Source organism: Virgibacillus alimentarius, from assembly GCF_017874635.1.
GTDB lineage: Bacteria > Bacillota > Bacilli > Bacillales > Amphibacillaceae > Virgibacillus_B > Virgibacillus_B alimentarius.
Genome location: NZ_JAGIKX010000002.1, coordinates 1 through 115343, shown reverse-complemented (window position 1 = coordinate 115343; position 115343 = coordinate 1). Strand labels below are relative to the sequence as shown.

The 115343-nt window shown below is 34.3% G+C and carries 123 protein-coding genes, 6 tRNA genes, 1 other RNA gene, 1 riboswitch and 2 other annotated features (1 of these 133 running past the window's edge); of the genes, 99 read left to right on the top strand and 31 right to left on the bottom strand.

Annotated elements, in window-relative coordinates:
• Nucleotides 1-1637, top strand: the 3' portion of a protein-coding gene (gene aspS / locus J2Z81_RS02725; protein WP_226370658.1) for an aspartate--tRNA ligase. Its footprint begins 148 nt before the window's first position; 1637 of the gene's 1785 nt are visible here — the last part of the coding sequence; the start codon falls outside the window, past its left edge; its stop codon occupies nt 1635-1637.
• A gap of 92 nt (nt 1638-1729) precedes the next feature.
• Nucleotides 1730-1914, top strand: a non-coding RNA gene (ssrS, locus tag J2Z81_RS02720) — 6S RNA.
• Between the two features lie 63 nt (nt 1915-1977).
• Here the strand turns inward: ssrS and J2Z81_RS02715 are convergent.
• Together J2Z81_RS02715 and J2Z81_RS02710 are read right to left on the bottom strand one after the other, a co-directional pair.
• Nucleotides 1978-2643: an RsfA family transcriptional regulator gene (locus tag J2Z81_RS02715; protein ID WP_029269199.1), complete on the bottom strand. Its 666-nt coding sequence runs from the start codon at nt 2641-2643 to the stop codon at nt 1978-1980.
• A gap of 139 nt (nt 2644-2782) precedes the next feature.
• Nucleotides 2783-4069: a replication-associated recombination protein A gene (locus J2Z81_RS02710; protein WP_226370657.1), complete on the bottom strand. Its 1287-nt coding sequence runs from the start codon at nt 4067-4069 to the stop codon at nt 2783-2785.
• A gap of 162 nt (nt 4070-4231) precedes the next feature.
• Between J2Z81_RS02710 and cymR the strand changes: the two genes are divergently transcribed.
• The 17 genes from cymR (at nt 4232) to mtnN (ending at nt 20523) form a co-directional block, all read left to right on the top strand.
• Nucleotides 4232-4651, top strand: coding sequence for a cysteine metabolism transcriptional regulator CymR (cymR, locus tag J2Z81_RS02705; protein WP_029269203.1), 420 nt, complete (start codon nt 4232-4234; stop codon nt 4649-4651).
• 38 nt (nt 4652-4689) lie between these two features.
• Nucleotides 4690-5832: a cysteine desulfurase family protein gene (locus J2Z81_RS02700; protein WP_029269205.1), complete on the top strand. Its 1143-nt coding sequence runs from the start codon at nt 4690-4692 to the stop codon at nt 5830-5832.
• 15 nt (nt 5833-5847) lie between these two features.
• Complete coding sequence (gene mnmA / locus J2Z81_RS02695; RefSeq protein WP_226370656.1) at nt 5848-6960, top strand: tRNA 2-thiouridine(34) synthase MnmA; 1113 nt, start codon at nt 5848-5850, stop codon at nt 6958-6960.
• 72 nt (nt 6961-7032) lie between these two features.
• On the top strand, nt 7033-7701 hold the full coding sequence (locus J2Z81_RS02690; protein WP_029269209.1) for a tetratricopeptide repeat protein: 669 nt from the start codon (nt 7033-7035) through the stop codon (nt 7699-7701).
• 17 nt (nt 7702-7718) lie between these two features.
• Nucleotides 7719-10049, top strand: coding sequence for an SF1B family DNA helicase RecD2 (recD2, locus tag J2Z81_RS02685; protein ID WP_051681459.1), 2331 nt, complete (start codon nt 7719-7721; stop codon nt 10047-10049).
• Nucleotides 10050-10133: 84 nt separating this feature from the next.
• A complete protein-coding gene (locus J2Z81_RS02680) occupies nt 10134-10322 on the top strand; it encodes a hypothetical protein (RefSeq protein ID WP_029269213.1) in 189 nt (62 codons plus the stop codon).
• A gap of 47 nt (nt 10323-10369) precedes the next feature.
• Nucleotides 10370-11437, top strand: coding sequence for an AI-2E family transporter (locus J2Z81_RS02675; protein WP_029269215.1), 1068 nt, complete (start codon nt 10370-10372; stop codon nt 11435-11437).
• 72 nt (nt 11438-11509) lie between these two features.
• Nucleotides 11510-11726, top strand: a binding site (T-box leader).
• Between the two features lie 72 nt (nt 11727-11798).
• Nucleotides 11799-14432 (top strand): alanine--tRNA ligase, encoded by a 2634-nt coding sequence (alaS, locus tag J2Z81_RS02670; protein WP_226370655.1) that lies wholly within the window; start codon nt 11799-11801, stop codon nt 14430-14432.
• Between the two features lie 133 nt (nt 14433-14565).
• Nucleotides 14566-14832: an IreB family regulatory phosphoprotein gene (locus J2Z81_RS02665; protein WP_226370654.1), complete on the top strand. Its 267-nt coding sequence runs from the start codon at nt 14566-14568 to the stop codon at nt 14830-14832.
• On the top strand, nt 14833-15249 hold the full coding sequence (ruvX, locus tag J2Z81_RS02660) for a Holliday junction resolvase RuvX (RefSeq protein ID WP_029269221.1): 417 nt from the start codon (nt 14833-14835) through the stop codon (nt 15247-15249). It abuts the gene before it with no gap.
• Nucleotides 15250-15261: 12 nt separating this feature from the next.
• Nucleotides 15262-15549 carry a DUF1292 domain-containing protein gene (locus tag J2Z81_RS02655; RefSeq protein ID WP_029269223.1) on the top strand — a complete coding sequence of 96 codons (288 nt, stop codon included), beginning with the start codon at nt 15262-15264 and terminating at the stop codon, nt 15547-15549.
• Between the two features lie 190 nt (nt 15550-15739).
• A complete protein-coding gene (mltG, locus tag J2Z81_RS02650; RefSeq protein ID WP_226370653.1) occupies nt 15740-16858 on the top strand; it encodes an endolytic transglycosylase MltG in 1119 nt (372 codons plus the stop codon).
• A gap of 112 nt (nt 16859-16970) precedes the next feature.
• Nucleotides 16971-17609 carry an O-methyltransferase gene (locus J2Z81_RS02645; protein ID WP_226370652.1) on the top strand — a complete coding sequence of 213 codons (639 nt, stop codon included), beginning with the start codon at nt 16971-16973 and terminating at the stop codon, nt 17607-17609.
• A 16-nt stretch (nt 17610-17625) separates the two neighbouring features.
• The gene (gene udk, locus J2Z81_RS02640) at nt 17626-18261 is read left to right on the top strand and encodes a uridine kinase (protein ID WP_226370651.1); all 636 of its coding nucleotides are present in this window, start codon (nt 17626-17628) and stop codon (nt 18259-18261) included.
• Nucleotides 18262-18459: 198 nt separating this feature from the next.
• Nucleotides 18460-18936 (top strand): transcription elongation factor GreA, encoded by a 477-nt coding sequence (greA, locus tag J2Z81_RS02635; protein ID WP_029269229.1) that lies wholly within the window; start codon nt 18460-18462, stop codon nt 18934-18936.
• Between the two features lie 154 nt (nt 18937-19090).
• Nucleotides 19091-19810 carry a YrrS family protein gene (locus tag J2Z81_RS02630; protein WP_226370650.1) on the top strand — a complete coding sequence of 240 codons (720 nt, stop codon included), beginning with the start codon at nt 19091-19093 and terminating at the stop codon, nt 19808-19810.
• Between the two features lie 23 nt (nt 19811-19833).
• Nucleotides 19834-20523, top strand: a complete 690-nt coding sequence (mtnN, locus tag J2Z81_RS02625) for a 5'-methylthioadenosine/S-adenosylhomocysteine nucleosidase (protein ID WP_029269233.1) — start codon at nt 19834-19836, stop codon at nt 20521-20523.
• A gap of 130 nt (nt 20524-20653) precedes the next feature.
• On the opposite strand, the gene sigK is transcribed toward mtnN, so the two are convergent.
• The 8 genes from sigK to sda all read right to left on the bottom strand — a co-directional run bounded on the left by sigK (nt 20654) and on the right by sda (nt 27230).
• Nucleotides 20654-21358 (bottom strand): RNA polymerase sporulation sigma factor SigK, encoded by a 705-nt coding sequence (sigK, locus tag J2Z81_RS02620; RefSeq protein ID WP_029269235.1) that lies wholly within the window; start codon nt 21356-21358, stop codon nt 20654-20656.
• A 127-nt stretch (nt 21359-21485) separates the two neighbouring features.
• Nucleotides 21486-21857, bottom strand: coding sequence for a monovalent cation/H(+) antiporter subunit G (gene mnhG, locus J2Z81_RS02615; RefSeq protein WP_226370649.1), 372 nt, complete (start codon nt 21855-21857; stop codon nt 21486-21488).
• A complete protein-coding gene (locus J2Z81_RS02610) occupies nt 21838-22146 on the bottom strand; it encodes a Na(+)/H(+) antiporter subunit F1 (protein WP_029270376.1) in 309 nt (102 codons plus the stop codon). Before J2Z81_RS02610 ends, mnhG begins: the two co-directional genes overlap by 20 nt.
• Nucleotides 22146-22622, bottom strand: a complete 477-nt coding sequence (locus J2Z81_RS02605) for a Na+/H+ antiporter subunit E (RefSeq protein ID WP_029270375.1) — start codon at nt 22620-22622, stop codon at nt 22146-22148. The genes J2Z81_RS02610 and J2Z81_RS02605 overlap by 1 nt, the downstream gene beginning before the upstream one ends.
• A gap of 7 nt (nt 22623-22629) precedes the next feature.
• Nucleotides 22630-24111 (bottom strand): Na+/H+ antiporter subunit D, encoded by a 1482-nt coding sequence (locus J2Z81_RS02600; RefSeq protein WP_029270374.1) that lies wholly within the window; start codon nt 24109-24111, stop codon nt 22630-22632.
• Complete coding sequence (locus tag J2Z81_RS02595) at nt 24104-24442, bottom strand: Na(+)/H(+) antiporter subunit C (protein ID WP_029270373.1); 339 nt, start codon at nt 24440-24442, stop codon at nt 24104-24106. Before J2Z81_RS02595 ends, J2Z81_RS02600 begins: the two co-directional genes overlap by 8 nt.
• Nucleotides 24443-26776 carry a Na+/H+ antiporter subunit A gene (locus J2Z81_RS02590; RefSeq protein WP_029270372.1) on the bottom strand — a complete coding sequence of 778 codons (2334 nt, stop codon included), beginning with the start codon at nt 26774-26776 and terminating at the stop codon, nt 24443-24445.
• Between the two features lie 304 nt (nt 26777-27080).
• Nucleotides 27081-27230: a sporulation histidine kinase inhibitor Sda gene (sda, locus tag J2Z81_RS02585; protein WP_029270371.1), complete on the bottom strand. Its 150-nt coding sequence runs from the start codon at nt 27228-27230 to the stop codon at nt 27081-27083.
• Nucleotides 27231-27613: 383 nt separating this feature from the next.
• On the opposite strand from sda, the gene J2Z81_RS02580 reads away from it, so the two are divergent.
• From J2Z81_RS02580 to J2Z81_RS02530, 11 genes are all read left to right on the top strand, one after another.
• Nucleotides 27614-28129 carry a YqeG family HAD IIIA-type phosphatase gene (locus tag J2Z81_RS02580; protein ID WP_029270370.1) on the top strand — a complete coding sequence of 172 codons (516 nt, stop codon included), beginning with the start codon at nt 27614-27616 and terminating at the stop codon, nt 28127-28129.
• 3 nt (nt 28130-28132) lie between these two features.
• Nucleotides 28133-29236, top strand: a complete 1104-nt coding sequence (gene yqeH, locus J2Z81_RS02575) for a ribosome biogenesis GTPase YqeH (RefSeq protein WP_029270369.1) — start codon at nt 28133-28135, stop codon at nt 29234-29236.
• A 12-nt stretch (nt 29237-29248) separates the two neighbouring features.
• On the top strand, nt 29249-30088 hold the full coding sequence (gene aroE, locus J2Z81_RS02570) for a shikimate dehydrogenase (RefSeq protein ID WP_029270368.1): 840 nt from the start codon (nt 29249-29251) through the stop codon (nt 30086-30088).
• A 1-nt stretch (nt 30089) separates the two neighbouring features.
• Nucleotides 30090-30380, top strand: a complete 291-nt coding sequence (gene yhbY, locus J2Z81_RS02565; RefSeq protein WP_029270365.1) for a ribosome assembly RNA-binding protein YhbY — start codon at nt 30090-30092, stop codon at nt 30378-30380.
• A gap of 32 nt (nt 30381-30412) precedes the next feature.
• Nucleotides 30413-30979 (top strand): nicotinate-nucleotide adenylyltransferase, encoded by a 567-nt coding sequence (locus J2Z81_RS02560; protein ID WP_226370648.1) that lies wholly within the window; start codon nt 30413-30415, stop codon nt 30977-30979.
• The gene (gene yqeK / locus J2Z81_RS02555) at nt 30969-31544 is read left to right on the top strand and encodes a bis(5'-nucleosyl)-tetraphosphatase (symmetrical) YqeK (protein ID WP_029270362.1); all 576 of its coding nucleotides are present in this window, start codon (nt 30969-30971) and stop codon (nt 31542-31544) included. Before J2Z81_RS02560 ends, yqeK begins: the two co-directional genes overlap by 11 nt.
• Nucleotides 31545-31904: a ribosome silencing factor gene (gene rsfS / locus J2Z81_RS02550; protein WP_029270359.1), complete on the top strand. Its 360-nt coding sequence runs from the start codon at nt 31545-31547 to the stop codon at nt 31902-31904.
• Between the two features lie 2 nt (nt 31905-31906).
• A complete protein-coding gene (locus tag J2Z81_RS02545) occupies nt 31907-32659 on the top strand; it encodes a class I SAM-dependent DNA methyltransferase (RefSeq protein ID WP_029270357.1) in 753 nt (250 codons plus the stop codon).
• 250 nt (nt 32660-32909) lie between these two features.
• The gene (locus J2Z81_RS16040) at nt 32910-33431 is read left to right on the top strand and encodes a helix-hairpin-helix domain-containing protein (protein WP_226370695.1); all 522 of its coding nucleotides are present in this window, start codon (nt 32910-32912) and stop codon (nt 33429-33431) included.
• Nucleotides 33432-33488: 57 nt separating this feature from the next.
• On the top strand, nt 33489-34064 hold the full coding sequence (locus J2Z81_RS02535; RefSeq protein ID WP_029266835.1) for a ComE operon protein 2: 576 nt from the start codon (nt 33489-33491) through the stop codon (nt 34062-34064).
• 91 nt (nt 34065-34155) lie between these two features.
• The gene (locus tag J2Z81_RS02530) at nt 34156-36444 is read left to right on the top strand and encodes a DNA internalization-related competence protein ComEC/Rec2 (RefSeq protein WP_226370647.1); all 2289 of its coding nucleotides are present in this window, start codon (nt 34156-34158) and stop codon (nt 36442-36444) included.
• A gap of 95 nt (nt 36445-36539) precedes the next feature.
• On the opposite strand, the gene J2Z81_RS02525 is transcribed toward J2Z81_RS02530, so the two are convergent.
• Complete coding sequence (locus J2Z81_RS02525; protein WP_029266831.1) at nt 36540-36671, bottom strand: YqzM family protein; 132 nt, start codon at nt 36669-36671, stop codon at nt 36540-36542.
• 320 nt (nt 36672-36991) lie between these two features.
• Here J2Z81_RS02525 and holA point away from each other — a divergent pair, with 320 nt between their 5' ends.
• On the top strand, nt 36992-38008 hold the full coding sequence (gene holA, locus J2Z81_RS02520; protein WP_226370646.1) for a DNA polymerase III subunit delta: 1017 nt from the start codon (nt 36992-36994) through the stop codon (nt 38006-38008).
• A gap of 203 nt (nt 38009-38211) precedes the next feature.
• On the opposite strand, the gene rpsT is transcribed toward holA, so the two are convergent.
• Nucleotides 38212-38478, bottom strand: coding sequence for a 30S ribosomal protein S20 (gene rpsT, locus J2Z81_RS02515; protein WP_029266827.1), 267 nt, complete (start codon nt 38476-38478; stop codon nt 38212-38214).
• Nucleotides 38479-38678: 200 nt separating this feature from the next.
• On the opposite strand from rpsT, the gene gpr reads away from it, so the two are divergent.
• The 37 genes from gpr (at nt 38679) to J2Z81_RS02330 (ending at nt 77363) form a co-directional block, all read left to right on the top strand.
• Nucleotides 38679-39779, top strand: a complete 1101-nt coding sequence (gene gpr / locus J2Z81_RS02510) for a GPR endopeptidase (RefSeq protein ID WP_029266825.1) — start codon at nt 38679-38681, stop codon at nt 39777-39779.
• Between the two features lie 103 nt (nt 39780-39882).
• The gene (gene spoIIP / locus J2Z81_RS02505) at nt 39883-41058 is read left to right on the top strand and encodes a stage II sporulation protein P (protein WP_051681370.1); all 1176 of its coding nucleotides are present in this window, start codon (nt 39883-39885) and stop codon (nt 41056-41058) included.
• 15 nt (nt 41059-41073) lie between these two features.
• Nucleotides 41074-41406, top strand: a complete 333-nt coding sequence (locus tag J2Z81_RS02500) for a hypothetical protein (protein ID WP_226370645.1) — start codon at nt 41074-41076, stop codon at nt 41404-41406.
• A 230-nt stretch (nt 41407-41636) separates the two neighbouring features.
• Complete coding sequence (gene lepA / locus J2Z81_RS02495) at nt 41637-43445, top strand: translation elongation factor 4 (protein WP_029266819.1); 1809 nt, start codon at nt 41637-41639, stop codon at nt 43443-43445.
• Between the two features lie 196 nt (nt 43446-43641).
• The gene (gene hrcA, locus J2Z81_RS02490; RefSeq protein ID WP_226370644.1) at nt 43642-44673 is read left to right on the top strand and encodes a heat-inducible transcriptional repressor HrcA; all 1032 of its coding nucleotides are present in this window, start codon (nt 43642-43644) and stop codon (nt 44671-44673) included.
• 72 nt (nt 44674-44745) lie between these two features.
• Entirely contained in the window at nt 44746-45324 is a 579-nt protein-coding gene (gene grpE / locus J2Z81_RS02485) for a nucleotide exchange factor GrpE (RefSeq protein WP_084178938.1), read from the top strand.
• A gap of 34 nt (nt 45325-45358) precedes the next feature.
• Nucleotides 45359-47188 carry a molecular chaperone DnaK gene (gene dnaK / locus J2Z81_RS02480; protein ID WP_226370643.1) on the top strand — a complete coding sequence of 610 codons (1830 nt, stop codon included), beginning with the start codon at nt 45359-45361 and terminating at the stop codon, nt 47186-47188.
• Nucleotides 47189-47346: 158 nt separating this feature from the next.
• On the top strand, nt 47347-48468 hold the full coding sequence (gene dnaJ, locus J2Z81_RS02475) for a molecular chaperone DnaJ (RefSeq protein WP_029266812.1): 1122 nt from the start codon (nt 47347-47349) through the stop codon (nt 48466-48468).
• A 60-nt stretch (nt 48469-48528) separates the two neighbouring features.
• Nucleotides 48529-49470 carry a 50S ribosomal protein L11 methyltransferase gene (prmA, locus tag J2Z81_RS02470; protein WP_029266811.1) on the top strand — a complete coding sequence of 314 codons (942 nt, stop codon included), beginning with the start codon at nt 48529-48531 and terminating at the stop codon, nt 49468-49470.
• Between the two features lie 17 nt (nt 49471-49487).
• Nucleotides 49488-50243, top strand: coding sequence for a 16S rRNA (uracil(1498)-N(3))-methyltransferase (locus tag J2Z81_RS02465; RefSeq protein ID WP_226370642.1), 756 nt, complete (start codon nt 49488-49490; stop codon nt 50241-50243).
• 2 nt (nt 50244-50245) lie between these two features.
• Nucleotides 50246-51604, top strand: a complete 1359-nt coding sequence (mtaB, locus tag J2Z81_RS02460) for a tRNA (N(6)-L-threonylcarbamoyladenosine(37)-C(2))-methylthiotransferase MtaB (RefSeq protein WP_029266809.1) — start codon at nt 50246-50248, stop codon at nt 51602-51604.
• 116 nt (nt 51605-51720) lie between these two features.
• Complete coding sequence (deoC, locus tag J2Z81_RS02455) at nt 51721-52392, top strand: deoxyribose-phosphate aldolase (RefSeq protein ID WP_226370641.1); 672 nt, start codon at nt 51721-51723, stop codon at nt 52390-52392.
• 122 nt (nt 52393-52514) lie between these two features.
• Complete coding sequence (gene rpsU, locus J2Z81_RS02450; RefSeq protein ID WP_029266806.1) at nt 52515-52691, top strand: 30S ribosomal protein S21; 177 nt, start codon at nt 52515-52517, stop codon at nt 52689-52691.
• Between the two features lie 15 nt (nt 52692-52706).
• Nucleotides 52707-53153, top strand: a complete 447-nt coding sequence (locus J2Z81_RS02445) for a GatB/YqeY domain-containing protein (RefSeq protein WP_029266805.1) — start codon at nt 52707-52709, stop codon at nt 53151-53153.
• 145 nt (nt 53154-53298) lie between these two features.
• Complete coding sequence (locus J2Z81_RS02440) at nt 53299-54633, top strand: NfeD family protein (RefSeq protein WP_029266800.1); 1335 nt, start codon at nt 53299-53301, stop codon at nt 54631-54633.
• Between the two features lie 37 nt (nt 54634-54670).
• Entirely contained in the window at nt 54671-55669 is a 999-nt protein-coding gene (gene floA / locus J2Z81_RS02435) for a flotillin-like protein FloA (RefSeq protein WP_029266788.1), read from the top strand.
• 33 nt (nt 55670-55702) lie between these two features.
• Complete coding sequence (locus J2Z81_RS02430; RefSeq protein ID WP_226370640.1) at nt 55703-56236, top strand: hypothetical protein; 534 nt, start codon at nt 55703-55705, stop codon at nt 56234-56236.
• A gap of 154 nt (nt 56237-56390) precedes the next feature.
• Nucleotides 56391-56675: a sporulation protein YqfC gene (gene yqfC / locus J2Z81_RS02425; RefSeq protein ID WP_198020898.1), complete on the top strand. Its 285-nt coding sequence runs from the start codon at nt 56391-56393 to the stop codon at nt 56673-56675.
• 26 nt (nt 56676-56701) lie between these two features.
• On the top strand, nt 56702-57916 hold the full coding sequence (gene yqfD, locus J2Z81_RS02420; protein ID WP_226370639.1) for a sporulation protein YqfD: 1215 nt from the start codon (nt 56702-56704) through the stop codon (nt 57914-57916).
• Between the two features lie 54 nt (nt 57917-57970).
• A complete protein-coding gene (locus J2Z81_RS02415) occupies nt 57971-58930 on the top strand; it encodes a PhoH family protein (protein WP_029266784.1) in 960 nt (319 codons plus the stop codon).
• 118 nt (nt 58931-59048) lie between these two features.
• On the top strand, nt 59049-61178 hold the full coding sequence (locus J2Z81_RS02410; protein WP_318842351.1) for an HD family phosphohydrolase: 2130 nt from the start codon (nt 59049-59051) through the stop codon (nt 61176-61178).
• Nucleotides 61179-61181: 3 nt separating this feature from the next.
• Nucleotides 61182-61652, top strand: coding sequence for an rRNA maturation RNase YbeY (gene ybeY, locus J2Z81_RS02405; RefSeq protein ID WP_029266778.1), 471 nt, complete (start codon nt 61182-61184; stop codon nt 61650-61652).
• On the top strand, nt 61642-62013 hold the full coding sequence (locus J2Z81_RS02400; protein ID WP_029266777.1) for a diacylglycerol kinase family protein: 372 nt from the start codon (nt 61642-61644) through the stop codon (nt 62011-62013). Before ybeY ends, J2Z81_RS02400 begins: the two co-directional genes overlap by 11 nt.
• 142 nt (nt 62014-62155) lie before the next feature.
• Entirely contained in the window at nt 62156-63058 is a 903-nt protein-coding gene (gene era / locus J2Z81_RS02395) for a GTPase Era (RefSeq protein ID WP_029266775.1), read from the top strand.
• 97 nt (nt 63059-63155) lie between these two features.
• The gene (locus J2Z81_RS02390) at nt 63156-63293 is read left to right on the top strand and encodes a YqzL family protein (RefSeq protein WP_084178935.1); all 138 of its coding nucleotides are present in this window, start codon (nt 63156-63158) and stop codon (nt 63291-63293) included.
• A gap of 46 nt (nt 63294-63339) precedes the next feature.
• A complete protein-coding gene (gene recO / locus J2Z81_RS02385; RefSeq protein ID WP_226370638.1) occupies nt 63340-64083 on the top strand; it encodes a DNA repair protein RecO in 744 nt (247 codons plus the stop codon).
• Between the two features lie 57 nt (nt 64084-64140).
• Nucleotides 64141-64315, top strand: a binding site (T-box leader).
• 61 nt (nt 64316-64376) lie between these two features.
• Nucleotides 64377-65258 carry a glycine--tRNA ligase subunit alpha gene (glyQ, locus tag J2Z81_RS02380; protein WP_029266768.1) on the top strand — a complete coding sequence of 294 codons (882 nt, stop codon included), beginning with the start codon at nt 64377-64379 and terminating at the stop codon, nt 65256-65258.
• On the top strand, nt 65258-67342 hold the full coding sequence (glyS, locus tag J2Z81_RS02375) for a glycine--tRNA ligase subunit beta (RefSeq protein ID WP_226370637.1): 2085 nt from the start codon (nt 65258-65260) through the stop codon (nt 67340-67342). The genes glyQ and glyS overlap by 1 nt, the downstream gene beginning before the upstream one ends.
• 136 nt (nt 67343-67478) lie before the next feature.
• The gene (locus J2Z81_RS02370; protein ID WP_029266766.1) at nt 67479-68108 is read left to right on the top strand and encodes a helix-turn-helix transcriptional regulator; all 630 of its coding nucleotides are present in this window, start codon (nt 67479-67481) and stop codon (nt 68106-68108) included.
• 28 nt (nt 68109-68136) lie between these two features.
• Entirely contained in the window at nt 68137-68940 is an 804-nt protein-coding gene (locus J2Z81_RS02365; protein WP_029266761.1) for a pyruvate, water dikinase regulatory protein, read from the top strand.
• A 424-nt stretch (nt 68941-69364) separates the two neighbouring features.
• On the top strand, nt 69365-71179 hold the full coding sequence (dnaG, locus tag J2Z81_RS02360; RefSeq protein WP_226370694.1) for a DNA primase: 1815 nt from the start codon (nt 69365-69367) through the stop codon (nt 71177-71179).
• 31 nt (nt 71180-71210) lie between these two features.
• The gene (gene rpoD / locus J2Z81_RS02355) at nt 71211-72335 is read left to right on the top strand and encodes an RNA polymerase sigma factor RpoD (RefSeq protein ID WP_029266756.1); all 1125 of its coding nucleotides are present in this window, start codon (nt 71211-71213) and stop codon (nt 72333-72335) included.
• A gap of 451 nt (nt 72336-72786) precedes the next feature.
• Nucleotides 72787-73164 carry a cytochrome c550 gene (gene cccA, locus J2Z81_RS02350; protein WP_029266754.1) on the top strand — a complete coding sequence of 126 codons (378 nt, stop codon included), beginning with the start codon at nt 72787-72789 and terminating at the stop codon, nt 73162-73164.
• A gap of 84 nt (nt 73165-73248) precedes the next feature.
• The gene (locus tag J2Z81_RS02345) at nt 73249-73974 is read left to right on the top strand and encodes a tRNA (adenine(22)-N(1))-methyltransferase (RefSeq protein WP_226370636.1); all 726 of its coding nucleotides are present in this window, start codon (nt 73249-73251) and stop codon (nt 73972-73974) included.
• Nucleotides 73955-75070 (top strand): Nif3-like dinuclear metal center hexameric protein, encoded by a 1116-nt coding sequence (locus J2Z81_RS02340; RefSeq protein ID WP_226370635.1) that lies wholly within the window; start codon nt 73955-73957, stop codon nt 75068-75070. The genes J2Z81_RS02345 and J2Z81_RS02340 overlap by 20 nt, the downstream gene beginning before the upstream one ends.
• A gap of 43 nt (nt 75071-75113) precedes the next feature.
• Complete coding sequence (locus J2Z81_RS02335; RefSeq protein ID WP_226370634.1) at nt 75114-76433, top strand: DEAD/DEAH box helicase; 1320 nt, start codon at nt 75114-75116, stop codon at nt 76431-76433.
• Nucleotides 76434-76469: 36 nt separating this feature from the next.
• A complete protein-coding gene (locus J2Z81_RS02330; RefSeq protein WP_226370633.1) occupies nt 76470-77363 on the top strand; it encodes a deoxyribonuclease IV in 894 nt (297 codons plus the stop codon).
• A 52-nt stretch (nt 77364-77415) separates the two neighbouring features.
• Here the strand turns inward: J2Z81_RS02330 and J2Z81_RS02325 are convergent, their stop codons facing one another.
• The gene (locus J2Z81_RS02325; protein WP_029266744.1) at nt 77416-77700 is read right to left on the bottom strand and encodes a DUF2624 domain-containing protein; all 285 of its coding nucleotides are present in this window, start codon (nt 77698-77700) and stop codon (nt 77416-77418) included.
• Between the two features lie 180 nt (nt 77701-77880).
• Between J2Z81_RS02325 and J2Z81_RS02320 the strand changes: the two genes are divergently transcribed.
• Nucleotides 77881-78264: an MATE family efflux transporter gene (locus J2Z81_RS02320; protein WP_226370632.1), complete on the top strand. Its 384-nt coding sequence runs from the start codon at nt 77881-77883 to the stop codon at nt 78262-78264.
• Nucleotides 78265-78298: 34 nt separating this feature from the next.
• On the opposite strand, the gene J2Z81_RS02315 is transcribed toward J2Z81_RS02320, so the two are convergent.
• Nucleotides 78299-78637, bottom strand: coding sequence for a hypothetical protein (locus J2Z81_RS02315; protein WP_226370631.1), 339 nt, complete (start codon nt 78635-78637; stop codon nt 78299-78301).
• 57 nt (nt 78638-78694) lie between these two features.
• Between J2Z81_RS02315 and J2Z81_RS02310 the strand changes: the two genes are divergently transcribed.
• The 11 genes from J2Z81_RS02310 (at nt 78695) to J2Z81_RS02260 (ending at nt 86536) form a co-directional block, all read left to right on the top strand.
• A complete protein-coding gene (locus J2Z81_RS02310) occupies nt 78695-79324 on the top strand; it encodes an NfeD family protein (RefSeq protein ID WP_029266738.1) in 630 nt (209 codons plus the stop codon).
• Between the two features lie 226 nt (nt 79325-79550).
• Complete coding sequence (locus tag J2Z81_RS02305; protein ID WP_226370630.1) at nt 79551-81173, top strand: Na/Pi cotransporter family protein; 1623 nt, start codon at nt 79551-79553, stop codon at nt 81171-81173.
• 369 nt (nt 81174-81542) lie between these two features.
• A tRNA-Asn gene (locus tag J2Z81_RS02300) sits at nt 81543-81614 on the top strand.
• An 8-nt stretch (nt 81615-81622) separates the two neighbouring features.
• A tRNA-Met gene (locus J2Z81_RS02295) sits at nt 81623-81699 on the top strand.
• A 14-nt stretch (nt 81700-81713) separates the two neighbouring features.
• Nucleotides 81714-81789: transfer RNA gene (locus J2Z81_RS02290), tRNA-His, on the top strand.
• A 25-nt stretch (nt 81790-81814) separates the two neighbouring features.
• A tRNA-Ile gene (locus tag J2Z81_RS02285) sits at nt 81815-81891 on the top strand.
• A 6-nt stretch (nt 81892-81897) separates the two neighbouring features.
• Nucleotides 81898-81990 (top strand) — tRNA-Ser (locus tag J2Z81_RS02280).
• Nucleotides 81991-82022: 32 nt separating this feature from the next.
• Nucleotides 82023-82098, top strand: a tRNA-Phe gene (locus J2Z81_RS02275).
• A 249-nt stretch (nt 82099-82347) separates the two neighbouring features.
• Entirely contained in the window at nt 82348-82959 is a 612-nt protein-coding gene (locus tag J2Z81_RS02270; RefSeq protein ID WP_029266736.1) for a superoxide dismutase, read from the top strand.
• A gap of 150 nt (nt 82960-83109) precedes the next feature.
• Nucleotides 83110-84381: an MFS transporter gene (locus tag J2Z81_RS02265; RefSeq protein WP_029266734.1), complete on the top strand. Its 1272-nt coding sequence runs from the start codon at nt 83110-83112 to the stop codon at nt 84379-84381.
• Between the two features lie 79 nt (nt 84382-84460).
• Nucleotides 84461-86536 (top strand): peptidoglycan D,D-transpeptidase FtsI family protein, encoded by a 2076-nt coding sequence (locus J2Z81_RS02260; protein ID WP_318842350.1) that lies wholly within the window; start codon nt 84461-84463, stop codon nt 86534-86536.
• Nucleotides 86537-86582: 46 nt separating this feature from the next.
• On the opposite strand, the gene J2Z81_RS15740 is transcribed toward J2Z81_RS02260, so the two are convergent.
• Both J2Z81_RS15740 and J2Z81_RS02250 read right to left on the bottom strand, forming a co-directional pair.
• On the bottom strand, nt 86583-87107 hold the full coding sequence (locus J2Z81_RS15740) for an endolytic transglycosylase MltG (protein ID WP_038221300.1): 525 nt from the start codon (nt 87105-87107) through the stop codon (nt 86583-86585).
• Nucleotides 87108-87154: 47 nt separating this feature from the next.
• On the bottom strand, nt 87155-87373 hold the full coding sequence (locus J2Z81_RS02250; protein WP_029271010.1) for a hypothetical protein: 219 nt from the start codon (nt 87371-87373) through the stop codon (nt 87155-87157).
• Between the two features lie 347 nt (nt 87374-87720).
• Between J2Z81_RS02250 and J2Z81_RS02245 the strand changes: the two genes are divergently transcribed.
• The 6 genes from J2Z81_RS02245 (at nt 87721) to J2Z81_RS02220 (ending at nt 92292) form a co-directional block, all read left to right on the top strand.
• The gene (locus J2Z81_RS02245) at nt 87721-88761 is read left to right on the top strand and encodes a coiled-coil domain-containing protein (RefSeq protein ID WP_226370629.1); all 1041 of its coding nucleotides are present in this window, start codon (nt 87721-87723) and stop codon (nt 88759-88761) included.
• 168 nt (nt 88762-88929) lie between these two features.
• A complete protein-coding gene (gene rpmG, locus J2Z81_RS02240; protein WP_029271012.1) occupies nt 88930-89079 on the top strand; it encodes a 50S ribosomal protein L33 in 150 nt (49 codons plus the stop codon).
• A gap of 103 nt (nt 89080-89182) precedes the next feature.
• Nucleotides 89183-89740, top strand: a complete 558-nt coding sequence (locus J2Z81_RS02235) for a 5-formyltetrahydrofolate cyclo-ligase (protein ID WP_029271013.1) — start codon at nt 89183-89185, stop codon at nt 89738-89740.
• Between the two features lie 11 nt (nt 89741-89751).
• A complete protein-coding gene (locus J2Z81_RS02230; protein WP_226370628.1) occupies nt 89752-90765 on the top strand; it encodes a ThiF family adenylyltransferase in 1014 nt (337 codons plus the stop codon).
• Between the two features lie 72 nt (nt 90766-90837).
• The gene (locus J2Z81_RS02225; protein ID WP_029271015.1) at nt 90838-91038 is read left to right on the top strand and encodes a hypothetical protein; all 201 of its coding nucleotides are present in this window, start codon (nt 90838-90840) and stop codon (nt 91036-91038) included.
• 90 nt (nt 91039-91128) lie between these two features.
• On the top strand, nt 91129-92292 hold the full coding sequence (locus J2Z81_RS02220; protein WP_226370627.1) for a rhomboid family intramembrane serine protease: 1164 nt from the start codon (nt 91129-91131) through the stop codon (nt 92290-92292).
• A gap of 114 nt (nt 92293-92406) precedes the next feature.
• Here J2Z81_RS02220 and J2Z81_RS02215 read toward each other — a convergent pair whose 3' ends face one another.
• Nucleotides 92407-93261, bottom strand: a complete 855-nt coding sequence (locus tag J2Z81_RS02215) for a hypothetical protein (RefSeq protein ID WP_226370626.1) — start codon at nt 93259-93261, stop codon at nt 92407-92409.
• Between the two features lie 119 nt (nt 93262-93380).
• On the opposite strand from J2Z81_RS02215, the gene J2Z81_RS02210 reads away from it, so the two are divergent.
• Nucleotides 93381-93593: a YqgQ family protein gene (locus J2Z81_RS02210; RefSeq protein ID WP_029271018.1), complete on the top strand. Its 213-nt coding sequence runs from the start codon at nt 93381-93383 to the stop codon at nt 93591-93593.
• A gap of 70 nt (nt 93594-93663) precedes the next feature.
• Here the strand turns inward: J2Z81_RS02210 and J2Z81_RS02205 are convergent, their stop codons facing one another.
• On the bottom strand, nt 93664-93828 hold the full coding sequence (locus J2Z81_RS02205) for a DUF2759 family protein (protein WP_084179324.1): 165 nt from the start codon (nt 93826-93828) through the stop codon (nt 93664-93666).
• A gap of 177 nt (nt 93829-94005) precedes the next feature.
• Between J2Z81_RS02205 and J2Z81_RS02200 the strand changes: the two genes are divergently transcribed.
• Nucleotides 94006-94629: an MBL fold metallo-hydrolase gene (locus tag J2Z81_RS02200; RefSeq protein ID WP_226370625.1), complete on the top strand. Its 624-nt coding sequence runs from the start codon at nt 94006-94008 to the stop codon at nt 94627-94629.
• Between the two features lie 97 nt (nt 94630-94726).
• On the opposite strand, the gene J2Z81_RS02195 is transcribed toward J2Z81_RS02200, so the two are convergent.
• The 8 genes from J2Z81_RS02195 to comGA all read right to left on the bottom strand — a co-directional run bounded on the left by J2Z81_RS02195 (nt 94727) and on the right by comGA (nt 98982).
• A complete protein-coding gene (locus J2Z81_RS02195) occupies nt 94727-94969 on the bottom strand; it encodes a DUF2626 domain-containing protein (protein ID WP_029271020.1) in 243 nt (80 codons plus the stop codon).
• 159 nt (nt 94970-95128) lie between these two features.
• The gene (locus tag J2Z81_RS02190; RefSeq protein ID WP_226370624.1) at nt 95129-95509 is read right to left on the bottom strand and encodes a competence type IV pilus minor pilin ComGG; all 381 of its coding nucleotides are present in this window, start codon (nt 95507-95509) and stop codon (nt 95129-95131) included.
• The gene (locus J2Z81_RS02185) at nt 95481-95924 is read right to left on the bottom strand and encodes a ComGF family competence protein (RefSeq protein WP_226370623.1); all 444 of its coding nucleotides are present in this window, start codon (nt 95922-95924) and stop codon (nt 95481-95483) included. The genes J2Z81_RS02190 and J2Z81_RS02185 overlap by 29 nt, the downstream gene beginning before the upstream one ends.
• Nucleotides 95887-96228 carry a prepilin-type N-terminal cleavage/methylation domain-containing protein gene (locus J2Z81_RS02180; protein ID WP_226370622.1) on the bottom strand — a complete coding sequence of 114 codons (342 nt, stop codon included), beginning with the start codon at nt 96226-96228 and terminating at the stop codon, nt 95887-95889. The genes J2Z81_RS02185 and J2Z81_RS02180 overlap by 38 nt, the downstream gene beginning before the upstream one ends.
• Entirely contained in the window at nt 96215-96658 is a 444-nt protein-coding gene (gene comGD, locus J2Z81_RS02175; RefSeq protein ID WP_226370621.1) for a competence type IV pilus minor pilin ComGD, read from the bottom strand. The genes J2Z81_RS02180 and comGD overlap by 14 nt, the downstream gene beginning before the upstream one ends.
• Nucleotides 96636-96938, bottom strand: a complete 303-nt coding sequence (gene comGC, locus J2Z81_RS02170) for a competence type IV pilus major pilin ComGC (protein WP_029271025.1) — start codon at nt 96936-96938, stop codon at nt 96636-96638. Before comGC ends, comGD begins: the two co-directional genes overlap by 23 nt.
• 12 nt (nt 96939-96950) lie before the next feature.
• A complete protein-coding gene (gene comGB, locus J2Z81_RS02165) occupies nt 96951-97958 on the bottom strand; it encodes a competence type IV pilus assembly protein ComGB (RefSeq protein WP_226981198.1) in 1008 nt (335 codons plus the stop codon).
• Nucleotides 97959-97968: 10 nt separating this feature from the next.
• The gene (comGA, locus tag J2Z81_RS02160) at nt 97969-98982 is read right to left on the bottom strand and encodes a competence type IV pilus ATPase ComGA (RefSeq protein WP_029271027.1); all 1014 of its coding nucleotides are present in this window, start codon (nt 98980-98982) and stop codon (nt 97969-97971) included.
• Between the two features lie 157 nt (nt 98983-99139).
• Here comGA and J2Z81_RS02155 point away from each other — a divergent pair, with 157 nt between their 5' ends.
• Complete coding sequence (locus J2Z81_RS02155) at nt 99140-99631, top strand: shikimate kinase (RefSeq protein ID WP_226370620.1); 492 nt, start codon at nt 99140-99142, stop codon at nt 99629-99631.
• A 32-nt stretch (nt 99632-99663) separates the two neighbouring features.
• Complete coding sequence (locus J2Z81_RS02150) at nt 99664-99873, top strand: YqzE family protein (protein ID WP_226981197.1); 210 nt, start codon at nt 99664-99666, stop codon at nt 99871-99873.
• Nucleotides 99874-99905: 32 nt separating this feature from the next.
• Here the strand turns inward: J2Z81_RS02150 and J2Z81_RS02145 are convergent, their stop codons facing one another.
• Nucleotides 99906-100694 (bottom strand): YqhG family protein, encoded by a 789-nt coding sequence (locus J2Z81_RS02145; RefSeq protein WP_029266868.1) that lies wholly within the window; start codon nt 100692-100694, stop codon nt 99906-99908.
• Nucleotides 100681-102342, bottom strand: coding sequence for a DEAD/DEAH box helicase (locus tag J2Z81_RS02140; protein WP_226370619.1), 1662 nt, complete (start codon nt 102340-102342; stop codon nt 100681-100683). The genes J2Z81_RS02145 and J2Z81_RS02140 overlap by 14 nt, the downstream gene beginning before the upstream one ends.
• Before the next feature lie 167 nt (nt 102343-102509).
• Nucleotides 102510-102629, top strand: a riboswitch (glycine riboswitch).
• A gap of 166 nt (nt 102630-102795) precedes the next feature.
• Here J2Z81_RS02140 and gcvT point away from each other — a divergent pair.
• From gcvT to gcvPB, 3 genes are read left to right on the top strand one after another with little or no spacing between them, the layout of a single operon-like run.
• Entirely contained in the window at nt 102796-103905 is a 1110-nt protein-coding gene (gene gcvT / locus J2Z81_RS02135) for a glycine cleavage system aminomethyltransferase GcvT (RefSeq protein WP_226370618.1), read from the top strand.
• 15 nt (nt 103906-103920) lie between these two features.
• Nucleotides 103921-105270: an aminomethyl-transferring glycine dehydrogenase subunit GcvPA gene (gcvPA, locus tag J2Z81_RS02130; RefSeq protein ID WP_029266861.1), complete on the top strand. Its 1350-nt coding sequence runs from the start codon at nt 103921-103923 to the stop codon at nt 105268-105270.
• Entirely contained in the window at nt 105263-106723 is a 1461-nt protein-coding gene (gene gcvPB, locus J2Z81_RS02125; RefSeq protein ID WP_029266858.1) for an aminomethyl-transferring glycine dehydrogenase subunit GcvPB, read from the top strand. Before gcvPA ends, gcvPB begins: the two co-directional genes overlap by 8 nt.
• 77 nt (nt 106724-106800) lie before the next feature.
• Here gcvPB and J2Z81_RS02120 read toward each other — a convergent pair whose 3' ends face one another.
• Nucleotides 106801-107169, bottom strand: a complete 369-nt coding sequence (locus tag J2Z81_RS02120; protein ID WP_029266856.1) for a rhodanese-like domain-containing protein — start codon at nt 107167-107169, stop codon at nt 106801-106803.
• A gap of 324 nt (nt 107170-107493) precedes the next feature.
• Between J2Z81_RS02120 and J2Z81_RS02115 the strand changes: the two genes are divergently transcribed.
• Nucleotides 107494-110043 (top strand): vitamin B12-dependent ribonucleotide reductase, encoded by a 2550-nt coding sequence (locus J2Z81_RS02115; protein ID WP_226370691.1) that lies wholly within the window; start codon nt 107494-107496, stop codon nt 110041-110043.
• A gap of 109 nt (nt 110044-110152) precedes the next feature.
• On the opposite strand, the gene mntR is transcribed toward J2Z81_RS02115, so the two are convergent.
• Entirely contained in the window at nt 110153-110584 is a 432-nt protein-coding gene (mntR, locus tag J2Z81_RS02110; protein WP_029266852.1) for a transcriptional regulator MntR, read from the bottom strand.
• 203 nt (nt 110585-110787) lie between these two features.
• Here mntR and J2Z81_RS02105 point away from each other — a divergent pair, with 203 nt between their 5' ends.
• On the top strand, nt 110788-111678 hold the full coding sequence (locus J2Z81_RS02105; RefSeq protein ID WP_029266850.1) for a patatin-like phospholipase family protein: 891 nt from the start codon (nt 110788-110790) through the stop codon (nt 111676-111678).
• 44 nt (nt 111679-111722) lie between these two features.
• On the opposite strand, the gene J2Z81_RS02100 is transcribed toward J2Z81_RS02105, so the two are convergent.
• Nucleotides 111723-112103: an SA1362 family protein gene (locus J2Z81_RS02100; RefSeq protein WP_226370617.1), complete on the bottom strand. Its 381-nt coding sequence runs from the start codon at nt 112101-112103 to the stop codon at nt 111723-111725.
• Between the two features lie 367 nt (nt 112104-112470).
• Between J2Z81_RS02100 and J2Z81_RS02095 the strand changes: the two genes are divergently transcribed.
• From J2Z81_RS02095 to efp, 4 genes are all read left to right on the top strand, one after another.
• Nucleotides 112471-112980: a YqhR family membrane protein gene (locus tag J2Z81_RS02095; protein WP_226370616.1), complete on the top strand. Its 510-nt coding sequence runs from the start codon at nt 112471-112473 to the stop codon at nt 112978-112980.
• Between the two features lie 94 nt (nt 112981-113074).
• The gene (aroQ, locus tag J2Z81_RS02090; RefSeq protein ID WP_226370615.1) at nt 113075-113509 is read left to right on the top strand and encodes a type II 3-dehydroquinate dehydratase; all 435 of its coding nucleotides are present in this window, start codon (nt 113075-113077) and stop codon (nt 113507-113509) included.
• Nucleotides 113510-113548: 39 nt separating this feature from the next.
• Complete coding sequence (locus J2Z81_RS02085) at nt 113549-114610, top strand: M24 family metallopeptidase (protein ID WP_029270018.1); 1062 nt, start codon at nt 113549-113551, stop codon at nt 114608-114610.
• A gap of 22 nt (nt 114611-114632) precedes the next feature.
• Entirely contained in the window at nt 114633-115190 is a 558-nt protein-coding gene (gene efp, locus J2Z81_RS02080; RefSeq protein ID WP_029270019.1) for an elongation factor P, read from the top strand.
• Nucleotides 115191-115343 lie beyond the last annotated feature (153 nt).

Below are 115343 nucleotides of genomic sequence, written 5' to 3'. Positions count from 1 at the left end.
TTAATCCGGAAATTTCCTCTGAAGCTTTAGAAATAGCTGAAACACTTAGAAGTGAATATGTAATTGAAGTAAGGGGAACAGTTGTTAAAAGAGAAGAAATAACTGTAAACCCACTAATGGAAACGGGCAATATCGAAGTTATGGTTTCAAGTGTTGATATTTTAAATAAGGCAAAAAATCCACCTTTCCTTATTGAGGATGAAACAGATGTGGCAGAAGATTTACGTTTGAAATATCGCTATATGGATTTGCGTCGTTCATCATTACAGGAAACTTTTAAGCTTAGACACCATACAACGCAAGTAATCCGTAACTTTCTAAATGATGATGGTTTCTTAGAAATGGAAACGCCTATCTTAACAAAAAGTACACCAGAAGGAGCAAGAGACTATCTAGTTCCAAGTCGGGTGCACCCGGGAGAATTCTATGCTCTGCCACAATCTCCGCAACTTTTTAAACAGTTAATTATGATGAGCGGCTTTGAAAAGTATTACCAAATCGCCAGATGTTTCCGCGATGAAGATTTACGTGCTGATCGCCAACCTGAATTTACGCAAATTGATATTGAAACATCCTTTTTATCAAGTGATGAAATCATGGACATGACTGAAAAAATGATGCAAAAAGTCATGAAAGAAGTAAAAGGTCAAGATCTCCGTTTACCTTTGCCACGAATAACCTATAAGGATGCTATGGAACGATTTGGGTCGGATAAACCAGATACACGATTTGGAATGGAATTAATTCACGTATCGGATATTGTTAAAAATTCTAGTTTTAAAGTGTTTCAAAGTGCTATTGAAAATGAAGGTAAGGTTTGTTTGCTTAATGTGAAACAGCAAGCAAATCAGTTCTCTCGTAAGGATATTGATAAATTAACAGAGGATGTAAAGATTTATGGAGCGAAAGGGTTAGCTTGGTTAAAAATTGAAAGTGATGATATGAAAGGTCCAATAGCTAAATTTTTATCTCAAGAAGAAAAAAATGCAATTGCAGAAAAAGCTGAGGCTCAAGAGGGAGACTTATTACTATTTGTAGCCGATAATACAGCAATTGTTTATAATAGCTTAGGTGCACTTCGTTTAAAATTAGGAAAAAAACTAAACTTGATCGATGATTCAAAATTTAATTTCCTATGGGTAACAGATTGGCCACTGCTTGAATATGATGAGATCTTGGGCAGATTTTTTGCTGCTCATCATCCATTCACAAGGCCGGTGGAAGAAGACCTGGATAAATTAGATTCAGATCCTGCAAGTGTTCGTGCAAATGCTTATGACCTTGTTTTAAATGGATATGAACTTGGTGGGGGCTCGCTAAGGAATTATAAACGGAATCAGCAAGACAAAATGTTTGATGTTTTAGGATTTACGAAAGAATCTGCAAATGAACAGTTCGGATTTTTATTAGAAGCTTTAGAATACGGAGCGCCTCCACATGGCGGAATTGCATTAGGATTAGATCGAATTATTATGTTGCTTGCCGGAAGATCAAATTTACGTGATACGATTCTTTTCCCTAAAACCGCATCTGCTTCTGATCTGTTAACAGATGCACCAAGTGAAGTAAGTAAAGAGCAATTAAAAGAACTGTATATCCAGAAAAATGAAAACAAAGTGATAAAAGATAATGAATAAGCCACAATGATTGGACTTTTCTAAAAATTAAACTCGATTATATTGAAAATAACATCGGTGTATGATAAACTTTATTTATAATAAAAGAAAAATTAGTCCTGATGTGTTCGTCTATTCAAATCGTTTTGACCGAACACCTAAAAATAAGGGAGCTTGACCGTCTCTATGTTGCGTGCACGCCTTTAGTCAGAGGAAGCATAAAAAATATAGATCAGGGCACCCACCTGCCGAGAGCGGGTTCAAAGCTGGATACATAGACGGCACAATCGGGATCAATACATAATTAAAAAGCGAACGAAGTTGGCAGTACAGCTAACTTCGTTCGCTTTATTTATTTGATTTATGAACTAGACTCATGCGCTAACTGTTCAAGATTGCCGTTTTTGTCCATCCTAAATGCGGGTGCTTTCATTGCCCCTTGATCATCCAGTACAGTCATTTTTCTAGCTCTATCCATGATTTGTACGAAGGTTTGATAATCTTCTTGGATAGTCGCTAACTTTTCCTCTGTTTTCTCCAATTGTTTTTCTAGGTCACTTATATGATCCTTCAAAAGGGCATTTTCTTTTTGAGCTTCTTCCAATGTCAATTTAGATTGATTTGAATCATTATAATCTTTTTTTAGATCCTTTAAATAATGAATAACTCTATCTAATGTGATAGGTGAGTTTTCTATTAATGCAGATCTATTTTCGCTATCGTTTCCCTTTGTATCATAAACAGATGATAATGATATAACCGGTTGTTTTCTATTTTTTGTTTGTGCAGCCAGTGCGCGTTTTTTCTCCTTACGCTGTCTTTTTGCCAAATCTATAGCACTATCATACTTCCTTCGGACTTCAGCGTTCCAGCGGAAGCCACAAGCTGCGGAAGTTCGGTTTAACTTATCACCAACTTCATCAAAAGCATTTAACTGTGTACTACCTTCTCTAACATGACGTAAGACAGTTTCTGCTAGTAATAAATCATCCTCATGTGACCAAGCGTCTTGTCTAACTTTAACCAATGTACTTCAACTCCTTCTTCTATAGGCGGTAATATAATTAGATAGTTTCAAACTTTAATTCTTGTTTATTATGAATAAAAATCTCTAGTTAATTAATATCTATTATGACCGCTGAAAAAAGAATTATACATTTAGTCTTTTAGTTCTTTTGTTTCTCTTTTTGTTTTTGAATATTATCATAAACTTGTTTAATAGCTTGCTCAAACTTCCCAGTGGCTTTTGGAGAATAATATTTTTTATTTTTTATAGGATCAGGTAAATATTGTTGATCAATCCATCCATTTTCATAATTATGCGGATATTTATAATCAATTCCACGCCCTAATGTTTTTGCTCCATAATAATGACTATCTTTAAGATGTACTGGTATATCACCACTTATACCGTTACGTATATCATGCAATGCTGCATCAAGTGCTTTATAAGCAGTATTTGATTTTGGAGATAAACACAGCTCAATAATAGCTACACTGAGCGGGATGCGTGCTTCAGGAAACCCTAGACGTTCGGCTGCGTCAGCAGCAGCCATTGCTCGTGGCCCCGCTTGAGGATTCGCAAGTCCAATATCTTCATAAGCAATGACAATCATCCGTCGAATAATACTATCTAAATCACCAGCCTCAATTAATCTTCCCAGGTAATGAAGTGCTGCATTCACATCACTGCCACGTATGGATTTTTGAAAAGCTGATAAAACATCATAATGTGCATCACCGTCTTTATCGTGCGAAAAGCTTTTCTTTTGCATACATTCTTCCGCTATTTTAAGATGAATCATAATTTGATTATTTTCGGAAACTGGTGTGGAAGACACTGCAAGTTCTAAACCATTTAAAGCAGCGCGCATATCCCCGGCTGCGCTATGGGAAAAATGATTTAATGCTTCTTCTGTAATAGATATATCTTTCGTACCTAGTCCCTTTGTTTTATCCTTTATGGCACGATCCAAAGCTATTGCAATATCTGCAGCAGTTAATGCATGAAGTTCAAAAAGGTGGCATCTGCTACGAATTGCCGGATTGATAGAATGATATGGATTGCTAGTCGTACAACCAATAAGCGTTATTAAGTTATTTTCTATATGGGGGAGTAAGAAATCCTGTTTCGCCTTATCTAAACGATGAACCTCATCAAGCACCAATACGACTTGTCCAATCATTTTTGCTTCCTCTACGACGATTTCCATATCTTTCTTTTTATCAGTAACTGCATTTAGTATTTTCACAGGAATCTCTAAGCTTTTAGCTAAAGCGATTGCCATCGAAGTTTTTCCAGTTCCGGGCGGCCCAAACAGGATCATGGAAGCTAAACGTTCTGCTTTGACCATTCGGTAAATAATTTTTCCCTCTCCAACTAAATGGGGTTGGCCAATAATTTCATTAACATGCTCAGGTCTCATTCGATAGGCAAGGGGTTTTTGTTTCATGTAAATCGTCCTTTATTTCATTATAGTTTACAATTTAAGCGTACTGATGGAACGGATAAAATGCAAGAAGCATCCTCTTCATGCTATAATATCATGGATTATAGAATAACTGGTAACGATCAATTACAACAATTGATGTATCTAAGATAGAGGTGTTAATATATGAAGATTTCTACTAAAGGACGGTACGGATTAACAATTATGATTGAGCTGGCCAGAAAGTTCGGTGATGGGCCAACATCATTAAAATCAATTGCAAAAGACAATGATTTGTCCGAGCATTATTTGGAGCAGTTAGCAGCACCCTTAAGAAATGCAGGATTAATTAAAAGTATACGCGGAGCTTATGGGGGCTATATTTTAGCAAAAGAGCCTAAAAATATTACAGCTGGTGATATTATTCGTGTATTAGAGGGGCCTATTACCCCGGTTGAAGGTATAGAGAATGAGGAACCTGCCAAACAGGCTTTATGGATGCGAATTCGTGAAGCAGTTAAAGATGTTCTGGATACGACGACATTAAATGATTTAAAACATTATGATGACGCTGAGCCACAAGAAGCTTATATGTTTTATATTTAGACTTTTAATTAAGTAAGGAAAAGGAAGGAAAGGTATTAATGGAACAGATTTATCTTGATCACGCCGCAACAACTCCTATTGACAAGCAAGTTCTTGATGTGATGTATCCTTTATATACAAATGTTTTTGGCAATCCATCCAGTGTTCACTCATTCGGTCGGAAAGCCCGCCAGTATTTGGATGAAGCAAGACGTAATATAGCAAAAAGCATGCATGCTGATGAAAAGGAAATTATTTTTACAAGTGGTGGCACGGAAGCAGATAACCTAGCAATTATAGGTACAGCATTGGCTAACCAACAAAAAGGAAATCATATCATTACAACAACTCAAGAACACCATGCAGCACTTTATACTTCAGAAGCTTTAGAAGAAAAGGGATTTGAAGTAACTTATTTACCTGTAAATAAAGATGGTCAAATTAATATAGAAGATTTGAAAGATGCTCTAACTTCAAATACAATTCTTGTTTCAATTATGTCTGTTAATAATGAAACAGGCATCATTCAACCTATTCAGGAAATTGGAGACCTTTTGCGTGAACATCAAGCATATTTTCATACAGATGCTGTTCAAGCATTTGGTTTATTAGATATGAATATAAAGCAATTAGGTATTGATCTTCTAAGTGCATCATCACATAAAATGAATGGGCCTAAAGGAATAGGATTATTATATGCTAATGAAGATGTAAAATTAAATCCACTACAATATGGAGGAGAGCAAGAAAGAAAACGCCGACCTGGAACTGAAAATGTTATTAGCGCTGTCGGTTTTCAAAAAGCAGTAGAATTGGCAATGAAAAACAAAGAAGAACGTATCCGGAAATATAATCAGTATAAAAATCAATTTCTTTCCATTTTAACGGAAAATGGCGTGAACTATAAAATAAATGGGGCATCAGAAGCAGCGATCGCTTCCATTGTTAATATTAGCTTTCCTGGAACGAATGTAGAGAAACTTCTAACTAACTTTGATTTAGCTGGTATTGCAGCTTCAAGTGGAAGTGCATGTACTGCTGGATCTGTTGAACCCTCTCACGTTTTAACGGCCTTGTATGGCAAAGAAAATGAAAGAACGAGAAATTCAATTCGTTTTAGTTTTGGCATGGCAAATACAACAGAAAATGTAGAGGATGCAGCAAACCGTATAGCAAAAATTATTAAACGATTAACAACATAAAGTGGTGATGATAACATGAAAGCAAAAGAAGATACTCGAGTCGTAGTCGGTATGAGTGGCGGTGTAGATTCATCTGTAGCCGCTTTACTATTAAAGGAGCAAGGCTATGACGTTGTTGGAATTTTTATGAAAAACTGGGATGATACAGATGATCGTGGAATATGTACTGCCACAGAAGATTTTGATGACGTAGTACGTGTTTGCAACCAATTAGAGATCCCTTATTATGCTGTTAATTTTGAAGAACAGTATTGGCATAAGGTATTTACGTATTTTTTAAATGAATATAAAGCTGGCAGAACACCAAACCCTGATGTAATGTGTAATAAAGAGATTAAATTTAAAGCATTTTTAGATCATGCCCTTTCACTTGGGGCTGATTATTTAGCAACAGGGCACTACGCTCAGGTAAGAAATCGTAACGATAAATTTGAAATGCTTCGGGGTGTGGATAGGAATAAAGATCAAACCTATTTTTTAAATCAATTAACAGAAGACGTGTTATCAAAAGTAATGTTCCCACTCGGGCATATGAAAAAGTTAGAGGTAAGAGAAATAGCCAAACGTTACGAACTCGTTACGGCTACTAAAAAAGATAGTACAGGAATATGTTTTATTGGTGAACGTAATTTTAAGGAGTTTTTAGGTGAATATTTACCTGCACAGCCTGGAAAAATGCAAACTTTATCAGGAATTGAAAAAGGCACACATGATGGGTTAATGTACTATACGATTGGACAACGGCAAGGTCTCGGAATTGGCGGATCAGGTGATCCATGGTTTGTTGTCGGAAAAAACGTAAAAGAAAACATCCTATATGTCGAACAAGGTTATACAAATGAAAAATTATATTCTGACGGGTTAGTTGCTTCAGACGTCAATTGGATAAATCAGGAGTCAGTTCAATCCATGTTTCATTGCACTGCAAAATTTCGATATCGTCAAGAAGACTGTGCAGTTACAGTCAATTTGCTTGAAAACGGCAATGTGCGTGTCACTTTCGCTGAGCAACAACGGGCGATTACTCCCGGACAAGCTGTTGTTTTTTATGACGGAGAGGTTTGTTTAGGCGGGGGTACGATTGATCACATCATAAAAGGTGATCAGTATCTTGACTATGTTGGCTAATTTATCAAGATAGAACTATGAACCGCTGATGGCTCTTGCGGTCGTAGTTCTGTAGATGTAAGGGGAATTGAAATGGATAAAAATACAAAAGCGATTCAATTAATGAAAGAGCACAAATATGACGAGGCAGCAAAAATCTTTACAGAAATTATTGATGAAAATCCTCAAGACCCTATAGGCTATATTAATTTTGGAAACTTATTAGTACATGTTCATGATTTTAGTAGGGCAGAGTTATTTTTTGAACGTGCCATTAAATTGGATAAGAATATGGCAACAGCATATTATGGTTTGGGAAATTTATACTTGGAGCAATCTAATTATTCGAAGGCGATTGAAAACCTTCAAGAAGCTATCAAATTAGGGTTAAAAGAATGTGACGTGTATTTTATGTTGGGGATAGCATTCCAGAAACAAGAGCATTATAAACTTGCTCTGCCGTACTTGCTTCGTGCAGTAGAATTAAATCCTGATGATGAGGAAATACTTTTCCAATATGGGCTATCTCTCGCGCAAAGTGAGCATATTTCAGATGCTGCTTCAACTTTTAAAAACGTACTCAAAATAAACCAAGAACATAGCGATGCTCATTATAATTTAGGTGTAATAGCTATTTACAATGATAATCCAACACAAGCACTACATCATTTCGATCGGGCTTTAATTAACCAACCTGATCATGTACTAGCAGCTAATGGAAAAAAACAAGTAAAAGAATTGCTTGATTCGAATGAAAAGTAAGATAGTGAGGTTTTTTCATGGTACTAAATGGAGAATCCACAAAAAGAATGGATGACGATTATATAAAAGGAGAACTTCTTCATACCATCTTCCATAACGAAAACGAGCATTTTTCAATTGCGAAAATTAGAATACTAGAAACAAATGAGGACTACCAAGAAAAAGAAATAGTTATCAAAGGATATTTCTCCAATTTGCAAATAGGGACGCCATATATATTTTATGGTCAAATTGAAAAACATCCTAAATTTGGTTTGCAATATCATATAGACTCCTATCAAACTTTTATACCAAACACTTCTGATGGATTGGTTGCCTATTTATCAAGTGATTTGTTCTATGGTATAGGTAAAAAAACAGCCGAAAGGATTATAGAAAAATTAGGAGAAAGTGCGATCAGTAAAATATTAAAAAATCCTAATGTATTAGAAGATATTAAAGGCTTAAAAAAAGAAGCAGCAAAAAATTTATCGAAAACGTTACAGGAAAACCAAGGTTTTGAACATGTAGTTGTTCATTTAGCAAAATACGGAGTAGGCCTAAAAATGGCACAAAAAATTTACCAAGAATATAAAGAAGAGGCAATATCTGTGCTAGAAGAAGATCCATATCAATATGTTTTTGATATTGAAGGTTTTGGATTTCAAACAGCTGATAGCATTGCCAAACAAAATGGGCTATCTCTGACACATCCCAACCGAATTGGTGCCGGTTGTATATATATTCTTCAAAAAAGTGTTCAAGATGGGCATGTTTATTTACCGATGGATAACTGTCTGAGCAAAGTCAGGAACTTACTAGTTAATTCTGAGCATGCATTAACAGAAGATGTTATTATTAACCGGTTAAAAGAATTAAATAAAACTAAAACAGTAATTATTTATGAGGAAAAGGTTTATTTGCCATCTCTCTATTATGCAGAGGATGGCTTTGCTTCACACTTAAAACGGATTATTTCAAAACCGATAGAACATGAAACGACTTTAGCTGAATTAATGAAGATAACTGGTGATATTGAAGAAAAAGAGATTTTAAGTTATGGTAATGAGCAATTTACTGCAATTAATAAAGCGCTGCATTCCAAAATTATGATTGTAACAGGTGGTCCGGGAACAGGAAAAACAACAGTCGTTAATGGAATTTTAAAGGCATATAGTGTGATTCATGATATTCCAATCGATATGACTACTTATGAAAAGAAGGAAGATTATCCATTCATCTTAACTGCCCCAACTGGGCGTGCTGCAAAACGCTTACATGAGTCAACAGGTATACCATCGGTTACCATTCATCGTTTACTAGGTTGGGATGGGAAAAATGCATTTGAAAAAAATCAAGAAGAACCACTCTCGGGTAAATTTTTAATTGTCGACGAGTTTTCGATGGTAGATATTTGGCTAGCTAACAACTTATTTAAAGCAATACCTGATGATATGCAAGTATTATTAGTTGGAGATGAAGACCAATTACCATCTGTTGGACCAGGTCAGGTACTTTCTGACTTACTTCGAAGTGAATTATTACCTTCTGTCCGTTTAAATGAGGTATACCGTCAACAGGAAGGATCGAAGATAATACAACTCGCTCATCATATTAAAAATGATACTTGCAATCGATCTGAATTAAAAAATGATCAAGATTTCAGTTTTATTCCTTGCCAAGAGCACCATATGATTGATGTTATAACAAAAATATATATAAAAGCTAAAGATAAGGGTATTGATTTAAAAAATATTCAAGTACTTGCACCAATGTATCGTTCACAAGCCGGAATTACAATCATTAATAAATCTTTACAACAATTAATTAACCCTAAAAATTCCAGAAAAAGAGAGAAGAAATTTAATGATGTCACATATCGAGTAGGCGATAAGGTAATTCAATTAGTAAACCAACCTGAAGATGGGGTTTTTAATGGCGATATTGGAGAAATCGTAGCGATATTTGAAGAAGATGAGAATAAAGATCACAAAGAGCAACTGGTTATTTTGTTTGAGGATAAAGAAGTAGCCTATGAACGCAAAGACTACGTGAACTTTATGCATGCCTATTGTATTTCCATCCATAAATCTCAAGGAAGTGAATTTCCAATCGTAATACTGCCTGTTGTAGCAGGCTATAACCGGATGTTAAGAAAGAATTTACTTTATACGGCTATTACAAGAGGAAAACGCTCGTTGATTATTTGTGGTCAGCCAGAAGCCTTCTTACGCGGGGTTCAAACGAAGGATACAAATATAAGGTATACTTCATTGAAACACTTATTAATAGAAAGATTTGATTATCCTGATCAAACACCTAGAATGGATCCGGGTGAAGAGGATATTAGTCCATATGATTTCATGTAAGAATTTTTCCCCATTATGATGTATATTTTTTAAAATTTGGGTAAAACTAGCATAATAATTTAACTTGTATTAGGAGTTGTTATTATGTTGCAATGCCCAAATTGTAAAAGTAAGGATATAGGAAAAATTGGTTCACAACAATTTTATTGTTGGTCTTGTTTCATTGAAATGACAGTGATGGGCAATAAACTAACAGTCCATCAAGTGGAAGCAGACGGCTCTTTGAGTTCATTAAATGATTTATTCACTGAGGATCAAAGAAAAATTAATTAATCCTTAGCAATAAAAACAGATACGATTTTTGCTAAGGAGAGAGAGAGATGTTTAGCAATAACAAAGCAATTAATTTTCTAATATGGAACCTCACTGGAATATTTACGTTTTTATTTATCTATTTGCTCGTAAAACTGTTCCCTTTCTACGGAACTGTTTTTTCATTTTTATGGCATTTGTTTTTACCCTTTATTATCGCTTGTTTAATTGCCTATTTACTTTATCCGGTAATTCAGAAAATACATCAGTACAATATACCAAAGGGGTTAGCCATCCTTTTTATTTATATAATATTTTTTGGTGGGTTAGCAGGCATTATTTATAGTGTATATCCAGCTGTTATTCATGAATTAAAAGATCTTAACAAGCATTTACCACATTTAATTCAAATGTATGAGGATTTGATCTATCAATTGTATGAATCTACATCTTTCTTGCCCGAGACGGTTCACAATAAGTTAGATAATCTAATTATTAAACTTGAAACATCTTTAGAAAATTTATTAGAAAAGTTATTAGGTGGCGTTACGAAGATATTTGATCTGATTGTATTTCTTACCGTTATACCTGTCTTAGTATTTTATATTCTTAAAGACTATAATCAAATAAGAAATTTTTTAAAAAACTTTATACCAAAAAAATACCGAAATCAATCAAATAAAGTATTACATGCAATTAATCAAAACTTAGGAAATTATATACGGGGGCAATTGCTTGTTTCTTCATTTGTAAGCTTAGCTACTCTAATAGCATTTCACTTATTGAACATTAAGTATGCTTTATTGTTAGCAATAATCATGGGACTTACAAATATAATACCTTATTTCGGGCCAATAATTGGAGCGATACCCGCAGTTGCCATTACATTGACAATGTCCGGGAAATTAATTATATTAGTTTTACTAGCTATTTTTGTCATTCAGTTAATAGAGAGTAATTTACTGTCACCATATATTGTAGGAAAAAGTATAAATATCCATCCGATTGCGATTATCTTTGCATTATTATTAGGCGGGCAATTAAGTGGAGTAATTGGTATGATATTAGCTGTGCCAATACTAACCATCTTAAATGTCTTGACTAAACACATATGGCAATTTAGACGTGAGCATTGACTTTTTTTTGAAATTTACCTACAATGTTTCATATCTAAAAGGAGATATATATTAAGAAAACCTTTGTATAATTTTAAAACGTTGAAAGTTCTAAGTACATAGATGAATTATTATTTAAAGAGAGGGATTTTCTAAGGCTGCGAAAAATCCTAAATAAGGTTCTATGGAAAGCTAAACTGAAGTACGGCTAATCCCCGTCGGTGTCACACCGTTACGATGCTCAAAGTGATGAACGCATGTAGTTTCGTTCATAAATAGGGTGGTACCGCGACCAAATCTCGTCCCTGCAAGTATATTCGCAGAGAGGAGATTTTTTATTTTTATTAACTAACATATATGTGATTTTATGGAGGTAAAGGAAATGAAAACATTAACATCTTCACAAATTAGGCAGATGTTTTTAGACTTTTTTAAAGAAAAAGGACATCAGATTGAACCAAGTGCATCCCTAGTACCAAAAGAGGACCCTACTTTATTATGGATCAATAGTGGCGTGGCTACACTAAAAAAGTATTTTGATGGTCGAATAATACCAGAGAATCCCCGCATCGTAAATGTACAAAAATCGATTCGGACGAATGATATTGAGAATGTCGGATATACCGCAAGGCACCACACTTTTTTTGAAATGCTAGGTAATTTTTCTATTGGTAACTATTTTAAAAAAGAAGCAATAGAGTGGGCATGGGAATTTCTAACTAGTGATAAATGGATAGGATTTGATCCGGAATTACTTTCCGTAACGGTACATCCTGAAGATGATGAGGCATTTGATATCTGGCTTAAAGATATTCAATTGCCTGAAGAACGCATTATACGATTAGAAGAAAATTTTTGGGATATTGGCGAGGGACCAAGTGGCCCAAACACTGAAATATTCTATGATCGCGGGGAAGTTTATGGAAATGATAAAGGGAATCCGGAATTATATCCTGGCGGGGAAAATGAACGATACTTAGAAATTTGGAATTTAGTTTTTTCTCAATATAATCATAATCCGGATGATACATATACTCCCCTACCAAAAAAGAATATAGATACAGGTATGGGACTTGAGCGAATTGTATCTGTTATTCAAGATGTACCTACTAATTTTGAAACAGACTTATTTTTGCCAATTATTCATCAAACCGAGAAGCTAGCCCAAAAAAAATATGGCAAAGATCGCCAAGATGATACAGCCTATAAAGTTATTGCTGATCATATAAGAACAGTAACTTTTGCGATTGGTGACAGTGCGCTTCCATCCAATGAAGGAAGGGGCTATGTATTAAGGAGATTAATTCGACGTGCGGTGCGTTTTGCTAAGCAGATCGGAATTGACAAACCATTTATGTATAAGCTAGTAGCTACTGTGGGAGAAATAATGAAGGATCCCTATCCGGAAATCAGCAAGAAAAAAGAATATATTGAAAATATTATTAAACATGAGGAAGAACGATTTCATGAAACACTACATGCTGGATTAGAAATATTAGAATCCATCTTAGAAAGAGAAAAAAAGAACGGGAAAACTATTTTTCCTGGCGTGGAAGTGTTCCGACTCTATGATACGTATGGATTTCCGAAAGAGCTGACAGAGGAGTATGTCGCTGAACATGGTTTTTCCATCGATAAGGCAGGTTTCCAGGAAGAAATGGAAAAACAGCGGGAGCGAGCAAGGAATGCACGCCAGCAAGTTGATTCCATGCACGTACAAGATGAACTGTTAGGTGATCTTGAAGTAGAAAGTAAGTTTATTGGGTATAGTCAACAAGAAACAAACACGGTTATATCGACAATTATTACCAATCAACAAATTACAAATTCTGCTGATGAGGAAGAAGAAGCATACATTATATTACAAGAAACTCCTTTCTATGCAGAGAGTGGTGGACAAATTGGCGATCAAGGATGGATTTATACTGATCATGCTGCTGCTTATGTAAAAGATGTGCAAATAGCACCAGAAGGACAACATATTCATCGTGTAAAAATAACAGAAGGAAGATTGCAAACAGATGATAAAGTAACCGCAATTGTAGAGAAAGAATTTCGAAATGGAGTGGTGAAAAATCATACAGCAACACATCTACTTCATCAAGCGCTCAAAGATGTATTAGGAGAGCATGTAAATCAAGCAGGTTCGCTTGTAAGACCTGATCGCCTACGATTTGATTTTACTCATTTTGGAACGGTTCAAACAGATGAATTAGAACGTATTGAGCAAATCGTTAATGGGAAAATTTGGGATTCGTTGTCACTTATTATTGATCGAAAACAGATAGAAGAAGCTAAAGCGATGGGAGCAATGGCTTTATTCGGAGAAAAATATGACAGTATTGTCCGCGTTGTTCAAATTGGTGATTACAGTATTGAATTATGTGGAGGATGTCACGTACAAAACACTGCTGAAATAGGGTTATTTAAGATTATCAGTGAAAGTGGAATTGGAGCTGGGACAAGAAGAATTGAGGCTGTTACAAGTAAGAATGCATATAAGTATGTTAATGAAAAGTTACATTTGCTACAAACATCTGCGCAACTTTTAAAAGTAAAAGAAGAAAATATTCCAGATCGGCTTCATAGTCTGTTTATCGAAATGAAAGAGGGACAAAAAGAAAATGAATCTTTAAATTCAAAATTAGCTAATATGGAAGCCTCTACAATATTAGATCAAACAAAAACAATAAACGATGTACAAGTACTAGCACAAAAAGTTCAAGCAAAAGACATGAATCAACTCCGTAAGATGGTAGACGATTTAAAACAAAAGATGGGTTCAGGCGTTATCTTACTAGCGGCTGAAAACAATCAAAAAGTACAGTTGGCTTCTGGTATATCCAAAGACTTAATTGACCGCGGATTTCATGCTGGTAAACTCATTAAACATGCAGCACAAGTTTGCGGCGGGGGTGGCGGAGGCCGTCCAGACATGGCACAGGCAGGAGGAAAAAATCCTCAAAAAATTAATGAGGCATTAAATGCAGTTAAAGAATATGTGGAAAATAAATAACCTTCTTCAGTGAGTAGCTTAATTACTTGGTTTAATAGGAAAAGTTTGTATTCTATTCTTCAAATATATATATTAATTCGCGTAAACATGTTAGAATAATGGGAGAATGCAAAGCTTGAAATGAGGTGTCACTATGGGATCTATTGATAAAACGATGAAATTTAATTTTTCAGAAGACCCGTTTGATGAAGATATTAAAGAGATTCTTTTTACTGTCCATGAAGCATTGAAAGAAAAAGGGTATAATCCCATTAATCAGATTGTAGGTTACTTATTATCAGGCGACCCTGCTTATATCCCAAGGTATAGAGATGCTCGTAATTTAATCCGTAAAGTCGAACGTGATGAAGTGATTGAAGAATTAGTGAAATTTTATTTAGAACAGCAAAAGGTAAAATAAATGAAAATAATTGGGTTAGATGTTGGATCAAAAACAATTGGAGTAGCTATAAGCGATGCACTTGGCTGGACTGCCCAAGGGCTTACAACGATCAAATGGGATGAGAATGATATACATTCAGCAGATGAAACATTAAAGAAAATCATATTGGAACATGAAATTGGGAAAGCTGTTATAGGGTTGCCTAAAAATATGAATGGCACAATTGGAGAACGCGGCACAGCTTCACAACTCTATGCAGAACATGTGAAAAACACGCATCACATCCCAGTCGTGCTATGGGACGAGCGGTTATCAACAATAGCTGCTGAGAGAGTATTATTAGAAGCAGACATGAGTAGAAATAAAAGAAAAAAAGTGATTGATAAAGTTGCTGCGGCTGTAATATTACAAGGGTATCTCGATCAAAAAGGATAAAGGGGTGAAATGATGTCACTTGAAGAAAAAGAACGAATTATCATTCCGGATGAAAATGGTGAAGAACATTTATTTGAAGTATTATTTACATTTGATGTGGATGAAACCAAACAATCGTATATTGCATTAGTTCCCGCTGAGCAACAAGATGATGAAGAAGTAGAAGTTTATGCTTTCAGGTACGAAGAAAAGGATAATGATGATAATGATTTATCACTTCTTCCTATAGAATCTGATGAAGAGTGGGATATAGTTGAAGAAATGCTTCACACATTAGCAGAAGAACAAGATATAGAGTAATATGGAATATTACTTGAATGAATAAATAGGTTTAGCTGATGTCAGCAAAAGGCATCAGCCTTTTCCTTATCTTACATATGTACAGCTATTAAATAAATAATGATTACCCCTTCAAACATCGTGATTTTATTCTGGCTTATCTTTTCCTTTTTTAGTATAATAGACCAGATGATAGAGGGGGGGATGCTGTTTGTCGAAGAAAAAAAAGACAAACATTGATAAAAACAGCCTAATCACTCGAATAGAAGAAATTAAAACAGTACGTAAAATAGTAGGTATTATTATTATAGCTTTGGTTGTAATACTTACTATTGGAAGTATATCAGGTTTTCTATATGTAAAATCTGCCTTAAAACCTGTAGACCCGGATAGTACAAAAAAGATCAAAGTTGAAATACCAATGGGATCATCAACTTCTGATATTGCTAAAATTTTAGAGGATAAAGGCATTATAAAAGATAGTCGTGTTTTCCGCTTTTATATAAAATTTAAAAATGAATCAGAATTTCAAGCTGGAAATTATACACTTACACAAGATTTATCAATCGATGAAGTTATAAAGTCTCTTAAAAGCGGTAAGGTTAAAAAAGAACCTATTTATACCGTAACAATACCAGAAGGTAAATCAATCGAACAAATGGCTAAGATTTTTTCCAGTAAATTAGGATTTAAAAAGAAAGCGTTTATAGATAAAATGAAAGATCAAGCTTATATAGAGAAGTTAATGGATCGTTATCCAAAACTTTTAACGGAAGACATTTTAAATCCTGATATTAGATTTCCTTTAGAAGGTTATTTATTTGCTGCAACTTATAACTTTTATGAAGAGGAACCGACAGTCGAAGCTGTTATAGACAAAATGCTTAAAAAATCGAATGAAGTAATAACGCCACATCTTAATGATATTAAAAAGCAAAATCTTACTGTTCATGAGGCAGTTACAATGGCTTCATTGATTGAAAATGAATCAGCAACAAAAAAACAACGAAAAAAAATAGCTGGAGTATTTTATAACCGTTTGGAGGATGAAATGAAACTGCAAACAGACCCGACGGTTCTCTATGCGTTAGGGAAGCATAAAGACAAGGTTTTATTAAAAGATTTAGAAGTTGATTCACCTTATAATACGTACCAGATAAAAAATCTTCCAATTGGACCAATATCAAATTTCTCAGAAAACTCATTTGAAGCGACAATACATCCGGAAGATACAGATTATAAGTATTTTTTGCATGATGAAAATGGAAACATTCATTATTCTAAAACACATAAAGAACATGTAAAATTAAAAGAAAAATATATTAAATAAGCATTTCAGGAAGTGTGATTCTCTTTTCACATTTCCCGTTTTTTTGAACATATTTAAAATATGAGTCAGTAGGAAATTAACGGAATATAGTATAAATGAGGCTAAGAGTGAGATGGATGAATATTTATTACACTATATAAGTAAAACTTTGCCCGCAAAAGCAGAGTGGGTAAAGGAAATTGAAAAAAAGGCAAAAGAAGATAACGTACCAATAATGGACGAAATCAGTATTGAATTTCTTATGCAATTAATAAGATTATCGAAACCAAATAAAATACTGGAAATAGGATCAGCGATCGGTTATTCAGCATTACGCATGCAAGAAGCATATCCAAAAACTAAAATAACTACGATTGAACGAGATGAGAATCGTGTGCAGCAGGCAATTAAAAATATTGAAAAAAGCCATCAGTCAGACAACATACATGTCATACATGGTGATGCATTAAATGAAATAAATAATTTGGCGGCGAGAAATGAACAATTTGATGTGATTTTCATTGATGCTGCTAAAGGACAATATAAACGTTTTTTTGAGCTATCTAGTTCACTTATAAAGCCAACAGGACTCATTATAACAGACAATGTATTGTTTAAAGGTCTAGTAGCTAATCCAAATAGGGGATCATCAAGACTAGATAAAATTGCAAAAAAAATTCATGCTTATAACGAATGGCTTGTAAACCATCATAATTTCACAACTTCTATTGTTCCGATCGGAGATGGCGTTGCTATTAGTATTAAAAAATAGAGGGGGATCCGGCATCATGCAGAAAAAGCCAGTCGTTATTGGTGTTGCAGGTGGAAGTGGAAGTGGTAAGACATCTGTTACACGCTCTATATGCCGACGTTTTTCCGATAAGACAATTCTTGTAATTGAACAGGATTATTATTATAAAAATCAAAGTCATCTGCCGTTTGAGGAAAGATTAAACACGAATTATGATCACCCACTAGCATTTGATAATGATTTATTAATACAACATATTCATGCATTATTGAATCAAGAACCTGTAGAAAAACCCGTATACGACTATAAGACCCATACACGCTCCAATAAAGTCATTCCAGTGGAGCCAAAAGAAGTTATCATCTTAGAAGGAATACTTATATTAGAAGATCCACGTTTGGTTGATTTAATGGATATCAAAGTGTTTGTTGATACGGATGCAGATTTAAGGATTATAAGACGTCTGGAAAGGGATATAAAAGAACGTGGTAGAAATTTAGATTCCGTTATCGACCAATATATAAACAGTGTCAGACCGATGCATCTACAATTTGTAGAGCCAACTAAACGTTATGCTGATATCATTATTCCCGAAGGCGGACAAAATCAGGTTGCGATTGACATTATGGCAACCAAAATAGAAACAATCTTATTAAAAAATCGCACAAAATAGCAATTTGAAAAAAGGGATTGAAAATTTTAAAAAAATCTGCCATAGTAATGGTTAGCGAATTTGAATGATATATTATAGACAACAATACTTTTTCTCAGCAAACATTCATTGGTTGCTATATAGTCTATTGGAGAGAATTTTTACTTAAATGTTTTAAAATTGGTTTATTATACTATATAACTAAAGGAGTTGTTTTCGATGGCAATAGAAAAAAGTTATTATATGACACAAGAGGGGAAAGAAAAATTAGAGGAAGAGCTACATTACTTGAAAACTGAAAAACGACAAGAAGTTGTTGAACGCATAAAAATAGCTCGTGACTTTGGAGATCTATCGGAAAACTCTGAGTATGATGCAGCAAAAGATGAACAAGCTTTTGTGGAAACCCGCATCTCTCAAGTAGAAAAAATGATCCGTAACGCAGTAATCATAGAGAATGATAATGAGAATCCTGACATTGTCTCTTTAGGAAAATCGGTAACATTTACAGAATTACCAAACGGAGAAGAGGAAACATATACAATTGTAGGAAGTGCGGAAGCAGATCCTTTTTCAGGTAAGATATCAAATGATTCACCAATGGCAAAAAGCTTGCTTGGCCAAGGAAAAGGGGACGAAGTAACTGTTTCTACTCCTGGTGGAGAAATTCAAGTGAAAATTATAAGTGTTAATTAAGCTGAAAGTATACAGCAAAAGGGCAGAGAAAGTTTCTTCTGCCTTTTTTTATGTAACTTTAACATGTAGGTTAGGTATTTTATGAAAGAATTAAGCTTTAAATTTACAAATAAGCCCAGTTCATATAATATAGTAAACGGAGGTGGAGAAAATAGTGAATGCTGAAAGAAAAGATTCTCGTATCGATAAATTTGAGAAACGCAGAAAAACTACTAAATCAATTACATTATTGATCATAATAGGGGCTGCTCTTATTATTCTTTTACTGTTCATATGGATTTTTGGGGGAAGCGATAAAGAATCGGAAGTCCTTGATGAAGCATCTAATGAAATTCAACGTAATGATAATGAATCAAACGATTTAATAATTGAAGATGACACAGATGAGGACGTTAAAGAGGAAAAAGATACAAATAATAATGAAAAAGAAGCAATAAATGAAGATAAAGATAAAGAAAAAGATAGCGAAGAAAAGAATAAAGATAAAAAGGAAGAAGAGGAAGAAGATAAGGATGCAGAAAAAAACCATGAAGTAGAAACGGAACAGGTAGAGTCACCAGATGATAATGTATCGAAAGCCTATAAAGGTGACTGGAAACCTATTGAAACAGAGCAATCAGGCCAGCATACGACAAATTACGATGATGAAAGTCAGGACCGGAAAGAAATGGAAAAAGCGATTAAATCAGTAACAGGCTTGGATGATGATATGATTTTATGGTGGGTCGGAAATGACGGCGATCAACAAAAAGTGGTTGCTACAGTATCCCCTTCTGATAATTCCAAAACCTATCGCGTCTACCTATCTTGGATTGATAATAATGGCTGGAAGCCAACAAAGGTTGAGGAATTAAAAGTAAATGATAAAAGATAACAAAGCAACTGGAGGGAAAAATAGTGACCATTGGGATTATTGGTGCAATGGATGAAGAAATTGCACTCTTATTAGAAAATATGGAAAATCAAAAAGAGATTTCCGTAGCTAATTGTTTATTTGTTCAAGGTACAATGTTTAATAAGGATATTGTGTTATTAAAATCAGGTATTGGCAAAGTAAATGCTGCTATGTCTACAACAATTATGCATGAGCGTTTCACGCCTTCGCATGTTATCAACACTGGATCAGCTGGAGGTTTTGCAGAACAGCTAGAAGTCGGCGATGTTGTCATTTCTAGTCAAGTAGTTCATCATGATGTTGATGCTACTGCATTTAATTATAAATATGGACAAGTACCTGGTATGCCGGAAACGTACACGGCAGATGCAACATTAATTACGAAAGCCAAAAACGCCGTAGAAGAAATGGGAATTAATTTTTCCGAGGGCATGATTGCCACAGGAGATTCGTTTATGGAAGATCCTGCACGCGTAGCTTTGATAAATAGTAAATTTCCCACAATGATTGCTGCTGAAATGGAAGCTGCAGCAATAGCACAAGTTTGTTACCAATTTGACAAACCATTTGTTGTTATACGTGCGCTATCCGATATTGCAGGTAAACAATCTTCTATCACATTTGATGAATTTTTGGACGAAGCAGCTGCAAATGCGGCAAAAATCATCATATCTATGATCAAATATTTGTGATATAAATTTCCGTGCGTTGCTTTATTCAAAGTATATGATTCAAAGAGAATTTAGCTAATGAGAAAATTAAAATGTTCATTAAAAAAATGAGCGGGGAATATATCATACAACCCACGCTCATTTTTATGTTCTATTCTTTATGCTCATCTCGATAATAGGCACGAAATACCTTCATTAAAGCTCTCTTTTCAATACGTGATACATAACTTCTAGATATATTTAACTTTTTAGATATCTCACGTTGCGTCATTTCTTTAGAATCATTCAAACCATAACGATAAATAATAACTTCTCTTTCCCGATCATCAAGAATTGAAAAATAATCACTCATTTTTTCTATTTCAATATTTAATTGAATATATTCGATAATGTCTTCATTCTCTGCCTCTAAAATATCAATTAAGCTAATTTCATTTCCTTCTTTATCTTGCCCAATTGGATCATGTAAGGAAACATCTTTTTTTACTTTCTTTAACGCGCGTAAATGCATTAAAATTTCATTCTCAATACACCGGGCAGCATAAGTAGCAAGTTTTGTTCCTTTACCAGCTTTAAAACTTTCTACTCCTTTAATTAAACCAATTGTTCCGATGGAAATCAAATCCTCTACATCTTCTCCTGTGTTTTCGAACTTTTTTACAATATGCGCTACTAATCGTAAATTATGTTCAATTAGCTTATTCCGTGCGTCTGCATCACCACCCTGCATTTGACTAATGTATTTTGCTTCATCCTCTTTAGAAAGTGGTTGTGGAAATGCGTGGTTTTTCACGTAGGACACAAAAAAAAGTGCCTCTTTTATTAATAAACCAAGAACAGTTAAAATTCCGGACAAACACATACACCTCCTCAAATGCTGGTTAGACTTTTGCCTATACAACATTTCTATGAGTATATAGTGTAAATTGTGTCTGTCCCTAACTTTTTAATGAAAAAAGTGACTTCTTTAAAAGTCACTTTATTTACTTCTTATTATATTGTTGAATAGCTTCTTCATATGCATCTTTTTGATGTTTGGTTACTGGTTTAACACCTGCTTTATGTGCTGCTCTGGAAATCATATGACCAGATACTGGGTTTGTAAGAAGTATAAACAAGATGGCTAATAAAAGTTTTCCACTGATAATCGATTCAGATACATACAAGAATAAAAATGCTCCAATTAATATCCCTGCAATACCTAATGTAGATGCTTTTGTCGCTGCATGTAGCCTGGTATAAACATCTGGAAAACGATTAATTCCAATGGAACTTGATAAAATAAAGAAAGTTCCTGCCAATAAAAGTAGAACAATGATTAAGTTTACAATAATATCAATCCATGTCTCTATCAATAATAACACCCTTTTCCAGATATTTTGCAATACCAAGTGTTCCAATAAATGAAAGAATGCCTATTAACAATACGACGTCATTCAATTTTGTTGTTGTTAAAAAAACCGCTGTAAGGGCTGCTAAAGCCATTAAACTAATACCAACAAGATCCAATGCTATTGCCCGGTCGGGATTTGTTGGTCCTATAAGAATACGGTATAAAAGTAAAAAAAACGATATAGATATACCAATGAAAGATATGAAAACTGTTATTTGTAGTAATTGCTCTGTAAATTGCAGGATATTCATTATCTGGTTACCTCCATAATCGCTTTTTCAAATGTATTTTTTATATCGTGAATGGACTCATCTACTGTATCAATATCCATTGCATGAATATATAATTCTGTCTGATCATTTGATACAGCGATTGTTAACGTACCAGGCGTTAAACTAATTAAATTTGCTAGTAGAGTTATTTCCCAATCACTTTTTAAATCGGTTGGCATAACAAATATACCCGGTTCAAATTCTAACTTTGGTGTATATACAAGTTTTACAATATCAATATTCGATGAAATAAGCTCTTTAATAAACAAAAGAATTAGCTTCAATATACTAATTACTCGCTTTATATAAAAATCCCCTGGTATAAACCGTTTCAATAAAAGCAATAGAAGCATTCCAAGTATGTATCCACCAATAAAGCTAGGGGCAGTATAGGTTTCACTCAAGAACATCCACATGAAAGCGATAATTAAATTTATAACAATTTGAAAGGCCATTAGTCAATTACTCCTTTAAAACAGAATCAATATATTGTTCTGGATCAAGTAGATATGCCGAAATAGTGTCAATTGATGGATAAATATATTCTGCACCAATTCCTAGAACAACAGAAAATGTAAGTAAAAATACAATGGGTCCTATAAATCCCTTCATGGATCTTTTACCCAATTCCATCGTAGTATTTTTTTCTCCCCAAAATCCTCGGATAAATATTTTCATGATCGAATAAAGAATTAACAAACTTGTAAGGAGTGCGATAATCACAATTGCTATTTTTTCGTCTGTAAGGGCACCCTTTAATAATAACAGTTTTCCTATGAACCCACTAAAAGGTGGAATACCCGCAAGTACAAATGCAGATACAAAAAGAAGCCAGCCTAATAATGGATAATGATGCATTAAACCACTCATTTTCCTTAAATCCGATGTTCCAGCCACATATGCGATTACACCTACAATTAAAAACAATGCCGATTTAATAATCATATCATGGATTAAGTAGTATACTGACCCACTTATTGCGTCTTGGTTAAAAATCCCAATACCCATGATAATAAAGCCGATTGCAGGAATCACATTATACGCAACAATTAATTTAATGTTATTTGTTGATAAGGCACCTATAATTCCAAAAACCATAGAGAGTCCAGCTATCCAAATGAACATTTCATGTGTTAAATTAATTTCATGAATAAAGATTAACGTAAACACTCTAAGTATCGAGTAAATTCCAACTTTTGTTAGTAATGCACCAAATAGGGCAGAAATAACAGGATTAGGGACAATATACGATTTCGGCATCCAGTAATATAAAGGAAATAGAGCTGCTTTTGTACCAAAAACAAAGAACAAAAGAATTCCAATCGCAGTTAAGACTCCTTTTTGTTCAACTTCCTGCACCCGCTCAGCGATTTGTGCCATGTTTACAGTACCAACTACACCATATAAAAAAGCTACAACAGTAACAAATAAAATCGAGGAAAAAAGATTTATTAATACATATTTGATGGACTCCCTTAATTGAACTTTATCTCCACCAAGAACGATAAGTGCATAGGAAGCCATCAAAAGAACCTCGAAAAACACAAATAAGTTAAATAAATCTCCAGTTAAAAATGCTCCTGAAACTCCTGAGATTAAAAAGAAATAAAAAGCATAAAAATAGTGTTGTTCTTTTTTTAGTGAAAGAGAATATGGCGCATAGAAAGCACAGGCTGCTGCGACAATATTCGTGGTCAAAACAAGAACAATAGATAATGGATCAGCTACAAGAATAATCCCATATGGAGCGACCCAAGATCCGGTTTCAAGAATGATGGATCCACTATTGAAAACAATCCATGTCATATATGATACGATCGCCAGGTTTGCTATTATGAATATCTTTGTTAACCCTCGGGTAATCACAACTTTTTTATTTAAAAAAACTGCGATGATCCCCGCTATTAAAGGAATGATGATTGGCAAAATAACTAAATTACTCATTTTCGTTACCCCTTAATTGTTCCATATTATCTGTCTTATTTTCATTAGCGGTTCGGTATGCTAGTACAAGTATAAGACTAGTCACTCCGAAACTAATAACAATGGATGTTAATATTAATGCTTGTGGCAAAGGATCTGTATAATTGGTTATATTATCCTCTAACACTGGGGGTTGTCCACGTTTGAGTTTACCCATTGTTAAAATAAACAAGTGTGCTCCGTGTGACAGCAGTCCTGTACCAATAACGATTCTTAATAGTTGTTTTTGTAATAGGTTATAAACACCTGTAGCAATTAGAATCCCCGCTAAAATGGAGATAATGATTTCCATTTAATCTGCCTCCTCATTCTTTTTTAACTTTATGAGGCTATAGATAGCAAGAGCTGCGATACCTAAAACAGTTATCTCAAATAATGTATCCAGTCCTCGCATATCAACGAGAATAACGTTGACAACATTAGTCCCGCCTCCAATAGATAGAGCGGTTTCTAAAAAATAGTCGGAAATGGTATCAAACCAGTTACTGCTATGGGCCGATATAGCGATTAAGCTCATTAATGCTCCAAATCCAATTGCCACTGACGCATTAATGCTTTTTGTACGAATCGATTCTGTCCGTTTTCTAAGCTGTGGTAAATGATAAAAACATAACAAAAACAATGCTACTGTTACTGTTTCAATGACTAATTGTGTTAATGCTAAATCAGGTGCCCGATAAATAACAAACAGTATAGCTACACCATAGCCAACTACACCAAGTATTAAAATAGCAGCAAGTTTATTATTAGAAAAAATTGTTCCTAAAGCAGCTATTGTGATAATGAGAACAACGGATATTTCGAGTATCGTAATATCAGCAAGATTATCATAGTTGATTGTAACTCCATCGGTAACAAGTAAAAATACCAATGTAACGATGAACGTTGTACCAAGAATAATAGCCATATACGTACGAACAGAACCATTCATATAAGCGTTGGTAACTTTATTAGAATAAGTATCTATCGTTTGCAAAATAACATTATATACCTTATTAAAGCTCCAATTTCCAGGTAGAAGGCGGTAAACAGCATCCCATTTTGTTCTTGTAAGATATAAAATAACACCAATGCCAACTACTATAAGTGACATTAGTAGTGGTGTTGTAAAACCATGCCAAAACTGAATATTTTTGTATTCAAAAGCATGATTGACTGATTGGGCTGCATGTGCAAGAAATGAACCATTCACGAGATTGGGAAACAACCCAATAGTAATAACACCTAATACTAAAACGATTGGTGATAGCAGCATTCCAACCGGTGCTTCATGTGGTTTCTTAGGAAGTTTATCTAAATTCTTTTTTCCTGTAAATACACCAAAGAAAAAGTAAACTGAATAAACAAAGGTAAATATACTACCAAATACCGCTAGATATGGTACGATTTGCACAAGAAAATTTGTGACCCCATTCATACCTTCATTTAAGTTAAGTGTTGACTCAAAGAATAATTCTTTACTATAAAAACCATTTAAAAATGGCAGGGGAACGCCGGCCATGGAAAATGTTCCTAAAAGGGCGAGCGTTGCTGTGATAGGCATAAAGGAAATCAAACCACCAAGTTTACGAATGTCTCTTGTTCCTGTTTCGTGATCAATAATTCCAGCGACCATAAATAAGCTTCCTTTAAATGTAGCATGGTTTAAGATATGAAATACAGCAGCAAACACTGCTACTTTTGTTCCAAACCCTAACATGGCCATGATCATACCTAGTTGACTTATTGTAGAGAATGCCAGAATTGCTTTTAGATCTGTTTGCCTAACAGCCATATAAGATCCCCAGCACAGTGTAACAATCCCAAAACTACTTACCACAATAAAGAACCATTCATATCCGGAAAATACTGGTGAAAAACGTGCTACTAAAAATAACCCTGCTTTCACCATTGTTGCAGAATGGAGGTAAGCACTTACAGGAGTAGGTGCTTCCATGGCATCAGGTAACCAGATATGGAACGGGAATTGAGCAGACTTTGTAAATGCCCCTAACAAGATAAAACCTAATGCTAGCGGTAAATATGTACTGTCTAAAATAATATCTTTTTGTTCGATCATTCCTTGTATGCTGGTAGTTCCGGTTATAACTGTTAAGAGTATAAAACCTGCAAACATACTTAATCCGCCAAAAATCGTAATCAGCATCGATTTTAAAGCGCCATATCTAGAACGTTCATTAAAATGCCAATACCCAATTAACAAGAATGATGAGATAGACGTAAGCTCCCAGAACACATAAAGAACAAATACATTATCAGATAACACAACACCAAGCATTGCAGTCATAAACATAAGCAAGTAAACATAAAACTGTCCTAATCTTTCGCTAGTGTCTAAATAATATACGGAGTATAGAACTACAAGCGTTCCGATACCGCTTATTAATAACACAAATAATAAACTTAATCCGTCTAAGTAAAAATCAAAATTGATTCCCAAAGATGGAATCCAGTTATATGTATCTCTAATAGGTGAAAAACCTGTACCAACAAATCGAATAAAATAAAGGAAAATCATGAAAGGTATAACAAAAACAAAAAAGCCAGTATGTACTTTATGCTTTATTTTGCTGATTATAGGAACAAAACAAGCAAAAAGTAGTGGTATTAATACTGCGAAAATCATTTACTTGGTATCCTCCTTAAAATATAAAATTGCCTATTGAATGTTCGACACTTTACTATCTTATCAATAAATAGAATGAAGTTCCATTCTATTTTAAACGATATAATCGATTTATTGTTTGCAAGGAAAATGAAATTAGAGAGAAGGAAGTGAATAAGACAGGAAAATCAAACCGTGGAATTCCTGAATTTCAAGCTAGAAATTAGCAAATCCAAAAATTAGTTTAACATATTATAGAGCCAGGAAAAATAAAAAACTCCTATCATTGTTTTAATGACAAGAGCTATTTCCATTTGCATAGATTTTATGATTGATAATTTGCACACTTTATCTTATGCATCAGACATCGTCTTTGAATTTCTTCTTTAATCAGCAATATAAAATCTGGGCTTAAATTTAATTCATTTGCTTTATGATATGATTCCAGCAACAATTCATCTGACAAATGTTCCATAAATAGAGCCCCCTTTAAAGTTTGCTTTCGTCTCTATTGATGTACTACTAATTTAGCATGATTCATAACGTAGAACAAGACTCAAGTTATCTACAAACGCCTGTAGATAACTTGTTAATAAAGGAATAATTTGTTGTAAAAGTACTATTTTATAAGGCTGTATAATGTGGGTAAAGTTATCCACAATGCGAAATATGACATAATTTGTCGAACGTTTTTTTGTTAAAGTCCCTCGAAAAAGCACATTTTTCAACTAAATAAGCATATATACACAAAGTTTGATATTCACTTATCGTTAAAGATATTATAGGATTAATACTGTATTGTCATATAAAATAGTTTTATACTAATGAAATAGAGATTGTACAATGAGGTGTTGTAAATTGTTAAAGAATTTTTTACCGAATGAATACGTAAAAAGTGTGTTTGATATTAAACCTGAGGTTTTACATCAAAAAGGAATAAAAGGAATAATTACCGATTTAGATAATACGCTTGTAGCTTGGGATGTGAAAGACGCAACACCGGAAATCATCGAATGGTTTAAACGAATGGAAGAACATGATATTAAGATTACAATCATTTCAAATAATAAATTAGAACGTGTTAAAATATTTTCAGAACCATTAGGTACCCCGTATGTATATAGTGCGAGGAAACCTTTAACACGTGCTTTTAAATCGGTAGCCAAACAGATGCATTTGAAAAAGGAGGAAATTGTTGTAATTGGAGATCAGTTATTAACTGATGTTCTTGGTGGTAATCGTGCTGGATTTTATACAGTATTAGTTGTTCCTATTGTACAAACTGACGAAAAAATTACAAGGATAAACCGAATAATCGAAAGAAAAATCCTGCGTTATATGCAAAAACAGGGTAAGATAAGCTGGGAGGAATGAGGTTTGAATACAAAACTAAATTGTCAGGGCTGTGGCGTTCATCTCCAAACGGAAGACAAGGAAGGTATAGGATATGCCCCTAAATCCGCCTTAAAAAGAGAAGAAGTTTTATGTAAGAGATGTTTCCGTCTAAAACATTATAATGAAATTCAAGACGTTTCCCTAACGGATGATGATTTTTTGAACATGGTAAGTGCAATAAGAGATACGAATGCTTTAGTGGTACATCTTATTGATATATTTGACGTAGAAGGAACCTTGATAAAAAGCTTGCCAAGGATAATAGGCGATAATCCAATCATTCTTGTAGGAAATAAAGTTGATTTATTACCAAAATCTACCAACAAGAGAAAACTCGTTCAATGGCTACAATCTACTGCAAAGGATGCTGGGCTTCATGTTAAAGAAACATTTTTAATATCTTCTAAAAAAGGACAAGGAATCGATGAATTAACATTTCAAATGGAAAATCATCGGAAAAATGGGGATGTCTACATTGTTGGAACGACGAACGTTGGGAAATCTACATTTATTAATCGCCTAATTAAACAATCTACTGGAGAAAATAATGTTATTACAACATCCTATTTTCCTGGTACTACGCTTGGCTTTATTAGCATTCCATTAAATAATAAATCTTCATTAATTGATACACCGGGAATTGTTAACCGGCAGCAAATGGCTCATTATGTTTCAGAACATGATTTAAAAATCATAACGCCGGACAAAGAAATTAAACCAAGAACCTATCAGCTTAATAGTCAGCAGACACTTTTTTTGGGGGGCTTGGCTAGACTCGATTTTATAAAAGGTGAAAAACAGCCTTTTGTATGTTATTTCTCAAACCATTTAAAAATTCATCGTACGAAATTAGAAAATGCAGATCAACTCTACAAAAATCAAATTGGTGACCTTTTGTTTCCACCTGATTTAGAAACATTGGAAATTCTTCCACCTCTGACAGAAAGCACCTATCGTATTACTGAAAAAAAGAAAGATATTATTTTTCCTGGGCTTGGATGGGTAAGTATTCCAGAAGGGAATGTAACAGTAGCAGTTCATACCCCAAAGGGTCTAGCTGCATCCCTCAGAAAATCATTATTGTAAGGAGGATAAATGATGAGTTTTCAATTGGGACTAATTGGATATCCAATAAAACATTCATTATCACCATGGATTCACAAAAAGTTTTTACGAGCTTCCAATTTAGAAGGTGAATATTCAATTATAGAGATAGATCCCGGTCTGAACTTTGCAGATCAAATGGAGAAATTCAAGCAAAATAGGATAGATGGATTTAATGTTACCGTTCCGTATAAACAAAAGATTATTTCTTACTTAGACCATGTGGATGAAGAAGCACAAAATATTGGTGCCGTAAATACAGTTGTAAACCGTAACGGGAAATGGACTGGTTACAATACAGATAGTATTGGTTATGTTCGGTCATTAGAGGCAAAATATCCTGAAGCGTTCACGCAAAAATCAACTCGCATCTTACTTATTGGCGCTGGAGGAGCTGCCAGGGGGATTTATTACTCGCTTGTTTCCTCGGGATTTAAACAAATAGACATAGCAAATAGAACAACTGAAAGTGCAGAGAAAATAGCAAAACATTCATACGTGAACACGAATGTTTTGACATTGACTTCAGCTGAACGGCGACTTGGCAGGTACGATATCATCATTCAGACGACATCTGTAGGTATGAAGCCTAACGAAGATAGAAGCATTATCTCGCTGGAAAATTTAAAAGAGAGCAGTATCGTCAGCGATATTATTTATCAGCCAATAAAAACAAAAATACTTTCAGCCGCTGAATCTAAAGGAGCATCCATCCATTTCGGACATACCATGCTCTTATATCAGGCTCAGTATGCATTCGAAATATGGACGAATCAAAAAATGCCGGTCAATGATATGGATGACCAATTAAAAAATATTTTGGAAGGAAGATAATATGTTAACAGGAAAACAAAAACGATATCTCCGTGCAGAGGCAAATCAATTAAAGCCTATTTTTCAAGTTGGTAAAGCAGGTGTAAATGAAAACATGATTCAACAGATCCAGGAGGCCTTAGAAAAACGTGAATTAATAAAAGTAAGTATATTACAAAATTGCTTAGATGATAGAGGTACGGTAGCTAATCAATTGGTTGAACACACTGGAGCAGAACTAGTGCAGGTAATTGGAAACAGTATTGTACTTTATAAAGAATCACAAGAAAATAAGCAAATACAATTACCTTAAACTACTATAAGTAGATAAAAAAGGAGCATAACATGAAGCGCATTGGTATTTTAGGCGGAACTTTTGATCCACCTCATTTAGGACACTTGCTTATAGCGGAGGAAGCTCGTATTGCGCTCGAACTAGAAGAAGTTTGGTTTATTCCCACTTATGAACCTCCTCATAAGCATGAAGCATCTACAAAAGGAACAGACCGTGTTCAAATGGTCGAGCAAGCGATTTATAATAATAAGAACTTTAAAGTAAGTACAATTGAAATAGATCGTTTAGGAAAATCATATACGTTTGATACAATGAGTACATTAAAAGAAGAGGCTAATGAAGCGAAATTCTTTTTTATTATTGGTGCTGACATGGTTGAATACTTACCACATTGGCATAATATTGATCGCCTAGTCGACATGGTAACATTTGTTGGAGTGAAAAGATCAGGATTTCGCCTGAACTCTAAATATCCAATTATAAAAATAGATATTCCATTGATAGAAATATCCTCTACTTTTATTCGAGAGCGATTAAAAGCTAATAAAACTGTAAAGTATCTTATACCTGATTCAGTGTATACATACATAAAGGAGAAGCGATTGTATGAAGATTGATGATGCTATAGCACATGTAGAACCTCATCTGACGAAAGATCGATTTGAACATACGCTGCGTGTAGCAGAAACAGCAGTTGAGCTAGCGAAATTTTATCACGAAACCTATGAAAAGGCCGAACTCGCTGCCATTTTTCATGATTATGCAAAGTATCGGCCGAAGGAAGAATTAAAAAGATGGATCAAAATGAGTCATCTCCCAAAAGACTTATTAGATTATCATCATGAATTATGGCATGGACCTGTTGGGGCTTTACTCATTGAAAGGGAATACGGAATAACTGATCCCGCTATACAAAGCGCTATTCGATATCATACAACTGGTAAAGCAAATATGAACAAATTGGACATGATTCTTTTTTTAGCAGATTATATTGAACCAGGGAGAAGTTTTCCAGGACTTGATGAAGTTAGAGAAACAGCCTACAATAATTTAAATTATGCCTGCTGGCTAGTATCTCGGAATACAATCCAGTTTTTAATGAAAAAAAATGCGCTTATTTATCCAGATTCATTTCATGCCTATAATTTTTTCACAAAACAAATAAACGGAGGGAATAACTAAATGGATAATAAGGAAATTCTAGAAATCGCTGCTGAAGCATGTGATAATGTAAGAGCAGAGGAAATTGTCGCATTAAATATGAATCAGGTATCACTTGTTGCAGATTATTTTTTAATTTGTGAAGGCAATACAGAGCGACAAGTACAGGCCATTGCTCGATCAATTAAAGACTCCGTTGAAGAACGAGAGATAGCATCTATTAAAAGAATGGAAGGGTTCGAACAAGCACGCTGGGTTTTAGTTGATCTTGGTGATGTTGTTTGTCATATATTTCATAAGGATGAACGGTCTTATTATAATTTAGAGCGGTTATGGGGAGATGCATCACAAATACCTTTACAGATAGGTCAAGAAAGATAAATATGGTCTATCAAAAGATGGCTTACGTCTATGATCAGCTTATGATGGATGCACCTTATGATCAGTGGCTGCAATTTACAGAAGAAGTCTTTAGACAATCTGGGAAAAAGATTAAAAATGTAGCTGATTTAGGGTGTGGCACAGGTGAAATAACAGCTTTATTGGCTGATGAAGGCTACAATATGATTGGAATTGATTATTCATCAGACATGCTCGCATATGCAGAACAGAAAGCACATGATAAAAAACTCCCAATCCACTGGTTGCATCAAGATCTCCGGGAACTGAAGGGATTATCAAATCTAGATGCAGCTGTTAGCTATTGTGATGTGATAAATTATATAACAGAAGACAAGGATCTAGAAATTGTCTTTCAGCGAGTAGCAGATTCATTAAGTAATGGCGGCCTGTTTCTTTTTGATATCCATTCACTGCACCATGTTGAAATTAATTGCATCAATCAAACTTTTGCTGATGTTAATGATGATGTTTCATACATATGGTTTTGTACAGAAGGAGACACACCTGGAGAAATGCATCATGATTTAACATTTTTCACGTTTGATGGCAATTCTTACGAGCGGTTTGATGAATATCACCATCAAAAAACATATCAAATTGATTTTTACAAAAAACTATTAGTGAAAGCAGGATTTGAAAACTTAAAAATAGGCTATGATTTTTCGTTAAATCATCATGAAAATATCCAAGAGGCAGAGAGAATTTTCTTTATAGCGGAAAAAAGGTCGGGATAATACAAATTTCCCGATCCTTTTTTTTAAAAAAGGAAATAAACAAGCTACGTCGAATAAATATAAATATAGAAGCTGCTGCACGATCCCCTTGAAGCGTGCTTCTTACCTATCTCACCCACCCTTATGATATTTTCTTCAAAAGGATGTGTCCCTCATTGAATAGACCACTCAAAAAAGGATTATTTTTATTAATAATAATAGTTTCAATTGTTACATTCCTCATTCTGACAAATGATAGTGATATAGTGATATAAAGAAAGAGGATGAGGATTTTAACGCAGTAATTGCTAAAGACGCTACGGATCAAGATGATCAGGATGTTGTAATTGGCGATAAACAATCGAATTTAGCTATTGTTGATGTAAAAGGAGAAATAAAAAAGCCTGGTATATATGAAGTAGATGTAAATGCAAGAGTTAATGATGTGATTCAAATGGCGGGCGGATTTACAAAAAAAGCCGATGAATCCATTGTCAATTTGGCTCAAAAGGTTCAAGATGAGATGGTGATTCAAGTTCCCGCAAAAGGAGTCGATAGTGGTCACCTCGCTGACGCTAGTCAAAAAACTAAAGAGAGCAATAAAATAAAGATAAATGAAGCTACACAAGAAGAAATAGAAAGTTTATCCGGGATAGGACCAGCTAAGGCCCAAGCAATTATACAACATAGAGAGGAAAACGGATTCTTCCAAACAACAGAAGACTTGCTAGAAGTAAGCGGGATTGGAGAGAAAACCCTGGAAAATCTGCAGGATGAACTGCAAATCCCATAGTTTTTGACGAATTAGAATAAAGAGTTGTAAACTATATAGGTATAGGGGGAGTGAGGCATGGAACGAATTTCATGGGATCAGTATTTTATGGCTCAAAGTCATTTATTAGCACTAAGAAGCACATGCACAAGGCTGATGGTCGGTGCAACGATTGTCAGAGATAAGCGCATCATAGCAGGTGGTTATAATGGAAGTGTTTCTGGAAGTGTTCATTGTAACGATGAAGGTTGTTATGTGATTGATGGACACTGTGTAAGAACTGTACATGCGGAAGCAAATGCATTATTGCAATGTGCTAAATTTGGAGTTCCAACAGATAATGCAGATATTTATGTTACACATTATCCATGTCTGCAATGCTGTAAGCAACTAATTCAAAGTGGGATCAAAACGGTATACTATGCGGAAGATTACCGAAATCATCCATATGCAATTGAATTATTTCAGGAAGCAGGTGTGGAAACGAAAAAAGTAGAGCTGAATTATTTGGCAGTTGATACAAAATATAAAGAAAAATCAGCATATGTACAACATTTACTTGAAAAACTTGAATTAAATACAAATGAGCAGGAATTAAGCGTGTTAAAAAAACAGGCGAAACAGCTTTTCACACCATATAGTCAATCAAAATAGGACGAGATCCTTCGCTTAAAAAAGTGAAGGGCCTCTGCTAAGAACTTCATAAAATATTTGTAGAAGAACGATTAATGCAGGTGAGTAATGTATGAGAGGATACTGGCATTTTGCAGCATTTTCAGTAGTTGTAAGTATTTTAACAATATATTTTAAAACTAATTGGTTTATTGTTGGATTTTTTTTATGGTTATTGTATTTGTATTATTATCGAAAATTAGGATCAATCCCAATAATTATGTCCATTATTTCCTTTCTCTTTTATTGGGTATATATACCCAATATTGATGTGGATATGCCCCGAAATGATATGATCTCCAAAGAGACCTCCCATAGTGGTAAAATTACCAGTCCCATATCGTTAACTTCTAATAAAGTTGAATTTCTATTTCAAGAAAGACAAACCCAAAACAAAGTCTCCGTCATTTTCTTTCCGGATGAAAAAAGTTCTTCTAAAAGCTTTTTAAAGCATACCTCGATAAAACATGGTGCAAAATGTATCGTTCACGGTGAATTAGAGCTTCCAGAACAAACCACTAATCCTGGTCAATTTGATTTTCATACTTATTTACTAAAACAAGGAATCACTCATCAAATTATTCTTCAATCTTTCGATGATATTGAATGCCATGGAGGGTCAAGACTTAACCAAATTTTTACTCTGAGAGACAATTTATTAAATTATGTAAATGATAAGTATAGTAAAAAAACGAGCAGTTGGCTAAACGCTCTCGTATTAGGAGACGATTCGTTTATAAGTGAGCAGACTGTAGATTTATTTCAAAGGTGGAATCTCTCACATATACTTGCTATTTCCGGTCTGCACGTTGGATTAGTAGTAGCTCTCTTGTATTTTTTGCTTATCAAGTTAAATATACTGACAAAGGAAAAAGCTAAATTAATCATGATTTTTTTCTTACCTCTTTATGCATTACTTGCTGGGGGAGAACCATCCGTTTGGCGTGCCAGTTTATCCATCATGATTTTTATTATTCTAAACAAAGCTAAATTAAAATTTAATTATACTGACGTTTTAAGCATTGTCTTTCTTTTATTTATTCTTTTTGATAAATATATCGTTTATCATGTAGGCTTTCAATTATCTTTTATCGTTACATTTGGATTGATTTTATCAAAAAACTGGATTGCACAATCTAATTCATCCATATTTCAATTATTACAGATAAGTTTTGTATCCCAGATGATGATTTTACCGCTGCAACTTTCTTATTTTTCCACTTTTCAACCACTATCAATTTTATTAAATGTCATCGTAGTTCCTTATTTTTCAATATTTGTTATTCCTTTAATGTTTATTTTTTTGTTTCTCTCACCGTTTCCAGTATCAATCGTTAAATTTTTAGACTATTTTTTTGTTCACATCCATTCGATATTTATACATTTGGTCACACTTATTGATAAGCATGCAGATTATCCATGGATTATTGGCAATATGCCAATCGTAGCTACAGTCTTATATTATGTTTTATTTTTTATGCTTATGAAGTATCTTCAAAGTGCTAATCATCCTAAAGCTTTTACCTATGGATGCAGTATAAGCTTATTGATTGTATGTTTGGCTTTTCGTCCATATTTATCTCCAATTGGAACTGTAACAATGCTAGATATCGGACAAGGTGATGCATTTGTTATCGAATTGCCCTATCGAAAAGGAGTAATTTTTGTTGATGCAGGAGCGAATTTTACCTTTAACGATTTTGGGTCATCTGACAAAGTATATAAACAAATAATTAAACCATACTTATATTCCAGAGGAATTAATTATATTGATGCTATTTTTTTGAGCCATGAAGATATTGATCATATGGGAAGTGTTGAATATATACTTAGAGATATGAAAGTAAAGGAAGTCATTATTAGTGATTACTATGAGCTCGATCGTCAAACAGTAAAATTATGGAAGGAGTACGGGACACATATTAGGAGATTGAACGATAAAATTGATATAAATGGGCAAGTTTTTCAAACGATTGGTCCAACGAAAGATATGAAATCTCCAAATGAGAATTCTTTAATTTTATATACAAAGTTTGGTGGTATGAGTTGGCTTTTTACTGGGGATAGCGGAAAAGATTCAGAAAACGAAATAATAGATCGATACCAAAATCTAGCCATTGATGTTTTAAAAGTCGGCCATCACGGAAGCAGAACCTCAACAAGTAAAATATTTGTCAATCAATTAGATCCAAGCTATGCACTTATATCAGTTGGAAAAAAAAACACCTATGGACATCCAAGTGCAGATGTATTGGAAATACTTGAAAAAGAAAAGGTACAACTATTTCGAACTGATTTAGATGGTGCAGTTCAATTTCGATATAAAAATACGGAAGGAACATTTTATAAGTTTTTACCATAAGATGGGAGTGCAGGGGCTGACGGTTAATACAAAAACAATAAACAAAGAGACTGTCTCATGATCAGTCTCTTTGTTATAGAAGATATTTTTGTAAGTTAAGCCACCACATTGATAATAGCACCAATAGCAAAAAGTACAACAAAGAATACAAATGAAGTAACAAACCCGATAATGGAATCGCTGACGTCATTATTTTTCGATTGGACATCGTTTTCAAATTCGTTCATATCTATCCCTCCTATACCATTTCAAGTATAAAATAAAACGGAAATAAAATCTACTTTTGGTCTTAAATTTCTTCAAGAACTACGTCCTTATGCATCGTTATTTTTAGAAAGAGTTAACAGCTATACTTTTATTAAAAATGGTCAATCTATAACTAATAATCAAATACCGTTTAAGATTTAGTATCCCGGGGCTGAATTTTAAGCGTTTATATAGATTATAGAGGGAAATGAATGAGGTGCGCGTTTCCCTCTAAATTATTACTTGCTATTCTCATCTTTCCGTTTTACCATTGTTATAGCTAAACAATGGAGTGAATATCATGTCGTATTTAGAGGTCTTTAAACAGGTTAAAAATAAAGAAATAAGTCCGATTTTTCTATTATATGGATCTGAGACTTATTTCATACAAAACCTAAAAAAACATATCAGTAACACAGTAATAGGGCACAAAGAGAATGAAAATTTATCTACATACGATTTAGAGGAGGTACCCATTCAGGAAGTAATCTCAGACGTTGAGACGTATCCCTTCTTCGGCGATCGGAAGCTAATCATCGCATCAAATCCCGTTTTTTTAAAAGCAAAACCAGATAAATTACCCTTTGAGCATGATTTAGATGCTTTACAGCAATACGTAAATAATCCTGTTGACTACTCGGTTCTTATATTAACTGCTCCATACGAGAAGATTGATGAAAGGAAAAAAATAAGTAAATTCTTAAGGAAAAAAGCAGCAGTTGTTGAATGTAATCCACTCAAAGATCATGAATTAAATAAGTGGATAACAAACATTGCAAACAGTTTAAAAATCACCATTAATCACGATGTTTATGAAATTTTTGATGCGGAACTGGCCTCTGACCTTAATCTGATGCAAAACGAACTAAACAAACTGGCAATGTATGTTGGGGAAGGAGGAACAGTTACTAAAGAAATAGCCGAGGACTTAATCGCACCTACAGCGAATAGCACCTCTCTCAGACTGGTTGATGCGGTTATTGAACGTAATTTACATAAAGCAATTACCATTTTTAAAGATCTTGAAAAAATGAAAGAAGAGCCAATTGCTCTTATTGCTTTGCTGGCTTTTCAATTTCGCATGATCTTTCGAGTAAAACTTTTAAAACAAAAAGGATATAGTCAATTTCAAATGCAAAAACAGATAGGGGCCCATCCTTATGTTATCAAAATTGCACTCAGTCGGGAAAAACAATTCTCAAAACAAAAGCTCGAGCATATCATGGACCAATTGGCAGATGCAGATTCCGCGATGAAGCGTGGGCAAATGGAAAAAGATTTAGTTTTTGAATTACTATTGTATGAATTAGTTAAATAAATATAAAGAAAAAACGATCCTACCTAGGGATCGTTTTTTAGTGCCCCCAGCATGCGCGAACTCTAACGCCATGTAGTGGTAAGCACATAATTAAAAGCAAGGGTATCTACAGTGATGTAGAATCTGATGGAAGCTCAAGACAAACCTCCGGTCTGACGAACAGAAATCATATAAGAGGCAGTCGCTCCTCCTAATCGTTTATTTTAAGCACCCAGTTGATTGATTTTTTGCTTTAGACGTGATTTTTGACGATTTCCATTGTTAGGGTGGACTACACCTTTTTGTATCGCCTTGTCAATTTGTTTGATTGTATTTTCTAATGCTGCTTTTGCATTTTCAGCATCATTTTCTTCAATTAAGTTTTCAACATGTTTGATCTGTGTACGCATTGCTGATTTGAACACCCGATTATTTTCACGTTTCGTTTCGTTTGTTTTAACACGTTTAATAGCTGATTTAATATTAGCCATCGTTTCACCTCCTCAAAGTTCACCATATAGGATACTTTATCAAAGGATTCGATTCTTTTCAATTTTAATTCACCCGCCAACGCCACTGAAAAACTGTTTTTCATCTACATATATTTTTCTGCTATCTTATACATAAATTTCCATTAATTTGTGAACGCTATTATAAAGTGTAGTAATACGCATGAAAGGAAGAATGAGGAATGAAAAAACGTGAACATATGCACAAACAAGTACGAACGGATTTAGCTGTTGAAGCTAAGAATATGTATGTTGAAAATGAGCACACAGATAACAAGCAGATACAAGGTGTTACTGTAAAAGAGCAAGTAAAAGAGAATATTAACATTTCTTATGTAGAGATAAATGAAAAAGGAGCCAAATTGCTCGAAAAAAAACCTGGTTCCTACGTAACCATTTATGCGGATGGTGTAAAAAAACAAGATACGAAGCTACAGGAGAAGGCAGCTAAAGTGTTAGCTGGAGAGTTAGAACAGTTGTTAAAAAAGAATAATATAAGTTCAGGTAGTACTGGATTAATCGTCGGACTTGGCAACTGGAATGTGACACCTGACGCACTTGGGCCAATGACAATAGAAAAAATTCTCGTAACAAGCCATTTATTTAAATTGGAACATGAAACAGTTGCGGAGGGTTATCGTTCCGTTTCTGCAGTGACTCCGGGGGTAATGGGTGTTACCGGAATTGAAACAAGTGATATTATCTTTGGGATCGTAGAGAAGGTAAAACCGGATTTTGTTATTGCTGTTGATGCTCTTGCTTCAAGGTCAATAGAACGTATAAATGAAACAATACAATTATCTGATTCTGGGATACACCCAGGTTCAGGTGTGGGTAATAAACGCAAAGAACTAAGTCAGGATACACTAGGTATTCCAGTCATTGCAATTGGCGTACCAACAGTTGTAGATGCAGTCACGATTACTAGTGATACAATCGATTTCTTGTTAAAGCATTTTGGCAGAGAATGGAATGAAAGAGACCAGCCATCAAAGGCTTTAGCACCCGCTTCCTTATCCTTTGGTCACAAAAAGCTAAAAGAAGAGGACCTTCCCGATGAAGAACAACGAAAAGCCTTTCTTGGGATCGTAGGAGGCTTATCCGAAGAGGAAAAAAGATCATTGATTACTGAAGTATTAAGTCCCATTGGTTATAATATGATGGTTACTCCAAAAGAAGTGGATGGTTTTATGGTCGACATGGCTAATGTGGTTGCTAATGGTATTAATGCTGCATTACATGAAAAGGTGGATGTTGATAATTTCGCATCTTATACTAGATAATTAACGTAATCTTCTATTAAAAAAGAAAGATTTTGTTCTACCATCTAAAGTTTAGACATAGATTTTACTATAGAATCAAACTAGCTTTAGAAAGGGTGGAACGATGTCTGTAAAATATAATAAAAAATATAGAATGACGCGGTTTAATCCTTTTTATAAAAAAGGCGGATTGTATCTGATAAGCATCATCGTTTTATTTATTTCAATTGGTATATTAACAACAATTAAACCAGCTTATCGTTTTTCATCCGACACCATTACTAGATGGACAAGTGATATAGATAGTTCCACGTTTCTGTATTTGATGGGGACAGAGAATAGAATTTTTAAGGAAGCTTTTCCAAAAGATAAAAAACTTCCAAAGTTATCTACTACTTTATTTCAAATAGCTACGAACATAAAGCCTTCTGATCCCAGCAGTTTGCTAGGGCAGGAGTTACCAGGTTTCTCATCTTTCGGAAGTAAGGTTATTGTTGCTGGTGAAGGAACAGATTACACAAATCTGGCTATGGAATCCTCTCCACCTTTAGAAGATGTATTAGAAGATAGAGAAGCTGTATTGGATGAACCATCTGAAGAAGAGTCTGATAGAGAAGATGAAAATAAAGAAGCAAACCAAAGCACAGGAGAAAAAGACACTGTTTTTATATACAATACGCATACACGGGAATCTTTTTTACCACACTTGCCAAATGTAACGGATCCGAATCAAGCGCATCATGATGAGGTGAATATTACAAAGGTTAGTGATAGGATTGCCAAAAAGTTAAAGTCGAACGGGATTGGAACGAATGTAAATAATACAGATGTAATGAATATTTTAAAAGAAAAAGAATGGGAATACGGACAGTCCTATGATGCTTCAAGAAGTATAGTAGAAGAAGCTGTAGCTTCAAACAAGCATCTTCAATATGTATTTGATATACACCGAGACAGCTTGCCACGAGATAAGACAACAAAGAAAATCAATGGTGAATCTTATGCACAGATTTTATTTGTTGTTGGAGCTGACTATGACGATTATGAGAAAAACCTAGCGGTAGCTACTGAGTTGAATTCACTTATAGAAGCAAAGTACCCCGGTCTGAGTAAAGGAGTAATTACAAAAGAAGGTGCTGGTACAAACGGCATCTTTAACCAGGATTTGTCTGAAAATGCTCTGTTAATTGAATTTGGTGGTTATGAAAATACTTTTGAAGAATTATACCGTACAGCAGATGTTGTTGCAGAAGTGTTTAGTGACTATTATTGGGACGCTGAAAAAGTAGACGCAGACTAAACGGAGGTATAGCTTATGGTACGTTCATTTATCGTTTTTCTAATGTTAATCGTTGTTTTCTTAGCGGGTATGTTGTTTGGAATAGACCGGGGACAAATCGCTTCAAAACCTGTGGAGACGGATACAGAGAGAATAGTGAATCATGAAGAAGAGAAGATGGATGAAGGTGAAATTATAGAAAAAGAGCGAATTCTACAGATCGAAGAGGCGGATGAAACAACTACGGCTGACGTAGAGCCAGATAACCATTTGACTCAAAAAACGGCATCTGTTTTAGAAGCAGGGGTCAAAGGATTTTATGAAATAATCGTACAAATATTATACCAGATATCACAGTTGTTTATTTAGCAAATAATCCTTTTCCCGCCATAGATCATTTGGGAGAAGGATTACTTTATATATGTTCTAAATCTTGAAACTAAATAGTTCAATTGCTATAATCAACCTAGTTGTTAGTAGCTTTTTATGTTGATAAATAGACTGCAAAAACTAATTTCAAACATACAAAGGGACCATTTGTTATAGGTACCTTAGCTTAGTCTTTATCCTTATTAGATATATAGGAGTGAACGACACGAATGGAAAACAAACAAAAACATGTACGTAATTTTTCGATCATAGCCCATATTGACCATGGGAAATCCACTTTAGCTGATCGAATTTTAGAGAATACGAAAGCGTTATCGAAGCGAGAGATGAAAGATCAATTCCTTGATGGAATGGATTTAGAAAGAGAGCGGGGTATTACTATTAAATTAAATGCCGTTCAACTTCATTACCAAAGTAAGAACGGTGAAGAATATATATTCCATCTGATCGATACACCTGGACATGTAGATTTTACATATGAGGTCTCACGAAGTCTTGCTGCCTGTGAAGGTGCAATTTTAGTTGTTGATGCAGCCCAAGGCATTGAAGCACAAACCTTGGCGAATGTGTATCTTGCGCTAGATAACGAACTAGAAATTATTCCTGTTATTAATAAAATTGATCTTCCAAACGCAGATGTTGATGCTGTAACAAAAGAGTTAGAAGATGTAATCGGTGTTGACAAAAGTGATATTTTGCTAGCTTCAGCAAAAGCTAATATAGGCATCGAAGACATCTTGGAACGCATTGTAGAGGCAGTCCCTCCACCGGTTGGGGAAATAGAACAACCATTAAAAGCGCTTATTTTCGATTCGCTATATGATCCTTACCGCGGAGTGATTGCCTACATATGTATTAAAGAAGGATCTGTAAAAGTTGGCGACAAAATCATGTTAATGGCCAACGGGAAGGAATTCGAAGTAAATGAACTAGGTGTTTTTACACCAACGCCCGAAAAGAAAGATGAATTAGTTGTAGGCGATGTAGGATATTTAACAGCATCAATTAAAACAGTCGGTGATACTCAAGTCGGTGATACGATCACATTAGCTGACAATCCAGCGGAAATGCCTTTGCCAGGATACCGACCATTAAATCCAATGGTATTCTGCGGTTTATTTCCAATTGATTCAAATAATTACAATGACTTAAGGGAAGCTCTTGAACGATTAGAATTAAACGACTCAGCTTTGCAATATGAACCAGAAACATCCCAAGCTCTCGGTTTTGGATTTCGTTGTGGGTTTTTAGGTCTTTTACATATGGAGATTGTTCAAGAAAGAATTGAACGGGAATTTAACATTGAGCTGATCACTACTGCCCCTAGTGTAGTTTACGAAGTAGAGAAGGCTGAAGACGAATTAATAGAGGTGGATAATCCATCATTTATGCCAGACCCACAACAGATAAAAGAAATCCGGGAACCATTTGTAGAAGCCACCATTATGGTTCCAAAAGATTATGTGGGAGCTGTTATGGAGCTATCACAAAAAAAACGAGGGCAGTTTGTTGATATGAAATACTTGGATGATATCCGTGTCAACATTATTTATAAGATTCCACTTTCTGAAATCGTTTATGACTTTTTTGATCAACTAAAATCACAAACGAAAGGATATGCTTCTTTCGATTATGAACTGATTGGTTATCAGCCGTCTGACCTGGTTAAAATGGATATCTTACTTAACTCTGAAAAGATTGATGCATTGTCCTTCATTGTTCATCGTGATTTCGCACATGAGCGTGGTAAGCACATTGTTGAAAAATTAAAAGATCTAATTCCAAGACAGCAATTTGAGGTTCCCGTACAGGCAGCTATAGGAAACAAAATCGCTGCTCGATCTAACATTAAGGCAGTACGAAAAGATGTAACCGCAAAACTATATGGTGGGGATGTTACACGTAAACGCAAACTATTAGAAAAACAAAAAGAGGGTAAAAAACGGATGAAAACCGTCGGTTCAGTTGAAGTTCCTCAAGAAGCCTTTATGGCTGTGCTAAAAATGGATGATGATTAAAGCTGCAAATATCGAAGCCTTGCTACAAACATTTGAAGCAAGGTTTCTTTTCTATATAAACGGCATATTTTTCATAGTGTTTATACAGGTTATCGTATACTAAAAACGGATAAATCATGTCCGTTGACAAAAAAAACATCATTTGATAATTTATTATTAGCACTCAGTACAAAAGAGTGCTAACAGAGGTGATTATATGTTAACAGAAAGGCAGTTATTGATTCTACAGGTTATTATTGATGATTTTATCGCATCTGCACAACCTGTCGGTTCACGTGCGATTTCTAAAAAAACTAACATAAATTATAGTGCAGCCACGATTAGAAATGAAATGGCGGATTTGGAAGATATGGGATTCTTGGAAAAGACGCACTTGTCTTCAGGCAGAGTTCCTTCCGAAAAAGGATATCGTTATTATGTAGATCATTTAATAACTCCAACTGTTAAACACAAAGACGTGAGCTTGATTAAACATATTTTTAAGGAAGACTTTTTAGAATTTGAACAAATCGTTCAGATGTCGGCTGAAGTGTTGTCAGATTTAACAAACTACACGTCCATTATTTTAGGACCTGAAATTTATGAAACCAGATTAAAAAAAATTCAAATCTTTACATTATCACCACATGTAGCCGTAGCTATTTTAATAACAAACACAGGTCATGTAGAGCATCGATCATTTTCCCTTCCGGCTGCGATCCATGCAACAGATATGGAGAAAATGGTTAACATACTTAATGAACGGCTATATGACGTACCAATTGTTCATTTGCCTGAAATGATAAACACCGAAATAGTTTTCTTAATGCAACAGTATTTAGATGACTTTGAAACCTCTTATGACTATTTAAAAGCTGTGTTCTTCTATGAACAGCCAGTCAAACTATATATAGGCGGAAAATCTAATATTTTAATGCAGCCTGAGTTTAACGATGTTGATAAAATTCGTTCTTTTTATACAATGATGGAAAAAGAAGAGGAGATAGCGAATCTATTAAAAAATGCGACAGATGGTTTGAAAGTTACTATTGGGAATGAAAACAAAATAGATGCAATTAAAGATTTTAGTCTAATTACTGCATCCTATCAAATAGGTGATGATCAATTGGGAACAATAGGATTACTTGGACCAACAAGAATGGAATATCAAAAAGTAATTACATTGTTAAATGTTCTATCGAATGAAATGACTGAAGCTCTATATTTGTGGTTTAGACAAAACAAATGAAGATTTTAGTTTATTTCAATTACAATTCGTGATATAGTCTAACGTGGTTATTTTGTATATTGGAGGTGTTTAATGATGAATGAAAAAGCAAATGAAGCAATAACTGATAAAGACGAAGATTTAAATATAGATGCTGCCGAAAAAGAAGAAACTGAAGTAGTTGATTCAGGGGAAAAGGAAAATGTAGAATCAGCAGAAGATTTAAAAAAAGAAATCGCTCGTTTGCAAAAGGAAAACGAAGATATTTATGGTCAGATGCTTCGTGTGCAAGCCGAATTTGATAATTTTAAGAAACGCTCCCAAAAAGAAAAGGAAGCAAGCCTTAAATATAAATCTCAGGATATAGTAAATGAATTATTGCCCGCAATTGATAACTTTGAAAGAGCCTTACAAGTGGAGGTTACTGATGCTACAGCAAGTTTAATTGAAGGTATAACAATGGTTTATAATCAACTGAAAGAAGCCTTGAAATCGCAAGGAGTAGAAGAAATAGAAGCTGTTGGAAAAGAATTTGATCCTAATTTACATCATGGTGTCATGCAAGTAGAAGAGGAAGAATTTGAATCTAATATTATTGTTGAAGAATTGCAAAAAGGCTATATCCTTAAAGATCGCGTTATTCGACCTGCTATGGTTAAAGTAAATAAATAAACATCTTGTTGAAGTAATGAAGGAGGAAATGATTATGAGCAAAATAATCGGTATTGACTTAGGAACAACAAATTCATGTGTGTCCGTAATGGAAGGTGGGGAAGCTGTTGTAATTCCCAACCCAGAAGGAAACCGCACAACTCCATCTGTTGTTGCTTTTAAAAATGGAGAAAGGCAAGTTGGAGAAGTAGCTAAACGTCAAGCTATCACTAATCCAAATACAGTTCAGTCTGTTAAGCGTCATATGGGAACAGATTATAAAATAAAAATTGAAGATAAAGAGTATACACCGCAAGAAATATCAGCTATTATACTTCAGCACCTTAAATCATATGCAGAAGAATATATTGGAGAAAGTGTTGAAAAAGCAGTAATAACTGTTCCGGCATATTTTAATGATGCAGAGCGCCAAGCTACTAAAGACGCAGGTACAATTGCCGGGCTTGAAGTAGAACGTATCATTAATGAACCTACTGCCGCTGCATTAGCATATGGAATTGACAAAGATGATCAGGATCAAACTATTCTAGTATATGACTTAGGTGGAGGTACTTTTGACGTCTCTATTCTAGATATTGGTGATGGAACATTTGAAGTTGTTTCAACAGCAGGTGACAACCGCTTAGGTGGGGATGATTTTGACCAAGTAATCATTGATTATATGGTTCAAGAGTTCAAAAAAGAAAATGGTATAGACCTTTCCCAAGATAAAATGGCTACACAACGACTGAAAGATGCTGCTGAAAAAGCGAAAAAGGAATTGTCCGGTGTGTCACAAACCCAAATTTCATTGCCATTTATCACTGCTGGAGAAGCTGGACCGCTACATTTGGAAATGAGTTTAACACGTGCAAAATTTGAAGAATTATCTTCTGATTTGGTAGAGCGTACAATGACACCTGTTCGTAAATCATTATCTGACGCAGATTTAGCTGCTAATGAAATTGACAAAGTTATTTTAGTAGGTGGTTCTACTCGTATACCTGCAGTACAAGATGCTATTAAACGTGAAATAAATCAAGATCCATCTAAAGGAGTTAACCCAGATGAAGTTGTCGCTTTAGGTGCTGCAATACAAGGCGGAGTGCTTCAAGGTGATGTAAAAGATGTCGTTTTACTAGATGTTACGCCACTTTCATTAGGTATTGAAACAATGGGCGGTGTTACTACGAAATTAATTGAACGTAACACAACGATCCCAACAAGTGAATCTCAAGTATTTTCAACTGCTGCTGATAACCAGACTGCGGTTGATATCCATGTGCTTCAGGGCGAACGTGAAATGGCTGCCGATAATAAAACCTTAGGTCGCTTTCAATTAACGGATATTCCACCAGCACCAAGAGGTGTGCCACAAATCGAGGTTACTTTCGATATTGATGCAAACGGTATTGTAAGTGTAAGAGCTAAGGATATGGGCACCAATAAAGAACAATCCATAACAATTAAGTCATCTTCTGGTCTATCAGATGAAGAAGTAGACCAAATGGTAAAAGATGCGGAGGAAAACGCTGAAGCAGATAAAAAACGCCGTGAAGAAATCGATCTTCGCAATGAGGCGGATCAGCTAATCTTTACAACTGATAAAACAATTAAAGACCTTGGAGATAAAGTTTCAGATGAAGAGAAACAAAAAGCTGAAGACGCTAAAGAGGCTTTAAAATCTGCTCTGGAATCTGATGATATGGATCAAATCAAAGAGAAAAAAGAAGCCTTACAAGAGCAGGTACAACAGTTGTCAGTGAAACTATATGAACAAATGGCACAAGATACTCAAGCAAATCAAGGTGAAGGAAACCAAGAGAATAACGACGATGTAGTTGATGCAGATTATAAAGAAGTCAACGATGATGAAAATAAGTAACAATTAAACATTGTTTAAGATAATGAAGTCAAAGTCAGGATTTCCTTGGCTTTGACTTTTTTACAGCCTAGAATATTTTAAAGTTCATTTGCTATCAAAGGTTTAAAAATGATAAGATAACATTTATGTAATAGTGTGTCGGGGAGAGTGATTTACAAGTGAGTAAGCGTGATTATTATGATATCCTTGGAGTTGGCAAAGATGCTTCAAAGGATGAAATTAAAAAAGCTTATCGAAAGCTAGCTAGAAAATACCATCCTGATGTGAATAAAGAAGAGGATGCTGCAGATAAATTTAAGGAAGCAAAAGAAGCCTATGAAGTATTAAAAGATGATCAAAAACGATCTCAATATGACCAGTTTGGTCATGCGGGTGCTCAAGGACAAGGTTTTGGCGGTTTTGGCGGTGCACAGGATTTTGGCGGCTTTGGTGATATATTCGATATGTTCTTTGGTGGTGGTCGTAGACGTGACCCAAACGCACCACAACAAGGAGCCGATTTACAGTACACAATGGTGCTTGATTTTGAAGAAGCCATTTTTGGAAAAGAAGTAGATATTACTCTTCCAAAAGAAGAAAATTGTGAAAGCTGTAATGGTTCAGGAGCAAAACCTGGTTCGAAAGTGAAAACTTGTACGCATTGTAATGGTTCAGGACAGTTAAACGTAGAACAAAATACGCCGTTTGGAAAGGTTGTAAATCGTCGCGTCTGTCACCACTGTAATGGATCAGGTAAAATTATTCCGGAAAAATGTAAAAAATGCAGTGGTACAGGAAAAGTGAAGAAAAACAAAAAAATTCATATTTCTATCCCTGCAGGAATCGATGAAGGGCAGCAAATTCGTGTTACTGGAAAAGGGGAGCCCGGAAAAAATGGCGGCCCTGCCGGAGATTTATTTGTAGTAGTTCAAGTAAGAGCCCATGAATTTTTTGAGCGTGATGGGGACCATATTCATTGTGAACTACCTTTGACATTCACCCAAGTGGCGTTAGGCGATGAAGTAGAAGTTCCAACTGTACACGGTAAAGTAATGCTGAAAATCCCTGCTGGAACGCAAACAGGTAAAGTGTTCCGTCTAAAAGGAAAAGGAGCTCCAAATGTTCGAGGATATGGGCACGGGGATCAACATATTCAAGTGAAGGTAATCACACCAACCAAATTAAATAAACGACAAAAAGAGCTTTTAAAAGAGTTTAATGCAATTGGCGGTAATCAATCAACGGACGATCATAGCAGCTCTCTTTTCAAGCGATTTAAAGAGGCATTTAAAGGGGAGTAATCAAAGTGTTTCCAAGCTCCCCCTACTATCATTAATTCATATAGAAGAGAGTGGTTCCTATTGAAATGGTCGGAAATGTGTATTCATACAACCAATGAAGCTGTCGAACCAATTTCAAATATACTGCATAACAATGGAGCAAACGGGATTGTAATAGAGGATCCATTGGATTTAGTCAAAGAACGAGACACTTTTTTTGGCGAAGTTTATGAGCTAAATCCTGCTGAGTACCCTGAAGATGGAATTTTCATAAAAGCTTATTTACCTATAGACGAGTTTCTAAATAAAATAATTGGAGTAATAAAGGATTCTATTAATGAGCTACCTTCCTACAATATAGATATTGGACAAAACAATATTACTTTTAGTGAAGTTTCTGAGATAGATTGGGCAACAGCTTGGAAAAGATATTATAAACCTGTAAAAATCTCAGAGAAGGTTACAATAGCCCCGACGTGGGAAAAATATGAACCTAAATCAGAAGATGAACTTATTATTGAGCTTGACCCTGGCATGGCATTTGGTACAGGTACACATCCGACAACGATGTTAAGCATTCAGGCATTGGAACAATATATAAACAAAAAGGACACAATTATAGATGTCGGTTGTGGTTCTGGTGTATTAAGTATAGCCTCTGTCTTACTCGGTGCAAGTAAAGTTTATGCTTATGATTTAGATGACGTTGCGGTGAAAAGCACGCAAATTAATATGAAGATTAATAAACTAGAAGATAAAATAATAGCCAAGCAAAATGATTTGCTTCATAATGTAACAGTTCAGGCGGATATAATCGTTTCCAATATATTAGCTGAGATCATTGTACGATTTGTTGAGGATGCCTGGAATAACTTAAAGCAAGGTGGTTTATTTGTTACTTCAGGAATAATTCAAACGAAAGAGCAGGATGTTCAATTAGAAATGGAAAAACATGGGTTTAGCATTTTAGAAACATTTCATATGGGTGAATGGGTATGTATGATAGCCAGAAAAAATGAATAAAATTAGAGGTGCATGTCTTGCAACGTTATTTTGTTCCTAGAGATAATTGGGAGAATGATCAGGTTTATATACATGGAGATGATGCTCACCATATATCGAAAGTCATGCGATTTAAGATAAACGACAAAGTGATCTGTAATCATCCTAATGGACAAGCTGCGATTTGTACGATTACATCGTTTGATACAAACCTTATTAAATTAGCGGTGATAGAATGGTTAAACGAACAAGTAGAACTTCCTTTTCAAATTACAATAGCTCAAGGGTTACCAAAAGGAGATAAACTTGACTTTATCCTTCAAAAAGGTACAGAGCTTGGTGCACACTCCTTTATTCCATTCCAAGCTCAACGTTCCATTGTTAAGTGGGATAAAAAAAAGACTGAGAAAAAATTAAATCGTTTTGATAAAATAGTTAAAGAAGCAAGTGAACAGAGTCATCGGAATAAAATACCGATCATTCAAGATATAATGGCAATTTCTGATCTCGTTCATGAAAGTAGAAATTACGATGTAAAGTTATTTGCCTATGAAGAAGAAGCAAAAGTGGATCATGAACATTCATTCGGAACGCTAGTGTCGAACTTAAAAGAAGGGCAGCGTGTTTTAGTTTGTATTGGACCCGAAGGAGGGTTCTCAACAAACGAAGTTGATCTGCTGAAAAAGAATAACTTTACGGCAGTCCGGCTTGGTCCTCGTATATTGCGGACAGAAACTGCAGCTCTATATGTATTAGCAAGCATATCTTATCATTTTGAAGAATTGAGGTGTTAATGGTGCCAACAGTAGCGTTTCATACATTAGGCTGTAAGGTAAATCATTACGAAACTGAGGGTATATGGCAAATGTTTATGAATCAAGGCTATGAACGTGTTGATTTTAATCGGCAAGCAGATGTCTATGTCATCAATACATGTACCGTTACAAATACAGGAGATAAAAAGAGCAGGCAAACGATTCGTAAAGCTGTTCGACAAAATCCGGAAAGTGTAGTTTGTGTTACTGGCTGCTATGCGCAAACATCACCAGGTGAAATCATGGAAATCCCCGGTGTAGATGTTATTGTTGGAACACAAAACCGGAGCAAAATGATCGAATATATTGAAGAACATATACAAACACGTAAACCAGTCAATGGTGTAACAAACATTATGAAGAGTCGAGTATTTGAAGAAATGGATGTCCCTGAATTTACAGATCGTACACGTGCTTCATTGAAAATTCAAGAAGGCTGTAATAATTTTTGTACCTTTTGTATTATTCCGTGGTCACGCGGGCTGCTAAGATCGCGAGGCCCAGAAAACGTAATAAATCAAGCACAACAACTTGTTGATGCAGGGTATAAAGAAATTGTACTAACAGGTATCCATACAGCAGGTTATGGAGAGGATATGAACGATTATAACTTCGCTATGTTACTTCATGACCTTGAAACAAAGGTAGAAGGTTTAAAACGAGTTCGTATTTCTTCTATTGAAGCTAGTCAAATTACGGATGAAGTTATAGAGGTGCTTGATAAATCAGAGAAGATTGTTAGGCATTTACACATCCCGCTTCAATCCGGATCAAATACCGTCCTGGCAAGAATGCGTAGAAAATATACAACAAATTATTATAAGCAAAAGGTAGATAAAATACGAAAAGCGCTTCCTAATCTTGCAATTACTTCAGATGTTATTGTAGGTTTTCCAGGTGAAACTGATGAAGAATTTAAAGAAACATATGATTTTGTTAAGGAAATAGGATATTCAGAACTACACGTATTTCCTTTTTCTAGACGTACTGGTACACCTGCTGCAAGAATGAAAGATCAAGTGGAAGATGAGCTTAAAAATGACCGTGTTCATCAGATGATCGAATTATCCAATCAACTTGCAAAAGAATATGCTTCAAAATACCAAGATGAGGTATTAGAAGTGATTCCAGAAGAACGAGTTCATGATGAGGAACATCCTGAATTATTAGTTGGATACACCGACAACTATTTAAAAGTACAATTTGAAGGAACACCAGATTTAATAGGTAAAATTGTAAGAGTTAAAATTACAAAATCAGGTTACCCATTAAATAAAGGTAAGTTTGTCCGCATAATGGACAATGCTACACACAGTCAGTACCAACAAACAGCACAGTAAACAAAAGGTCTGCTCCTTAACGACATACTGTAATTTTTCTATATTATTCCATGTGGAAAAATAAGGAGTGGACTGTGTTTTAATATAGTACGTGCAAATTTGGAAGGGAGTTTATCATGAGTAAAGAATATGCAAAGTATATTGATCATACTCAATTAAAACCAGAGACAACACGCGATAAAATAAATCAAATCATCCAAGAAGCAATAGAATATGAATTTGCATCCGTATGTGTTAATCCCCATTGGGTATCTCATTGTTATCAACAATTAAAAGACACCTCTGTAAAGGTATGTACAGTAATTGGATTTCCGCTTGGTGCTACAACCACTGCAACAAAAGTTTTCGAGGCAAAACAAGCAATTAAAGATGGCGCGACAGAAATTGATATGGTTATCAATATAGGAGAATTAAAGTCAAATAACGATTCTTTTGTAAGAGAAGAAATAGAAGCAATTGTCCAAGCAGCAGATAAACAAGCATTAGTTAAAGTAATCATAGAAACTTCATTATTAAACAAAGATGAAAAGGTTCGTGCATGTTTGTTAGCTAAAGAAGCTAATGCGGATTTTGTTAAAACATCAACAGGTTTTTCCGGTGGCGGCGCTTCACTAGAAAATATAAAATTAATGCGACAGACAGTTGGTCCAGAAATGGGTGTAAAGGCTTCAGGCGGGGTACGTGACTTATCATTTACAAAAGCATTAATTGAAGCAGGTGCTACAAGGATTGGAGCAAGCAGCGGGAAAGATATAGTAAAGGATAATCAAGGAACATCAGATTATTGAAATGTCCTTGAAAATCTGCAGTTGACCTAAAACGGTAGATATATTATAATAAACCAAGGCGTATAAATGTTTACATATGTCTGTCTAACTTTGTTCTATGCTTCGGAGGGAGGGAAAATAGCATGTCAAATACAACTCGCATTCGTAAAAACGAGTCCCTTGAGGATGCTCTTCGTCGCTTTAAACGTAATGTTTCAAAAAGCGGTACATTATCCGAATATCGCAAGCGTGAATATTATGAAAAACCTAGCGTTCGCCGTAAAAAGAAATCGGAAGCTGCTAGAAAACGCAGATACTAAAGAGGTGCTCAGGACATGTCATTGTTAGAACAGCTGAATAACGATATGAAGCAGGCAATGAAGAATAAAGAAAAAGAAAAATTAAGCATAATTCGTATGGTGAAAGCTTCCTTACAAAATGAAATGATCAAGCTTGGTAAAGATAAACTTTCTGAGGACGAAGAATTAACAATACTGTCCAGGGAGTTAAAGCAGAGGAAAGATTCCCTCCCAGAATATAAATCAGCTGGTCGAAATGATATTGTTGAGAAACTTGAATATGAAATACTAATTATCCAAAAATATATGCCTGAACAGTTATCAAACGAAAAATTAGAGGCACTTATTCAAGAAACAATACAGGAAGTAAATGCTATATCTAAAAAAGATATGGGAAAAGTAATGAGTGCCATTATGCCAAAGGTTAAAGGAAAAGCTGATGGCTCACAAATAAATAAAATTGTTCAAAAATATTTGAATTAATGTTAAAAAAGTCCTTGTCATTTGTGGCAAGGACTTTTTTAAAGCTTGATTTACATCCCAATACATTTGTAATATATGTTACTATTTATTTATCCGAGTAAAAAGGCATACTAAAAATGAAAAAATTGATAAGGGGGTGATTTATATTGTCAGGAAAAAGCCCATCATTTACATAGTAATTGCATTATTAGTAACCTTTTTTATTCTCCCATTTCTTCCTGAATCATCAATAGAAGCTAAAGAGAATGGAGAAGGAAAATTAGTATATGTTATACCAGTAAAAAAAGAAGTTGAAAGAGGATTAGAGGCTTTTCTAAAGCGTACAACAAAAGAAGCAATCGAAGAGAACGCTGATCATATTGTATTTGAGATTGATACTCCCGGAGGAAGAGTTGATTCTGCGGGACAAATTGCTAATCTTTTGCAAGACTTAAAAATTCCAACCACTTCTTTTATTGTTAATGAGGCATTGTCCGCTGGCTCTTATATTGCGTTAAATACAGATACGATTTATATGAAACCCCATGCAACAATGGGGGCAAGCGGAGTAATTAATCAAGACGGTACGGCAGCAGATAAGAAAGCACAATCTGCATGGTTGGCCGCAATGAAAAGTGCTGCCGAATCTAAAGATAGAGATCCCCTTTATGCTGCAGCCATGGCTGATTCAAGTATTGATTTACCAGAGTATAATGCTGGTAAAGGAGAATTTTTAACCTTAGATCCTAAGTCCGCATTAGAGGTTGATTACGCTGAAGGTATAGTGAATCATCGTACTAAATTATTACATGATATAGGACTAGAAAATGCAAAGATTGTAGAAACAGAACCCACATTTGCGGAAGAAATTGCAAGATTTTTAACAAATCCTGTAGTTGTTCCAATTCTTTTATCGGTAGCAAGTCTTGGACTGATTGTTGAGCTATATTCACCAGGTTTTGGTGTTCCAGGAACCATGGGATTATTAGCCTTAATACTATTTTTCTATGGACACATTATTGCCGGTTTGGCAGGCATGGAAGCTATCATATTGCTTGTGTTAGGAATCGTTCTTATTATAGCGGAATTTTTTGTGCCCGGAGGAATTATGGGTTTACTCGGAATTGGTTCAATAATTGGATCGTTACTTATGTCTGGATATGATTTAAAACATATGTCACTTAGTATTAGCATAGCCTTTGTGGTAGCAGTAATTGCTTCCATCATATTATTTAAATGGGTTGGTATGGAGAAAGGCTTCTTCCGCCATATAATATTAAAAGATCGGACTACAACAGATTTAGGATATGTATCTTCTGACAATCGTACTGAACTTGTTGGGTTAGAAGGGCTAACTTCAACACCACTTCGTCCATCTGGAACGGCTGTATTTAACGATGAACGTATCGATGTCGTTTCAGAAGGTAGTTTTATCGATAAGAATAAGTCTGTAAAGATCATTAAAGTTGAAGGAATGCGAGTTGTTGTTCGCGAACTATAACGCGAGCTATAAATAAAAAATTTGAGGAGGAATAAAAATGGAATTTGTAGATATTGCACCAATCATTATAATTGCAGTTATCTTAATTGCAATTGCTGTATTGTTTACATTCGTTCCAGTGATGCTTTGGATTAGCGCCTTAGCAGCTGGTGTAAAAGTTGGATTGTTTACTTTGGTAGGTATGCGTTTGCGTCGAGTGGTACCAGCTCGAGTAATTAACCCTTTAATAAAGGCATATAAAGCTGGGTTGGATGTTAAAACGAATCAATTAGAAAGTCATTACTTAGCAGGTGGTAATGTTGACAGGGTAGTTAATGCCTTAATTGCAGCACAACGAGCTAATATTACTTTATCATTTGAACGTGCTGCAGCAATTGACCTTGCTGGACGTAATGTGTTGGAAGCTGTACAAATGAGTGTTAACCCTAAAGTAATTGAAACGCCTTTTATTGCAGGTATTGCAATGGATGGGATTGAAGTAAAAGCATTAGCGAGGGTTACAGTGCGTGCTAACATAGACCGACTTGTTGGTGGAGCAAGTGAAGAAACTGTTATTGCACGTGTAGGTGAAGGTGTTGTTAGTACAATAGGTAGTTCAAAGACACACAAAGAGGTTTTGGAAGATCCTGACTCAATCTCTCATACTGTACTGGCGAAAGGATTAGATGCAGGTACTGCCTTTGAAATTTTATCCATTGATATTGCTGATGTTGATATCGGTAAAAATATTGGTGCGATATTACAATCGGATCAAGCTGAAGCTGACAAGAACATTGCTCAGGCAAAAGCAGAAGAACGTCGCGCAATGGCTGTTGCACAAGAACAAGAAATGGTTGCCAGAGTACAAGAAATGCGTGCACAAGTGGTGGAAGCTGAAGCTGAAGTTCCAAAAGCACTTGCTGAAGCATTACGATCTGGAAATCTTGGTGTTATGGATTATATGAATTACAAGAATATAAATGCTGATACGGATATGCGAGATACCATCGGTAAATTATCAGAAGATGATCATCATGATGATCATAAAAATCAATAACCTTTTGAGGTGTAAACTGGAAGGAGGCCTATCATGGAAGCCTTATTAGAAGCTATTTTTGGTAACTTCATGATAATATTAATCATTATTGGTGGAATTATAGGCTTTGTGAAAGATAAGTTAGAGAAAGAAAAACATTCAAGACAGCAAACTGAGAAGTCTAATAAGAAACCATACACAGCATCCGCTCCTCCTACCGGGGATCATCAAACAAATAAACAAGCTAAACCTCTCAGGCAACTGAAACCAAGGCCAGAAAGTAAAACAGTTTCTACTGAGGAACAACGAGAGGAACAATTAAAACGTTTGACTGGAAATATAAATATGAGAACAAAAGAAGCGTTAGAAGACTTTCAACATTCGGCAATGAAAAAAAATACAGAAGAAAAATTAGACTCAAAACCCAAAAAATCACAATTACAACATAAACCTATGAAAGAAAGAATGAAAAGAAATCTATCTCGTGATGGTTTAGTTGACAGTATCATTATGTCCGAAGTACTTGATTCCCCTAGGGCTATTAGGCCATATAAAAGTGTTATTCAATCCCGAAAAATGAATAGATAATAAAGCAACCTCAACTGGTAAGCTGAAGCATATCCGGTTGAGGTTTTTTTATATGCTATAATATTTAAATTTTCTTACAAAGGTAAGTTTTAATTTTTTGTTCTTATCCATTCTCCTATTTCATAAATATAATGTTGAGAGGGGGATGCCATTAGTGAAGAAATGGAATCAACGAATTCGTCCATGGTTAATTAAATATTTAGCTCTTCCTTCTGATGTCATTCTCGAACTTCCCAGAATTACGATGATTGGGCAAATTCATGCATATATCGAAAACCATCAGGGGATTGTTACATACTCTGATACAGAACTTAAATTAAAAACAAATAAGGGGTTTGTGCAGATTACAGGTTCTGCTTTTATTATAAAAATGATGTTACCTGAAGAAATATTATTAGAAGGAACAATATCCGAGGTGAAATTTATCCCTCAAAATTAACATTGGATATGATACAGGAGGAGGAAATGAAACATATACAAGGAGCTTTTATTACTGGATATATTACTGTTGTTGTGAAAGGGAATACGCCAGAATTATTTTTTCAGGCATGTATGAAACACAAAATACCGGTATGGAATATAAAAAAGATCGGTAAAGATACGTGTGAAGGCAATATTAAATTACAGCATGTAAAGTATATAAAAAAGATAAAAAAAGAAACAGACTATAAAATATCATTTATTAATAAAAAGGGATATCCCTTTTTATTTAAACGTTTTATTCGAAAAAAAGAACTCCTTATTGCCCTTTTTCTATGTTTCTTTTTAATTATAGCATTATCCAATATCGTATGGAAAGTGCAGATTACCGGTGTTCCTAAAGATATAGAGGAAAAAATAAATAAACAATTAGACAGTTATGGCATTCGCCCTGGAACGTTAAGTTTTTCTCTAGATTCAGCCAGTTCTATTCAACAAAAATTAATGAATGATATACCTGAGTTACTATGGGTAGGTGTGCATAAAAAAGGGACAACCTTTTTTCTAGAAGGCGTTGAGAAGATTATAGTGGAAGAAGAAGAGAATGCAGGTCCACAAAATTTAGTAGCTACGAAAAAGGGAGTGATTAAAAATATCTATGTTTCTAAAGGACTTCCTAAAGTTAAGGTAAATGACTATGTGAAACCTGGAGATATCTTAGTGTCAGGAGATATTACTGAGGACAATGAAGAGAATGAAGAAGAGGATAAGGAAGAAAAAAAGAAATCAAAATTAGTAGCTGCTGAAGGCGATATTACTGCTAAAACATGGTATGAGATGACAGTTACTGTTCCTTTGCAAACTAAAAATGAAGTATTAACGGGAAATAACGAGAAAAAGCATTATATACAATTAGGCGGTTTTAAAATTCCGATTTGGGGATTTGAAGATCCGGATTATCAAGCAATCCATACAGATACAACCAAAAATTCTGTATATTTTTTTAAATGGAAGTTACCTATAAAAATTGTTCAGTCGACATTAAGTGAAAAGAAGTACAATAAACTATCTCGAACAAAAGAAGAAGCGATAAAAACTGGAATCAAACAAGCAAGGAAGGAACTTCAATTACAATTAGGTCCTGATGCAAAAATTTTGACTGAAAAAGTTTTGCATGAAACTACGGAGAGTGGTAAAGTTAAATTAAACTTATACATTGCTGTAGAAGAAGATATAGCTCAAGCAGAACCAATAAAATAAAAAACAAAATATGCCACTACAATGTAGTAACTTTCTAAATCAAGGAGATTGATTATGTCGGAGAATCTGAATGTAATTGACTTACAAGTGACAAACCCCAGTGAAGCGTTAGCCTTATTTGGCACAAACGATAAACATTTAAAACAAATTGAGGAAAAGCTCAATGTATCCATTGTCACTAGGGGAGAACAAGTCAGCGTTTCTGGAGAAGATAAAAATATATTTCTTGTTGAAGAGGTGCTTTTAACACTTTTATCTGTGATCCGAAAAGGGCTGCCGTTATCAGAAAGGGATGTAGTCTATGCAGTTGATTTAGCGAAGGAAGGCAAGATTAATAAGTTTGAAGCACTTCTCCAAGATGTTATAACCAAAAATACGAAAGGCAAACCTATACGGGTAAAAACGTTAGGACAAAAAGGATATGTAGATGCGATAAGATCACATGATTTAGTTTTTGGAATTGGGCCAGCAGGAACTGGAAAGACATATTTAGCTGTAGTTACAGCTGTTCAAGCATTAAAAAACGGACTAGTCGAAAAAATCATCTTAACCCGTCCAGCAGTTGAGGCAGGAGAGAGCCTTGGCTTTTTACCAGGTGATTTAAAAGAAAAGGTGGACCCGTATCTGCGCCCTTTATATGACGCTTTAAATGATGTTCTAGGAGCAGAGCATACCATGAGGCTAGTTGAGCGTGAGGTTATAGAAATCGCACCACTAGCCTACATGCGTGGAAGAACTTTGGATGATGCTTTCGCTATCCTAGATGAAGCACAAAATACGACACCTGAGCAAATGAAAATGTTTTTAACGAGACTGGGATTTGGTTCAAAAATGGTAGTCACGGGGGATATAACACAAGTTGATTTACCTAAAGGGGTTAAATCAGGTTTACAAGTAGCAAATGACACCTTATCGGCTGTAAAAGGTATTTCTTTTAAGTATCTTGATCAAACAGACGTAGTAAGACATCCCCTGGTGCAACGGATTATTGACGCCTATGAAAAAACAAATTAGTTTCTTTTAAGTATAGTAAGACCCCCGATTTAGTGGGTCTTATTTCTGTATTACAATTCACAACCTGAATAAACACTGTTAACTGCTGTTATTTAATTTCTAACATGAGGTGAAACAAGTGAAAAAGAAAATAGCAGTATTTATAAAATCCATTTTAGGCATTAATAATAAATGGGTTACCATGATTATTCCCCTTCTTATTTTGGGTATATTTTTCTTTCTGATAACAATAAATAATGTGTATACAGAAACATATGATATCGAACGGTTTAACCGTGCTAAAGAAACGATCCGTTCTCCAGTAACAATCGAGGATGAGAAAGAAACAGACCGGAAAATGAGGGAAACCGTTCAATCAGTTAAAGACAGATACAATATATCTAAAGAAATTACAAATGAACAAATAAAATATGTTGAAGAAGTATTTGAGGCTCTCTCAAAAGTAGAAGAGGATGAAAATAAGTCAAAGAAGAAAACGAAGGATCAGTTGATGAATCAAGAAAAGGTAGATCAACTAAAACAAATCTTGTCCTCTGATATTACCGATGATGTAAACGAAAATGTTTTTAATCAACTGATCAAAACTGATCCAGATGAGCGTGAAGAAGGAAAAAAGTTATTAATTTCTTCACTTACAGATGTGATGGATGATGGAGTTCGGGCAGAAAATATCCAAAGTGCAAAAACAGAAGTTAAGCAACACATAAAATATTCCAATCTAGATGAAAATATAAAAAAGCCATTATTGAAGCTTAGTGAGTTTTCCGTAGTTGAAAATTCTTTCTTTGATGCTGAAAAAACAATGGAGGCACGAAAAAAAGCTGCAAGCAGTGTTGAGCCTGTTATCATTCGAGCAGGTGAAATTATCGTAAGAGAAGGCCAAACGATAACAAATGAAACGTATGAAGAACTAAAATTAACTGGATTGCTTAACAAAGAAAGAAATGTTTATCCAATAATCGGGTTAGGGTTATTAATAATTTTAATTATTAGTGTTATCGGGTATGAAATGTTTTTGATTGCAAAACAATCAAAATTAGACAAAGGTAAAATTGCTACCATTTTATTAAACAGTTTTATAGTTATTTTTTTAATGAAAATTGTAAGCTTATATACCACACAAACGAATCAGTTATACCTTATTGTACCTGTAGCTACAGGAGTATTGATGTTAAAACAATTAATACATGAACGTTTAGCTATTGTCTCTGCATGCTTATACGCAATTATAGGAAGTATTATATTTAACGGGGAAATACCGGGCTCTCTAAACATGGAAGCAGGTATATATTTTTTCTTCTCGCAAATGGCTGGGATCATCTTCTTAGTTCATGTGAAAGATCGACTAGCCATTATGAGAGCAGGTTTAGGTGTTACCATCATAAATATCATTACCGTACTGTTATTTATATTACTATCTTTTGAAAAGTATTCATTAAGTGACTTATTTGTGCAATCTGGCTATGGTCTTGCATCAGCATTTATTTCCGTTGTGTTGACAATTGGGCTATTACCATTTTTCGAGACAGGATTAGGCATTTTATCTGACGCAAAATTATTATCCCTATCAAGTCCAAATCAGCCTTTGCTGAAAAAAATCTTAACGGAAGCACCTGGTACTTATCATCACTCTATAATGGTTGCCAATTTGAGTGAAGCTGCATGTGAAGCTATTGGTGCAAATGGTCTTTTAGCCAGGGTTGGCGCGTATTATCATGATCTAGGTAAAACGATAAGACCACATTATTTTATTGAAAATCAATTAGCAGTTAAAAATCCACACGATGACATAGATCCGAAAAAAAGTGCAGAGATTATTATTTGTCATCCGTATGATGGAGCAGAAATGTTAAAAAAGCATCGATACCCTAAGGAAATTATTGACATCGCCAAGCAGCATCATGGTACAACCCTATTAAAGTATTTTTATTTAAAAGAAAAAGAGATAAATGAACATGCTAAGGAGAGTAATTACCGTTACCCTGGGCCAAAACCACAAACAAAAGAAGCAGCTATCATCTCAATATGTGATTCTGTAGAAGCAGCAGTTCGCTCCTTAAAAGAGCCTACTGAAGAAAAGATAGAAGAAATTGTTACATCGATCATCAATGACCGTATAATCGATGGGCAATTAGATGAAAGTCCCATAACCATTCAAGAGTTAAATCAAATTCACATAACCGTTTGTAAAGCTTTAAAAGGGATCTTTCATTCAAGAATACAATATCCTAAGGAGGAGGAAAAATAAAACATGCATATTGACTTTCACGATCAAACTCGAACTGTTCCAACAGAATATATCGATTTACTGCAGCGATTAATTTTATTTAGTGCTGAAAAAGAAGGGGTTTCCAGAGAAGCTGAAATTTCTATCAGTTTTGTAGATAACAAGGACATCCAAGAACTTAATCGAAACTATAGACAGCAGGATAAGATAACCGATGTTATCTCGTTTGCATTACAAGAAACAGTAGATGGGGAAATGGATATTTGCAGCGAGGATGATGATTTTCCATTAGTACTTGGTGATATTGTAATATCTATCGATAGAGCGAAAGAGCAAGCAAAAGCATATAATCATTCATTAGAACGAGAACTTGGTTTTCTAACAGTTCATGGTTTTCTTCATTTATTGGGGTACGATCATATGAACACAGATGAAGAAAAAATAATGTTTCAGAAACAAGAAAGAATTTTAGAGGAGTTTGGTCTTGAGAGATAAAAAACGTTCAATTGGTCTTTCTTTTGCTTGGAATGGATTATTAGAGGTTATCAAAACGGAACGAAATTTTCAAATCCATTTATTTTCTGCGTTGACAGTTATATTAGCAAGTATGCTTTTGTCTCTATCTCAAATGGAATGGATCATAATAGTTCTCGTTATCGGATTCGTCTTTGTTGCAGAAATTATAAATAGTGCTATAGAAAGAATCATTGATTACCTTAGACCGGAAATCCATCCAGCAGCAAAAGTGATAAAAGATATTGCAGCAGCCAATGTTTTAGTAGCCTCTTTTATAGCAACTGTGGTTGGCTTCCTTTTATACATTCCAAAGATATTGGCATTATTTAAAGTCCATTAAGGGCTTTTTATTTTTATTTAAAGTAGCAAATTATGACTTGTTTTCATGAAAAAGAAAATGTTTTGTCGTTTGCATGAAAGTGAAATCTATTTATAGTATTATTATGGTACATACAATGAAATGATACTTCGGAGGAAATAAAATGGAAAATAATTATAAATCAGGATTTATGGCAATTATAGGCAGACCCAATGTAGGTAAATCGACGTTTATGAATAATGTTATCGGACAAAAAATTGCAATCATGAGTGATAAGCCACAAACAACACGAAATAAAATACAGGGTGTGTATACTCAACAAGATGCTCAAATTATTTTTATTGATACACCTGGTATTCATAAACCGAAACATCGGCTAGGGGATTTTATGGTAAAAACTGCAGAAACAACTTTGAATGAAGTTGATGCTATATTATTTATGATTGATGCGAAAGAAGGTTATGGAAAAGGCGATCAGTATATTTTAGATCGCTTACAAAACATCAAGCGTCCCGTCTTTCTAATAATAAATAAAGTTGATTTAATTCACCCTGACGATTTGTTTCCTTTAATCGAATTATACAGAAACAAATGTAAATTTGAGGAAATTGTCCCCATTTCGGCACTACAAGGAAATAATGTTAACCACTTACTTGATATGTTAAAACAACATTTACCAGAGGGGCCGCAATACTATCCAGAAGATCAAATTACCGATCATCCTGAACGATTTATTATTAGTGAATTAATTAGAGAGAAAGTTTTATTATTAACAAGAGAAGAAATTCCCCATTCGATCGCTGTAGTGATTGAAGATATAGAGAATAAAAATGCTAACAAAGTATTTATTCAAGCTGTTATTATTACAGAACGTCAAACTCAAAAAGGAATCCTAATAGGTAAAAATGGCAGTATGTTGAAAAGCATTGGAAAGAAGGCACGAAAAGACATCGAAGCATTGCTTGGAACAAAAGTATATCTGGAGCTATGGGTTAAGGTGCAAAAAGATTGGAGAAATAGACAGAGTCATCTACGCACATATGGATTTAATAGTGATGAATATTAAACATGGAAAATTTTAATACTTATTTTTTTAAAAAATATGGTCAATCTAAGATATACACAGTTACCAAAAATCATGTTTAAGAAAGGTGGGGTTTCTTGTGTTAGACTTAACTTGGAAGCTATTTAGTCAAACAGGAAACATTGAAACCTATTTATTATTAAAAGAAATTGAGCATGAATTAAATGCTCAACATACCGATGGTAAAAAAATCACTTCATTTGATTCAAAATGGTAGTTTTTACACAGCATTATTTGATTGATAAACAAGAAAGGTGAACTGTGTGCTAGAAAAAATAGCAGGTATTATTGTTAAAACACAAGATTATGGAGAAACACATAAAATTGTTACGATTTTCAGCAAAAAGATAGGTAAATTTGCCGCTATTGCAAGGGGCGCTAAAAAACCAAAAAGTCGAATGGCTGCTGTTACGCAGCCATTCATATATGGTGAGTTTTTAGTTTATGTTAATAAAGGATTAAGTACGATACAGCAGGGGGAGATAATTGATTCTCTAAGAGCGATTCGCGAAGATATTATAAAAACCTCCTATGCTGCCTATTTGATGGAATTAACAGATAAGATGATGGATAATCATCTGCCTGATCCTTATTTATTTGACCAATTATACTTAACGATGCAATGGGTTGCAGATAATGATAGTGTAGACATTCCAATGATGATGTATGAAATGAAGTTATTTGCAATAGGCGGATTTGCTCCCACAGTTGATCAGTGTGTTCGTTGCGGTCGCAAGGAACTTCCTTTTTCCTTTTCGATAGCAGAAGGCGGATTACTTTGTAAACAGTGTAAGTATATCGATGGCTCTAGGGTAGATCTGCCCGATTCGATAGCAAAGCTACTGCATTTGTTTATGGCAGTAGGGCTAGAACGTATTGGAACTATTTCAGTTAAAGCGAAAAACAGACAACTGTTACGCGAAATTTTAGACGCATATTATGATCAATATGGTGGTTATTATTTAAAAACAAAAAGATTTTTAAAACAAATGGATCGTCTCCATTAGCTTGATCATTGACAAATGAACGTTTTTAACGTAATATTTTGTACATAATTAAAAACTAATTTTGCTAGGAAAGAGAATAGTACTTATTAACTTCTATCTATAGCGAATCCAGAATAGTGAGAGCTGGATATAGAATAATAAGGAATGGCACTCTGGAGCAATCCATATAAAGTGGCTCTTTTAAATAGGATGAGCAAATAGGGTGGAACCGCGGAAAAACTCCGTCCCTATGTCTTAAGGTCAGACATAGGGACGGAGTTTTCATTATTTTAAAAACGGAGGTTAATTGTAAAGTGAATATTCAAGAAATGATTTTAGCGCTACAAAAGCATTGGTCAGATCAAAATTGTTTATTAATGCAAGCTTATGATGTTGAGAAGGGTGCAGGTACGATGTCTCCAATGACCTTATTACGCAGTTTAGGACCCGAACCTTGGAATGTTGCTTATGTTGAACCATCAAGAAGGCCTGCGGATGGCCGATATGGAAAAAATCCTAATCGATTATACCAACATCATCAATTTCAAGTTATCATGAAACCTTCTCCGGCTAATATCCAAGAATTATACCTAGAATCTTTAAGAAAACTTGGAATTAATCCGCTTGAACATGATATCCGGTTCGTTGAGGATAACTGGGAGAACCCAACACTTGGCGCTTCTGGATTAGGCTGGGAAGTATGGTTAGACGGAATGGAAATTACACAATTTACTTATTTTCAACAAATTGGCGGCCTAGAGGCAAATCCAGTGTCTGTCGAATTAACATATGGAATTGAACGTCTAGCCTCATTTATTCAAGACAAAGAAAATGTATTTGAACTAGAATGGACAAAGGGAGTTACGATAGGAGATATTTTTTACCAGCCAGAATATGAGCACTCTGTGTATACGTTCGAAGAATCAAATACAGATATGTTATTTAATCTATTTTCCATGTATGAACAGGAAGCAAAAGCTGCAATGGAAAAAGAATTAGTATTTCCTTCCTATGATTATGTATTAAAATGTTCACATACATTCAACTTACTTGATGCACGAGGTGTCATTTCTGTTACAGAGAGAACCGGTTATATTGCAAGAGTTCGTACATTAGCTCGAAATATAGCTAAAGCATATGTTGCTCAAAGAGAAAGGCTCGGATTCCCAATGTTAAAAAAGGAGGGGGAGTATTGATGACGAAAGGTATATTATTCGAAATAGGGTTAGAAGAATTACCAGCACGTTTTATTTATAATGCAGAAAAGCAACTTGCGACTAAAACTAAAAATTGGTTAGAAAAATTGAGGATATCCTTTGAATCGATTACTACGTATTCAACGCCGAGAAGATTAGCAGTTTTAATTAAAAAAGCAGCGGAAGAACAGACAACAATCGAAGAAGAAGCGAAAGGACCAGCAGAAAAAATTGCAAAAGACGAGCATGGGGATTGGACAAAAGCTGCTATTGGCTTTACTAAGGGGCAAGGTAAAACAACGGACGACATTTATACAAAAGAGGTCAAGGGTACGAACTATATCTTTGTAAAAAAACATATTATTGGAAAACGAACAAAAGATTTACTTCCATCTTTTCAATCTATTATCGAATCGATCCAATTCGCTAATAACATGCGTTGGGCTGAAGAAACAATAAGGTATGCCCGCCCTATTAGGTGGCTAGTTGCTTTATACGGTGAACATGTTATACCTTTTGAAATTGCCCATGTAAAAACAAGTAATATTACATATGGGCACAGATATTTAGGTAAAACCATTCAGCTGCAAAGCCCAGATGAGTATGAAACGAAATTAAAAGATAATTTTGTAATTGCAAATCCACAAGATCGGAAACAATTGATCTTGGATGGTATACAATCATTGGAAAGAAAAGAAAGTTTTCAAGTTCCAGTCGAGCAAGATTTACTTAATGAAGTATGCAACTTAGTAGAATATCCTTCTGTTTTTCAAGGTTCCTTCGATCCGGATTTTTTACAGCTTCCTTCTGAGGTGTTAGTTACGTCTATGAAGGAACACCAAAGATATTTTCCTGTAAAATCAAATGAAGGAAAGTTATTACCTTATTTTATAGGTGTTAGAAATGGGGATTATCATGCGATTCATACTGTTATAAAAGGAAATGAAAAGGTTCTTAAAGCACGTCTTTCAGATGCTCAATTTTTCTACGAAGAAGATCGAAAACAGTCTATTTCTTTTTTTCAGAAAAAATTGGAACGTGTTGTTTTTCAAGATAAATTAGGAACTTTAAAGGATAAAGTGGATCGAATTGTTGAGATTAGCGAACAATTGGGAAAGTTGCTAAACTTAGATAAAAATACTTTAACGAAGGTGAAAAGAGCGGCAGAAATTTGTAAATTCGACTTAACAACAAATATGGTTAATGAGTTTACGGAGCTACAGGGAATAATGGGGGAAACGTACGCACTTCATTTTAATGAGGATGCGGAAGTAGCCAAAGGGCTAAGAGAACATTATCTGCCAGATCATGCAAATGGAGAATTGCCCGTTACCATACTAGGATCCATTGTAAGTGTAGCTGATAAATTAGATACCATCGTCGGCTGTATAGCTGCTGGCCTAGTCCCATCAGGTTCACAAGATCCATATGGATTACGCCGTCAAGCTGTTGCTATCTTAAGAATTATGGAAAGTAACAGCTGGAACATATCCTTGGAAAGCTTAATTAATATCACACTAAACCGGTATCAAGCTCTACCTGTTGACCTGAAAATTAATAATGATGTTAAAAATGAACTAAACAAGTTTTTCCGTCTACGTGCAACATTTCTCTTTAAAGAAATGGGAATTGAGCAAGATGTTATTCAAGCTGTATTACACAACGAAATTGGAGTTTTTGGATATACAGTTGACAAAGCAAGTGTTTTATCTGAAAAACGGAATGATGATTCATTTAAAAATGTGCAGGAAGCATTAGTACGTATTTTAAACCTATCCAAACATTCCCATCGAGATGAAGTAAATCCAGCTATTTTTGAAACTTCTTCAGAACAAATGTTATTTGATAAATATCAAGAAACTCATCAAGCATATAAAACAGCAAATAAAGACCGCAATGCGGATGAGGCTTTAAAACAATTAGGAAAATTAGCTGAACCAATTCATCACTTTTTTGAGCATAACATGGTTATGTCTGACGATGAAAAAATTCGAAACAATCGACTTTCCCTTGTAAATCATATTGCAATGTTAATTAATGACTTTGCAGACTTATCTGCTGTAGAATGGAAACAGCATTTTTAGGACTACCTGTCAGACTTTCTCATAGCTTGCCAGCTAAACAATAACTTAGATTTACAAATGATTTTTTCCTTTTTACTATATTTAGTATATAATAATAGGAGAATAGTATGTCATATTGTCTTTAGGTGGTGACAAAGTGGAATTATCAGACCGGCAGGAAAAAATTATAGAAATTGTAAAAGAAAACGGTCCTATTACCGGTGAAAAAATAGCAGAAAAGTTAGGGTTGACAAGGGCAACATTACGCCCTGATTTAGCTATATTAACAATGGCTGGATTTCTAGATGCAAGACCCCGCGTTGGATATTTTTTCACTGGAAAAACAGGAGCGGAATTGCTAACAGAAAAAATTAAGAAGTTTAAAGTGAAAGAGTTTCAATCTATTCCAATAGTTGTTAAAGAGGATGACTCCGTATATAATGCTATATCTACTATGTTTTTAGAAGATGTTGGAACATTATTTGTAATAAATAATCATTCCTGTTTAATTGGTGTCCTGTCAAGAAAAGATTTATTAAGAGCTAGTATTGGTAACCAAGATTTAGATGCAGTGCCAGTACACATCATTATGACCAGGATGCCTAATATAACGATATGCCAAAAAGAGGATTTGTTAATAGATGCAGCCAACAAATTAATTAATAAACAGATTGATGGTTTACCAGTTGTTAAAGAAACGCAAAATGGTTTAGAGATTGTAGGTCGTATTACAAAAACAACGATAACAAAAGCATTTGTTGAGCTAATTATGAATGAACATTTATAATGCTAAAGCAGAAAGGAGTAGTTTAAACATGAGTGCTGAGCCCACTATTTATGTTTTATCTGACTCCGTGGGAGAGACAGCAGAATTAGTAATAAAAGCTGGTTTAAGCCAATTTAATAATGGTGAATATAAAATACAGCGAATTCCTTATATTGAAGATAAAAGTACAATTGATGAAGCGCTGCAACTTGCAAAAGAAAAGGAGGATATGATTGGGTTTACTTTAGTAGATCCAACACTTAGAAACTATTTGAATGCGCGCGCTGCCGAAATGGATATTGAAGCTATAGATATAATGGGACCGATGCTTAAAGCAATGAAACGTGTCTACGGGAAACCACCCCGCCTGGAACCAGGTTTAGTTCACAAGCTTGACGAAGATTACTTTAAACGTGTAGAAGCTATTGAATTTGCGGTTAAATATGATGATGGGCGAGATTCAAGAGGAATCGCAAGAGCTGATATAATATTAATCGGTGTTTCCCGGACATCAAAAACACCATTATCACAGTATTTAGCACATAAACAACTAAAGGTGGCAAACGTACCGATCGTACCTGAAGTAGATCCTCCAGAAGAATTATTTGACGTAGATCCATCAAAATGTATTGGCTTATTGATCAGTCCAGAAAAATTAAATGAAATTAGAAAAGAACGACTCAAGGCTTTAGGACTTGGTGATCAAGCAACTTATGCTAATATGAAAAGAATCCACCAAGAACTTAACTATTTTAATGAGTTAGTGAACAAGATAGGCTGTAAAGTAGTAGATGTTTCTAACAAAGCCGTCGAGGAAACTGCTAATACTATATTACATATGATGCTAAAATAAAATGGATTGGATTATATATACACCCTATCATCTTTTCAAAGAAAGCATTCAGATTGAAATAAGAATGCTTTCTTTTTAACTTATTTTTTAAGTAATTTTTCTAGTAAATTCATTAAAATTGTATTATAATTACTACTTGTGTAATGATAGAAGTAATTATTTAAACTCTATATTGCATATGATTAACTAATAATAGTTCTGTGCAGATATTCTGAAAAGTTAAACATTCCAAAATGAGAAGGATTCTTTACAATGCACATAGAATACTATATTTAAGACAAAAAAATCGACAAATTTTTGAGCTAAATTACAGATATGCGTTGTATTACAAAGAATCCCCTTTTGTTTTTCTGAAAAATTGTCGAATCTTGAAGGATATTATTTGTTAATCACGAATAAGTAATAAGCAGGCATGGTGATGTGTATGCTCAATCGTATTCCTGAGGAAACAATTGAAAGTATTCGCAAAGCTAACGACATCGTTGATCTTATAGGAGAGTACGTCCAACTTAAAAAACAAGGAAAAAACTTTGTAGGTTTATGCCCATTTCATAGTGAAAAAACCCCATCCTTCACTGTTACACAAGAAAAGCAAATTTTTCATTGCTTTGGATGTGGCAAAGGAGGAAATATAGTCACATTTTTAATGGAAATGGAAAGTTATTCATTTTATGAAGCTTTAGAGCTACTTTCTAATAGAAGTGGGATTCACTTACCAGATACAGGCATAAAAAAAGAATCATCACTTTCTCAAGAAAACCAAAGCATATTATCAGCATATAAGTGGTTAACGAAACTGTATAATCATTTATTAAGATATACAAAGGACGGTAAAGAAGGTTATCAATATTTTAAAGACAGAGGTATTAGTGATGAAAGCATTGAGGCCTTTCAACTTGGTTTTTCCCCGCGTGTGAAAGACTTCACGGCTGAATTTCTTGAAAAAAAGGGGTTTCACCAGCAGTTGCTTATAAAAGCAGGATTACTTTCCCTTCAAGATGATCAGGTAACTGACCGATTTATGGGTAAAATTATTTTTCCCATACGTAATCATCTGGGAAAAACGATTGCATTCGGCGGACGCAACATCTCGAATCAAGATGGACCTAAGTATTTAAACAGCTCTGAAAGTGATCTTTTTCAAAAAGGCAAGCTTTTTTATAATTTCGATTTAGCAAAAAGGCATATTCGCAGAGAAGGTGAAGCTGTTTTATTTGAAGGTTACATGGATGTAATTTCCGCTTACCAAGCTGGAGTGAAAAACGTCATTGCAACTCTAGGAACCTCTTTAACACAATACCAGGCTAAACTGTTAAAAAGATATGTTGATACAGTGATCCTTTGTTATGATGCTGATAATGCCGGAATGGAAGCAACTTATAAAGCATCTATCCTATTACGTGAAGCTGGCTGTACTGTGAAGGTGGCAAAACTTCAGGAAAATCAGGATCCAGACAGTTTCATCCAAGCTCATGGTGCTGAAGCTTTTAAAAACGAGGTAATCCAAGCAAGTGATACATTTATAAACTTTTACATGCGTTATTTAAAAAAGGAATATAATATGAGCCTGGAAGGAGATCGTATCCATTATATAGAAGAAGTTCTTAAACAAATTGCGATGATTAGCAGTTCGGTTGAACGGGAATATTATTTGAAAGAACTAAGTAATGAATACGATCTGTCATTGAATTCACTAAAAGATGACATTCAAAAAAACCGGCAAAAAGGAATTCAAAGGGATAAGAGAGAAAAGAACAGATATACTACTAACAGTAAGCAAAATTTTTATCAATCGAAAAAACTGCTTCCTGCTTTTCAAAATGCAGAAAGACAACTTTTGGCATATATGTTGCAAGATCTGTCTATTACTAATAAAGTACAGAAAGAATTAGGTGCTAGCTTTAACATTGAAGCACATAAGATTATTGTGACACATTTATACGCTTTTTACGAAGAAGGTAATCCAGCAGATGTTAGTTTATTTATAGAAAGACTAACAGATCAAAATTTAAAACAATTCGTATCGGAAATAGCTATGCTGCCTGTAAATAAAAATATCGATGATCAAGAAATCGACGACTACCTTAGAACGATTCGAACTCAAACAAACGATGTTCCAAGCATAAAAACATTAAAACAACAGCAAAAACAGGCAGAACAACATAACAACCCGATCAAAGCGGCGCAGATAGCCATGGAAATCATCAAGATACAAAAACAACTAAAAAATACGAATTGAATCTTTATATAGTTTGAAAGGAGGGGCACTCATGGCTGAAAACAAAACTTCACAAACAATGGAAAATGAACCAGAGCAAACACTTGAACAAGCAAAAGAACAATTGCTTGAGATGGGGAAAAAACGTGGTGTTTTAGCTTATGAGGAAGTAGCAGATCGCTTGTCCAACTTTGTTATAGAATCAGACCAAATGGACGAGTTTTATGAGTACCTTGGAGAACAAGGAGTCGAAATTATAGGTGATTCCGAAGACGATCCTAAAATGAAAGAAATTGCTAAGGAAGAAGAAGCGAATATAGAAGAGGATCTTAGTGTTCCGCTTGGCATAAAAATAAATGATCCGGTCCGAATGTATTTAAAGGAAATCGGTCGAGTAGATCTGCTATCTGCAGCAGAGGAAATTGATCTGGCTGTTCGAATAGAACAAGGGGATGAAGAAGCAAAAAGAAGACTGGCGGAAGCGAATTTACGTCTGGTTGTAAGTATTGCAAAACGGTATGTCGGAAGAGGTATGTTATTTCTCGATCTAATCCAGGAAGGAAATATGGGTTTGATCAAAGCAGTAGAGAAGTTTGATTATCAGAAGGGCTTTAAATTTAGTACGTATGCAACATGGTGGATTCGACAGGCTATTACACGAGCTATTGCGGACCAAGCAAGAACCATTCGAATTCCTGTACACATGGTAGAAACAATTAACAAACTGATCCGGGTACAGCGTCAACTGCTACAAGACTTTGGACGTGAACCAACGCCAGAAGAAATTGGTAAAGAGATGGATTTATCACCAGATAAAGTTCGTGATATACTAAAAATTGCACAAGAACCTGTTTCACTAGAAACTCCGATAGGTGAAGAAGATGATTCCCACTTAGGCGACTTTATTGAAGATCAAGAAGCAGTTTCTCCTTCCGATCACGCAGCATATGAACTTTTAAAAGAACAATTAGAAGATGTGTTAGACACACTTACGGATCGTGAAGAAAATGTATTACGTTTACGTTTCGGACTTGATGACGGGCGAACTAGGACCTTGGAAGAAGTAGGAAAAGTGTTCGGAGTAACCCGAGAAAGAATTCGTCAAATTGAAGCGAAGGCGCTACGGAAATTAAGACATCCAAGCCGCAGTAAACGCCTAAAAGATTTCTTAGAATAGAATACTTCTTTTCTATTTAACCATCCTGGAGAAAAACCAGTAACCTTTCTAAGCAATAATGCTGTTTAAAGGGCATAAAGGTTTTTCTTCATACCTTTTGGTATCGTTTTCTTTTTCTTGTTATTTATTTTACGCAATTTCTGTTGATATTGCAAATAACGATTTAAATTTATTCTGCCTACCTAACGCTTTTTTACATTTTTAACATATTTATTTTAATTCATAGCTTAACCCTTTAAACTAATTTCATTTTCGAGTAAAATATATATAGTCTTTGTACATTGTTTAACTACCATAAAAGGGATTAGTAAAACCTTATAGATGGTCAGTTGAATAAAACAGGTTGCTTTCCTTTGTTAAACATCTTACATATATCATCAAAAAAATTTAACAGATGTTAGCAACGTGATATAATACGTACAGGATAGGGATTACATAAGGAGGAAATACAATGAAGAAAAATGCAGTTGTCCCTTATGCAATTATAGCTGTTCTTGGGATACTAACCGTAATCATCATTTCTTTTGTTGGTGTAAACCAACGAGACGACATCCAGCAAGCTGAAGAAGGTGGAGAAAAGGCAACAGAAGAGACACAAGAAGGTGAAACGTCAGATGATCCTGAAGCAATTTTTGAATCCAATTGTGCTTCTTGCCATGGGGCTGACTTATCTGGTGGAGCAGGACCAGACTTAACAAAAGTTGGTGGAAACCTTTCAGAAGAAGAAATTCATGATATTATTATTAACGGAAAAGGCTCGATGCCTCCTGGTATGGCTACTGAAGAAGAAGCCGGTGTATTAGCAGGATGGCTTGCAGAAAAAAAATAAATTAAAATTTTCTTCATGAGGACAAGCTTTCTGATATATAAACAGAAAGCTTTTCTTTAATTATAAAACTTTAAGGAGAATCGAATGAAACACACAATAAAACTTTCCAGACGCCTAACAAATGTAGCCTCATTTTTATCTCCTGGTTCGCTTTTTGCTGATATTGGTTCTGACCATGCGTATCTTCCCTGTTATATATGCTTACAGGATAATGAGGCAAGAGCTATAGCTGGTGAAATTAATGAAGGTCCTTATCTCAGTGCTTGTAAAACAGTTGAATCATATCAATTAACAAATGTAGTAGACGTCCGTCTCGGTGATGGTTTAGAAGTGTTAAATAAAAATGAGGTTACCGAAATCGTAATAGCAGGAATGGGTGGTTCGTTAATAAAAAGTATTTTAGATGATGGCCGGGATAAACTTTTGAATGTAAAGCGAATAATTGTTCAACCTAATATAGAAGAACAAAATGTGCGAAGTTGGCTTTTATCGAATGGCTTTAAATTAACAAATGAAATTATTTTAGAAGAAAACAACCATATTTATGAAATAATTGTCGGAGATAAAGCAGATGAGATAAATTCTAGTAAGTCAACGCTGGAAGAAAAACAGCTATTTTTCGGCCCCTTATTAATGTCAAATCCAAATCCAGTTTTTTATAAAAAATGGCGTTCAGAGCATTCTAAACGAGCAGCAACGCTTGAGCAGATAAAAAAAGCAAATACTTTACATAAAGAAAAAATCAGACAATTTGAAATGGAATTAGATTGGATAGAGGAGGTTTTGCAGAATGAAAAAAAGTATTATTAATTCAGAAATTTTTAAGGTAATGGAAGAATGGGCACCAAAAGATTTTGCATATGATTGGGACAATGTCGGCTTACAAATGGGTTCCTTTAATAAATCTGTTAAAAAAATTATGATTACCTTGGATGTATTGGAATCAGTGGCAGATGAGGCTATAGAAAAAGAGGTAGATTTAATTATAGCTCATCATCCATTATTATTTAAACCTGTAAAGCGGTTGAACACAGATCAATCAAAAGGTCGAACCATTCAGAAACTATTACAGCATCATATATCTGTTTATGCCTCTCATACAAATTTAGATATAGCAACAGGAGGCATTAATGATATATTATGTGATTACTTAGGAATTCAAAATAGAAAAATACTTATCAAAACGCATTCTGAAAAACTTTTTAAAGTTATCGTTTATGTACCTAATACCCATATAGAAAATGTACGTGAAGCTTTAAGTAATGCAGGTGCAGGTCATATTGGGGATTACAGCCACTGCACATTTCAATCAGAAGGTCAGGGTACATTTAAACCGCTCGAAGGAACAAATCCTCATATTGGGATACAGAATAAACTGGAATATGTTAATGAACATAAAATAGAAACAATTGTACAAGAGAGGAAGCTTAATGATGTTTTGGATGCAGCTATTCAAGCACATCCATATGAAGAAGTTGCATATGATGTATACCCCGTAAACAACGAGGGCCAGGCATATGGCATTGGGCGAATTGGTTCATTAAACAAGGAAATGACCCTGCAGTCGCTGGCTGAAAAAGTAAAAAAGGATTTTAACATACCACATGTTCGTGTAACAGGCGATTTAACAAAAAAAATAAATAAAGCGGCTATATTAGGAGGAAGCGGTGAAAAGTATATTTATCAAGCGAAGCAAATGGGAGCTGATGTTTATATAACTGGTGATATGACTTTCCACAATGCCCAAGATGCGTGGGAAATGGGTTTATCCGTAATTGATGCGGGGCACTATATTGAGAAGGTCATGAAACAAGCAACAAAACAATATTTAGATCAAAAGCTTCCAAATGAAAATTTAGAAATAATTGTATCAGAAACAAAGACAGAACCGTTTCAATTTATTTAAATCTATAGCTTGATGATCGTAATCATCAAAAGGAGTTACAATGATGAAAAATACTGATTTTAAGCAATTTGCTTTTCATTCTTTACTTAATAATGTTATAAGGCAATTAAATTTTCAAAAACCTACTGAAATACAACAAAAAATTATGCCTTCCATTCTAAAAGGGGAAAGCGTAATTGGACAATCTCAGACAGGATCTGGAAAAACACATGCCTATTTACTTCCTCTATTTCAAAAAATGAAAACAGAGAGACAAGAAGTTCAATTTGTTATTACTGCCCCAACACGTGAACTTGCTACGCAGATTTATGAGGAAGTTAAGAAAATTACGCACTATGCCAATAAAGACGGCAAATGGATATCTAAACTTTTGGTTGGTGGGACGGACCGAGAAAAGATGGCTGAAAAGCTAAAACAACCGCCACATATTATAGTTGGAACTCCTGGAAGGATACTTGACTTAATTAAAAACGGAGCAGTATCAATTTATACTGCTCAATCCTTTGTTGTTGATGAGGCAGATTTAATGTTAGATTTGGGATTTCTCAGTGACGTAGATCGGTTGTTAACTCGATCAAAAGAAGATATACAACTGCTTGTCTTCTCAGCAACAATTCCGCAAAGACTAGAGCATTTTTTCAAAAAGTATCTAAAAAATCCTATACATGTTAAAATAAAGGATCAGTTATCTCCTGAGACAATGAAGCATTATTTGATTGCATTAAAACATCGAAATGAAGCAGATGTTATTAAGGAGTTTTCGAAAGTAGTAAACCCTTATTTAGCTATAATTTTTACTAACGGTAAAGATAAAGCAAATCAATTGGAGGCTGACCTACAAGAAAGAGGATTAAATGTAGGACTTATACACGGTGGTTTATCTCCCAGAAATAGGAAACGTACGTTAAAAGACATTCAAAACCTGCGTTATCAATATATTGTCTCAACTGATTTGGCTTCAAGGGGAATTGATATAAAAGGGGTCAGTCATGTTATTAATGCCCAGCTTCCCAAAGAAGAAGACTTTTATATCCATCGTGTTGGAAGAACTGCAAGAGCAGGAATGGAAGGAACTGCTATAAACCTTTACAATGATTCAGATTTAAATTTAATTAAAAAGTTAGAACAAAAGGGTTTACCATTTATATATACTGATATCAAAAATGGACAGTGGGTAGAAGCAAAAGCTTGGAATGAACGGAACCTGCGAACAAAAACAACTACAAACATAGAGAAAGAAGCATGGAGAAGAGTACAAAAGGCAAAAAAAGTAAAACCCGGTTACAAAAAGAAAATGAAAAAACAGCATGATGCAATCAAAAAACAATTACAAAAAAAATCGAACCCCAAAAAAAAGAGATAAAAAAGAAAACACAAATAAGATAGGAGAGGGCAAAGAATGGTTTTTTTAGGTTCTCATGTATCAATGAGCGGGAAAAAAATGTTATTAGGATCGAGTGAAGAAGCGGCCTCTTACGGCGCAAATACATTTATGATATATACGGGAGCACCTCAAAATACCCGCAGAAAACCAATTGAAGAACTGAATATTGAAAAAGGAAAAGCTCATATGGATGAGAAAGGCATGAATAATATTGTTGTTCATGCACCATATATTATAAATATTGCAAACACCGTTAAAAGTGAAACGTTTGATTTAGGTGTCACATTTTTACGCAATGAAATCGAACGGACGGAGGCACTTGGTGCTAAACAAATAGTTCTTCACCCAGGAGCACATGTTGGAGCGGGAGTTGAAAAAGGTATAGCAAAAATTGTAGAAGGGCTCAATGAGGTATTAGATGATCAGAGCAATGTACAAATCGCACTTGAAACGATGGCTGGAAAGGGAACAGAAATTGGTAGACGTTTTGAAGAAATCGCATCCATTATAGATGGCGTTAACCATAATGAAAAACTTTCTGTATGCTTAGATACCTGCCATATTCATGATGCCGGATATGATGTTATTAACGATTTTGATGGGGTGTTGAATCAATTTGATAAAATTATTGGAATTGATCGTCTCAAGGTAATTCATGTTAATGACAGTAAAAATGAACAAGGTGCACAAAAAGACCGACATGAAAACATTGGTTTTGGTTACATTGGCTTTGAAGCTCTGCACTATATTGTACATCATCCACAACTAAAAGAACTTCCGAAAATATTAGAGACACCATATGTAGGGGAAGACAAAAAGAATAAAAAACCTCCTTACAAGTTTGAAATCGAAATGATAAAAAAAGGAGAGTTCAAACCTGATTTAAAAAATGAAATTATTAGCCAGTAAAAATGAAGGAATGACGCTCCCAAGGGCCTCATTCCTTTTTTGATATTTTAAATTAATAAAAAAGATGACCTAAACCTTGAGAATGTACCAGCTCATTAAATATTTTTTGTGCTTTCTTTGCAGTTTCAGCGTTTGTTATTTGCGTTAAGGCTTGAAGCATTTTAATACGTTCATTCTCATCAAAGGGGTTTATAGGATGAGTTTTCACATAAGTCGTAATATCCTTTGCTTCCTTTTCAGTAACGGAAAATCCATATTGCTTAGCATAATATAATAATTCATCAGCCGTAAGGTTCTCTAACTTTTTTATGATTAAACTTTTTAAAAAATTAGACATATATTTATCATTCTCCTTAACTTATTCTCTTTACTATATGCAACAATGCTTAAAAATTAACCAATTGAAAGTAAAAATAACCAACCGAAGTAATCTTGGTAAAATGTAACATAAATGATAATTAGAAAGTAATCATAAACTATACATGCACCTCAAACAGCAAAAGGAGGTATTAGCATTATGGATGAACATGATCATACAAAGGAAATGGAAAAGTCAAACGATGATCTGGTATCTTCTAATTTAACTGAACCGCCTGCTGTCACCCCTGAAAGCAGAAGAAATGATGAAGAAGTAGCAGAAGAAATTAGTGCTGATGATTTTGATAAGCAGCTTCGTGTAGATGAAGAAGATAACGATACAGAAGTAAACAGTGTTTATGGATGGATTGGTATCGCTTTATCAGTCATATCCTTTTTTATGATGCCAATCATTTTAGGCGGCGCTGGGATTATTTTAGGTTTTATTTCCAGAAGTCGTGGTGCAGATGCATTAGGAAATACAGCTATAGCTGCGGGTGTAATATCAATTTTAATTACGCTTTTTGTTATTCCATTCGTGTAGAGAAAGAGGCTGATTATTATCGGCCTCTTTCCATTTATATGTTATTATGGTACAAGGGAAAATAATAATATTTAAAAATTTCTAGTTTATATGGATCCGCATCAGGGTTTATTTTTTTAAAATCAATGATAATTTGCTCAATGTCAATATTTGGTGTTTGGTGATGATTGTTATTTATTTGCTCAACTATTGATAATACTGTATCTCCGGGATATACTTTAATTTTTGCAGTACGAATATTAGCTTTTTCTGTAATTTCTGTATCAATTTTTGTATCTAGCGTATTTTTTATGATTCCTGTTGTTAAATCTTTATAGATACTCATAATAAATAAGAAAAGAAATAAAATGATACATATCCTTTTAAACTCCATATTTAAACTCCTTAATTAAAAAATCACCAAAAAATTATTTTAAAAGGTGGTAAAATCGTGGAATTTTTTCTTTCATCAGATTGGTTGGCATTACTTTTTACAGGACTTGGTACACTATTTTTAATAGGAGAAATTCTTGTTAATATGCGTGGAGGATTTGCAATATTAGGGATAGGGTTTATCACTGTTTATTTTTCAGTATTTCTTCAAACTCAATCCTTTGTTCTTATGCTTATTATTTATTTTATCGGTTTATTACTAATTATCATTGATGGAAAAGTATTAAATGACGGAACACTTGCAGCAATTGGATTAGTTGTAATGTTAACCTCTGTTGCATTAGCTTCTCCTACATTTACTGCTGGGATATATGCCATTTGTGGTGTTTTAATAGGAGCGGGAACTTCCTTCATTTTCTTGAAAATCTTTAAGAAACGGGAGATGTGGAATAAAATTATGTTGAAAGACAGATTAACGAAGGAGGCTGGCTATAATTCTTTAAACGCTGATTATAATCAGCTACTCGGAGAAAAGGGAATTACACTAAATGACCTACGACCTGTAGGAACAATTCGGATTAATGATAAGGATTACAGTGCCATTTCAAATGGACAATGGATCCCCAAAAATAATGAAATACAAGTAATAGAAGTTGATGGTACAAAAATTTTGGTGAAGCAATTATAAAATAAAAAAACGCAATGAATGATCACTTTCGTTCATTGCGTTTTTTTACAGCCAACATATCAAACATATTAAACAAGTCAAGTTAAAAAACTAATTTAAGTATCATTTGTGATTTGTAAATTTAATGTAAAGTATTTGCGAAGATACTTTACAAAATAAAGTTATTTATTAATAATGGAATGGTATACGACATAATCTGACAGAAAGTGAAGGGAAGGTTTAACCATTGGAAATCGATGTACAAGCTATGCTGTTTGAATTTATTGGCGGTTTAGGTATTTTTCTATTAGGCATTAAATACATGGGAGATGGATTGCAGCAATCTGCGGGAGATCGGTTAAGAGATATTCTTGACAAATTTACAAGTAATCCTTTTTTGGGTGTATTAGCTGGAATTATTGTTACTGTTCTTATACAAAGTAGTTCAGGTACTACTGTGTTAACTGTAGGCCTAGTTAATGCTGGTTTTATGACTTTAAGACAAGCGATAGGCGTTATTATGGGGGCAAATATTGGTACCACCATAACTGCGTTTATTATAGGCCTGGATATCGGGGAATACGCTTTACCAATAATTGCTGTAGGATGTTTTTTACTATTTTTCTTTAAAAATCAAAAAGTGAATGCCATTGGACAAACTATTTTTGGGTTTGGTGCATTATTTTTTGGGTTGGATTTAATGAGTGCTGGTATGGAACCGCTGCGCAGTTTAGAAGCATTCCATGAACTCACGGTCAGTATGAGTGATAATTCAATACTAGGTGTTGTTATTGGTACTGTTTTCACATTAATTGTACAAAGTTCTAGTGCAACAATTGGTATACTCCAAGGGTTGTTTGCTGAAGGAGCAATAGAACTAAAAGCAGCTATACCCGTTTTGATGGGAGATAACTTAGGAACCACTATAACAGCCATTTTAGCATCACTTGGTGCGACAGTTGCAGCAAAAAGAGCTGCATTTACACATGTTATTTTTAATTTAATGGGTGCAGCTATCTTTTTAATTTTTCTAAGTTTATTTACAACGTTCGTGAGCTATTTACAAGGCCAATTAAATTTAAATCCGGAAATGACAATTGCATTTGCACATGGAAGTTTTAATATGGCCAATACAGTTATTCAATTTCCTTTTATTGGTATACTTGCATGGATAGTTACAAAAATTATACCGGGTGAAGATACAATAATTGAGTATAAGCCAAAGCATTTGGATCCTATATTTATTCAACAATCATCGACCCTAGCGTTAGATCAAGCAAAATCCGAAATTGTTCGCATGGGCGAATACGCATACAAAGGCCTCGAGGAGACGAATTTATATTTAACAACGCAACAGCAAAAATATTCGGAGATGGCTGTTCAAGTTGAGGGAGCTTTAAATAACCTCGATCGGGAAATAACGGATTATTTGATAAGCATTTCCAGTGGAACAATGACAGAATTAGAAAGTGCAAAACACACTTCACTTATGGACACCGTTCGCGATATTGAACGAATTGGGGATCATTTCGAAAATATCGTTGAACTGATTGATTATAAAATTTCAAACAAAGTTAATATTACAGAACAGGCACAAGAAGACCTGAATGATATGTTTGACTTAACGATTTTAACCGTAAAGCAGGCCGTTAAAGCTCTTGAGACAATGGATAGAGAAGAAGCGCTTGCTGTTGCACAAAAAGAAGATCAAATAGATAAAATGGAGAGAAATTATCGTAAAAAACATATTATTCGCATGAATGAAGGAAAATGTAACGGTTCAGCAGGCATTGTTTTTGTCGATATATTAAGTAATTTAGAAAGAATTGGTGACCATGCAGTAAATATAGCAGAAGAGGTACTGGATTAAATCGCATCATTTATGTATTTAAGAAAATAATTGAATTTTAGTATTGAAAACTATATAAGAAAGTGCTATAGTATGTATTGTTGTTTCTAAAGACAACAATACATACTAATTATTTAAAAAAATATTTTAAAAAATATTTCAAGAAAATAATTGACAGATCGTGTCGAACATGATAAATTATATTTCGTGCCTAACCAATATCAAAAAATATAAAGACATTATCTCATAGAGAAAATGTAAATTTGATTAACTAATTACTTGTTAAACTTTACCGATCTAGTTATAAGTAACCTTGAAGAACCAATTAACTGTAAATAAACATGTAGATGCCAGGGAAAAAGAACGATTGTTAATAGATACTAAAATCATTCCACAGTAGCTCAGCGGTAGAGCTATCGGCTGTTAACCGATCGGTCGTAGGTTCGAATCCTACCTGTGGAGCCTTATTTGGCGGTGTAGCTCAGCTGGCGAGAGCGTACGGTTCATACCCGTAAGGTCGTGGGTTCGATCCCCTCCGCCGCTACCAATCTACTTCATTTGGCGGTCGTGGCGAAGCGGTCAACGCACCGGATTGTGGCTCCGGCATTCGTGGGTTCGATTCCCACCGGTCGCCCCATTACATTAGTAAAATATTTTATTAAGGACCCTTAGCTCAGTTGGTTAGAGCTATCGGCTCATAACCGATCGGTCGCAGGTTCGAATCCTGCAGGGTCCACCATTATACGGAGGAATACCCAAGTCTGGCTGAAGGGGTCGGTCTTGAAAACCGAAAGGGGTGTCAAAGCCCGCGGGGGTTCGAATCCCTCTTCCTCCTCCATACATAAACTTGCTAAGATAAATAGAAATAATGGCTCGGTAGCTCAGTCGGTAGAGCAAAGGACTGAAAATCCTTGTGTCGGCGGTTCGATTCCGTCCCGAGCCACCACTAAATGACGTAACAAGCAAAAATGCTTGTTTTTTTTGAGGGTAATTTTTCTGAAATTTCATTGTTTATTTTATTGCTAGAAAAAGTATGTGAAAGCGTAGATCATCTTTCATCCAACTTACATTAATCAAGGACTTCAAGAGAATGCAAAATATTTGCATGAGTTGAAACGCTTTGGTACTCTTGATAAGTAAAGGTGAATAATATATCCTTTTACTTTAGAATAATTTTGAAGGAGGAAATTTAATCATGGCTAAATTTGAATTACCTGAACTACCTTATGCATACGATGCTTTAGAACCAACAATCGACAAGGAAACAATGAACATTCACCATACAAAGCATCATAATACTTATGTTACAAACCTAAATGGTGCTTTAGAAGGTAATGAAACCCTTCAATCTAAATCGTTAGAAGACCTTATAAGCAATTTAGAGAATGTACCTGAAAACATCCGTACTGCAGTACGAAATAACGGTGGTGGACATGCTAACCACAGTCTTTTCTGGAAAGTTCTATCACCAAACGGTGGAGGAAATCCATCAGGAGAACTTGCTGATAAAATTAATGGTAAATTCGGAAGCATTGATAAATTTAAAGAAGAATTCGAAACAGCTGCAAAAAAACGTTTTGGTTCTGGATGGGCATGGTTAGTAGTTAATAATGGTGAACTAGAAGTAATGAGTACTCCTAATCAAGATAGTCCTTTAATGGAAGGGAAAACGCCTATATTGGGGTTAGATGTTTGGGAGCATGCATACTACCTAAACTATCAAAACAGACGTCCTGAATATGTTTCTGCATTCTGGAATGTAGTAAATTGGGATGAGGTAGCCAAGAATTATAACAATGCTAAATAAGAATGAGTTTAAAAATACGAGGAAATATCCTCGTATTTTTTTATGCAAAAACAGCTATATTGGCTTTATATAAATTTTTTTGTGAGGGCTTTTTGTATATCTCATGCCGATTTGCTCACACTATTTAAAGAGAAAAAGGAGCCTTGAGATATGCAAAAAAAACTTAGTTTTTTATCAGAAAAAATGGATATTGATCGTGATTTAATTTTTTTGTTAATTATTGGAGGGCTCTATTCGTTAGGGCTTTTTCTTTCTAACACTTTTGTAAATGTTTATTTATGGAAACAAGCGGGTGACTATATTACTATCGCTGTTTATAACCTAGCTATATACCTGTTTCAACCTATTACTTTCATTTTGGCAGGAAAGACTGCAAAAAAAATTGATCGTATTATTGTATTAAGACTAGGGGTTATTTTCTTATCTGTATTTTTTATGAGTGTATTAATCATTGGAGAAAAGGCAGCTACTTATAATTTCATACTCGGGAGCCTGCTCGGTATCGGTTATGGATTTTACTGGCTTGCTTTTGATGTTTTAACATTTGAAATTACCGAACCAGATACACGTGATTTTTTTAATGGATTCCTAGGTGTCTTGCAATCTTTTGGAGGAATGGTTGGCCCGTTAATTGCTGGGTTTATCATTGCGAAAATGTCAGATAATACAGGGTATACGACAATATTTACGATTTCTTTTATTTTGTTTATCTGTGCTGTAGCCTGTAGCTTCTTTTTAAAACGGCGTCAAGCAGAAGGAAGCTTTCAATTTAAAAAAATTTTAAGAGAAAGGCACCATAATAAAAATTGGAACCGAATTTTATATGCCCATATTTTCCAAGGTTTAAGGGAAGGGATTTTCCTATTTGTTATCACAATCTGGGTATTTTTAGTGACCAAAAGTGAATTTGCCTTGGGTATGTTTAATTTACTTTTATCTGGTTTATCATTAGTATTTTATTTTATTGCAACGAAATTCATTAAACCCGCCCGAAGGAAGTTAGCTATATTAATTGGAGCTGCCATGCTGTACTTTTCACTTTATATCATTTTATTTCAAATTAGTTATACCAAATTGCTTATATATGCGATTATAATTGGTATTGCCTATCCAATTATCAGTGTACCGTATGTATCATTAACTTATGATGTAATCGGTAAGGCGCGGGATGCAAAAGATTTACGTGTTGAATATATCGTTGTCAGAGAATTTTTTGTGAATATCGGGAGAGTAATATCCATTAGTATTTTTCTTCTGACTGTTATCAATTTCTCTTCTGAACTGGCAATTCCTATATTGTTAATGATTTTTGGTTCAGGTCATCTTTTTATTTATTTATTTGTAAAAAATATATATTTGACTAGCTCCCCAGAAAAAGAAATCATGATAAAAGATCGAATAACTGATGAAAAAAATCGTTAAATGAGTTAGAATTTCATAAATTAAATGCTATAATAGGAAAGGATTTATATAGCTTTAGACAAAATGAGGGGAATAAATAGTGAAAAATAAAAAAAGAAAAAAAAGACCACAACTTCCTTTCCGTTTAAATATCATCTTTTTTATCGTGTTTCTACTATTCTGTGGCTTAATTCTTCAATTGGGAGTTGTTCAAATACTACATGGCGAAGGGTTTCAGGAAGAAATTGACCGTACAATTAAAGATACAACCAAAATTCCTGTGCCTCGTGGATTAATTGTTGATCGAAATCAAAATGTAATCGTAGACAATAAACCTTTATATTCAATAACTTATACACCAGCAAAAGGTACACAGGCTGAAGATAAATTAAAAGTAGCGGAAAAATTAGCGGAATATATATCGATGGACAGTAAAGAGCGAATCGATGGCTTAACTGAACGCAACAAAAAAGAGTATTGGTATTTAAAAAATAAAAAAGAAGCAGATAAACGCCTTTCTGAAGAAGAAGCAAATGAAATGAGTAATGCAGAACAATACGATACGATTTTAGACCGGATAACAGAGAAAGAAATTAGTGATTTTACAAAACAAGAACTTGAGGTAATGGTCATTAAAAAAGAGTTGGATAAAGCATATTCCCTAACTCCACAAATAATTAAAAACGAAGATGTTACTCCGAAAGAATATGCACGTGTTGCAGAACATTTAGACCAACTTCCTGGAGTTAATGCTACAACCGACTGGAATCGTTCCTATCCATTTAAGGATAGCTTTAAATCACTTCTAGGATCGATTACATCGCAAGAAGAGGGACTCCCTGCGGAAAAAATCGATTATTTCCTAACACGAGGTTATAGTAGAAATGATCGTGTTGGTAAAAGTGGTTTGGAAGAACAATATGAGGAAGTTTTACGTGGCAGAAAAGAGCAAGTGCAATATACAACAACGAAATCTGGACAAGTAATTGATTCCGAGGTTATTGTAGAAGGACAGCGCGGGAAAGATTTAGTTTTAACTATCGACATGGAACTGCAAAAACGCGTAGATAAAATTGTAAAAAAAGAGCTGAAAACAGCAATTCAAAAACACCCGCATGCAAACCGATTTTTGAACGATGCATTCGCTGTTGTCATTAATCCTCAAACTGGCGAATTATTAGCAGTGTCCGGCCAGCATTATGACCGTGAGGAAGGCAAGTTTGAAAATGCAGCCTATAAAGCATTATATGAGGCACATCGACCCGGATCGTCTATTAAAGGGGCAACAATAGCAGCGGGATATCAATCAGATGTTATTTCACCTGGTCAAACATTTTACGATGCCCCAATCAAGATAGCAGGTACACCAGAAAAAAGTTCTGTCTCTAACTTAGGATCCATTAATGATATAAATGCTTTAAAACGGTCTTCAAACGTATACATGTTTTATATCGCTATGCGCATGGGTGGGGAATATGATTATCAACGTGGAAAATCAATTCAATTTAATCCTGAATCCGTTCAAGAGATAAGGAATTATTTTCACCAATTTGGCTTAGGGGTTTCAACAGGAGTCGACTTTCCTTATGAAGCGACTGGGTATGTAGGACAAACACCACCTAATTTACTCGACTTTTCAATTGGCCAATATGATACGTACACAACAATGCAATTAGCACAATATATTTCAACAATTGCGTCAGATGGCTACAGAGTACGTCCTCATTTCGTGAAAGAAATTCGAGACCCTGATTCTGAAGGTGAGGGGACTGGCCCTATTCAAAAAAGTATTAATACGAAGGTACTAAATAAAATTGGGATTAAGGATGAAAATCTTAATCGAATTCAGGAAGGATTTCGTAAAGCCTTCCAGGAAACTGGAGGCACAGCTTCATCCTATTTTTCAGGAAAAGATTACGATCCTGCTGGTAAAACGGGTACTGCACAGCACGAAGTGTACGAGGATGGGAAAAAACTAGCTGAGACGGAAAATCTGACATTAGTCGGATATGCACCATTTGACGAACCTGAAGTAGCTTTTGCTGTCGTTGTACCTAATACGGGGAATGTAAGTGGACAACATCCAATTAACAATTTAATTGGAGAGAAGATTTTAGATGAATATTTTGACCTTAAAGAGGAACGAGATAAGAAAAGTAAAAAAGAGAATAATTAAAAAGGAAAAATCCTAAACAAAAGTTTAGGATTTTTATTAATTACTGCTATTTCGTAAGTTCTTCTGCAATTTCTTCTCTACTCATTTTATTATTCAATTTATGTTTTCCTAGCTGAATTTGTTGGCTGTAATCGTTTTTCTCTAAGTATTGATCAAATTTAGTTGCATCTTTAATAATATTATTTTCAGCTAAAGTCTCGCTGATTTCTGAAGGTAACATCCCAGACTCTATGTTAATTGTAAAAGTTTCTGATTCTGTTTGCGTTTCATCATTCTCTTTTTTGTTACCATTTTTCTCTGCCTTATTTTTCTTTTTAGAATTTGTTTGGTTTTTTTCTTTTTGCTTAGAACTACTGTTTTTGCTGTTATCTTGTTCATCATTTACAGATAGTGTGATATATTCATCTTCTGTAACAACGTGATACCCATCAGTTTTTATGGCTTCAATCATTTCATCGGTTGATAGATTATCTAAGTTTGCCTTTGATGTATCAAATTTATAGAATGCCAGTAATAAAATTGCAGCCGCTGTAAATAATCCTATAGCAAAATAACGAATAGGTTGTTTCATGTATATCCCCTCAATGAATATTAATATGCTTTCATATAGCTAATTGCTTATTTATTTTTGGAATAGTTATCTAGAGAAATATCATCAGAGAGAAGTTCCTCTTCTAAAACTTTGATTTTCTTTTTTAATTGATATGTATCTTGCATTGTTGAAATAGAGATTTGTTCTAATTGACTTTCCATCTCATCAAACCTATCTTTCATAAAAAAAGATAAAATAAATAACACAATAGCGACTATTACTAATGTCAAAATTACATAAATCATTATTTAACCTCCATTTTAGTCATTCCTTATTAAGTTATAACATAAAATGAAGGGAAGAACCATTATAAAATAGACATTCATGTAAATTTTTATTGAAAAAAGTAAAACATTAGTTTTTTTACTATATTGTCAAAACGAATGATTTATTCACGTCTTATGGTGGTCTGGTATAACTGTATCTGTATTAAGTAATTCTAATTCCCTAATTTGATCACTATATGTAAATTCCTTTCCAAACTTAATAATACTTAGTATAATACATTCTTAATATCATTATTATTATGCAATGCTTAGTGCCACTGACTTGATAATAAATCAACCAAGATAATGAGAGGGGTACTTGTCGAATGAAGTTAAAATTTATTTGGATATCGTTAATGAGTGCTATGTTGATATTATCCGGTTGTGAGGATAAGGAAATACCAATCGAGACAACATCGGAAGATACAAACAGTGCTCAATCAGAAAGTAACCAAAAGGATATTGATGATCATTTAGAGGAAGAGCGAGATAAAATTAATCAATATATGAACATTAATATGAACGACGCAATCGAACATCACAACAAAGCGATGGAAGCGATCGACAAAGCTCAAAATATGGATATCGAAAAAGAACAGTATGAGGTATTTATTAATGAAGTATTGCCTGAGGCCAAGAAAGCGTTAAGGGATGCAAAATCACTTAAAGCCAATTCAAATCCAAAAGATCTTGATCAATTAGAGGAAAAATTAGTCAAACCATTAAATACGTTTGTAAACTTATTAGAATACAAAGGAGAATTGATGAAAACCAAATCAGAACAGAAGAAAAAAGAATTAGAAAAAGTATATGAAGAACATGTGAAGAAATACATGGAAGAATTAAAATCTTACTATGACAAGCTTGAAGCTATTAAAAAGAAATATAATTTGGACTTTAATTTAGATAATATTAATGTCTTAAAAGAACAAATTAAACGGACCATTGAAATAGCAGAGTATTTGAAAGTTTCTTCTAAACATTTAAAGGAATTGATTGCATTCCAGCAAGAAGCATTGAATGCCTTGCATGCATTAATAGAAAATCAATCTACTTCTGGAAATAAGCTAACAGAAAAATTTACAGAGAGCCTTTTTCCAGAATTAGAAAAAATATTGGATAGAGATCGGACTCAAAATCTTAATCCAGAAAAATTAAGTGAATCTATTGATCAATTAAAAGAGGCCACTGAAAATAATTTAGAAGCATTGGAAATGCGGAAAAAAGGCATCGACAATAATAATACGGAACTGATTGAAAAATCCCGTGAAAAATATAAAGAATATGAAGAAAAAATTGATGAATTTCGTTCTAATCTAGAAGATGCAAAATCAAAAATAGATGACATTAAAAATAGAGCAGAGTAACTCTGGAATTCAGTCCATAATGTCATAAATTACGAAGCAAATACGAAACAATAACCTAATTTTTTAAGATGTATCTTGATTGTTTTCTAAAGATCTGCTATGATAATTAAGTCCGATGTGAAGATATAAAAGCTAAATGGCAAGTTTTCATGATTTGGAGGGATAAACATGCGAGTAAACATTACATTAGCTTGTACTGAAACTGGTGATCGAAATTATATTTCTACAAAAAACAAGCGTACTAATCCTGAGCGTTTAGAGCTTATGAAATATTGTCCACGCCTAAAAAAACATACATTACACCGTGAAACAAAATAATGATATGTTTAAATAAAACTCTTATCCGAGGATAGGAGTTTTATTTTTATTTATTTTCATTCCTACGATATACTTTTAATAAATGATGAGAAAGGTGATTTAGTTGGATAAAGAGCAGTTACGTAAATCAGCAATTATGTCACTAAAAAATATTTCACACCATGACAAAAAACAAATTGAAAATAAATTAGCCGAAAATTTAATGAATTCCACTTTATGGAAACAAGCAGAAACGATTGGAATTACAATGGCACAGGAATTTGAATGGAGTACAAAACCAATAATCAAAGAAGCATGGAATAATGGAAAAACAATTTGTGTCCCCAAATGTAATCCACAAAACAAACAACTTACGTTTTATCAATTACAAGACTTTAATCAATTAGAGATTGTCTATTATAATTTACTGGAGCCCAAACCAGAAGAAACAGAAGAAATAGTCAAATCGAACATTGATTTATTGGTTGTACCTGGCATTGTTTTTGATAAAAGAGGTTTTCGTATCGGGTTTGGCGGCGGCTACTATGATCGCTTTTTAACCGATTTTTCTAATAAAACCGTTTCAATAATAAGTACGATGCAACTTAGAGATCACTTACCGAATGATTCTTTCGATATCCCAGTGAATCATATTATTACGGAAAATGGCATTGTGTTATAGGGGGAGATTCCATGAATATTGAACGTTACTCTAGGCAAAGGTTATTTTCACCTATTGGCGATATAGGTCAGGAGCGTATAGGTAATTGTTCTATACTTGTTGTAGGAGTCGGAGCTCTAGGTACTGTACTTAGTAATCACCTTGTCCGCGCTGGAATTGGCAAGTTACGTATAGTAGACCGCGACTATGTAGAATATAGTAATCTGCAAAGACAAATGTTATTTGATGAAGACGATGTAGAGAAAGCACTGCCTAAAGCTGTGGCAGCTAAACAAAAACTAAAGAAAATAAATAGCGAAGTTCATATCGAAGCATTCGTTGAAAACGTTACAAATAATAATATCAATAAATTTATTGATGGAATTGATATTGTTCTAGATGGTACTGATAATTTTTCTACAAGATTTTTATTAAATGATATATGCTATAAAAGAGTTCTCCCATTTTCCTATGGTGGCGTTGTGGGGTCGCGTGGAATGTCTGCATTTTTTATTCCGAATGAAACACCTTGTCTGCGGTGTCTGACAAAAGAGGAAGCTGAAAGTGGACAAACATGCGATACAGTTGGAGTTATTGCTCCTGCAGTTGATATAGTATCATCAATGCAAGTTACAGAAGTATTTAAATACATAACAGGCAATAAAGCTCATTTAAGAAATACATTACAAACCTATGATATTTGGTACAATCAACAATATGAAATGAAGTTTCCTTCGCCAGACCCTAAATGTCCTACATGTCAACACGCTATATATCCATCATTACAAAGAAAGGCAACAGAAAATGAAACTGTATTATGCGGTCGTAATACGGTGCAAATTCACCAAAAATCGAATATGGATTTAAAAAAATCGGAAAAAAAACTAGCTCGTGTTGCAAAGACACAGCTTACACCTTTTTTATTAAAAGTACAGTTTAACAACGAAATAAATTTTGTGATTTTTCCAGATGGTCGTGTACTTATTCAGGGAACAGAAGATACAACGAAAGCTCGAAACTGGTATGACCGTTATATCGGCTCGTGATGCATAAAATATGACCTATTAGAAAACCCTACCTAATAACACCCTTGATTAAAATATAAAGGAGTTTTTAGGTTGAGAATAGTAGTCACTTTTGCAGTTCTGCTAACCATTATATCTGTAATTTATAAATGGCGATATAAGTTAATGAATATGATTTTGGCAATTACATTATTAAGAAAAATAGCAGTTACCATTACGATGAATATGCCTATAATTAAAAATAAACTTCTTCCTAACTTATTTAAGCGCCCAGCACATACTTATTCGGAATAAATAAAAATAGTTAAAACAGCTTCTTTTTCTTATTTGCAGAAAAAGAAGCTTTGTTTTGATATCATATATGTAGAGGGAGGGAGGGGAAATATGGCACTAGACGAAAAACTGATGTACCAACTGGCATACAATTTAGTAGCTAATAATGGTTATCATATCTTATACATAAACGAAAAGCAGGAAGAAATTTGGTTAGAAAAACTGGAACAGAAAACGTCTAAAATATTTCGATTTGTACACCAGGGGTTCGATTGGAAAAATTATTTAAAACAGGATATTGCTATTGTATTTCAGAAAATAAAAGCTGCGAAACATCTATTGCTTGGTAAGCATATTGAAATACACAATGTTTATATATCTCCATATTCTCCTGTAGATGACTGGGAAATGTTAAAAAAACCAATGCAGTTGAATGAAAAAAAATCAGTAAGAATGCAAGTGTATTACTTAGATGAACATCATTTTAATGATGAAAAAGAAAAACTTAAAAAAATCGTTGATATGTCTTCAGTAGAACCAGTTAAAAATAATCCGGATGAAGAAAGCATAAATAAATATAAAACGTATCTCGCCAACACCTATTATAATCAGCTACAAAGCACAGAAAATGTTTTATCTTACGGTAAACCTTTTTTCACTTATTTATTAATATTAATCAACACCATAATGTTTTTTCTCCTTGAACTGAATGGAGGAAGTCAAAATATAGCAACTTTAATTTATTATGGTGCCAATTATAACCCTGCTTTACTTGATGGACAGTGGTGGCGAATATTAACATCTATGTTTTTACATATCGGTTTTGCCCATTTGTTTATGAATATGCTGGCACTTTTTTATTTAGGCACCATTGTCGAAAAAATATATGGATCTTGGCGCTTTATACTCATTTATTTCATGGCTGGTGCAGGGGGTGGCTTAGCAAGTTTCGCATTTACAATTAGTGTATCTGCAGGAGCTTCTGGGGCTTTGTTTGGCTTATTTGGCGCCTTGTTATTTTTTGGGCTTATTTATAAAAAATTATTTTTTCAAACGATGGGAAAGGGATTACTTATTATCATCGGAATTAATTTGATATTTGGGTTTTTGGTGCCGCAAATTGATAATGGCGCACACCTAGGTGGGTTATTAACTGGATTTTTGGCTACAGCTATTATTTATCTTCCAAATAAGAAAAATTTTCTTGTCCAGGTTTCCGCATTGATAATTTATGTTCTAATAATTACGGGATTAGTCATACTCGGTGTAACATAATAATGAGGTAGGCAATAAGCGTATTTTTTAACATGCGAAAGAAGATAGATTGATTCACAAAACTTAAGTATAGAGATTAATGAGTAAATATAAAAGGGGGTAATAATCTCCCCCTTATAATCGCTGAATCAATTTTTCCTTTTTTCCGTTGAGTTCAAAGAGAACGACTAAATGTGAACGATCCTTACTTATTAAAATGAGTGGAATATAATTTGAATTTTTGTCCATGCTATTTAAATTAGCGGCTGGAATAATATAGTTTTTATATAGTCCCTCCCACAATTGACCAATAATTTTATTGGTCTCTTCCTGATCCATGCCAGGAAGGCTCCTGTCATCGTACAAGTATAGACGGGAAAGGGGGATGGAAGTATAGGATTCTTTATTAATATTAAAATGTGTAATTAATTGATTCCAATGATGTAATAATGTACTTTTCTTCGCTTGATCCAAAGCATCTTTTTTATTATGCTCATGCTTATTTTGGGGGGAACGGAAAGATTTATATTCATTATCAGAAATCGAATCAAAAACATATAATTCATCATGAGTCATTTCTTGAATACTTTTAATATTCTCTTCCGAAGAATGAATCTCACCATGGTGAAAGGAAATAACATCAAAAATACTTTCCTTATTCCTATCAAGCTTTTCGCTTATTTTAATTGTATCGGTATCTTCTATCCATTTACTGCGAACACCTCTAAGCTGTCCATTTTCATATAATAGAGAAACGTCTTGTCTTAAATACAAGGGCTGGCTGCTCTTGGAACCGCTGATCCATTGAAGAACATAACCATCTTTACTATCCTTATTGGAAAAATTTAATTCGGAGTAAGCATTCGTAAATGTATTCTCTTCATCAATAGGAAAGTACGTAATTGTAGGAAGAGAACTGTTTTTATACATAAGTACAAATGTTAAGACAAGTACAGCAGTTACAAAAATAAAGAAAATAAGTTTCCGCAACTAAGACTCATTCCTTTGTGGTTTATGACTTTACTAAAGGTCTATGCGGAATAATCGATATTTATTCGGGATGTTCTAGCATATATTACTCGTTATATTTATAGAGAAAGGTGACTCCAATGCAAACAGTTTACGACGTTCAACAAATTCTTAAAAGATTTGGTATATACATCTATACTGGTGATCGGTTAGGTGATTTGGAATTAATGGAAATGGAAATGAAGGAATTATACCTTGCAGAATTTTTGCCTATTAAACAATACCATATGGCTAAAATTATACTAAGAAGAGAAGCTGCACTTATAAGAGAAGAATCAGAAAATAAAAGTTAGAGACAATAGCAGATATTAAAAAATATGGAAAGAGCTTACATTAGGATGCCAGCTTTTCCATATTTTTATATTATCCGGATATTTCAGAAATAATTGTCATAATCGAAAAGAACCCGAACGCTAGAGCTGTAGCGGCAGAAAATACTAAAGCAAAAATGTTTTTAAACTTTAATTGGCGAACTACAGATATTACAGATACGAGTGCGACCATTAACAAAATAATTCCAAGTACCATACTTATACTTCCTCCTTACGTCATATTCATTTGTAATTGTTTGATATAATACTGACATTTCTATATTATGTAACTAACCAGTTCTTATTTAATTTTATAGCATAATATTCAATTTGTCGAGTTTAATTAGGCTGATTTTGGTTTTTTAAGCAGAATTCTTATATGGAGGTTTTTATGATGCAAATTAAACAAATGTCTTTAGGTCCACTAGGAACAAACTGTTACATATTATATAATCAAAAAGAAGCTGTGATTATTGATCCGGGCGGGAATGCAAACCAAGTGACCTCTTTCCTAAAAGAAGAGGGATTAACTCCCCAAGCAATTTTACTAACACATGCTCATTTTGACCATATTGGTGCAGTAGATGAGCTTCGTTCCTACTTTAATATTGATGTTCATCTTCATGAAAACGAAGCTGATTGGCTCACAGATCCAAATTTAAATGGATCCCACCGATTTGTAGGTGCAGAAATAAGTACAAATCGCCCTGAACATTTCTTAACCCCCGGAATAATGGAATTTGCTTCATTAAAATTTGAAATAAAACATACACCTGGGCATTCCCCGGGAAGTGTTAGCTTTATCTTTCATAACGAGCAAAAGATTTTCAGTGGAGATGTATTGTTTCAGCAAGGGATTGGTCGAACTGACTTAATAGGAGGAAGCTTGGAGCAGCTTGAGAAAAGCATCAAAAATCAACTTTTTACGTTAGAGGATTCCTATACTGTATATCCAGGTCATGGACTAGAAACATCAATTGGATCAGAAAAAAGAAATAATCCATTTGTATCTGCTTAAGGATGTTTGCATCTCCCAAAAAAGAAAATAAATGAGTTTGCGAGTAAGTCCATAGAAAAAACCCTGCACATCATTTATGTAAGCAGGGTTTTTCTACTTAGTGTCCGAAACCAGGAACTAATATAAATTCCGAATACCAAGTAAAGCCTATAAAGAATACTGTTAAGTAAGCCCCGAACATATACATATACATACGTTCAGATAATTTCAAATAACTTAATGTTAGGAAAAATACCGTTTGGACTAGAAATAATAATGCCGTTTTATTCATGTCACCGACAAAAAACATTACTGTAAATATACCAGTCCAAAAGGCAAGTACACGAAACATACGATCCATGTTTCATCCTCCTTTAGGTAACCTTATCAAAGCTATTATAAACGAGTATGACATGATTGTAAATAAAACTTACCATACGGTTGCATATTTTTACCTTTATGGGAAAAATTATATTCTTGTGTGAGATATTTATGGTTATGTTTCCCGTAAATGTACTTATTATACTTTATCATCTTTAAACAGGGTGACATTATACTGGTTTTGGTTTTCAGTATTATTTGTCTTTATAAAAAACTGCGCCTGAATCTCTTGTTTACCTTTTATTGTATACGTTATTTCTACAGTACCATCAGGAAACATATATTCTATGGTATCTGTTTTATTTTCAAGACCATCAACATTTTCTTTGAATTTTGTATATCCCATTTGCATAAGTGTTTGGGTTTTTATCTGCTCGGTAAGTTTATAGGTAATTTGCACATCATTTTTATAAATTGTTACACTAGATGTGACTAAAATAAAAACTAAAGTTGTAATAAACATAACATACGGTAAAAAAAATCCATATTGATTAGTTATAAAAGCTGATTGTTTTCTCATAACGTTCTCCTTGCAAGTCTACAATAGTTACCTTAAATCCATAGGGAAGGGATTTAAGATTAAACTCTCTTATATCCCTTAAATAAATCTCATGTCCCTTGCCATCAACTTGACGCCGAATAAGATCTTTATACATTTCAATCGACGCAATAACGAACTCTTCATCCTCCTCCAAAACAAGTTCAACTGTATTATTGCTAACATGGCAACTTGCTGCATGAATAACGTCATTTTGTAAAAAATGAAAGAATTGATGTACAGCTATTTCATTATGGTTAGAAGAATAATTAGCCGAACTAATTATATAGGCTAATAATGGTATCGTGATAAGCAATACAGTAATTGTGAATAGCATGGAGAGAAAAGTAAATCCTCGTTCATTTTTCCAAAAGCCCATATATACATATTTTTTCATTTCTTTCCTTAACATTTTCCCATTCCGCACATCCCTTAATAAGTTTTTCCTTATATGAGAAGTGAAATTTGACAGGAGTTTCACTTATTGTTTTGATAAATGTTGAGGGCAGCGTTTTTTTCTTTTCCCATAAAAAAGGTTGTAGCTCATCATGTAATCGTGATGTGATTATTCGACGATCACTTAATATTTCTCTGTCTTTTAACAGAAGTGACGTGATTGGCACAGTCGTTGATACGATCGTAAAGATAATACTTGAGGCAACTAATACTTCGATCAAAGTAAATCCTTTATTGTTGTTCAATATAGCACCTCGCTTTACCTAATGGGAATATGATGTTGTATTTCGTATTTTTAGTTTTGAAAGAGATTGTACCAGGTTTACTGATGCTGCCATGCTTATTAAAAGTTAATTCTTTATTCGTACGAAAATCAATGATAGAACCAGCAGGAGTCTTTCGCCTAATAATTTCATCAGATACTCTGTTTAAAACTGAATAACCATCTTCTCTAAACTGCAAAACAATAGATCGATCAGGAGCTCCAACGGAGAAATTTTGAACATACATTACATCCGATTCAAATGTCTTTAGAAATTGTTTTTCCTGGTGCTTTTCGATACTTGAAATATGAAGCGGGGCGCTAAGTAGAATCAGTAGAGACCAAACTCCAAGGACAATAAGAATTTCCAATAATGTAAATCCATTTTGTTTATGGGCTTTTAACTTTACCATCCGCATAGCCTAGCTTTTTTTTGTTAGGGCAGGTTGTCTGGTCTTCAGTAATATAATTTGCTGATTTTAAAACATCTAAAGATAGAGGATAGTTTCCGTTATCAAGATAGTAGGCATCCACCTGAGCTTGAACTACTGATACTAAGGCGTCACACCCCTTATCATTAACCTCTTTACTCTTGCCCCCTAAATTTGGGACAATCAAGATAATTAAGACGGATATAATCATTAAAACGATTAACATCTCGATTAGTGTAAACCCTTTATTGTTTTTTAACATATAGACATCTCCTTATATCGAATTAATTAACTGAAACATAGGCCACATTAAAGTGACATATATAAAAATGATAAAGCTTGCTAAAATAATAAAAAATAGTGGTTGTATCAACGTGATCGCTTTAATAATTTTTCGCTGCAATTCCTCCGTTAACATTTCAGCGTAAATAGTTAAATCTTTTTCTAGAGCATCCATATTTGCATTTTTTTGAAATATAGTCGCTATTTGCTTATCTAGAAAGGAAAATTGAGATAGTAAACTAGAAATTGGATATCCCTTCGATAACTCCTCAATCATTAAATTAGAATAATGAGCAATAATTGGAAGTTTTTCTTGTTTTGCTAAATGATGAAGTATCTCCTTAATAGACATTCCTGTTTTTAGAAGCGTACTTATATGAGTAGCAAATAAGAAGGATGTTTGGAGTTTTAGAAATTTACGGTAAATTGGCAACGCATTATAAAATTTAATTTGTTTATCTATTTTAATTTTCCTTTTATTAAATTGCCAAAATAGGGCGCATGCAAAGACCATAAAACAGCATGCCATTACAAATATTCCTAAATAATCAATAATCATCATGGAAAGAATAACTGTTGAAGATGCAGCTGAACTTTCTTGAAAAAGATCAACGAAGGAGGGTAATACTGAGTTTTTTATAAAGTACAATAAGGTAGAAAAAATCAGCAGTAAAATAAGAGGATATCTTATCATTTGCTCGAATTTTTTCATGTATTTTACACGATGTGCATACATTTCAATACACTTATTTATGCTTGTTTGGAGGTCTCCATTGACTCTCACAAAAAATAAATAAGTGGTAATTGTAGGGTGAAATTTACTTTGTTCAAAAGCCTTATCAATCTTATAACCACTTTTTAATGAAGTCATTATTTCGGTTGCTATTTTAGCAAGTTGATTATCCCATTTCATGATTTCTAATGCTTCAATTAATGGATAACCATTCGCTAATAAGCGCGAAAGCATTCGAAGGAAGCGAAGCTGAACTTCATTTGGCAATTTCCTCCTTTTATGAATAGAGATATGTTTCTTTAGAAATAAAACCATAAGCATAAGCCTTTCTTCGTAAATGATGAAATGAATGAAAGTTATCCATTATTTGATGATCAACTCCGTTTAATATATCTTCTAATACATCTTCCTCTAGCAGTTCCAGAATAGCTGTTCGTTTTGTAGTTCCCCTCACTTGAATGGGTAATAACTCCAAAGCAGCAACAGCGATTAGTGATTGCTGTATATCCGACTTTTTAATTCCCATTTCGAGAAGTCTGTGTATAGTGCCTTGTGCATTTTTAGCATGCAACGTACTTAAAACAAGATGTCCAGTTAATGATGCGTTAAAAGCAAATTGTGCTGTTTGCTCATCACGAATTTCTCCTACCATAATAACATCAGGGTCATGTCTTAAAGCTGCTTTCAATCCTGTTTGATAGGTGATACCAGCTTTTTCGTTCACTTGAACTTGTAAAATATTATCCATATCTTTTTCAATCGGGTCTTCTAATGTAATTGTTTGAATCGACTTTTCCTGTAAAACCGTTTGCAATAAAGCATATAACGTAGTCGTTTTACCACTTCCCGTTGGTCCGGTAAATAAAATAATGCCAGCACGATTCGTCATCCATTTTTTCATTTTTTTTAATTGATAAGGAAACATGAAAAGTTGATCAAGTGTGAGGTCTTTTTCTTGAGGTAGAATTCGTATTGCTAAGCTTTCTATATTGTTGTTTACAGGTAAAGTTGACAAGCGAAGAGCAAACTTTTTTTGAGAAGCTGTTTGATGTATGATTGTTCCATTTTGTGGTTTTCTAATTTCACCTATATCCATTCCAGAAGAAAATTTATAATGCGTAAGTAAAAGTTGGTATTGACTAGTAAGGATTGTTTTGTGTAATATTCTTTTTCCGTGAATACGAAAGTAGATGTTTGTTTGATGAGGGAAAGGATAAAAATGAATATCTGATGCACGAGCTTGAAACGCAGATACGAGAAGCTTATTTGATAGTGTTGCTGCGGGATTCAATAAAGTCACCTCCTTTATTTAAATATGCAACAAATTAATTATTCGACCCTTTTTGACAAACTCCTTCTTTTTTTATAAATATTTTTAAAAATGTATAAATATTTTGTTTGCTGTATAATAAAAAGGAGTTTAGTTGTGGTAAGTAGGGGGATTAAAAATGACAACGATCTATTTAATTGGATTTATGGGAAGCGGCAAAAGTAGTATTGGAAAAAAATTAAGTGAAATGATGGACGTTACACAGGCAGATACGGATATATTTGTTGAAGAAAAACATCAAATGAGTATAGCTGATATTTTCAAAAATGATGGGGAGAGTGCCTTCCGTACTTATGAAACAGAAGCATTGAAGCAAATCACAGACAAAATAATTTCCACTGGGGGAGGGATAGTTGAAAAAGATGTAAATAGGAGCTTCATGAGAAAAAATGGATTTATTATTTATTTGCAAACATCCTTTGATACTATCGCTCGCAGGCTGCAAAATGATCAAGAAAGACCATTGTGGCAAAAAAACATGAGTGATCAGAAAAAAATGTATGAGAGAAGAGCAGAGATGTATAAATCATGCTGTGATTATATTGTAGTCACGGATAATAAATCGATCAATGAGATCGCAAAGGAAATAATTAATTTATTAAAATGCTGACACTAATTGAATAACCCACTCTTTTTTTGCGAATGATAATAAATAAAAGGGTGGGATTTACTATTTCAGGAAGCGATTACATTAAATATTTAACACAACAACTTACTATCTATATGAATTTGCCAGCAAACGAGAGAAAAAAAAGAAAAAGTGACCAAAAGCATGATCGACCCTTATACTCAAATCGATGGTTAGGCATGGTACCATTTGTCTTAAAAACACTATTAAAGAAGGCAAAATAGCAGATTAACCCGTTATATGGGGGCTTAACCTGCTATTTTTTTACAAGAAAATCATCTTTCAGATATACAATGCCGCCATTTATTACTTTATAGGTAATGCGCGGTTTATATCTGTTTGTAATTTCGTTTATTTCTTTCTCCAAATATTCCTCTTCTTGTGCATTATTGTAAAAATGATGTACCAATTGAACTTCCTCTTCCAATGTATCTATCGCCTCATTTGCCCATTGATGTGATTGATTGTTTATATAATCATCAATGATTGTTTCTATCCGTTTAAATCCGCTTTTGAGTTTTATGATAGGTGAAATTGTATAACAATAATTTGATATAGTCATATTCAAATTTATATTCTGAAGTATATTCATCATATCTGATTTCATCATACCGTTTACCAAATGGAGGCCGATTGAAAAAATTTCATCTTTTTTTTGTTTTCCTTCATAGCTAACTTTAATGTTGGTTATTAACCATGGAAATAAGGCAGTATTTTGTGTAGCATCTACCTTTTGAAAGAGCCTTGTAAATTGTTCCTTTTCTTTTAAGTGATTCAGAATTTGATGGAGCCGAGGGCTTCCAAAATGAATACGTTCTCCTTTTACATCTGTTTTATTTTGATTTGTCACTAAGGTTAACTTCATCGGCACTCCCTTATTCCCGGTAGCTTTTACATAATGCCAATAAAATGGACGATTCATAAGTGTTCGATCCATTTCTTCTGATAACTGCACCGTTAACGCTCCATCCTTAACGTCCTCTACCCCGCAGTGATGTGCCTTAAAATACGATTGTAAAAATTCATGTAAGTTAGTAATTTCCATAAGATTGCTCCTCCACATTTTTCATATTGGAGTTGTATTGTATAATTGACGAAAGATTGTTTAATTTAATTTTAGCTTCTCCTGTTGAAGATGATTCTGAAAAAATATCTTTGATTTCTGATTCTAAATCAGTGATATTTAATTCTGTTAAAATATCATCTAAGTTTCCAATTACCTGTTCAAATAAATTAATTTTTTCATACAGAAGGTTCATAATATGCTCTTCAATTGTTTCGCGCAGTGCAAAATTATATATATGCACGTTTTTTTCTTGGCCATAACGATGAATTCTTCCTATCCGTTGTTCAAGTCTCATAGGATTCCAAGGTAAATCATAATTTATTAAATGATTGCAAAATTGCAGGTTTATACCTTCTCCACCTGCTTCCGTTGCAATAAGAACTTGAGCATGATCTTTAAATAGTTGACGCATCCAATCTTTTTTTCCACGTTTAAACCCGCCTCGATAAGGTACGGATGTTATCCCGTGTTGATGTAGGTACCATTGAAGATAGTGCTGACTTGCTCGATATTCAGTAAAAATAATAACTTTCTCTCCATGAAACTGATTTATTAAGTCAACTACCTTTGCGGCCTTTGCATGATGTGGCAGTTGCGCAATCTTTTCTATAATTGGCTGCACAAATTCTTTTTTGCTTTCGTCTTTAGCTAAACTTTGTAAGGATAAATAACAGGCTTCTCTTGAAGAACATATCTCTCTTAAATAAGTTATTTTAGAAAATGTAGATAAAGGTCCTGTAATCGCATTTAAATCATCATAAACTGCTTTTTCTTCTTTACTAAAGTTGAGCCAGATTGTTTCGATCGTTCGTTTAGTAGTATTTAATTCAGTGCCTTTTCGTGTGTTACGTATCATTACTTTTTGGATCAATTTCTTTAAATATGCATCTTGGTGAATCTTTTTTCTGTTTTTACCATACTGTTCTAAAAATGATTCATAATTTCCTAAGTGACCTGGTTTTAGAATAGATACCAAATTGAATATTTCAACAAGACGATTCTGAACAGGTGTTGCAGTTAAAAGTAAACAATACTTCTTTTTCACGTCACGAACAAATGCATAATTTTTTGTTTTATGATTTTTAAGCTTATGTGCCTCATCAATTAATAAAAAATCATAATCTAAATCTAAAATCGATTCACGATGAGGGGGACGCTTTGCTGTATCAATTGATGAAATAATAATATTACACTGCTCCCATGAATAATTTTTTCTATGTGCCACAGCTGGGATAAAAAACTTTTCATTCAGTTCAGTAACCCACTGATTTACTAAGGAAGCAGGCACTAATATAAGAGCTTTTTTTACCAAACCTCTTATCATATATTCTTTTAAAATTAATCCAGCTTCAATCGTCTTTCCTAATCCAACCTCATCGGCTAAAATTGCCCTTCCGTTCATTTGTTCGATAGCTTGTTTAGCTGACTCAATTTGATGAGGCATAAACTCCATATGCGGGAGGTATTCCAGAGCCCTTAAACCATTGAATTCTGGAGTTATCGTTGTTAGTTCCGCCTGATATGCCATTTGAAAGAGATCCCAGTTTGAAAAAGGACCTTCTTTCTCTAAAGTTGTCTCCAAATCATCTATAAAAGTAAAATCTTTTTGAATATGAATTTGCTCCATAATATACTCCCTTATCAATAGAAATAATTACTTTTGCTAAAATCAAAAAAATCGATTATTTAATATGATTTTTTTGTTTTATGTGGTATAATGCACTTGAAAACAGATTTCAATGATTGATACATAGTATAACCAACTATTTCTTTTTTCATAAAGTAAATAAGCGAATGAATACAAGGGGAGAGCTTACTGTCAGGAATTCATTTAATTTTTCCAACATTCTTACAGTAACGCCGAAGGAGCAAGCAATTAGCGAATCTCTCAGGTAAAAAGACTCTTGTAGGACGCGGTCTCTGGAGAGTGTTCACATTGTGTGGACCACCCACGAAGCAAATGTTTGTTTTGAGTCTTCTGTTTTCAAGACAAATGTGCAACTTTCTGGTTGAAGGACAGAGGTTTCCTGTATTATCAGTGAAATCTCTATTTTTTTATGTCAAAAAAGGAGTGGATAAAATGAGTGAATTAAAGCGAACCCCTTTATACCCTGAATATGAAAAATCTGGGGCAAAGACAATTGACTTTGGCGGATGGGATTTACCTGTTCAATTTTCAGGTATAAAACACGAACATAATGTCACACGAACAAAAGCAGGATTGTTTGATGTATCTCATATGGGAGAGATAGCGATTAAAGGCCCAAAAAGTTTAGATTTCCTGCAAAAAGTTGTAACAAATGATGTTTCTAAACTAGTGCCGAAACGTGCCCAGTACACTTTTATGTGTTATGAGGACGGGGGTACTGTGGACGATTTTCTTATTTATATGTTAGAAGAAAATAACTATTTACTAGTTGTTAATGCAGCAAACACAGAAAAAGATTATGACTGGCTAATCAAACAAAATAACTATAATAATGACGAGTTGATTATTGAAGATGTATCTAAGAACTATGTTCAGTTAGCTTTACAAGGTCCAAAAGCTGAAGAAATCCTGCAAACTTTAACTGATACAAATTTAAGTGAAATTAAGTTTTTCCGCTTTGAAAATCCTGTTTATTTTTCTTCTTTGGAAGCAGGAGCAATTGTTTCACGTACTGGTTATACAGGTGAAGATGGATTTGAGATTTATATTGATCAACATAGCGGCCGTGATTTCTGGAACTTAATCTTACAAGCTGGAAAAGATAAAGGATTAGAACCAATAGGATTAGGTGCAAGAGATACACTACGATTTGAAGTAAATTTACCTTTATATGGTCAGGAACTTTCAAGGGATATTTCCCCAATAGAAGCTGGGTTGAAATTTGCAGTAAAAGTAAATAAACCAGTCGATTTTATAGGAAAAGAAGCGTTGAAAAAACAAATAGAAGAAGGGACAAATCGAAAGCTGATTGGGATTGAAATGATTGATAAAGGTATCCCTCGTACTGGATATGAGGTCTACTATAATAATGAAAAAATAGGTTACATTACATCTGGAACCCAATCACCTTCCTTGCAAAAAAATATTGGATTAGCTTTAGTAAATTCTGAATTTACTGAAGAGGGGACAGAACTTGTTGTTCAAGTACGTAAGCGAAAATTAAAAGCCGTTGTCATTAAAACACCTTTTTATAAGAAATAGGGGGAGGATTTTAGTATGGATTTCCGATATTTACCAATGACCGAAACAGATAAAAAAGAGATGTTAGAAACAGTAGGCGTACAATCAACTGATGAGTTATTTTCTGATATTCCAGAGGATGTTCGTTTCAACGGGGAATTAAATTTAAAACAGCCAACTAGTGAAGCTGAGCTTAAAAATGAACTTACAGCAATGGCAAATAAAAATACGAATGTAAAACAATATACTTCTTTCTTAGGGGCTGGAGTTTACGATCACTTTATTCCTTCTGTAGTTGATCATGTTATTTCAAGATCCGAATTTTACACAGCTTATACACCATATCAACCAGAAGTGTCTCAAGGGGAATTGCAAGCAATCTTTGAATTTCAAACGATGATTTCTGAATTAACCGGCATGCCTATTTCTAACTCTTCTATGTATGATGGCGGCACAGCACTTGCTGAAGCTGTAAATCTGAGTGCAGCACAAACGCGTAAAAAGAAAATCCTTGTATCTAAGACCGTCCACCCAGAATCAAGGGCTGTAATTGAAACCTATTCGAAAGGGCCAAACCTCGAAATTGTTGAAATTGATCATAATAATGGTAAAACTGATTTAAACCAACTTGAAAAAGAATTAGATGAAGATACAGCTAGTGTCGTCATTCAATATCCGAATTTTTTCGGACAAATCGAATCGCTAGATAAGGTAAACGAACTAATTCAAAACCAAAAGAAAACGATGTTTATTGTTTCTAGTAATCCATTGGCTTTAGGTTATTTAACACCTCCAGGGGAGTTTGGTGCAGATATTGTAGTTGGTGACACCCAGGTATTTGGTATACCTGCGCAATTTGGAGGCCCTCATTGCGGTTATTTTGCCACAACAAAAAAATTAATGCGAAAAGTTCCAGGGAGACTAATCGGTCAAACTACAGATGAAGACGGGGTAAGAGGCTTTGTTTTAACCTTACAGGCCAGAGAACAGCATATTCGAAGAGATAAAGCAACTTCCAATATTTGTTCCAATCAAGCATTAAATGCATTAGCAAGTTCCGTAGCAATGAGTTCTTTAGGTAAACATGGTGTGAAAAAAATGGCTGTACTAAACATGCAAAAAGCTCGATATATGAAACAAAGACTAGAAGAATCCTCTATTTCAGTTGTTTCTGAAGGACCTTTTTTTAATGAATTTGTTATCAAACTATCGAACTCTGTTTCAGCTACAAATGATAAATTACTGGATAAAGGAATCATTGGCGGCTATGATCTAGGACTCGTTTATCCGGATTTAGAAAATCATATGTTAGTTGCTGTAACTGAAATTCGCACAAAAGAGGAAATTGACACTTTTGTTAAAGAATTGGGGGATATCAATGGCTAAAAAGGATTTTCCATTAATTTTTGAACGTAGTAAAGAAGGCAGAACCAGTTATAATTTACCCGAATTAGATTTTCCTGCATTTGATTTGGAGGAGGAACTTGATGAGACATATATTCGAAAGACTGCTCCAGAACTGCCTGAAGTGAGCGAACTAGAAATTATGCGTCATTATACAGGCCTTTCAAATCGTAATTTCGGAATTGATTCTGGGTTTTATCCATTAGGGTCCTGTACAATGAAATACAACCCAAAAATCAACGAAGATGTCGCTCGCTTAGAGGGGTTTAGTCAAATTCACCCGCACCAGGATCCAAAAACGGTGCAAGGTGCATTAGAAATGATGTATGATTTACAGACTTCACTAAAAGAAATTACTAATATGCATGAAGTCTCACTACAACCGGCTGCAGGGGCACAAGCTGAATGGACAGCATTAATGATGATTCGTGCCTTTCACGAAGCAAACGGTGATTACAATCGAACAAAAGTTATTGTTCCTGATTCTGCTCATGGAACAAACCCGGCATCTGCATCAGTAGCAGGGTTCGATGCTGTTACAGTTAAATCCAATGAACAGGGGTTAGTGGATTTAGAAGACTTAAAGCGTGTCGTTGACGAGGATACAGCAGCTTTAATGCTTACGAATCCAAACACACTTGGCTTATTTGAAACTGAAATTGTAGAAATGGCTAAAATTGTACATGATGCAGGAGGCAAACTATATTATGATGGCGCGAACATAAATGCTATTATGGGTTATGCGCGCCCAGGAGATATGGGATTTGATGCTGTACATTTAAACTTGCATAAAACATTTACCGGTCCGCATGGCGGCGGTGGTCCTGGTTCAGGTCCGGTTGGAGTTTCTGAAGAATTGGCTCCATTCTTACCAAAACCATTGCTTGTAAAAAAAGATGATTTCTATTCTTTTGATTACGACAGACCTCAATCAATTGGTAGGGTAAAACCATATTATGGAAATTTCGGTATTAATTTGAGGGCTTATACGTATATACGCACGATGGGTGCTGAAGGCCTTAAAAAGGTAAGTGAGTATGCTGTGCTAAACGCAAATTATATGATGCGCAAGTTGGAAAAAGAATATGACCTGCCATTTACCCAGCATTGTAAACATGAATTTGTTTTATCTGGTAAAAAACAGAAAAAATTGGGGGTACGTACGTTAGATATAGCGAAGCGACTGCTAGATTATGGCTATCATCCTCCAACCATCTATTTCCCATTGAACGTGGAAGAAGCACTTATGGTTGAGCCTACAGAAACAGAATCTAAAGAGACATTAGATGGTTTCATCGATACGATGTTGTCTATTTCAGAAGAAGTCGAAAAGGAGCCTGAATTAGTTCAAGAAGCCCCTCATAATACAATTGTTAAACGAATGGACGAAACTACAGCAGCAAGAAAACCTGTTTTGCGCTATTATGAAGAGTAATATTATAAAAAAGAACGACTCAGACGGTCTGGTCTTAAGTGTCTGAGTCGTTCTTTTCTATATCTAAAATGGTATTTTTAATTTTTTATTTTTCCTGTCCATTTTTTAAAGCCGCCTTTTAATTGATTGATATCTTGATATCCTTTTTTATGAAGGAGTTGAGCTGCTCTCGCCGATCTAGTAGTACCTTGGCAATATAGATAAACAGGTTTATCTGGCCGTATTTCCACAAGTCGTTGACGCATTTGAGTAACGGGTATATTTCTTGCTCCAAGAATGTGTCCTTTCTCAAACTCTTGCGGCTCTCTTACATCAATTAATTGCGCTTTTCGATATCCTTTTCGAAATTGTTCTTCAGTTAAAGTTTTCAAAAATGTGCCTTGTCGAAAGTATCGAAATATACCTATTGCAAGTAAAACAACAAGGACTAAAATAACATATTTCATAATAATTCCACCGTCTTTCTCTTTTCTACTAACTCTATTATAGGAGGTATATGTTATATTTTCAAAGTATTTTCTCTCCCAGATTTAATAAGATACGAAATAAAATATTGTACTTATAAAAGAGTGTCGAACAATGTCTAATATGTTTACATATAAACAGTAAATTGAACTCTTTCCACCAATACTATATATGGTATTTCTAATTCATTTGTGCACAATATATTGTTTTAATATTTTTTAATATGGTATGGTGTTAGTAACACAATAAACCAAAATCTAATTTACTTTTGAAAATGAAAAGGAGCGATCATATTGTCGTCTACTATGGGGACAAATAAACAGATCGATGTACAAAAACTTAATGAAGATATTAAATTGTTTCCACAAGTCTATCCGATAACACAAGATATGAAGCTAACATATAAGGGAGTTTCTAGATTAGTGATGCTTGATCGGTATTCCTTTACAGATATTGAACAGAAAACATTAAAAAAAGGGGATTTTGTTGTATTAACAGTTAAGTCAGACCCATCATTTCCAACTCGCGGAACGGGTTTTATCCAGTCGATTGATTGGGAAAATAAACAAGCGGATATAGCAGTAGATCAAGACTTTTTGTCTGCATTAGATAGTGAAGAAGAAATAAACAAAGGTGTCGTAACTAGAACGCTAGATGTCATTGATAAACCATTAGAAATTTTTTATGAACAAATCGCTCGACGAAATGCAGCTGATTTATCAAAGGTAGAGCAAACCAAAGAGAATCAAGGAGAGTGGTTTAATAAGTTTATTCAAGAACTAACCAGTTTAAACTTTATTCCAGCAGGTAGAGTATTGTATGGGGCTGGTTCAAAAAAAGATGTAACCTATTTTAATTGCTACGTTATGCCTTACATTCAAGATTCGCGTGAGGGTATTTCCGATCACAGGAAACAAGTCATGGAGATTATGAGTCGAGGTGGCGGTGTTGGTACAAATGGTTCAACATTAAGACCGAGAAACACATTAGCAAGGGGGGTAAACGGAAAATCATCCGGTTCAGTATCATGGTTAGATGACCTTGCTAAATTAACGCATTTAGTTGAACAGGGTGGGTCACGACGTGGCGCGCAAATGATAATGCTAGTCGATTCACATCCTGATATCATCGAATTTATTATTTCAAAAATGCAAAATCCAAGAATTCTTCGCTATTTAATCGAAAATACAGAAGATGAACAAATAAAAAAGCTGGCTAAAGAAAAACTAAAATTTACCCCTTTAACAGAAACAGAAATTGAATTATACCAAGGAGTCGTGAACTATAAAAACATGTCGGGTCTTGGGGGCTTTACACAAGCAGCTATAAAAGAAGCGGAAGAAAAACTTCTTACTGGTGGCACATATTCAGTAAATAACCCTGAATTTTTAACAGGAGCTAATATCTCTGTTTGCTTAACAAGAGAACTAATGGAAGCTATTGAAAACGATGATATGTATGAGCTACGGTTTCCTGATGTAGAAAATTATACAGACGAGGAAATGAAAGCATACAATGATAATTGGCATTATATTGGAGATGTTCGGCAATGGGAAAAGATGGGGTATGGTGTTCGCGTATACCGTAGAATAAGAGCAAAAGACTTATGGAACTTAATTAATATATGCGCAACTTACTCGGCTGAACCAGGTATTTTCTTTATAGATAATGCGAATGACATGACTAATGCTAAGGCCTACAAAGACCAAGTAATTGCTACTAATCCATGTGGTGAGCAACCTTTAGCACCGTATTCTGTTTGTAATTTAGCCGCAGTTAATTTAGCAGAAATGGCAAATAAAGCTAAAAAAACAGTAAACTTTAACAAATTAAAAGAAACCGTCCAAATTGGAGTACGGATGCAAGATAATGTTATTGATGCAACACCATATTTCTTAGAAGAAAATAAAAAACAGGCACTTGGTGAGCGCAGAATAGGGCTTGGAGTAATGGGGTTACATGACTTACTTATCTATTGTGAGACGGTGTATGGTTCATCGAAAGGTAACCAATTAATCAATCAAATTTTTGAAGTTATAGCTACAACTGCTTATAGAACATCTATTGAACTTGCTAAAGAGAAAGGGAGCTTTCCATTTTTAATTGGAAAATCAGATGTGGAAACGCAAAAATTAAGAGAAGCCTTTATAAATACGGGATATATGAAACAAATGCCAAAAGATATAAGAGAAGATATCTTAAAATACGGCATCCGTAACTCACATTTGTTAACAGTTGCTCCAACCGGATCTACCGGTACAATGACAGGGGTTAGTACAGGATTGGAACCATACTTTTCTTTTTCGTACTATCGAAGTGGACGACTTGGTAAATTTATCGAAGTTAAAGCAGGTATCGTGCAGGAATTTTTAGAAACAAATCCAGATGTTAATCCAAAGAACTTACCAGATTGGTTTATTTCTGCAATGGATTTAACTCCTGAAGCACACGCGGACACACAATGTGTCATTCAGCGCTGGGTCGATAGTTCTATATCGAAAACCGTTAATGCACCAAAAGGCTATACGGTTGACCAAGTTGATAAGGTATACCGGAGGCTATATAAATGCGGAGCGAAAGGTGGTACAGTTTATGTCGACGGTAGTAGGGATTCTCAAGTTTTAACATTAAAAGCTGAAGAAAATTTGCATGATAAATCAGAGGAGCAATCCAAAAATAGTTCTAAACCTAAGACTGTTTCTATGGATACCATGCAAAAGCTGAAGAAAATGAATGTTACAATAGGTTCTAAAATCGGTGACAGATGCCCGGTTTGTCGTGAAGGAATCGTCGCAGATATTGGCGGCTGCAACACATGTACAACCTGTGGTGCTCAACTTCAATGTGGTTTATAATAGAAAAGAGCTATACGGTAATTAGCTCTTTTCTATTTGGGATATGTTTAGATTTTTATTTTTAAAGTAATATTTTAAGTGTGATAATTAAAATGGAAGTCAAAATCAATTAGGATAATTTCTCTTTATTTTCTTTTAATTGTTGTTGCTTTAAATCTTTAATACGGCTTTTGTCGGATTTAAAGTAATTTACTAAATCCCCAATTCGATCAATGGATTCCCAACTTAAATGATGCTCTATTCCTTCTACATCATCATATATTTTTTCCTCATTTACACCAATTATTTCAAGAAACTCTTCTAATAATTCATGTCTAAAAACGAGTCGCTCTCCAATTTTCTTTCCTTTCGATGTTAAAACAAAGCCACGATACTTTTCATAGTTTAAATAATTGTCTTTATCAAGTTTTTGTACCATTTTTGTGACAGAAGACGGGTGCACCATTAGCGCTTCTGCTAGATCAGATACACGTGCGTAACCCTTTGTTTCAATTAAATTGTATATTTGTTCTATGTAATCTTCCATACTAGGTGTTGGCATATTAATTCTCCTCATTTCAAGAATATTTTTTAGTTTATGCAACTTTGTTTCTTTATTTGATCATACATGAAATAGCCTAGTTACACAAGTGAAACTCAAATCAACTACTCTTTTTATCCTTTTTACAAAAGTAAATTCTAAATAAGTTCTAAAATTAAAGGTAAATGATTAAAAATGTACAAAGGAAATATAAGGAGAGGGTTATGAAAATTGATGGGGTGTTTTCAGGCGGGGGAGTTAAGGCGTATAGTTTTATTGGGGCATTACAAAGTTTAGAAGATAAAAAGGTAACTCTAGAACGAGTAGCAGGGACGTCAGCAGGGGCTATTATAGCATCATTCATTGCAGCTGGATATCACCTTGAGGAAATCAATAAAATTATGAAAGAGTTAGATTTAAAACAGTTTTTAGACCCTCCCAGTCTCAGTACCTTTGTTCCATTTAGTAAGTGGTTTTTTTTATATTTTCAAATGGGACTTTATAAAGGCAATACATTTGAAAGCTGGATCCATGAAAAACTGGCATCTAAAAACATCTATACTTTCAGCGATATACAAAGTGGTTATCTTAAGGTCGTTGTAAGTGATATTACATTGGGAAAGTTGGTGGTGCTGCCAGATGATCTGCAAAGAATCTATGGGATTGATCCCAACTTCTTCCCGATTTCAAAAGCAGTAAGGATGAGTGCAGGTTTTCCTTATTTTTTCATGCCAAAAAAACTACCTGGAAAAAATAAGACAAAAAGTTTAATTGTTGACGGAGGCCTATTAAGCAATTTCCCATTATGGATTTTCGAAAATAAAAATCATACTCCAATGCGGCCGATTATTGGTGTTAAATTAAGTGAGTCTATGGAAAAAATGAAGCCAAGACATATTAAAACTGCCTTAGATATGTTGCATGCTCTTTTTTCCACCATGAAACAGGCTCATGATACAAGGTATGTTTCTAAATCAAAACAGAATAACATTATTTTTATTCCAGTTGATCACATTGAAGCAACTGATTTTGATATTAGTGAAAAAATAAAGCATGAATTAATTGAAACTGGAAAATATCATGCAGATCAGTTTTTAATGTATTGGCCAAGGTAGTTTTAGACAAGTGAGCATAAAAGAATCAATAAAAACGAGCTATCTCAATTAGAAGCTCGTTTTTTCTTCTTGGATTTATTCCCTTCAATTACACGCAGATGACTAGCTCGTCTTGAAGGTTTTTTCTTCACTTGCAATGATTGTAGATTCTTTCTTGTCGAAGTCTTTATATTTGGATTGCGGCGTTGTTTATATTTTGCTTTTGATTGTTTTACAGCTTTTTTGTATTTTTTCATATCATTAGATGGGGCTCGATTTCTAAGAAAAAGAAAATAGATCGCAGCAAAAACAGCTACACCAATCCCGATCATCAAAAATAGATTAGCCAAAAAACTTGTTGCATTCGAGTAGAGTTGAGTAACTACCCCTATTAAAGCTAAACCAATAATAATATAAACTAGAAAGGTTAACTTATTTCGTGCCATCAGAAGGCCTCCTCCCATAAATTAAAGGATTTTATCCTTTTATTACTTATATACCACTTTTAACAACCTTTATAGCATCACTTTCTGAAACTTTTATGAAAAATAATGACATCTCCCTTTATGACGATTGTCAACTACTAAGATTATTCCCTTTTTATCCTAAAATATTCAAATATAACCTTATTTTGTTCATAAAGATTTAATGGATTGTTTTTTTGTTATACTTTGGGTCCTCAATGCTATTTTACAAGATACCTGTCAATATAACTAGATATAAATATCCACTTTAGTAATATTTACATTAAAATCAAGGAGTCGTTCATGACTGATTTAAAGGCAATTGGTAACAATAAGAATGGAGGTGTTTATGGTGACGGAAAAAAATAATGAACAAGATTATCAAAAAAGCCCGATATCTGTTTTAGGAAAAGCCTTGATAAATGGATTTTTCGGCGGAATATTTTGGAGTATCATTGGGGTAGTGATGTATTATTTTAATTTTGCTGAGGTCGCTCCAAAGACTTTTTTATTACGTTCATGGACTAAGGCTCAGTGGACAACTGGTTGGTTAGGTGAGGTTGTATCCATATTTATGGTAGGTGTTCTTTCCATTTTGGTCGCTGTCATATACTACGGGTTATTTAAAAAGATTAATTCCATGTGGATCGGTGTTGTTTATGGATTAATCGTTTGGGGAATCGTCTTTTATATATTGGAGCCCATATTTTCAACAGTTCCCGAGCTCACTGAATTTAACCAAGATACAATTGTATCTACAATCTGCTTATTTATATTATATGGATTATTTATTGGTTATTCCATCTCCTTTGATTATTACGAAATGTTGATTCGGCTACAACAAAAAAAGAAAACGTAAGAGAGAAGCTATATTTTTCTGTCAACATTACCAATTTATGATAAACTGATAACTACTGTTGGTTCTGATTCATAAACAAAGAGGAATGATAAATATGAAGAAGCTTTTATTACTAAATGGACCAAATATAAATGTGCTTGGTATGCGCGAAAAAGATGTTTATGGAGAATTTTCTTTAAAAGACATCGAAAATGAACTAAAAGAACTTCTAAACGACTATTATTACGAACTGGACTGTTTTCAATCCAATCATGAAGGAGATTTAATTGACTGTCTCCATAAAGCTAATGGTAAATATGAAGGGATTATTTTTAACCCAGCTGCATACACACATACAAGTATTGCTCTCCACGATGCAATCAAAGCAATTAAGACTCCTGTTATTGAAGTCCATATTTCTAACATTTACAATCGAGAGGAGTTTCGCCGTACTTCAATGCTCGCCCCTGCCTGTATTGGCCAAATTTCAGGTATGGGGATAAATAGTTATCGGCTTGCAGCATTAGCTTTTATACATGATACTAAGTAATTGGTGCATAAATAATTAGATAGAAGGAGATGAAAAAGATTGGGGAAACTAACAAAATTAAGAAATTTATTAGAAGAAAACCAGCTAGATGCTATGATAATAACAAGTCCAATTAACAGAAGGTACATAACGGGATTTACCGGGACCGCAGGCGTTGCTATTGTCAGTAAAAATGACAGCAGATTCATCACAGATTTTCGTTACATAGAACAAGCATCGGAACAAGCTTCTAGCTTTACCATCGTAGAACATAAGAAAGCGATCGAACATGAAATTAAAAATCAACTACAAGAGTTAAAAGTAACAAAGGTCGGTTTTGAAAAAGAAAACCTTACGTATTCGAAATACGAACGCTTTAAAAAACTATTCGATGTTGATTTAGTACCTGTTAGCGGCATTGTTGAGCAAATTCGTTTAATTAAAACGAAAGACGAACTTGCAATCTTAAAAAAAGCAGCTGAAATAGCTGATGCAGCATTTGATCATATTCAAAGCTATATTAAACCAGGGGCAAAAGAAATAGATATTTCCAATGAATTAGAATTTTTCATGCGTAAGCAAGGTGCAACCTCATCAAGTTTTGATATTATAGTTGCTTCCGGTGAAAGATCTGCGTTGCCGCATGGTGTAGCTTCTTCTAAAGAAATTCAACACGGGGAGCTAGTAACCCTGGATTATGGTGCATTATACCAGGGCTATTGTTCAGATATGACAAGAACAATAGCAGTTGGAGATATTAACAGTGAATTAAGAACGATCTATGAAACTGTATTAGAGGCACAATTAAGAGGTGTTCAAGGAATTAAACCTGGAATGACTGGGATAGAAGCAGATGCTTTAACAAGGAATTATATTTCTAAAAAGGGATATGGCGAAAACTTTGGACATTCAACCGGACATGGGATAGGGCTGGAAGTACACGAAGGACCCGCCTTATCCAAACGTTCAGATGTAAAATTATCTCCAGGAATGGTTGTTACTGTTGAACCCGGCATATATGTTCCAGGGGTTGGAGGATGTAGAATAGAAGACGACCTTATTATTACAGAAACAGGTAATGAACGTTTAACCTATGCACCTAAAGATTTAATACAATTATAATTGAAACAGGAGGAACATAAATATGATTTCAGTAAACGATTTTAAAACTGGATTAACAATTGAAGTAGATAACAGTATTTGGCAAGTAATGGAATTCCAACATGTAAAACCTGGAAAAGGGGCTGCATTTGTTCGTTCAAAACTTCGTAATTTAAGAAATGGAAATATTCAAGAGAAAACATTCCGTGCAGGTGAGAAAGTAAACCGAGCCCATATTGAAAATAGAAAAATGCAATATTTATATGCTTCTGGCGATGTTCATGCATTTATGGATACAAATACGTATGAACAAATTGAAATGCAAACAAGCCAATTGGAGCGGGAACTAAATTTTATTAAAGAAAATATGGAAGTAACAGTTATGACATATGAAGGTGAAGTAATTGGTATTGATTTACCAAATAATGTGGAATTAGAAGTCATCGAAACAGAACCAGGTATAAAAGGGGACACAGCAAGCGGTGGCTCAAAACCTGCTAAATTAGAAACCGGACTTACGGTCCAAGTACCTTTTTTTATCAACCAGGGAGATGTGCTGGTTATCAATACATCTGATGGCAAATACGCATCACGCGCATAGTTTTATTTTAATTAATATAGAGCAATTCATTATCAGAGTAGTCCATGATGGACTGCTCTTTTTTTAGTGCGCCCAGCATGGGCTATAACTTGGTGGTGAAAGTCCACTACAGGCTTGGCAGTAGGAACTGTTAGCTGAAAGCAAGGGTGTCCA

Excerpts from the sequence above, each read along its gene's own strand:
- J2Z81_RS02340 (WP_226370635.1), top strand. The coding sequence starts at position 73,955 with ATGAAAAAAAGTATTATTAATTCAGAAATTTTTAAGGTAATGGAAGAA.
- rsfS (WP_029270359.1), top strand. The coding sequence starts at position 31,545 with ATGGATAATAAGGAAATTCTAGAAATCGCTGCTGAAGCATGTGATAAT.
- greA (WP_029269229.1), top strand. The coding sequence starts at position 18,460 with ATGGCAATAGAAAAAAGTTATTATATGACACAAGAGGGGAAAGAAAAA.
- J2Z81_RS02445 (WP_029266805.1), top strand. The coding sequence starts at position 52,707 with ATGTCATTGTTAGAACAGCTGAATAACGATATGAAGCAGGCAATGAAG.
- floA (WP_029266788.1), top strand. The coding sequence starts at position 54,671 with ATGGAATTTGTAGATATTGCACCAATCATTATAATTGCAGTTATCTTA.
- J2Z81_RS02600 (WP_029270374.1), bottom strand. The coding sequence starts at position 24,111 with ATGAGTAATTTAGTTATTTTGCCAATCATCATTCCTTTAATAGCGGGG.
- holA (WP_226370646.1), top strand. The coding sequence starts at position 36,992 with ATGTCGTATTTAGAGGTCTTTAAACAGGTTAAAAATAAAGAAATAAGT.
- J2Z81_RS02325 (WP_029266744.1), bottom strand. The coding sequence starts at position 77,700 with ATGTCTAATTTTTTAAAAAGTTTAATCATAAAAAAGTTAGAGAACCTT.
- comGC (WP_029271025.1), bottom strand. The coding sequence starts at position 96,938 with ATGTTAAAAAACAATAAAGGGTTTACACTAATCGAGATGTTAATCGTT.
- J2Z81_RS02675 (WP_029269215.1), top strand. The coding sequence starts at position 10,370 with ATGTTTAGCAATAACAAAGCAATTAATTTTCTAATATGGAACCTCACT.
- J2Z81_RS02155 (WP_226370620.1), top strand. The coding sequence starts at position 99,140 with ATGACAACGATCTATTTAATTGGATTTATGGGAAGCGGCAAAAGTAGT.
- J2Z81_RS02525 (WP_029266831.1), bottom strand. The coding sequence starts at position 36,671 with ATGAACGAATTTGAAAACGATGTCCAATCGAAAAATAATGACGTCAGC.
- J2Z81_RS02590 (WP_029270372.1), bottom strand. The coding sequence starts at position 26,776 with ATGATTTTCGCAGTATTAATACCACTACTTTTTGCTTGTTTTGTTCCT.
- rpsT (WP_029266827.1), bottom strand. The coding sequence starts at position 38,478 with ATGGCTAATATTAAATCAGCTATTAAACGTGTTAAAACAAACGAAACG.
- mnmA (WP_226370656.1), top strand. The coding sequence starts at position 5,848 with ATGAAAGCAAAAGAAGATACTCGAGTCGTAGTCGGTATGAGTGGCGGT.
- J2Z81_RS02330 (WP_226370633.1), top strand. The coding sequence starts at position 76,470 with ATGGTTTTTTTAGGTTCTCATGTATCAATGAGCGGGAAAAAAATGTTA.
- J2Z81_RS02105 (WP_029266850.1), top strand. The coding sequence starts at position 110,788 with ATGAAAATTGATGGGGTGTTTTCAGGCGGGGGAGTTAAGGCGTATAGT.
- J2Z81_RS02710 (WP_226370657.1), bottom strand. The coding sequence starts at position 4,069 with ATGAAACAAAAACCCCTTGCCTATCGAATGAGACCTGAGCATGTTAAT.
- udk (WP_226370651.1), top strand. The coding sequence starts at position 17,626 with ATGCAGAAAAAGCCAGTCGTTATTGGTGTTGCAGGTGGAAGTGGAAGT.
- J2Z81_RS02535 (WP_029266835.1), top strand. The coding sequence starts at position 33,489 with ATGGAACGAATTTCATGGGATCAGTATTTTATGGCTCAAAGTCATTTA.
- sda (WP_029270371.1), bottom strand. The coding sequence starts at position 27,230 with ATGGAACATTTGTCAGATGAATTGTTGCTGGAATCATATCATAAAGCA.
- J2Z81_RS02605 (WP_029270375.1), bottom strand. The coding sequence starts at position 22,622 with ATGGCCTTTCAAATTGTTATAAATTTAATTATCGCTTTCATGTGGATG.
- rpoD (WP_029266756.1), top strand. The coding sequence starts at position 71,211 with ATGGCTGAAAACAAAACTTCACAAACAATGGAAAATGAACCAGAGCAA.
- J2Z81_RS02680 (WP_029269213.1), top strand. The coding sequence starts at position 10,134 with ATGTTGCAATGCCCAAATTGTAAAAGTAAGGATATAGGAAAAATTGGT.
- J2Z81_RS15740 (WP_038221300.1), bottom strand. The coding sequence starts at position 87,107 with ATGAAACAACCTATTCGTTATTTTGCTATAGGATTATTTACAGCGGCT.
- aroE (WP_029270368.1), top strand. The coding sequence starts at position 29,249 with ATGAGTTTTCAATTGGGACTAATTGGATATCCAATAAAACATTCATTA.
- J2Z81_RS02095 (WP_226370616.1), top strand. The coding sequence starts at position 112,471 with ATGGTGACGGAAAAAAATAATGAACAAGATTATCAAAAAAGCCCGATA.
- cymR (WP_029269203.1), top strand. The coding sequence starts at position 4,232 with ATGAAGATTTCTACTAAAGGACGGTACGGATTAACAATTATGATTGAG.
- gcvPA (WP_029266861.1), top strand. The coding sequence starts at position 103,921 with ATGGATTTCCGATATTTACCAATGACCGAAACAGATAAAAAAGAGATG.
- rpsU (WP_029266806.1), top strand. The coding sequence starts at position 52,515 with ATGTCAAATACAACTCGCATTCGTAAAAACGAGTCCCTTGAGGATGCT.
- J2Z81_RS02430 (WP_226370640.1), top strand. The coding sequence starts at position 55,703 with ATGGAAGCCTTATTAGAAGCTATTTTTGGTAACTTCATGATAATATTA.
- gcvPB (WP_029266858.1), top strand. The coding sequence starts at position 105,263 with ATGGCTAAAAAGGATTTTCCATTAATTTTTGAACGTAGTAAAGAAGGC.
- alaS (WP_226370655.1), top strand. The coding sequence starts at position 11,799 with ATGAAAACATTAACATCTTCACAAATTAGGCAGATGTTTTTAGACTTT.
- rpmG (WP_029271012.1), top strand. The coding sequence starts at position 88,930 with ATGCGAGTAAACATTACATTAGCTTGTACTGAAACTGGTGATCGAAAT.
- gcvT (WP_226370618.1), top strand. The coding sequence starts at position 102,796 with ATGAGTGAATTAAAGCGAACCCCTTTATACCCTGAATATGAAAAATCT.
- J2Z81_RS02200 (WP_226370625.1), top strand. The coding sequence starts at position 94,006 with ATGCAAATTAAACAAATGTCTTTAGGTCCACTAGGAACAAACTGTTAC.
- lepA (WP_029266819.1), top strand. The coding sequence starts at position 41,637 with ATGGAAAACAAACAAAAACATGTACGTAATTTTTCGATCATAGCCCAT.
- J2Z81_RS02530 (WP_226370647.1), top strand. The coding sequence starts at position 34,156 with ATGAGAGGATACTGGCATTTTGCAGCATTTTCAGTAGTTGTAAGTATT.
- J2Z81_RS02560 (WP_226370648.1), top strand. The coding sequence starts at position 30,413 with ATGAAGCGCATTGGTATTTTAGGCGGAACTTTTGATCCACCTCATTTA.
- J2Z81_RS02195 (WP_029271020.1), bottom strand. The coding sequence starts at position 94,969 with ATGGATCGTATGTTTCGTGTACTTGCCTTTTGGACTGGTATATTTACA.
- J2Z81_RS02230 (WP_226370628.1), top strand. The coding sequence starts at position 89,752 with ATGAATATTGAACGTTACTCTAGGCAAAGGTTATTTTCACCTATTGGC.
- J2Z81_RS02140 (WP_226370619.1), bottom strand. The coding sequence starts at position 102,342 with ATGGAGCAAATTCATATTCAAAAAGATTTTACTTTTATAGATGATTTG.
- J2Z81_RS02345 (WP_226370636.1), top strand. The coding sequence starts at position 73,249 with ATGAAACACACAATAAAACTTTCCAGACGCCTAACAAATGTAGCCTCA.
- J2Z81_RS02115 (WP_226370691.1), top strand. The coding sequence starts at position 107,494 with ATGGGGACAAATAAACAGATCGATGTACAAAAACTTAATGAAGATATT.
- J2Z81_RS02265 (WP_029266734.1), top strand. The coding sequence starts at position 83,110 with ATGCAAAAAAAACTTAGTTTTTTATCAGAAAAAATGGATATTGATCGT.
- efp (WP_029270019.1), top strand. The coding sequence starts at position 114,633 with ATGATTTCAGTAAACGATTTTAAAACTGGATTAACAATTGAAGTAGAT.
- J2Z81_RS02595 (WP_029270373.1), bottom strand. The coding sequence starts at position 24,442 with ATGGAAATCATTATCTCCATTTTAGCGGGGATTCTAATTGCTACAGGT.
- J2Z81_RS02205 (WP_084179324.1), bottom strand. The coding sequence starts at position 93,828 with ATGGTACTTGGAATTATTTTGTTAATGGTCGCACTCGTATCTGTAATA.
- grpE (WP_084178938.1), top strand. The coding sequence starts at position 44,746 with ATGATGAATGAAAAAGCAAATGAAGCAATAACTGATAAAGACGAAGAT.
- yqeK (WP_029270362.1), top strand. The coding sequence starts at position 30,969 with ATGAAGATTGATGATGCTATAGCACATGTAGAACCTCATCTGACGAAA.
- glyS (WP_226370637.1), top strand. The coding sequence starts at position 65,258 with ATGACGAAAGGTATATTATTCGAAATAGGGTTAGAAGAATTACCAGCA.
- J2Z81_RS02120 (WP_029266856.1), bottom strand. The coding sequence starts at position 107,169 with ATGAAATATGTTATTTTAGTCCTTGTTGTTTTACTTGCAATAGGTATA.
- recD2 (WP_051681459.1), top strand. The coding sequence starts at position 7,719 with ATGGTACTAAATGGAGAATCCACAAAAAGAATGGATGACGATTATATA.
- J2Z81_RS02645 (WP_226370652.1), top strand. The coding sequence starts at position 16,971 with ATGGATGAATATTTATTACACTATATAAGTAAAACTTTGCCCGCAAAA.
- J2Z81_RS02415 (WP_029266784.1), top strand. The coding sequence starts at position 57,971 with ATGTCGGAGAATCTGAATGTAATTGACTTACAAGTGACAAACCCCAGT.
- J2Z81_RS02185 (WP_226370623.1), bottom strand. The coding sequence starts at position 95,924 with ATGAAAAAATATGTATATATGGGCTTTTGGAAAAATGAACGAGGATTT.
- J2Z81_RS02100 (WP_226370617.1), bottom strand. The coding sequence starts at position 112,103 with ATGGCACGAAATAAGTTAACCTTTCTAGTTTATATTATTATTGGTTTA.
- J2Z81_RS02655 (WP_029269223.1), top strand. The coding sequence starts at position 15,262 with ATGTCACTTGAAGAAAAAGAACGAATTATCATTCCGGATGAAAATGGT.
- J2Z81_RS02335 (WP_226370634.1), top strand. The coding sequence starts at position 75,114 with ATGAAAAATACTGATTTTAAGCAATTTGCTTTTCATTCTTTACTTAAT.
- hrcA (WP_226370644.1), top strand. The coding sequence starts at position 43,642 with ATGTTAACAGAAAGGCAGTTATTGATTCTACAGGTTATTATTGATGAT.
- aroQ (WP_226370615.1), top strand. The coding sequence starts at position 113,075 with ATGAAGAAGCTTTTATTACTAAATGGACCAAATATAAATGTGCTTGGT.
- gpr (WP_029266825.1), top strand. The coding sequence starts at position 38,679 with ATGAAAAAACGTGAACATATGCACAAACAAGTACGAACGGATTTAGCT.
- deoC (WP_226370641.1), top strand. The coding sequence starts at position 51,721 with ATGAGTAAAGAATATGCAAAGTATATTGATCATACTCAATTAAAACCA.
- J2Z81_RS02690 (WP_029269209.1), top strand. The coding sequence starts at position 7,033 with ATGGATAAAAATACAAAAGCGATTCAATTAATGAAAGAGCACAAATAT.
- ybeY (WP_029266778.1), top strand. The coding sequence starts at position 61,182 with ATGCATATTGACTTTCACGATCAAACTCGAACTGTTCCAACAGAATAT.
- era (WP_029266775.1), top strand. The coding sequence starts at position 62,156 with ATGGAAAATAATTATAAATCAGGATTTATGGCAATTATAGGCAGACCC.
- J2Z81_RS02190 (WP_226370624.1), bottom strand. The coding sequence starts at position 95,509 with ATGAGAAAACAATCAGCTTTTATAACTAATCAATATGGATTTTTTTTA.
- J2Z81_RS02245 (WP_226370629.1), top strand. The coding sequence starts at position 87,721 with ATGAAGTTAAAATTTATTTGGATATCGTTAATGAGTGCTATGTTGATA.
- J2Z81_RS02320 (WP_226370632.1), top strand. The coding sequence starts at position 77,881 with ATGGATGAACATGATCATACAAAGGAAATGGAAAAGTCAAACGATGAT.
- dnaG (WP_226370694.1), top strand. The coding sequence starts at position 69,365 with ATGCTCAATCGTATTCCTGAGGAAACAATTGAAAGTATTCGCAAAGCT.
- J2Z81_RS02545 (WP_029270357.1), top strand. The coding sequence starts at position 31,907 with ATGGTCTATCAAAAGATGGCTTACGTCTATGATCAGCTTATGATGGAT.
- J2Z81_RS02250 (WP_029271010.1), bottom strand. The coding sequence starts at position 87,373 with ATGATTTATGTAATTTTGACATTAGTAATAGTCGCTATTGTGTTATTT.
- J2Z81_RS02315 (WP_226370631.1), bottom strand. The coding sequence starts at position 78,637 with ATGGAGTTTAAAAGGATATGTATCATTTTATTTCTTTTCTTATTTATT.
- spoIIP (WP_051681370.1), top strand. The coding sequence starts at position 39,883 with ATGTCTGTAAAATATAATAAAAAATATAGAATGACGCGGTTTAATCCT.
- J2Z81_RS02665 (WP_226370654.1), top strand. The coding sequence starts at position 14,566 with ATGGGATCTATTGATAAAACGATGAAATTTAATTTTTCAGAAGACCCG.
- cccA (WP_029266754.1), top strand. The coding sequence starts at position 72,787 with ATGAAGAAAAATGCAGTTGTCCCTTATGCAATTATAGCTGTTCTTGGG.
- mntR (WP_029266852.1), bottom strand. The coding sequence starts at position 110,584 with ATGCCAACACCTAGTATGGAAGATTACATAGAACAAATATACAATTTA.
- comGD (WP_226370621.1), bottom strand. The coding sequence starts at position 96,658 with ATGGTAAAGTTAAAAGCCCATAAACAAAATGGATTTACATTATTGGAA.
- dnaK (WP_226370643.1), top strand. The coding sequence starts at position 45,359 with ATGAGCAAAATAATCGGTATTGACTTAGGAACAACAAATTCATGTGTG.
- yhbY (WP_029270365.1), top strand. The coding sequence starts at position 30,090 with ATGTTAACAGGAAAACAAAAACGATATCTCCGTGCAGAGGCAAATCAA.
- J2Z81_RS02145 (WP_029266868.1), bottom strand. The coding sequence starts at position 100,694 with ATGGAAATTACTAACTTACATGAATTTTTACAATCGTATTTTAAGGCA.
- J2Z81_RS02220 (WP_226370627.1), top strand. The coding sequence starts at position 91,129 with ATGGCACTAGACGAAAAACTGATGTACCAACTGGCATACAATTTAGTA.
- J2Z81_RS02610 (WP_029270376.1), bottom strand. The coding sequence starts at position 22,146 with ATGAATATCCTGCAATTTACAGAGCAATTACTACAAATAACAGTTTTC.
- J2Z81_RS02270 (WP_029266736.1), top strand. The coding sequence starts at position 82,348 with ATGGCTAAATTTGAATTACCTGAACTACCTTATGCATACGATGCTTTA.
- J2Z81_RS02210 (WP_029271018.1), top strand. The coding sequence starts at position 93,381 with ATGCAAACAGTTTACGACGTTCAACAAATTCTTAAAAGATTTGGTATA.
- J2Z81_RS02700 (WP_029269205.1), top strand. The coding sequence starts at position 4,690 with ATGGAACAGATTTATCTTGATCACGCCGCAACAACTCCTATTGACAAG.
- J2Z81_RS02150 (WP_226981197.1), top strand. The coding sequence starts at position 99,664 with ATGATAATAAATAAAAGGGTGGGATTTACTATTTCAGGAAGCGATTAC.
- J2Z81_RS02365 (WP_029266761.1), top strand. The coding sequence starts at position 68,137 with ATGAGTGCTGAGCCCACTATTTATGTTTTATCTGACTCCGTGGGAGAG.
- J2Z81_RS02500 (WP_226370645.1), top strand. The coding sequence starts at position 41,074 with ATGGTACGTTCATTTATCGTTTTTCTAATGTTAATCGTTGTTTTCTTA.
- yqfD (WP_226370639.1), top strand. The coding sequence starts at position 56,702 with ATGAAACATATACAAGGAGCTTTTATTACTGGATATATTACTGTTGTT.
- ruvX (WP_029269221.1), top strand. The coding sequence starts at position 14,833 with ATGAAAATAATTGGGTTAGATGTTGGATCAAAAACAATTGGAGTAGCT.